A 115,343-nucleotide genomic window follows, 5' to 3' on the forward strand; every position below is an offset into this window, starting at 1 on the left:
ACCGCCTCACCGTGCCTAAACACCCGCGTCCGGTGTTTTTAAACCACCCCGGGGGCACACGCGGCCCCCCCCCCCGGCCGCTCCTATATCTGCATGAGCGGCGGTGCGGCGTCCCGACTTGCCCCGCGATGCTTTTCAGACGCGCACTAGTGTAAATTGATAGGCCGCCTTGCAGCCTTTCGGAGGGCACCCAGATGGCCCAGGAACTCTACACCCGCACCAATCAGAAAATTTACTTTGCCGGGCTTGCCCTCGAAGCGATGGGCAAGGCGCAGGAAAGCCGGGCCATGAATGCCCAGGCGCTGATCCAGGCCGAGCGCGAATCGGCGTTGTTTCACCTGTACGGCGCGCTGCTCGGACTCTGCCACGAAATTGCCGGTTTCTACCGTTTGCCCCAGGCCGGCGCCCCGCGTGCCGAACTGCTGCTGACCCGTGAAGTGCTGGAGGCCGTGGCCATTCCGGAAATGGCCGAGCTGGTCGAGTTGGCCGAACAGCGTGAGACCTGGCTGGCGCAACTGCTAGCAGCTTATGCCGATTTGTTCCGACCGCCGGTCGCGAAAAAACCAGCGAAAACCGATGTCACCCAGCCGCTGATTCAGGCCGTGAGCCTGGACGAGCCCGAAGCGATGCCGCTTTCACGGGAAGAGCTGGAGAGCTGGCGGCAGAACCTCAAGGGCCTGACCGTTCGTTTTCGCGAGGGCTTGAGTGAGTGCTGATCGAAGCGGTCGCTGGTACAATGGCGACCTTTCGTGGAGAACTGCCCCTTATGCCAACGTCCTTTCTAGAAATTGTCGAGTTGCCTGATGGCCGGATCGAGCTGCGCCGTGCCGAGGACGAAGGCTCCTTGGTAACCCTGGATTTCTCCGAGGACGCGAAGGCGTTCCTGCAAGGCCAACACGTCGAAGTGGCCAAGGCCATGCTCAGCGTTGGCGTGCAGATGGCCGGCAAACTGGTGGAAGGCGATATCGAGCGGGACGAAGGGCCGCGCGTCCTGCATTGATCGTCCGGCGCGGCTTCCTCGTCCTGAGGAAGCCTGGCGAACCCTGTTTCAAGCACCCCTGAATATCAGCCGAGGCGGATGTTCAGGCTTTGTGCGTCTCCGGCGCGAGCGGCATTGCTCAGTTGTTGGCGGGCGCTGCTGCTGACTGTGCTCAACCAGCTGACCACGGTGTGGCTGCGACCCAGGCGCAGGGCGTCGCAGGCCAGTTGCAGGGCGCTCTGGTTGCCACGCGGTTGCAACAGCAGGATGCGTTCGCGGTTCAGGCCGGCATCGCGCAGCCAGGCGTGGGTGAGGCTGGCGGGCGGGGCGATCAGGGTCAACCAGCGGGCGTCCTGCTCTTCGCTCAGCTCGCTCAGTTCACGCAGCATGGGCGCGAGCAGGCTCTGGCAGCTACCGAGTGCGCCACGAAAGGACAGCTCGCTGAAAACCTGCGCCGCACCAGGGTGTGGTGCTGGCTTGGTGGCTTTCAGTCCGGGCAGGACCGGCTGGGCCAGGAACGCCTCGAACAGGGGCAATTGCGCTGGCTGTGGTGCTTTCTGTGACGCAGGGGGGAACTGCATGACGCCTCCTTTATCGGCGAATGACGCCGACACTCAAGCCTTCGATCACCAGTTCCTGCTCTTTCAGGTCGACTTCGATCGGGGCGAACTCGGGGTTTTCAGCAATCAGCCAGACCTTGCTGCCTTCGCGCTTGAAGCGCTTGACCGTGACCTCGTCACCCAGGCGGGCGACCACGATCTGGCCATTGCGGGCCTCGCGGCAGGTGTGCACGGCGAGCAGGTCGCCATCGACGATACCGACGTCCTTCATGCTCATGCCGTGAACTCGCAGCAGGTAGTCGGCTCGGGGATGGAAGAAGGCCGGGTTGATGTTGCAGGATTCCTCGATGTGCTGCTGGGCGAGGATCGGTGCACCCGCAGCGACGCGGCCGATGATCGGCAGGCCGCTGTCTTCGGTCTTGGCTTCGACGCCAGGGATGCGGATACCGCGGGAGGCGCCGGGGGTCATCTCGATCGCACCCTTGCGGGCCAGGGCCTTGAGGTGTTCCTCGGCGGCGTTGGGCGACTTGAAGCCCAGCTCCTGGGCGATTTCCGCACGGGTGGGCGGGAAGCCGTTGTCTTCAAGGCAGCGCTTGATAAAAGCCAGAATCTCAGCTTGGCGTGGCGTCAGTTTTAGCATGTCGATCGCTCTGTCTTTTTATACAGTGACTGTAATTATATACAGTAAGTGGTGCGCTGCAAGCGGCACGCTTGAAGAAAAAGCCGGGCGAGCAGTGCTTGCGGCTTGCAGCGCGTGGCCTGCAGCTGTGATTTAATAGGTGACCGGGTGGCCGCAAAACGGCTGTGTGGACTTGACAAATCAGTGCTTTGAAACGTATGTTTCAAACAAGTGTTTGTCAGGCGGAGTAGTCATGGCCCAGTCGGAAACCGTTGAACGCATTCTCGATGCTGCCGAGCAGTTGTTCGCGGAAAAAGGTTTTGCCGAAACCTCATTACGGCTGATCACCAGCAAGGCCGGCGTCAACCTGGCGGCGGTGAACTACCATTTCGGTTCGAAGAAGGCGCTGATCCAGGCGGTCTTCTCGCGTTTCCTCGGCCCCTTCTGCACCAGTCTCGAGCGCGAGCTGGAGCGGCGCCAGGCCCGTCCCGAGCACAAGCCCAGCCTTGAAGAGCTGCTGGAGATGCTGGTCGAGCAGGCACTGGTGGTGCAGCCACGCAGCGGCAATGACCTCTCCATCTTCATGCGTCTGCTTGGCCTGGCCTTCAGCCAGAGCCAGGGCCACCTGCGCCGCTACCTGGAAGACATGTACGGCAAGGTGTTCCGCCGCTACATGCTGCTGGTCAACGAGGCCGCGCCGCGTATCCCGCCGATTGAGCTGTTCTGGCGCGTGCACTTCATGCTCGGTGCCGCCGCGTTCAGCATGTCAGGGATCAAGGCCCTGCGCGCCATCGCCGAGACCGATTTCGGCGTCAACACCTCGATCGAGCAGGTCATGCGCCTGATGGTGCCGTTCCTTGCCGCCGGCATGCGCGCCGACAGCGGCGTCACCGACGAGGCCATGGCCACCGCGCAACTGCGTCCGCGCAGCAAGTCGGCAAACCATACGGTCACTGCCAAGGCCTGATGTCATGGCTGGGCGCCGCGAGCCGCATCGGCTAAGCTAGCGCCCATGCCCAGTCTCGATCTACTGCACATTTCCCTTGCCGATCAATGCCTCTACGGGTTTGCCCAAGGGCGGTTGTGCCTGCGCCTGCCGGTGTCCACGGCATTGAACGGCGCCGGCGAGCGCAATGGTTCGGGCTGCACGCCCCGTGGCCAGCACCAGGTGCGGGCGAAGATCGGCGCCGGCCTGCCACAAGGTGCGGTATTGCGCGGTCGGCGCTGGACCGGCGAGACCTGGACGCCGGCGCTGCATGCGCAGTTTCCCGGCCGCGACTGGATCCTTACCCGTATCCTCTGGCTCAGCGGCTGCGAGCCAGGCTTCAACCGCCTGGGACCGGTCGACACCTTCCGCCGCTACATTTACCTGCACGGCACACCCGACAGCGAACCTATGGGCGTAGCGTTGTCCCATGGCTGTGTGCGCCTGCGCAATGCCGACCTGCTGCACCTGTTCGACCAGGTGCCGCTGCATTGCCCGGTGCGGATCGACGAAGCCGCGTGCCCCCAATGGGCTGACGCGCCCCTCTACTGAAGGATTATTTATGAGTGCCAGCCTGCAAGGCTCCCTGATGGTGGATATCGCCGGTACCTGGCTGACCGCCGAAGATCGCCAGCTCCTGCGCCAGCCCGAAGTGGCCGGCCTGATCATCTTCGCCCGCAACATCGACTGTCCGCGCCAGGTGCGCGAGCTGACGGCCTCGATCCGCGCCATTCGCCCCGACCTGATCCTGGCCGTCGACCAGGAAGGTGGCCGGGTCCAGCGCCTGCGCCAGGGCTTCGTACGCCTGCCGGCCATGCGCGCGATTGCCGACAACGACAACGCCGAGTACCTGGCCGAGCAGTGCGGCTGGTTGATGGCGACCGAAGTGCTGGCAGTCGGCCTGGACCTGAGTTTCGCCCCGGTACTGGACCTGGATCACCAGCGCAGCGCCGTGGTCGGCAGTCGCGCCTTCGAGGGTGATCCGCAGCGCGCCACGGCCCTGGCCGGTGCCTTTATCCGCGGCATGAACGCGGCCGGCATGGCGGCCTGTGGCAAGCACTTTCCCGGCCATGGCTGGGCCGAGGCCGACTCCCACGTCGCCATTCCCACCGACGAGCGCAGTCTGGAGCAGATCCGCGCCGTCGACCTGGTGCCTTTCGCGCGCCTGAGCGGGCAATTGGCGGCGGTCATGCCGGCCCATGTCATCTACCCGCAGGTCGACAACCAGCCGGCTGGCTTCTCGCGACGTTGGTTGCAGGACATCCTGCGCGGCGAGTTGGGCTTTGACGGGGTGATTTTCAGCGACGACCTGTCCATGGCCGGTGCCCATGTGGTGGGTGATGCCGCCAGTCGCATCGAGGCCGCATTGACGGCCGGTTGCGACATGGGCCTGGTGTGCAATGACCGGGCGGCAGCCGAGCTGGCCTTGAGTGCGGCCCAGCGCCTGAAGGTCAAACCGTCGCCGCGTATCGCGCAGATGCGCGGGCAGGGCTTTGCGCGTACCGATTATCGTCAGCAGCCGCGCTGGCTGGAGGCGTTGGGGGCGCTGAAGGAAGCCCAACTGGTCGATTGAGTTGCAGGTTTTCGCGGGGCAAGCCCGCTCCTGCAGAGGGTGCTGTAGGAGCGGGCTTGCCCCGCGATGAATTCAACCGGTTTTCGATGCCTTTCGCTTGCCGGGCAGCGGTGCAAACAGTGCATCGATATCCTCGGCTGCCAGGCGCCAGTCCCCGGCCTGTCGTCCATCCAGCACGCCGGCCGCCAGTGCCGACTTCTCCTGCTGCAACTGCTGGATCTTCTCTTCCACCGTGCCCCGGGTGATCAGCTTGTAGACGAACACCGGCTTCTCCTGGCCGATGCGGTAGGCACGGTCGGTGGCCTGGTTTTCCGCCGCCGGGTTCCACCAGGGATCATAGTGGATCACGGTGTCGGCGGCAGTCAGGTTCAGGCCCACGCCACCGGCCTTGAGGCTGATCAGGAAGATCTGCAGCCGACCGTCCTGGAAGTCGCGTACCGGCGCCCGGCGATCACGGGTTTCGCCGGTCAGCAGGGCGTAGGCGATGCCCCGTTGCGTAAGCTCGGCCTCGATCAGTCGCAGCATGCTGGTGAACTGTGAGAACAGCAGCACGCGGCGGCCTTCGGCGAGCAGTTCTTCGAGCATTTCCATCAGGCTTGCGAGCTTGCCCGAATGGGCGCCGCGCGCCGTCAAGGCGTCGCTGTTGACCAGACGCAGGTCGCAGCAGACCTGGCGCAGTTTCAGCAAGGCTTCGAGGATGATGATCTGGCTGCGCGCCACGCCCTTGCGGTCGATCTCGCTGCGCACCTTCTGGTCCATGGCCAGGCGCATGGTTTCATAGACATCGCGTTGCGCGTCGCTGAGCTCGACCCAGTGGATCATTTCGGTCTTGGCCGGCAGTTCTGTCGCCACCTGCTCCTTGGTGCGGCGCAGCAGAAAGGGCTTGATCCGTGCATTGAGGTGCTGCAGGCGCTCATCGTTGCCCTGGCGCTCGATCGGCACCCGGTAATCGCGGTTGAAGGCCTTGGCATCGCCCAGCCAGCCGGGCAGCAGGAAGTGGAACAGCGACCACAGTTCGCCCAGGTGGTTCTCCAGCGGCGTGCCGCTCAGGCACAGGCGCTGGCGCGCTTCGAGCTGGCGTGCGGCCTGGGCGGCCTTGCTGCCCGGGCTCTTGATGTACTGGGCCTCGTCAAGGATCAGGACATGCAGCTTCACACCCTTGAAGTGCGCCAGGTCCTTGGGCAGCAGGGCGTAGGTGGTCAGCAGCAGGTCGTAGTCCGACAGAGTGCCGAAGTGCTTGCGCCGGCCGATGCCTTGCAGGGCAAGCACCCGCAGGCTGGGGGCGAAGCGGGCCGCTTCGTCCTGCCAGTTGGGGATCAGGCTGGTGGGCATCACCACCATGGCCGGGCAGGTCAGGCGCCCGGCGTTCTTTTCCGTCAGCAGGTGCGCCAGGGTCTGCAGGGTCTTGCCCAGGCCCATGTCGTCGGCAAGGATGCCGCCTACTTCCAGTTCGCGCAGGGCCTGCATCCAGCTCAGGCCTTCGAGCTGATAGGCACGCAGTGTGGCGTTCAGGCCCTCAGGTACCTGCACCGGCGAAAGGCGGATATCGCGCAGGCGTTCGGCCAGGTTGCGTACCCGTTCGCCGCCTTGCCAGTTCAGGGGGATGTCCTGCAAGGCGTTGAGGCGTGTGGCGTCGGGGGTGGCCAGGCGCAAGCTGGATTCGCCCGGCTCGCGCAGGTAAAAGTCACCCAGGGTGGCCAGTACCGGCTTGAGCCGGCTGTAGGGCAGGGCGATCTGCAGGGGGCGCCGGCCGCCGGCGTGGCCGGGAATGCTCACCAGCAACTGTTCGTCGTCGCGCCGTCTGTTCAGCTGGTTGCTGTTGAGCAGTTCCGGATGGGTGCGCAGCAGGTTAAGCAGGATCGGCAGCAGGCTCAGGCGCTCGCCATCGATCACGATACCCAGTTCCAGGTCGAACCAGTCGCGCTCCGGCGCCTCTTGGACCTGGGCGTACCAGTCGTCCACCGGGGTCAGGTCGAAGGCGAAGTCATCGGCGAACTCGATCTGCCAACCTTGCTCGCGCAGGGCCGGCAGTTCGCTCAGGACAAAGCGCAGCCAGGCGCTGTCATTGGGCAGTTCGAAGGGGTCGCCGGCGCTTTCTGGCAGCGCCTTGCTTTGCCGGGTGGCGATCTTGAAACCCAGTCCCAGCAAGGTGTCGCGCAGGCTGCGTTCGGCAGCGGGCTGGCGCTGGATGCGCAGGGTCTGGTCGGCGTCGTGCTTGATGACCGTACTGGTGCGGCTGCCGCTGACGTATTCGCCGGCATAGCCGAAGGCCAGGGCGGCACGGTGCTGGATGTGCCGCTGCATGCGCCCGTTGCGTGGCTCGAAGGCGCTGAATTCGATGCTGCCCAGCCACAAGCGCGGTTGTGGCTGGAGGTTGTCTACCAGGTGCTCGGGCATTTTCAGGGCTTGCTGACCTTGAGCAGCAGGGCCAGGTGGCCGCCGTCAAGGAAGGTCAGTTCTCCATTTTTCACCGTGTTGTTGCTCTGTTTGAACTCTTCACTCTGGATCACGCTGCCGTTGCTGTCGAACTGGTTGATCCAGAATCGGGTGTTGACGGCGATAAAGCGCTCCTCCGTGACGTTCAGGTGACCCTCGATTGGGTAGTGACCGAAGTGTTCCTTGCCGTCGCTGATGGCGACGGTGCCGGCATCCTGTTGCCAGGCCTTGTGCAGCAGCACGGTGTACTTGCTCGGGTCGGCCGCAAGTTTTGCAGCTTCGTCGTTCAGTAGGGGCTGGCGCATGTCGCCTTCGGCCGGGGATTGGCCCGAGTTGCGCCAGTCTTCGGGGGCGAACTGGCTGGTAGTGGCCGGCACGGCGTTCTGCCGTACCAGGATCATTTCGACCTGATAAACGCCTTCAGCGAAGGCTGCCGGGGCGAACAGGGCCAGCAGCAGGGTCAGGCAGCGAATGGCACGCATGGGTCTTCCTTCACGCAGATTGTGGGGTCAGGCGCTCGAACAGCGCCTCGAGGTTGTTGAAACGTTCTTCCGGGCGCTCCATCGGCACCATGAACTTGAACTGGGTGGCGCCTTCGAACTTGTAGCGCTTGGGCTGGCCCTGGATCAGCTTGATCAGCACCAGCGGGTCGACCGGCGTCTGGGCCTCGAATTCGAGCTTGCCGCCGTTGGGGCCGGCATCGACTTTCTTGATCCCGAGCTTTTCCGCCTGCAGCTTGAGCAGGGTCAGGCGCACCAGGTTCTTGGTCGGCTCGGGCAGCAGGCCGAAGCGGTCGATCATCTCCACCTGCAGGTCCTTGAGGCCGTCTTCGTCCACGGCCGAGGCGATGCGTTTGTACAGGATCAGGCGCGCATGCACATCCGGCAGGTAGTCTTCGGGAATCAGTGCTGGCAGGCGCAGGTTGATTTCCGGGCCGCCGCCCAGCGGCTGGTCGAGGTTGGGCTGGGTGCCCTTGCGGATGGCCTTGACCGCGCGCTCGAGCATTTCCATGTACAGGGTGAAGCCGACCGCCTGGATCTGGCCGCTCTGGCCTTCGCCGAGCAGTTCGCCGGCACCACGGATTTCCAGGTCGTTGGTGGCCAGGACGAAGCCGGCGCCCAGGTCCTGGGTGTTGGCAATGGCTTCCAGGCGCTTTTCGGCATCGGCGCTGATCTGCTGGCGCGGTGGCGTGAGCAGGTAGGCATAGGCCTGGTGGTGGCTGCGCCCGACCCGACCGCGCAGCTGGTGCAGCTGGGCCAGGCCGAACTTGTCGGCGCGCTCGATGATGATGGTGTTGGCGCTGGGCACGTCAATGCCGGTCTCGATGATGGTCGAGGCGATCAGCACGTTGAAGCGCTTGTGGTAGAAGTCGCTCATCACCTGTTCGAGTTCGCGTTCACGCATCTGCCCGTGGCCGATGCCGATACGGGCTTCGGGCACCAGTTCGGCGAGGTCGGCGGCGCATTTCTCGATGCTCTTCACGTCGTTGTGCAGGTAGTAGACCTGGCCGCCGCGCAGCAGCTCGCGCAGCAGGGCTTCCTTGACGGTGCTCTTGTTCTGCTCCATGACGAAGGTGCGCACCGACAGCCGGCGCGCGGGTGGCGTGGCGATGATCGACAGGTCGCGCATGCCGGCCACGGCCATGTTCAGGGTGCGCGGAATCGGCGTGGCGGTCAGGGTGAGGATGTCCACCTCGCTGCGCAGGGCCTTGAGCTGTTCCTTCTGGCGCACGCCGAAACGGTGTTCTTCGTCGATGATCACCAGGCCCAGGTCCTTGAGCTTGACGTCGTCCTGCAGCAGCTTGTGGGTGCCGATGACGATGTCGATCTTGCCTTCGGCCAGTTCCGCGACTGCTGTGGCGACTTCCTTGGGCGACTTGAAGCGGCTCATCACTTCCACGGTCACCGGCCAGTCGGCGAAGCGGTCGCGGAAGCTGTTGTAGTGCTGCTGGGCGAGCAGGGTGGTGGGCACCAGGATGGCTACCTGGCGGCCGCCGTGCACGGCAATGAAAGCTGCGCGCATGGCCACTTCGGTCTTGCCGAAACCGACGTCGCCGCACACCAGGCGGTCCATCGGCTTGGCTGCCAGCATGTCCTCGCGCACCGCCTCGATGGCGGACTGCTGGTCGGGGGTTTCCTCGAACGGGAAGCCGGCGCTGAAGGTGGCGTAGTCGACTGACGGGTCGGCGAAGGCATAGCCTTTGCGCGCGGCACGGCGGGCATAGATGTCCAGCAGTTCGGCGGCCACGTCGCGGACCTGTTCGGCGGCCTTGCGCTTGGCTTTCTGCCAGGCTTCGGAGCCCAGCCGGTGCAGCGGTGCCAGGGCGTCGTCGCTGCCGGTGTAGCGGGCGATCAGGTGCAGGTTGGCCACCGGCACGTAGAGCTTGGCGCCCTCGGCGTATTCCAGGGTGAGGAACTCGGCGGCCTGGCTGTCGATTTCCAGGGTCGCCAGGCCCAGGTAGCGGCCCACACCATGGTCGATGTGCACCACCGGCGCGCCTTCGCGCAGCTCGGTGAGGTTCTTGATCACGGCATCGTTGTTACCGTCGCTGCGTTTTTCCCGGCGCCGGCGCTGCATGACCCGCTGGCCGAACAGGGGGCTTTCGGCGACCAGGGCGATGGCCGGATCGTCCAGCACCAGGCCTTCGTCCAGCGGCGCGATGGTGATTGCCAGGCGCTCCTTGCCGGCGACGAAGGCGCTCCAGCTGTCGACCGTCTGCGGACGCAGCTTCAGGCGTTCGAGCAGCTCGAGCAGGACTTCGCGCCGGCCTGCCGATTCGGCGGTGAACAGCACGCGGCCGGGGAACTGCTCGAGAAAACCCGACAGTGCCGCCAGCGGCTGATTGGCCTTGGCCTCGATGGCGAGGTTGGGCAGGGTGCGGGCCGGGAAGCGCTCGCGTCCGGCACCGCTGTCCACGTCATCCTGGCTGACCACTACCCGTGGCCAGCTCTTGAGTCGGGCGAAGCAGTCCTCCACCGGCAGGAACAGTTCGGCCGGCGGCAGCAGCGGTCGTGTCGGATCGATGCGGCGCTCCTCATAGCGATTGCGCACATCGCTCCAGAAATGCTCTGCGGCCTGCTCGACGCCCGGCAGGGAAAACACCTGGGTGTCCTGGGGCAGGTAGTCGAACAGGCTCGAGGTGTCGTCGAAGAACAGCGGCAGGTAATACTCGATACCGGCCGGGGTAATGCCGCTGGACAGGTCCTGGAAGATCGGGCTGCGACGGAAATCGACGTCGAAGCGTTCGCGAAAGCGTGCCTTGAACTGGGTCACGGCGTCCTTCTGCAGCGGGAACTCGCGGGCCGGCAGCAGGCGCACCGATTCGACCTTGTCGATCGAGCGCTGGGTTTCCGGATCGAAGGTGCGCAGGGTCTCGATTTCGTCGTCGAACAGGTCGATCCGGTAGGGCAGCTTGCTGCCCATGGGGAACAGGTCGATCAGTGCGCCGCGCACGGCGAACTCGCCGTGTTCGTAGACGGTGTCGACGCAGCGGTAGCCGCTTGCTTCCAGGCGCAGGCGCATCTGCTCGACGTCGAGTTTCTGGCCGATGTCCAGCACCAGGCTGCTGCCCAGCAGGAAGCGGGTAGGCGCCAGGCGATGCAGGGCGGTGGTGATCGGCACCACCAGAATGCCGTGATCGAGCTCCGGCAGCCGGTACAGGCTGGAAATGCGCTGTGAGATAATGTCCTGGTGCGGCGAGAACAGATCGTAGGGCAGGGTTTCCCAGTCGGGGAAGGGCAGCACCGGCAGTTCGGGTGCGAAAAAGCGCAGCTCCTGCTCCAGCCGGTCAGCGCTCTGGCTGTCGGCGGTCAGCAGCAGGGTGAAGCGCCCGGCGGCGCTGGCGGCTTCGGCGATGGCCAGGCTCAGGGCGGCGCCCGGCAGGTTGCCCCAGGTTTGTTTGCCGGCAGTGGCCGACAGGTGCGGTAGACGCAGAACAGGCACGGGAGGTCGAGCTCCAAGCGTTGCGACAAAGACGCCAATTGTACCGTTCAGAGGCCCGTGCTGTCAGGTTCGCGCGGGCTAAAAGCCTGTAGTGCAGCATCGGCGACAGGCGCTCATTGCTCGATGGGCCGCGGGGCGTCATAATGTAGCCCCTTTTTTCTGTCCCTACATGTGGAAGGTTCCCGTGACTCAGAAGCCCGACCAGTGTCTTGGTGAGTGGATTGATCGTGAAGCACTTGCAGAAGCGATGATCCCGCTTATCGGTCAGCTCTACCGCAATAACAATGTGGTGAGCTCGATCTATGGCCGCAGCCTGATCAACCGCTCGGTGATCTCGATCCTCAAAGCGCACCGCTTTGCCCGTCATCGCCAAACCGACGAAACCGAACTCTCTGTCCACGAGACATTCCCGCTGCTCAAGGCCATGAGCGAGCTGAAACTGGGCGCAGCTTCAGTCGATCTGGGCAAGCTGGCCAACAAGTTCAAGCAAGAAGGCAACGGCCGCAGCGCCGAGCAGTTCGTGCGTGAGGAAATGGCTGACGTGGTTGGCCAGCAGAACGCCTCGGCGCGCAAAGGCACCGACGTTGTCCTGTACGGTTTCGGTCGCATCGGCCGCCTGCTGGCGCGCATCCTGATCGAGAAGACCGGTGGTGGCGACGGCCTGCGCCTGCGCGCCATCGTCGTGCGCAAAGGCGCCGAGAACGATCTGGTCAAGCGTGCCAGCCTGCTGCGTCGTGACTCGGTGCACGGTCCGTTCGATGGCACCATCACCATCGACGAAGCCAACAACACCATCACCGCCAACGGCAACCTGATCCAGGTTATCTACGCCAAGAACCCGAGCGAAGTCGACTACACCCAGTACGGCATCGAAAACGCCCTGGTCGTGGACAACACCGGTGTATGGCGTGACGCCGATGGCCTGGGCCAGCACCTGGCCTGCCCGGGCGCTGCCCGCGTGATCCTCACCGCACCTGGCAAGGGCGCGCTGAAGAACATCGTCCACGGCATCAACCATGGCGACATCACCGCTGACGACAAGATCATCTCGGCTGCCTCCTGCACCACCAACGCCATCGTGCCGGTGCTCAAGGCTGTCAATGACAAGTACGGCATCGTCAACGGCCACGTCGAAACCGTTCACTCGTTCACCAACGACCAGAACCTGATCGACAACTTCCACAAGGGCAGCCGTCGTGGCCGCGCCGCGCCGCTGAACATGGTCATCACCGAAACCGGTGCTGCCACCGCAGCCGCCAAGGCGCTGCCAGTGCTCAAGGGCAAGCTGACCGGCAACGCGATTCGTGTTCCTACGCCGAACGTGTCGATGGCCATCCTGAACCTGAACCTGGAAAAGGCCACCAGCCGCGAAGAAATCAACGAGTACCTGCGCCAGATGGCCATGCACTCGGACCTGCACAAGCAGATCGACTACGTCAGCTCCCAGGAAGTGGTATCCACCGACTTCGTTGGCTCTCGCCACGCCGGTGTGGTCGATGCCGAAGCCACCATCTGCAACGATAACCGCGTTGTCCTGTACGTCTGGTACGACAACGAATTCGGTTACAGCTGCCAGGTAGTGCGCGTGATGGAAGACATGGCCGGCGTCAACCCGCCAGCTTTCCCACGCTAAGCTTTACTGCGTGTCAGAAGAACGGGAACCTTGGGGTTCCCGTTTTTTTTCGCCTGAGTTCCAGGAGGATGAATGCGCAGAGGGGTGTTGATCGGGCTGCTGCTGGTGCTGGCAGCCTGCAAACCGGGTGATGCGCTGGAGCGCATCAGCGGGCCGACCATGGGCAGCAGCTACACCGTGCAGTACGTACGCACGGCCAGCGGGCCCGCGCCGCAGGTGGTCCAGCAAACGGTGGAGCAGGTGCTGGCGATGATCGACCAGCGTTTTTCGACCTACCGTGGCGATTCGCTGGTCGCGACGTTCAACCGCCTGCCGGCCAACAGCTGCCAGGCCATGCCTGCCGAGGTGCTGGAACTGGTGCGGGTGGGGGAGCAACTGTCGCAGCAAAGTGCGGGCGCTTTCGATCTGACGGTGGAGCCTTTGCTCGATCTGTGGGGATTCGGTCCGCAGTCGCGAGCGGAAAAAGTACCGGATGCCAAGGCGCTGGACAGTGTGCGTCAGCGCGTCGGGCATGGGCATTTGCTCATAGTAGGCGAGCAGCTGTGCAAGGATGCGCCGGTGGAACTGGACTTCAACAGTCTCGCCGCGGGCTTTGCCGTCGACCTGCTGGTGGAGCGGCTAAAGGCCCTGGGAGTCACGGATTTACTGGTCGAGGTCACCGGTGAGCTCAAGGCGGTCGGAAGCAAGGCCGATGGCAGGGCCTGGAAAGTTGCCCTCGAATTGCCCCGTGAAGATCGGCAGATTGCCCGTCAGATCGTGCCGCTGGAGGGTTTCGGTGTGTCGACCTCCGGTGACTATCGCCACTATTTCGAGGAGAATGGCCGGCGCTATTCGCACACCTTCGATGCCCGCCTCGGTGCGCCCGTACGGCATGACCTGGCGGCGGTGACCGTGTTCGATCGTTCGACGCTGATGGCTGACGGCTATTCCACCGTGCTGCTGATCCTCGGGCCGCAGGCGGGTTGGGATTTTGCCCTCAGGCACGGCATTGCCGCAGTCTTCGTGACCCGGGTCGCCGATGGTTTCGTTTCCCGGAGCACGCCGGCGTTCGAGCAGGTAGCGCCAGGGCATTGAAAATCTATCGCGGGGCAAGCCCGCTCCTACCTGTGGGAGCGGGCTTGCCCCGCGATGAAAACACCGCGAATCACATGTAGTGCAGAGAAAAATAGCCTACGACGCGACCAAGGGTTAATGTGCGCGGCGTTCAAGCTTGATTAGACTGCACCCGAATTTTTTCATGGCGCCGCTGGCGACATGATCTAGCCCCGCTCGCCAACGTGGCGACCGGGCCTGTTCTGAAGGAGTACGCATGGCTGTCTACAACTACGACGTAGTGGTGCTGGGTTCCGGCCCCGCAGGAGAAGGGGCGGCAATGAATGCTGCCAAAGCAGGACGCAAGGTGGCAATGGTCGACAGCCGTCGCCAGGTCGGCGGCAACTGCACCCACCTGGGCACCATCCCGTCCAAGGCCCTGCGTCACTCGGTCCGCCAGATCATGCAGTTCAACACCAACCCGATGTTCCGGGCCATTGGTGAACCGCGCTGGTTCTCGTTCCCCGACGTGCTCAAGAGCGCCGAGAAAGTGATCTCCAAGCAGGTCGCCTCGCGCACCGGCTACTACGCCCGCAACCGTGTCGACGTGTTCTTCGGCACCGGTAGCTTCGCCGACGAGCAGACCGTCGAAGTGGTCTGCGCCAACGGCGTGGTCGAGAAGCTGGTGGCCAAGCACATCATCATCGCCACCGGTTCGCGCCCGTATCGCCCGGCCGATATCGATTTCCACCACCCGCGGATCTACGATAGCGACACCATCCTCAGCCTCGGCCACACCCCGCGCAAGTTGATCGTCTACGGCGCCGGGGTCATCGGTTGCGAATACGCTTCGATCTTCAGCGGCCTGGGCGTGCTGGTCGAGCTGGTGGACAACCGCAGTCAGTTGCTGAGCTTCCTTGACTCGGAAATTTCCCAGGCGTTGAGCTACCACTTCAGCAACAACAACATCACGGTTCGCCACAACGAAGAGTACGACCGCGTCGAAGGCCTGGACAACGGTGTGGTCCTGCACCTCAAGTCCGGCAAGAAGATCAAGGCCGACGCCTTGCTCTGGTGCAACGGTCGTACCGGCAACACCGACAAGCTGGGCCTGGAAAACATCGGCATCAAGGTCAACAGCCGTGGCCAGATCGAGGTCGACGAGAACTACCGTACCCACGTGCAGAACATCTACGGCGCCGGTGATGTGATCGGCTGGCCGAGCCTGGCCAGTGCCGCCCATGACCAGGGCCGTTCGGCCGCTGGCAGCATCGTCGACAATGGCAGCTGGCGCTTCGTCAACGATGTGCCGACCGGTATCTACACCATTCCGGAGATCAGCTCGATCGGCAAGAACGAGCAGGAGCTGACGCAGGCCAAGGTGCCTTACGAAGTTGGCAAGGCCTTCTTCAAGGGCATGGCGCGTGCGCAGATCGCCGGCGAGCCGCAAGGCATGCTGAAGATCCTGTTCCACCGCGAGACCCTGGAAATCCTCGGCGTGCACTGCTTCGGCTACCAGGCCTCGGAGATCGTCCACATCGGCCAGGCGATCATGGATCAGCCGGGTGAGCGCAATACCCTGAAGTATTTCGTCAACACCACCTTCAACTACCCGACCATGGCCGAAGCCTATCGGGTAGCCGCCTACGACGGCCTCAACCGGCTTTTTTGAGCGGCTCCGGCCGGTGGCCTGAGCCGGCCGGGGAGACCGATTTCAGTGATTCTCGAGGGTGGCGCTGGCCAAACCGGGAAAGTCTGTAATCAGGCTGTCTACGCCGAAGTCGGCGAGCCTGCGCATCAGCGCCGGCTCGTTGACCGTCCACACCGACACGTGCAATCCCTGGCGCTGGGCCTTGATCAGGCGCTCGGGGGTGCACAGTGTCCAGTTCAATGCCAGCAAGTTGCAGTCATAGTTCTGGGCGACCTTCAGCGGGTCGAGCCAGGCGTATTCGGCTACCAGTCCCCGCGCGATATCCGGTGTCAGCTCAAGGGCTGCACCCAGCACTTCACGTGAGCTGGAGGTGATGGTGATCCGGTCGAGCAGGCCATATTGCTGGGCCAGCTCGCGAATCGCCAGCACGGTGGTGGCAGCGCGGGTGCGCGACGCGCTCTTGACCTCCAGTTGCCAGTGCTCGAAGTCACACTGCTGGAACAGGGTTTCCAGGCGTGGGATGGGGCAGGGCGATACCCAGCCCGGGCCGCCCTTGCGCGCATCGAAGGTCACAAGGTCCGCAGCGCTTTGCTCGACCACTTTGCCGCGCCGGCCGGTGGTGCGCTTGAGGCTCGGATCGTGAATGACCATCAGCTCGTTGTCTGCCGACAGGTGCAGGTCCAGTTCGCAGCGCCGCACGCCGTGCTTGAGGCACTGCTGGAAGCTGGTCAGGGTGTTCTCGGGGGCTTCGCCCTTGGCGCCACGGTGGCCGTAAATCTGGGTCACGTTTGTTCCTTCAAGAAAAGAGTGAAGCTAGGAAGCGTTGGCAGTGTTCTGATCCAGCGCCTGGCGTCGTTGTTGTGCCTGTCGTTGCAGGATGTAGCGGGCCAGCAACTGGCGCTGGGCATCGGTCATGTCGACGAACTCGGTGCCGATGGCATGCTGGCCGTCGGCCTGGTGGTCGCAATGGGTCACCCGGGCGCGCAGCAGCAGGCCCAGGGCCTGGGGCATCAGCACCATCTTCACCGCCACCCGGCTGCCAGCGGCAAGCGGCTGCTGCTGGTGGAACTCGATCCCCCCTTCGGACAGCACCACCGGCTGCGGCGCGCTGAGCTGGCCGAGCAGGGTCTGGGCGACCACGGCGCTGAGCAGGTCGATGCGTTTGTTCTGGGCCTTGAGAAAGGTGGCCAGCACGCGATCCTTGTCGCTGAGCTGGCGCAGCAGGTGCTGGGATTCGAACTCGCTCAGGTGCAGTTCACTGAGCAGATTGAAAAGTGGGGAATCATCTTGCAACAAGTCTGAGCCAAGGGCTTCGGCTGCGCTCAGCGGGCTAATTTCCAGTGCGATCCTATCGTCGATACGGTAGTATTCGCGGCGATCTTCTTCATCTAATGTCGACATGGCGAACCCATGGTAGCGGCGGTGGTCTGAGTGTAAAGCTGCTATTCAAGCCCCGCCACAAGGACGTTCCTCTTTCATCCGAACAAGCCCCGACATGTTCAGACCTCTCTTCGTATTCATCGGTACGCGTTACACCCGTGCCAAGCGTCGCAACCATTTCGTCTCGTTCATTTCCCTGACTTCGATGATCGGCCTCGCCCTGGGCGTGGTGGTGATGATCGTGGTGCTGTCGGTCATGAACGGTTTCGATCATGAAATGCGTACCCGGGTATTGGGCATGGTGCCCCATGCCACCCTCGAAACCGGCCAGCCGATCAACGACTGGCCGGCCCTTGCCACTCAAGTAAAGCAGAACCCGCGGGTTGTGGCGGTGGCGCCGTTCACACAGATGCAAGGCTTGCTGACCCATGAGGGCAAGGTGCAGAAGGTGCTGCTCAATGGCGTCGACCCGGCCCAGGAGCGGCAGGTGTCGATCATCGACAACTTCATTCGTGAAGGTAAGCTCGACGACCTGGCCCCGGGCGAGTTCGGCATCATGATCGGCGACAAGGCGGCGACCAAGCTGGGCGTCGGCATCGGCGACAAGCTGACCTTCGTCGCCCCCGAGGTCACCGTGACCCCGGCCGGGATGTTCCCGCGCATGAAGCGCTTCACCGTGGTCGGCATCTTCCACGTGGGCGCCGGCGAGATCGACGGCTACCTGGGCCTGACCAACCTGTCGGACCTGTCGCGCCTGCACCGTTGGAAAGCCGACCAGGTCCAGGGCCTGCGCCTGAAGTTCGACGACCTGTTCCAGGCCCCGCGTACCGCCTGGGACATTGCCCAGAAGCTGGGTGACCAGGAGTTCTATGCCCGCGACTGGACCCGCACCCACGGCAACCTGTACCAGGCGATCCGCATGGAGAAGGCCATGATCGGCCTGCTGCTGTTGCTGATCGTGGCGGTGGCGGCGTTCAACATCATTTCCACCCTGGTGATGGTGGTCAACGACAAGAAGGGCGATATCGCCATCCTGCGTACCTTGGGCTCGACCCCGGGGCAGATCATGGCCATTTTCATGGTCCAGGGCACGGTGATCGGCGTGGTCGGTACCCTGATCGGCGCGGTCGTCGGCATCCTCGCCGCGCTCAACGTCAGCGCCGCGATCGCCGGCCTCGAAACCCTGATCGGCCACAAGTTCCTCAATGCCGACGTCTACTTCATCGACTACCTGCCGTCGCGGATCATGGCCGAGGACGTGTGGATGGTCTGCGGTGCGGCATTGGTCCTGAGTTTCCTCGCCACCCTGTATCCGGCCTGGCGTGCGGCACGCACCCAGCCTGCGGAGGCGCTACGTTATGAGTGAGTTGGGCATGAGTGATAAAGCAGTGCTGAGTTGCCGCAACCTGGGCAAGTCCTACGAGGAAGGCCCGGAGTCGGTGCAGGTGTTGTCCGGCCTGCAGCTGGAGCTGCACGCCGGTGAGCGGGTGGCGATCGTCGGTAGTTCGGGGTCGGGCAAGAGTACCTTGCTCAACCTCTTGGGCGGCCTCGACACACCGAGCCAGGGCAGCGTCTGGCTGGCCGGCGAAGAGCTTTCGGCCCTCGGCGAGCGTGCCCGTGGCCTGCTGCGCAACCGCGCCCTGGGTTTCGTCTACCAGTTCCACCACCTGTTGCCGGAGTTCACCGCCCTGGAGAACGTGTGCATGCCGCTGTTGATCGGCCGCACCGCGATCCCGGAAGCACGCGAGCGTGCCGAAGCCTTGCTCAAGCGTGTGGGCCTGGGCCATCGCCTCACCCACAAGCCGGCCGAGCTGTCCGGTGGCGAGCGCCAGCGCGTGGCCATCGCCCGGGCCCTGGTCAATCGCCCGGGGTTGGTGATGCTCGACGAGCCTACCGGCAACCTCGACCACCACACCGCCCAGGGCATCCAGGACCTGATGCGTGAGCTGAGCAGCTCTTCGCAGACCGCCTTCCTGGTGGTGACCCATGACCTCAACCTGGCGCGGCAGATGGACCGCGTGCTGCGCCTGGAAGACGGGCACCTGGTACCGATCTGACCTGGCCGTGCAGCGTGCCCGCAGGCTCTGCCGGGCACCGTGTTCCTTTTTTTTACCTGGGTGCTTCCGTTCATGTTCAGACCCTTGTCTATTTTCATCGGCGCGCGCTACACCCGCGCCAAGCGCCGCAACCATTTCATCTCGTTCATCTCCATGACCTCGATGATCGGCCTGTCCCTGGGTGTGCTGGCGATGATCGTGGTGTTGTCGGTGATGAACGGCTTCCAGCGCGAAATGAGCGCGCGGATTCTCGGCATGGTGCCCCACGCCAGCATTCTCGGCGTGCAGCCGCTGGATGCCTGGCAGCCGGTGGCCGATGCCGCGCTGAAGAACCCGCGGGTGATCGCCGCAGCGCCCTTGACCGAAATGGAGGGCATGCTGTCGTACAAGGGGGCCATGCAGCCGATCCAGGTCAGTGGTATCGATCCGGCCCAGGAGGGCAAGGTTTCCATCGTTGGCCAGCACATTGTCCAGGGCAGCCTGCAGGGGCTGGAGCCGGGCGAATACGGTGTGGTGATCGGTGAGATCACTGCCCGGCGCTTTCGCCTGAATGTAGGCGACAAGCTGACCCTGATCGTGCCGGAAGTCAGCAGTGCTCCGGGCGGCATCACCCCGCGCATGCAGCGCCTGAATGTGGTCGGGGTGTTCAAGGTCGGTGCCGAGCTGGATGGCTCCATGGCCTACATCCACATGGCCGACGCCGCGCAGATGCAGCGCTGGCAGCCGAACCAGGTGCAGGGCGTGCGCCTCAAGCTCAAGGACCTGTACGAAGCGCCGCAAGTGTCCAAGGCCATTGCTGGCAGCCTCGGTGCCGAGTATCGCGCCGATGACTGGTCGCACACCCAGGGCAGCCTGTTCAGTGCCATGAAAATGGAAAAGACCATGATCGGCCTGTTGCTGCTGATGATCATCGCTGTGGCGGCGTTCAACATCATTGCCACGCTGATCATGGTGGTCAACGACAAGGGCGCGGACATCGCCATCCTGCGTACCATCGGCGCGACCCCGGCGCAGATCATGGGCACCTTCATGGTCCAGGGCACGCTGATCGGTATCGTCGGCACTTTGATCGGTGGCGTGCTCGGGGTGATTGCCGCGCTCAATGTCAGCCAGATCGTCGGCTGGCTGGAGCGGGTCAGCGGGCAGCACATCTTCACGTCCGACGTGTACTTCATCAGTAGCCTGCCGTCGGAGCTGCAGTGGGGCGATGTGGCACTGATTTGCAGTGCTGGCCTTGTGATGAGTTTCCTGGCCACCCTGTACCCTGCGTGGCGGGCTTCGCAGGTGGAGCCAGCGTACGCCTTGCGTTACGAGTGATGGCTGTTGCGACCGCGTTGCGGTCGATCGCCGGCGTTGCCGGCTCCCACAGGGTATTTCACAACCCATCCATGCTGTGGGAGCCGGCAACGCCGGCGATAGGGTCTACACCCTGGGCAAGTCGATCACAAACCGCGTCCAGCCCCCGGACGATTCAGCCGTAATGCTGCCCCCATGGGCCTGCACGATCGAGCGGGTGATCGCCAGCCCCAACCCCGCATGTTCACTGCTGCCTTCGCGCCGCGCCGGGTCGGCCCGGTAGAAGCGGTCGAACAGTTTCGGCAGCAACGCCGCATCGATCGGCGCGCCGCTGTTGGCGACCTGCAGCCGCACCCGTCCATCAGGCGTTTCAATGCTCACCTGGATCTCACCACCGACCGGGGTAAAGCGCAGCGCATTGTCCAGCAGGTTGGACAAGGCCCGGCGCAGCATATTGCGGTCGCCGTCCAGGCTGGCCTGGCCCTTGCGCCGCAGCAGCACCCCGGCTTCCTCGGCCAGCGGTCCGTAGTATTCGAGCAAGGCATCGGCCTCGTCCTCAAGCATCAGGTGCTGGCGGCTGGGCATCAACAGGCCGTGGTCGGCCTTGGCCAGGTAGAGCATGTCGTTGACCAGTTGCGCCATCCACTGCAGTTCTTCGAGGTTGCTGTGCAGGGCTTCTCGGTATTCATCCAGGTCACGCGGGCGGGTGAGGGTGACCTGGGTGTGGGTCAGCAGGTTCGACAGTGGCGTGCGCAGTTCATGGGCGATGTCGGCGGAGAAGGCCGACAGGCGCTGGAAGGCATCGTCCAGACGCTCCAGCATGGCGTTGACGGTTTGCGCCAGCTCCGCCAGTTCCACCGGCATCTGTCCTTCGGGCAGGCGCGTGGTCAGTGAGCGGGCCGACACCTGCGAGGCTACTTCGCCCATCTGCCGCAAGGGGCGCAAACCGCTGCGCGCGGCCCAGGCGCCGAGCAGGGCGGTAGCCAGGGCCGAGAGGCCGACGGTCAGCCAGATCAACTGCTGCATGCGCTGCAGAAAGTGCTGGTGGTGGGTGATATCGAGGAACAAGGTCAACTGCGCGGACTGCGGATCGCTATCGTCGAGGTTGACGCACAGGCTGCGATAATCGCTGCTGGTGCTGTGCAGGGTGCTCAGGCCCGGCACCTGCGGCGACTCCGGCAGGCCGGCATGGCTGTCGAACCAGATCCGGCCATCGCTGCCGCGGATACGCAGGGCCAGGTCTGCCTGGTGGCTCAGTTCGGTTTGCAGTGCCTGCAGGCGCGGGGCGAGGCTGGCCGGGTCGTGTACGCCATCGAGCATCTGGCGAAGCATTGACAGGCGGCTGCCCAGCAGTTGCTGGTCCAGTTCGATGAAATGGCTCTCGCTGGCGCGGCTGAACAGCACGCCCGCGGTCAGGGACACCGCCGCCGTGCAGGCAGCGAACAGCAGCGCCAGACGGCTGCCCAGGGATAACCGGCGCATCAGGCCGAGCGCTCTTCGAGCACGTAACCCATGCCGCGTACGGTGTGGATCAGTTTGTTCTCATGGCCATCGTCGATTTTCAGGCGCAAGCGGCGGATCGCCACTTCGATGACGTTGGTGTCGCTGTCGAAGTTCATGTCCCAGACCTGCGAGGCGATCAGCGACTTGGGCAGCACCTCGCCCTGGCGGCGCAGCAGCAGTTCAAGCAGGGCGAACTCCTTGGCCGTCAGGTCGATGCGCTGACCGCTGCGTTCGACCCGGCGCCGAATCAGGTCCAGGCGCAGGTCCCCCAGGCCCAGGCTGGTTTCCTGGGTCGGGCTGCTGCCGCGGCGCAACAGCGTGCGAACCCGGGCCAGCAACTCGGAAAAGGCAAAGGGTTTGACCAGGTAGTCGTCGGCGCCCAGTTCCAGGCCATGTACGCGGTCCTCCACGGCATCGCGGGCGGTGAGGAACAGCACCGGAATCTCAAGGCCAGCGGCGCGCACGGCCTGCAGAATCTGCCAACCGTCACGGCCGGGCAGCATCACATCGAGGATCAGCAGGTCGTAGTCGCCGGTCAGGGCCAGGTGCTGGCCGGTATTGCCGTCGGCGGCCAGTTCCGTGGCAAAGCCTGCTTCACTGAGGCCCTGGCACAGGTAGTGGCCGGTCTTGGTCTGGTCTTCGACGATCAACAGTTTCATTGCAGGGCTCTTGGGCAGGGAATGCCTGGGGTTATACCGTGTCGGGCGTGCTCGGTGGCCAAGCTGACAAAGTTGTAATCTTTTTGTCAGGTGGCTGCCAGCGCCGGTTTTCTACAGTGAAGCCTGAATCGTCGCAACCCTGGAGTGGGCCTGACATGAAACACCCTTTTATCGCCGGCGCCCTGGCGCTGTTCAGCCTGCCTTCGCTGGCGTCTCCTGCGCATTCGTTCGCCTTCGGAAAGCCTGCCGACGCTGCCAAGGCCGACCGCACCGTGGAAATCGTCATGGGCGACATGTACTACGAGCCGCGCAGCCTGAAGGTCAAGGCCGGCGAGACCGTTCGCTTCGTGCTGATCAACAAGGGTGCGGTGGTCCATGAATTCAGCCTGGGCGATGCGGTCATGCACGCCAGGCATCAAAAGGAAATGATCGCCATGCAGGGTCAGATGGATCATGCCGCCATGGGGCATGGCGGCATGCAGCATGGAGGCGCGAGCATGAAGCACGACGATCCCAACACCGTGATGGTCGAGCCGGGCAAGCGCGCCGAGCTGACCTGGACTTTCAGCCAGTCCACGCCCATCGAATTTGCCTGCAACGTCCCTGGCCATTACCAGGCCGGCATGGTCGGCAAGCTGACAATCGGCCAATAACAGGTCCAACGCAGGGCTCAAACCCGATAAACTAGGCGCATTTCGTCCTTCAGGTTTGAGCCATGCATCCCGCCGCCGAACACTCCCCGCTGGGCAAGTCCAGCGAATACATCGCCACTTACACGCCATCGCTGCTGTTCCCCATCCCGCGCGCGGCCAAATGGGCCGAGCTGGGCGTCAGCGCTCAGACCTTGCCGTGGCAAGGGGTGGACTTCTGGAACTGCTTCGAGCTGTCCTGGCTGCTGCCATCGGGCAAGCCGGTGGTGGCCATCGGTGAGTTCGCCATCCCGTGCGACTCGCCAAACATCATCGAATCCAAGTCGTTCAAGCTGTACCTGAACTCCCTGAACCAGACCGTGTTCGAGTCGTCCGCTGCCGTGCAGGCGTGCCTGGAAAAAGACCTGTCGGCAGCTGCCGGCAAGCCGGTGGCGGTGCAGATCCGCAGCCTGGCCGAGGTTGAGGGGCAGGGTGTGGTGGCCCTGCCGGGCGTGTGCATCGACGACCTGGACGTGAGCATCAGCAACTACGAGCAACCACAGCCTGAGTTGCTGCGTTGCGACAGCAGCCGCATCATCGAAGAAACCCTGCACAGCCATTTGCTCAAATCCAACTGCCCGGTTACCGGCCAGCCGGACTGGGGCAGCGTTTCCGTGCACTACCGCGGCGCGGCGCTGGATCATGCCAGCCTGCTGACCTACCTGATCAGCTTCCGCCAGCATGCCGACTTCCACGAGCAGTGCGTGGAGCGTATCTACCTGGATCTCAAGCGCCTGCTCAACCCCGAGTTCCTGACGGTCTATGCCCGCTACGTGCGTCGTGGCGGACTGGACATCAACCCGTACCGCAGCACCGAAACCGTGACCTTGCAGAACGTGCGCCTGGTTCGCCAGTAACGAAGCATCGTTGTGGGAGTTGGCGAAGCCTGCGATCGACTGCGAAGCAGTCGCAATCCAGGCGCCTCGGTGAGCCTGACAGGGCGATTGGGCAGGTTTTACGGCCGCTTCGCGGCCGATCGCAGCCTGGCGGCAGCGGCTACAGAGCCATCAGGCACTGTTGCATGACCTGCCGTGGGGCTTCAGATGCCCATGCTCTGCAGGCTCTGGACGATATTGCGCAAGGTGGCGGTCAGGCCGGGATGATCGACTTCGAACCGCTCCACCGCAAGGTTGACGCCATCGACCAGGTTGTTGTCCGGGGTTGCGGCTTCGAGCTTCATTTCTGCCTCGATTTGTTGCATCAATTCCTGCAGATGCTCGCGCTCTTCCAGGGAAAGCGGCGGAGTCTGGTCCAGTTGCTCGCGCAAGGTGTCGAGTTGCTTTTGCAGTTCGCGGGCAGGCATGGGTGGTCTCCCTCTATGAATAGGCACAGTCATGGACCCCGGCAGCAAATGAAAGGTCCATACCTCGCCTTCTAGAGTAATCCACCGCACGGCGCTTTGCATGACCGGGATCAACGGCCCTGTGTCAGGGTTTTTCACCTTTCAGGCGGCGCTGGGCGATGTCGGCCAGGCAGTCGCTCAACGATTCCAGGTGATCGATCACCGAATGTACGCCCAGGGCGAACAATTGCAGGGTCGCCTGGCCCCGCTTGCGCTCCTGCTCCTGCGGGCTGAGCGACTGCCACTGCTGGCTGTCGACCCCGCACAATGGGCCGCAGGTGGCCAGGCCGATGGTCCACAGGCCGGCATTGAGGCCCGATTGCAGCAGGCGCGGCTCACCGCTGACCAGCACGCAACCGTCGAGGGTATGGGTCTTGAGGGCCATCAGGGCCTGCCAACAGGCGTCCGGCGCCGGCCAGGGCGTGGCACCGCCATGCAGGGCCATCAGCCAGCCGGGAAGAGGGCTTGCCAGGTGATCGGCATCGGCGGCGGACACTTCGTCCAGCCAGGCGCAGGGCACCTGCTGGCGGTGCAGCCAGTCGAGGGCCTGCAAGGCGCCGGGCGTGGGCTGCGCAGTGTGCGGGCTGGGACCCGCTTCGACCAGGCAGCCACGCGGGCCGAACAGCAGAGCGGTAAGGGCGGGCGAGTCTGGCATGGCAACGTCCCTGAAAAATAACCTGCAGGTTACTCTCGGCGTATGACGGTCCGATTACGTCCTTGCGTAATACATGTTCACAAATTAGTTACCTGATTTGTGTCAGGCTGCTTCTCAACAGAAGACCCTTTATACTTGTTTCCTTTTTTGGCGAGCAGTCGCACAGCAACTGCCGCAGTGACTGTTGAGGAGTAACTCTATGCGTAGGAACGGAGCAGGCGTGATCGATCGGATGACCCGGGCCTGTGTCTGTGCCGGCCTGTTGCTGGCACCCCTGGGTGCGGCCCAGGCGGCCACCGAGGACGATCCCTGGGAGAGCATCAACCGCCCGATCTTCCGCTTCAACGACACGGTCGATACCTACGCGCTCAAGCCGCTGGCCAAGGGATACCAGGCGGTCACTCCGCAGTTCCTCGAAGACGGCATCCACAACATGTTCCGCAACCTGGGTGATGTCACCAACCTGGCCAACAACATCCTGCAGCTCAAGCCCCATGCAGCAGGCGTCGATACCGCGCGGCTGATCGTCAACACCACCTTCGGCCTGGCCGGTTTCTTCGACGTCGGCACCCAGATGGGGCTGCAGCGCAACGACGAAGACTTCGGTCAGACCCTGGGCTACTGGGGTGTAGGCAGCGGCCCTTACGTGATGCTGCCGTTGCTCGGCCCGAGCACCGTGCGCGACGCCATCGCCAAGTATCCGGACACCTACACCGAACCCTACCGCTACATCGATCACGTGCCGACCCGCAACACCGCGCTCGCCGTGGATGTGGTCGATACCCGCGCCAACCTGCTGTCGAGCGAGAAGCTGATCAGCGGCGACAAGTACGTGTTCATTCGCAACGCCTACCTGCAGAACCGCGAGTTCAAGGTCAAGGATGGTGAAGTCAAAGACGACTTCTGATCGTTGCACATGAAAAAGGCGACCTCAGGGTCGCCTTTTTCTTACCTATAGCATTCCATTAGGTTGCTACTGAAAGGGTTTTTATAACTACCTGTGCTTTAGCTCGCAAAGAGCAGCGGCGAGCATCGGCCCACCCTTGAAACGCCTGGCGGATGGGAGTACCGTCTGCGCCTTACAGGGCACCTCTGCTGGTTGCCGGACAACCTGTCTTGTCCTACAACTCATAGTAGAGTGGCTAGAAGCGAATCCAGTACGCGTGCTCACCGCCTTGCGAGCCGCCTACGCCAACCTAATTCTGGCGCCGTTTGCCCACATGCAGAAAAACAGTGCAACGCTGCTGATAATCGATGACGACGACGTCGTGCGTGCGAGTCTCGCTGCTTACCTTGAAGACAGTGGTTTCAATGTCCTGCAGGCAAGTAACGGCCTGCAGGGGCTCCAGGTCTTCGAACAGGAAAAGCCTGACCTTGTGATCTGCGATCTGCGCATGCCGCAAATGGGCGGCCTGGAGCTGATTCGCCAGGTGACCGAGCGCGCCCCCGAATTACCGGTGATCGTGGTGTCCGGTGCCGGGGTGATGAACGATGCGGTGGAAGCGTTGCGCCTGGGTGCGGCTGATTACCTGATCAAGCCCCTGGAAGACCTCGCGGTGCTGGAGCACTCGGTGCGCCGGGCGCTGGATCGGGCCTACCTGGTGCTGGAAAACCAGCGTTACCGGGAAAAGCTCGAAACCGCCAACCGCGAACTGGAAGCCAGCCTGCACCTGCTCCAGGAAGACCAGACCGCCGGGCGTCAGGTGCAGATGAACATGCTGCCGGAAAGCCCCTGGGTGGCCGACGACCTGTCGTTCGAGCACCAGATCATTCCGTCCCTGTACCTGTCGGGCGACTTTGCCGACTATTTCCGGGTCGATGAACGTCGTGTGGCGTTCTACCTGGCAGACGTTTCCGGTCATGGCGCCTCTTCGGCGTTCGTCACCGTGCTGTTGAAGTTCATGACCACCCGCCTGCTTTTCGAGTTCAAGCGCGGTGGCAAGCTGCGTGAGTTCAAGCCGTCGGAAGTGCTCGGGCACATCAACCGCGGCCTGATCAACTGCAAGCTGGGCAAGCATGTGACCATGGTCGGCGGCGTGATCGACGAAGACACGGGTCTGATGACCTACAGCATCGGCGGCCACCTGCCGTTGCCGGTCCTTTATACCCCGGGCCAGAGCCGCTACCTGGAAGGCCGCGGGCTGCCGGTCGGGCTGTTCGAAGAGGCCACCTACCAGGACCACGTCCTGGAGTTGCCGCCCCAGTTCAGCCTGACCTTGCTCTCTGATGGCATTCTGGACCTTTTGCCCGGGGACACACTCAAAGATAAAGAAGCGGCCCTGCCTGAGATCATCAAGGCCGCAGGGGGTAGCCTGGATGGGCTGCGCCAACGATTCGGATTGGCTACGCTTGGGGAGATGCCGGATGATATCGCCCTATTGGTGTTGAGCAGGAACCTTCAATGAGTACGGGTAGAATCCAGTTCGCCGAGCAGAGCGGCACGTTCGTTCTCAAGTTTGTCGGTGAAGTGCGTCTGACGTTGTGTTCGGCGCTGGATGCGACTATTGAAAAGATCTTCACGGCGCTGAATTTCTCGGCGATCGTCATCGATCTGACCGAAACCGAAAGCATCGACAGCACCACCCTGGGCTTGCTGGCCAAGCTCTCGATCCTGTCGCGGCAGAAGGTCGGCCTGTTGCCGACCGTGGTGACCACCAATCCGGACATTTCCCGGTTGCTGCAGTCCATGGGCTTCGACCAGGTGTTCAACATCGTCGACCGGCCGATCCCGTGCCCTGAGTGCCTGACCGACCTGCCGTCCCAGGACCAGAACGAGGACGTGGTGCGTTCCAAGGTGCTCGAAGCGCACAAGATCCTCATGGGCCTGAACGATTCTAACCGCGAAGCCTTCCACGACCTGGTCAACGCCCTAGAGCGCACCTGACCTTGCCCTCAGGCGCCGCGGGGCGCCTGCCTTCCCGACTAATCGTTGGCCCTTGGCGGAAACTCCGTCGCCGGCGCGTCGTTGGCATTGAGCTGGAAAATCCGCTGCGGCTGCCCTTGCTCATTGAAAAACACCTGGCCCAGGCCTGCGCTGTTCCACAAGCGCTCTCCGGTCTGACTGTGGCTGGGTGTGCGCGGGATCACTTCCATCTGCCGGCGCTTGGTGAACCAGTTCAAGGGCGAGCGGGGCGAATACAGCCAGCGGTTGAGACGATCGAAGGTATCCAGCAAGCGCTTTGGGAACTCATTCTTGATACCACTGCTAGTAATCTGCCACAGGTGCGGGCTGCGTTGGCGGTGGCGGATCAGCACTTCGTAGACGAAGGAATAATGAACGTCACCTGAGAGAATCACGTAATGCCCCGGCGTACGTGAATGTCGGAAGATGTTCAGGATGACCTGGGCGGCGCCGCGATGGGCCATCCAGTTCTCGGCATCGACCAACAACGGATAGCCCAGCCAGCTGAACACCCGCTGCACCGATTCGATCAGTTTGACCCCGAAGATCGGCGCCGGCGACACGATGATCGCCGAAGGGTGGTCGAGCAGGGTTTGTTGCAGCTCGCTCAGGGCCTCCCAGTCGAGCAGGCCGGACGGTTTGCCGAGGTGGGTTTCGCTACGCCAGCGGCGGGTGCGGGTGTCGAGTACCAGCAAGGGTGGATTGCTGGGCAGGACGAACTGCCAGCCTTGAAAACGCAATGCTTCATCGACCAGTGCATCCTGGCGCGGCGCATCCAGCCCCTGGTCCTCCAGTGCGCCCTGGCCCAAGTCCCGGCACTTGAGCGCCAGTGCCCGGCAGGCATCCGGGTCGTTACCCCAGCCCTGGCACAGCAGGTAGCCGAGTAGGGCATTGCCGATGATGCGTTTGGAAAAGGGGTGGCCGTAGGCGGTTTCTTCCCACTGCGCCGACAGGTTCCAGTCATCGGTGATGTCATGGTCATCGAAGATCATCAGGCTCGGCAGATGGGCCAGCACCCTGGCCACGCCGCCCAGGCCACTGACGAAGCCGTCGATCAGCTGTTGCTCCTGCCGGTAGCGTTCTTGTCGCTGGGTCGTGAGCCCCGCTGGCATCTGTGGCGCGATCAGGCGCCAGGGCACTGGCGACCAGACGAGCAGGTACATGGCCATGACCTCGGCGAAGGTCACCAGGTGGTTTTCGGCATTGCTGCTGGTGAAGATCGGCTTGCGCGCGCCGCCGAAAAAGCGCTCGCGCAGGGTCTCATTGCTCTCCAGGGCCGGCAGCAGGTCGGCGCGGTGGTAGTAACTGGCGGGGTGCCGGTAGAGCGCGCTGGCGGACTGGACCACAGCACCTTGCAACTGCTCGTCGAACAGCCCCAGGCGGTCGATCAACGCATGGATGGCGCGCAACATGGGGCCGGCGACGTCGTCGGCATAGACCTGGTCGCCACTCATCATCAACAGGGCAGGGCGCGCCGCTGGATCGGTGTGCTGCAGCAACAGCCGATCGGCGCACAGCAGGCCGTCCGCAGCCGGGTGATGCGGCTTGCGACAGGAGCCGTGGAGCACCTGTCCAAGACGTGAATGCAGGACGAAATTCGGTCGTTGGGCACCAGCGTACAGCAGGTGTGGGGCCCATTGGGCGATGCCTTGTGCACCTTCGGCGCTTTGCAGGATCAGGTCGTAGTCGATCTGCAGGTCGCAAGGCAGCGGGCTGCCGAGGGTGATGTCGAGCAGGTGGACGAAAGCCTGGCGGCCGACGGGGACGATGGTGCAATCCATTTGCGTGGCGATGTCGGCACAGCTCAGTTCCAGCGCTGGCTGCAGGGGTTGTGAAGCCACCAGCCAGAACACCATCCGTTGTGATTCGAGGCGGCGCAGCACGGGGCCGGCCAGTACTGCTGGCAACGCGGAAGATTCAGACATCAACATCTCTGAAAGCAAAGTCAAAAGCATCGCGGGTCAAGCCCGCTCCTACAAGTAGGAGCGGGCTTGACCCGCGATGAGGCCCCTAAGGCCGCCAAAATTCCGGGAAATGCTCCACATTCCTCCCAGCACCGGCAACCCGGATTTGTATCAGGCCATTGCGGCCAGCAGCGCCTCGAGCTTCTCCTGGTCCCGGGCAAACTGGCGAATGCCTTCGGCCAGCTTCTCGGTGGCCATCGCGTCTTCGTTGGAGGCCCAGCGGAACTGTGCCTCGGTCAATTGCTGGCGAGGCTCACCGGGGTTGCCCGGCTTGAGGATGCGCGGCAACTCGCCCTGGTCATCGCTCAGCTGTTGCAGCAACTCGGGGCTGATGGTCAGGCGATCGCAGCCGGCCAGTTGTTCGATCTGGCCGATGTTGCGGAAGCTCGCCCCCATCACCACGGTGTTGTAACCGTTGGCCTTGTAATAGTTGTAGATCCGCGTCACCGACTGCACGCCCGGATCCTCGGCGCCCACATACTCCTTGCCGGTGGACTTCTTGTACCAGTCGTAGATGCGCCCCACGAACGGCGAAATCAGGAACACCCCGGCGTCAGCGCAGGCCTGGGCCTGGGCGAAGGAGAACAGCAGGGTCAGGTTGGTCTGGATGCCTTCCTTCTCCAGCGTCTCGGCGGCGCGGATGCCCTCCCAGGTCGAGGCCAGCTTGATCAGCACCCGGTCGCGACCGATACCGGCTTGTTCGTACAGCCCGATCAACTGGCGCGCCTTGTTCAGCAGGGCCGGTACATCGAAGGACAGGCGGGCGTCCACCTCGGTGGAAATACGCCCTGGAATCACCTTGAGAATCCCTGCGCCCACCGACACTGCAAAAGTATCGCAGGCCAGGCCCAGGTCGCCCTTGCTGCCCTGTACTGCCTGATCGAGTAGATCGGCATAACCGGGCATGGCCGCGGCCTTGAGCAGTAGGGAAGGGTTGGTCGTGGCGTCGACCGGTTTCAGGCGGCTGATGGCATCGATATCACCAGTGTCGGCAACCACGGTGGTGAACTGCTTGAGTTGTTCCAGCTTGGAGGTCATGGGTGTGCTCTGTCCTGTGCAATGAATCGACATTACCCGAGCGCCGCCAGCCGCTCAAGGGCTGGCTGGCAGGCGGGGCAAGGATAATCCTTCGAGTGTCGAAGCCGGCACAGGTTCCGGCACTAGCGCCCTTGCAGCAGCTCGCCGGCCTGGTCGAGCAGGCCCAGGGGATCGGTGCTCTTGTGGATATCCACCGAAAGCAATTGGCGGAACTTGCGCGCCCCCGGGAAGCCCTGGCCGAGGCCGAGGATATGCCGGGTCACGTGATGCATGGCGCCGCCCGACGCCAGGTGCGCGGCGATGTAGGGGCGTAGTCTCGCCAGCGCCTCGCTGCGGCTGATCACCGGTGCCTGGCTGGCGAACAGCTGCTGATCGACCTCGGCCAGCACATACGGGTTGTGATAGGCCTCGCGGCCGAGCATCACGCCGTCGAAGGTCTGCAAGTGTTCCTGGCACTCGGCCAAGGTCTTGATGCCACCGTTGAGGATGATCTCAAGCTCGGGGAAGTCCGCCTTCAACTGCGCCGCCACGTCGTAGCGCAGGGGGGGGATCTCGCGGTTTTCCTTCGGCGACAGGCCTTCGAGAATCGCAATGCGCGCATGCACGGTGAAGCTACGGCAGCCGGCATCGCGCACCTGACCGACGAAGTCGCACAGCTGGGCATAACTGTCGCGGCCATTGATGCCGATGCGGTGCTTGACCGTCACCGGAATCTGCACCGCATCCTGCATCGCCTTGACACAATCGGCCACCAACGCCGGATGCCCCATCAGGCAGGCGCCGATCATATTATTCTGCACCCGGTCGCTCGGGCAGCCGACATTGAGGTTCACCTCATCGTACCCGGCGTGCTCGGCCAGTCTGGCGCAGGCTGCCAGATCCGCTGGCACACTGCCGCCCAACTGCAGCGCCAACGGATGCTCGGTCTCGTCATGACGCAGGAAGCGTTCGGTGTCACCGTGGAGCAGGGCGCCGGTGGTGACCATTTCGGTGTAGAGCAGGGCGTTGCTGGAAAGCAGGCGCAGGAAGAAGCGGCAGTGACGGTCGGTCCAATCCATCATCGGCGCCACGGAAAAGCGGCGGGAGGGCTCGGGGCGCGTGTTTACTGGGGTTGAGGCGGATTCTGGGGGCATTTCGTTCAACGTGGGTCGTAGCGGTTTCAGGGGCGCTTGGCGCGACAGGTCTCCATTCTATCAAGAGCTTCAGACGTGCGCCTGCAAGCCGCTCGGCAATGCTTGAGTAAAGCGACGGAAGAGTGAAATGCCTGAATCCGGTGCTGTTTTGGCATTTTTATGGAACTGGAGGCGGGAGGGGTACGTCCAGAAAACGAATTTGTACCCTTGTTTCATTCAATCGGTGCCCTGCCGATCAATCGTAGTCCTCGCACTTCTTTATTCGTCGGCCAATTAGAAAAATGGTCACTACCGGAATTGCAATGAGCACAGTGATGATTAGGGCAGCAACAATCCACCACATGATGGCACCTCTTCGGCCTGCAGGTCGTGCGTTGAACTGTATCCGTCCCGAACCCGATGAGTGATCGAGTCGGTCGAACGATTGTCACTCTCCTTGTGCCCGCTTTTGAGCGGGTAATTATTTTTGTCTGGAGAAACCAATACAGCTCACCGAACAACATCCGAAAGCCATTCTGCCCAGGCAGATAGCTGCGCCGCCACTTTCTTGGCGCCGGCAAACTGTACCATTGCCTTCTGCAAGCAGAAAGGGGAGGGCGGAAGGGGTAATGAATTATTTTCCGGGTATACCGGTCACGTGGGATTGGAGCAGGTTGTATCGTGAAATTCCCCAGGAAAATAGGTAACAGGTCTGTCCTCCTAGTCACGGAGAGGGTTGTTTCTTATTGCAGTAAACGTGACGTGCTTGGCGATCCGATGAAGCAAACGTTTTCTGTCATTTTTTTTTTTGAAAATCCATTACGAGTCAATTGCTTGGGCTTCCTGGTGTTTCAACGGTATGGCAATTTGACGCTGCTGTTTTTCCCGTCTATGCCTACTTAGAACACCCCTGTGGAGGCGTTGCAAAATGGCAACTTCGAACTGGCTGAGGCCGCCCTCCCGAGTTGTGTTTCCTTTCGCCCGATTGACCGCGTCGGTGCTATTCCCACTGCTTGTCCTCGCTTCAGGTTGGAGCCCGACCGCCAGCGCCGCATCCGGATGCGATGGGGCGGTGCAGTGCAGGTCGAACACAGGGGGTGGTTACTCAGGCTCCGACAGCAGTAGCAACGACGCCGCAACCTCGCAAGCGATCCAGCAGGGCGGCGAAATGCTGATCCAGATGCTGGAAGACAGCGATAATGAGCGCCGGGCCCAGCAGGAAGAAGAGCAACGCCAGCTCCAGCAGGAGATTATGCTCCGGGAGCAGGAAAAGCAGTACCAGCTCAATAAGGCCCGGCAAGATCCATCGCTCAACCCCTGGTCTGACGGGCCCACCTTTCAACGGCGCGCAAACACGCCTCCAGTGCCCGATCCTGCGCCCAGGGTCGTCTTTACCCCCAGCAAACCGCCACCTCCACCCAAACCAAAAGACCCCGATCAAAACTACGCCGGAAAGTCCTGCGAGTATTTCACCCGGCCCAGTGACGAGGCCCACCTGAATTACCACGCCGACGGCACGGTCCTGTCCTATGGCAAGTACGTCTACAAGTGTGAAAACCGGCGGTGGAAATACCTCACCACCCGCGACAAGTACTGGGCATCGACCGAGCGGCTGGACGCCAGCTGGTTCGAAGGCGGTTCCGCCGAATGAGGAGTGCGCTTACATGAACATGAAACTGATGACGCTCGCCTGGGTGTTTGCTTTGCAGGCCGGGTGCTTGTCGTACAGTTCGCTGGATGGCACGAGGGAAATCGAATCCATCGAGGCCTCCACCGGCAGTCCGGGCGCGATAGCCGACCAGTTGATCCCGCGGGCTCAGAAGGTGTGCAGCAAGAACAAGGAGTCCTGGGATTATTACTGGTCATGCACCAGTTACTATAAGTCGATTGGCCACGCCTTGTACGTTTCCGGTCGCTATGCCGAAGCCAATGACTACATCATCAATTACTTGATGATGAGCCGGATTTCCGAAGAGCGTAATAACGCAGGCATCACCAGTGACCTGATCCAGTGCAACACCATGTTGTATTATCAGGCCGACTCGAAACAAAAAAGCTCACCTTATTACAACGCCAGAACAGCCTTGTATCAATCGCTGAAGGCCTCGGGCGATCCGCGGGCCAAGGATTATCTGGCCATGGCGTATTTGTGCCAGTCGGCATTTGACACGGCCAATCTTGAGCCGGTCATCAGCGATGCTGCCTTTCTGGATGACGTCGAGAAATTCTGGGGCACGGAAGACCGCCGAGAAGCCGAGTTCTATATCAAGAATGTCAAAGAGGTCATCGAGCGCAAGCGCGATGAGATCCTCAGCAACCCCAACCTGGAGAGCGGGCAATACGCTGCCGAAGGGGCCATCGTCTACAAGAATGCCTATGACTTTGTGCTGAAGAACAACCTGTCGCTTCCCTATCAGCAATTCTTGCAACAGCAATATGCGGACTTGAGCCATTGAACCGGCGGGGCAGGGTTGTCAACGGGGGCAACCCATAAAGCAAAGAGGGCCTGAGCTGTCGGCAGCAGGCCCTCGTCCTCAATCAAGGAGTGAAGATATCGGGGGCATTCTCCTTCGCCCACTCGGAAAAGTACTCACTCATCCTGTCGCTGGCGTACTCGGAGTAATGATAGAACTGGTCGCGGAACACCGGCATGCCATCGAGCACCATGGAGCAGTTGCCGGAATCGCAGATCAGTTGGTTCTGGTCAAAGAACTTCACCTGCGGGAATTCGGCGAGGATCGCGTCCTTCATGGGCTTGAAGCGTTCGTCCAGCTCGTGTTTTTTCTCGATCGGCAATGTACAGCCTTCAGCAGTTCCGGATACCAGCGGGCGAGTGAAGCAGCCGCGTACATCCACGTCGAAGGTCATGTGTGGCACAAAGACGATGACCTTTACGTTCTGCTCGATGAGTCTGGCAATACGCTTTTTCACGACAGAAATGTAGAACTCGCCGTAGGGCGTATTGATCAACCCGTCAACAAGTGCGTATTTGACCGTGTTCGACTGCTTGATGATGTCGAAAATCAGGTCTTCCTGATGACCTGGGCGATAACCCGTGCAAGGGTCCGCACCCCCGGTGATGGTCTTGTCGGAGTAGTCCGGCGAGCCCACACCACATGCGCCGATGTTCAGGATGGTGTTATTGGCAAAGTCCTGGTTCTGGGCGAGGCCAGGATAAAGATGGTTCGCATAGCTGTTGCCGAACACCAGCAGTGATGGAGGTGCATCCTTGTTGGTCATGCAGAACCAGTAACTGAAGTCCTTGCGTTCGGCGTAGGGGTAGCGGTTCAGGCAAAGGTCGTTGCTGGCATATTTCCAGACCGGACCGACAAATTGATCCTGTACAGCGATGGTTTTCTGAATACTGCTGCGCCATGGCAGGCCGTTGTAGAAGTAACTCAGGTAGCCGGCAACACCCACTCCAATCATCAAGGCCACCAGGGCCGCAGTGCTGTTTCGGTTGCGACTTTTACGGACCGGCTTTTCGACAAACTGATAGGTCATCCATGCCAGGACTACTGCCGCGACAACCAGGGCGGTCCTGAAGCTCTCGCTGGGCGTGCCGTTCTCGATGATGCGTGCATAGGTCAGCAGGGGCCAGTGCCACAGGTAGAGCGGGAAGCTGATCAGGCCGATCCAGACGAACAGTCGATTGCCGAGGACGAATCTGTTCAGCAGTGCGTTGGGGCCTGCGCCAATCACCAGGGCGGCGCCCAGGGTGGGATACAGGGCTACCCAGCCAGGAAATTGATCAGCCTTGGTAACCGTAGCCAGGCCGTAGGCGATAAGTCCCAGGCCGGCGAAAGACAGCACATTGCTCAGCAGTGCGTTCTTCTTGAATCGTTTCGAAGGGAAGCAATGCAGGTAAGCCAGGATCGAGCCGATGATCAGTTCCCATGCCCGCGTATGAGGCATGTAGAAGGTGTAGGCCGGGTTTTCGCGGACGTTCATGATGTTGGCAATGAACGATGCAGCGAACAGAAGGACAGCCACGTAAAGCACATTGAAGCGCTTTTTCCAGGCGGCCCAGATAACCAGCGGCCAGACTATGTAGTACTGCTCCTCAATACCCAATGACCACAGGTGCAGGAAGGGCTTGGTTTCCGCGACGGTGTCGAAGTAACCGCTCTCGTTGAACAGTACGAGGTTGGCAACGAATCCTGCGCCACCGGCAATATGCTTGCCGAGCTGTTGGAACTCGTTCGTAAAGAGGGAAAACCAACCGAATGCATAGCTGCACAGCATGACCAGGAACAGCGCAGGAAATATCCGGTTAATACGCCGCGAGTAAAACTCGCCGATGCTGAATGTCCCTTGTTCGGCACTTTTCATCAAAATCGTCGAAATCAGGTAGCCCGAAATCACGAAGAAAATATCGACGCCTGTGAAGCCCCCGGGCAACAGCTCCGGGAACGCGTGAAACAGGACAACGGAGCCCACGGCAATCGCCCGCATGCCGTCGATGTCGGGCCTGTACTTCGGGTGGGAAAGGTGCTTTTCGGTGACCGGAGCACTCTGAGTTTTAAGCGAAGTCATTACTGGAACGAGCTCCTAACGCGATAGATTCCATTGCCGCTGACGCATGCGGTCCTGGTGCGGCGCTTCGAACGGGTCGAAAGTGGCGGGATTCTACAGGGGATGTTGGCTTGTGGGCAGAGCGGTTGTGAGAGAACGAGTCATAAGTATTGTCTTTAGGCTCAATGGCCTGATCGGTCGGCGGACAGCGACCGAAAGGGGCAGCATTGTGGGGGATGGGGGCACGTCAGCTGCAGTGTGAGCGGCACAGTGTTCCTCCCGGCAGTTCGGCCGCGCACGGCGCTCGCGCAGCGCTTGCGAGGCGACGATGGATGGCTCGGCCATAAGCTGGCGAATGGACGGTTTTTGTGGATAATGGCGCGGCGATATTTCCCTGGGTGCGAGTGATATTGATGTCGGAAATAAATATAAAAAAATATGACTATATTGATGCTATTCGAGGTATCGCTATCACGCTGGTTGTTCTTGTTCATGCGTCTCAATATGTAAAGCCCTTGAGTTCCTGGCTCCTGACAGTAATGGGCGAGGGTGCAAGTGGGGTCCAGCTTTTTTATGTCGCCAGTGCCATTACGTTGTGCATGTCATGGGTTGCCCGTAAAGGTAAGGATGTCTATCCGGTGCGCAGTTTTTATCTGCGAAGGTTGTTCAGGATTGCGCCGATGTTTTATCTGGCAATTGTTTTGTTTTTGATCCTGAACGGTACTGCGGCCTCCTATTTTGCGCCCAATGGCATCAGTTGGTGGTTCGTTCCAACGACCGCCTTGTTCCTCCATGGCTTTCACCCTGAGACCATCAACTCAGTGGTTCCAGGCGGATGGTCGGTGGCGGTGGAAATGACCTTTTATCTGGTTTTTCCACTGCTGATGTGTGTTCGCAAATTTTCTTACCTGTTGTTCATTCTGATTGCCTGTATCGTGCTGCAGCAATTCAACGCGCCGCTTTCCTCGATGATTTTTACTTACGAGGCGCCTCAGGCTTACCTGATTGAACGCTTTGCGTTTTTCAACTTCTTCAGCCAGCTCCCGGTCTTCATCATGGGCATCATGGCCTACCTGTTCCTGGTAAAAAACCAGGCCGTCGGTCTGAAAACCCTGTTGCTGGGCGGCGCTGCTTTTCTGTTGCTGTTACTGGAGTTCTGGCGTCCCGGCCAGACGTTTGTCCAGCATCATGTCGTGGCAGGTGGAATGTTTGCCATCTTCTCGATCTTCCTTGCTTACCGGCCCACGGTGTTGCTGGTCAATCGACTGACGGTGTTCCTCGGCAAGTTGAGTTTCAGCATGTACCTGGTACATATCGCTGTGCTGAAGATCCTGGGTAACACCCAGGTCAACCTCCTGTTCGGAAGCGGGAATCTGAACAGCCTCTTGTTCTTCTTGTTCGTGTTGACGTTGACCGCTGGCGTCTCGTGGCTCACCTATCGCTTTGTCGAGAAGCCGGGCATCGCACTGGGTCGCAAGTTGATCGACAAGCTTGAGGCGGGTCGCTCCAGCGCCGCAATCTACAAGAACATAGGGTAGGGGAGTTGTATGTCTCGCTTGACGCAGGATCAGTCACAGCAACTTGATTCGATCAGGGCACTTGCAGCCTTTGCGGTGTTGCTGGGTCATACCTACCAGACTCTGCTTTTACCAACGCTGGGGTCGTGGTTTACCCTGGTTGTCCTGGTGGCGCAATTTGCGGTGATGGCTTTCTTTGTGCTGAGTGGATTTCTAATCGGCAAGTCCGCCTGCAACAATGTTCGCAAGCATGGAGTTTTCAGCATCGGCGACTACACAAAGGCTCGCGTGCTGCGACTCTATCCGCCGTTGATTGCAGCGTTGCTATTGATGCTGTTCCTTGGTCTGATTGCCCCGCATTTCTTTCCTTCCGGTTCCAATGCGTTGCTGCCGATCGAGGGTGTCGATTTCATTCGCACAGGGTTTGTGACATCGACAGCCGATATCTGGGGAGCACTGACCTTCCTGAATGGTTTCAAGGTAGAAAATCCCTCAGCGAACAGTCCGCTGTGGAGTCTGTCGTTAGAGGCCTGGTACTACGTGATAGCGGCCGCCATCTTCCTGTGGCCTGGAAAGAAACTGCTGGCGCTGTTGCTTGTGGCCGCTACCGCTTTTGTCACCCATGGGAACTCATTGTTCTTCCTGCTCGCACCTGTCTGGTTTTCCGGCCTTGTGCTGGCCTTGATTCACCACCGTCACCCCGCAATGAATAGCCGGATTTACACCTGGCTCTTCCTGATAATGAGTGTCGCACTGGTCGCTGTGACGGCCGATGCCCTCTGGCGTGATCCATCGGGTAACGACGTGATCTATGAAAAGATCAACATGTTCCGGGTGGTTTCGGGGCTCTGGTTTGCCTGTTTCATGGCGATGTTGCTCGGCGGCAAGTTGAGGTTTTCGACCTGCCTGCACAAGCATGCGAGCTACTCGTACACCCTCTATGTCATCCATTTCCCGATCATGCTGTTCGCCCTTGGGGTGTTCCAGGTATTTGCCTACGGGTCCATTGTCAATTCGCTGATGGTAAGCATCGGGGTGGTGGTGGTTTCACTGGGCGCGTCTTGGTCGCTTAGCCGTTGGGTTGAGAACAAGGCCTTCATGAATGCAGCATTGCGCTCCGTCATGAAGCGAGCCGGCAGCAAAAAAACGGCTTGAAATGCTGGTGTTGAGGGCTGCGCTCGCGGTTTGCCGGGCGCAGGATGGTTACGCCATATGCCGGTCAAACAGTTGCGCGACCTCGGGCGCATGACTGCTCCCCAAGTCGTGTCCTGCGCCGGCCAGCACATGTAAGGTCGCACGGGGCAGCAGACCGGCGAGGTGCTCACCCACGGCCACCGGGCCGTTCGAGCGCTGCGCACACCGCAACGATACCGCCCATGGACTGCGCCACCAGTGTGGTGGGGTGGTCGATGGCTGGCAGCAGGTGGGTGACCAGGTTATCCAGGCTATTCGTCTGCGGGTCGGCCGGGGGCGGGCCGAACTTGGGCCAGCCGACTGCAACTGGCGCGCCGGGTGGGTGAGCTGCCGGGCGGCCGGGCGCTAGAAGTCGGTGTTGCCCGAGGCGCCGGGGAGGAAGATAAGTGTGGAGGGTTGGGTGGTCGTCAAAGTAGGCGCATTCCGATTGAACTCAGAACGCCAGCTTATAGCCAATCATCAACAGCATACCCGCCAGGCAAGGGCGCAGGACGCCGTCGGAAATGCGCCCGGTCAGGTGACTGCCCAGGTAGATGCCCGGCAAGGAGCCCAGCAGCAGGTAACCCAACAGCGACCAGTCCATGTTGCCCATGCTGGCATGTCCCAGGCCTGCGACCAGTGTCAAGGGCACGGCGTGGGCAATCTCGGTGCCGACCAGGCGACGGGTGACCAGGTAGGGATAGAGCAGGAACAGCGCCACGGTGCCCAGGGCGCCGGCACCGATGGAGGTGAGCGAGACCATGACGCCGAGGATGACGCCGGTGACCACGGTCAGCAGGTTGAGCGTTCTGCCGTTGAGGTGCCAACGGTCGCCGGCGTGCTTGTTGGCGAAGGCTTGCAGCTTGCTCTTGAACAGGATGGCCAGGGCGGTCAGCACCAGCACCACGGCCAGGCCCTGCTTGATGATAGCGTTGGCGGCCTGGGTGTCGGCGTCCAGGCGGCTGAGGAACCACAGGGTCAGGGCGGCGGCCGGTACGCTGCCCAGGGTCAGCCAGCCGGTGATCTTCCAGTCGATGTTCTTGTTCTTGCCGTGCACCCAGACGCCGCTGGCCTTGGTGATGGCGGCATAGAGCAGGTCGGTGCCGACGGCCGTGGCCGGGTTGATGCCGAACCACAGCAGGATCGGAGTCATCAGGGAGCCGCCGCCGACGCCGGTCATGCCGACGATGAAGCCTACAACCAGACCTGCAATGGTGAAGCCGAAAGAACCTACATCCATAGTCAACCTAACGCCCAACGTGCCCGTGATCGGATGGCAGCCAGCATAAAGGTTTTTTTATAGCCAAATAGACTAGTTCGTTATTAGGTTATAACTCTAGGTGGCTACGGCCGTCGTGTGACCGCGTTCGGACATTCGCTCGCTGACCGCCGCTTGGGGTTTTCCCTTATCATCCAGACCGAGTATTATCCAATCAGATAAGTCTGAAGATGTTTCCTACGCGGCGTGCACGCCATACACCTTGCCTTGGCCTTGATGCCCGCAATGTGATCTCCAGCACCAAGCATGATCCACCGATGACGTTTAACGACTGCCAAAGTTGAATTGGCCAGGCTTGCCGGCTGTCCGCAGGATGGGACGGTGCCAGTGGTTCTTAAAGGAATAGGTTTTGACAAAGCGTAAACAGGTTGCAATTGTTGGTTGTTCTTTCCGTTTTCCTGGCTCCACCACCAGCAGTTTCTGGCAAAACCTGATGACCGGGCGCGACCTGGTGACCCAGGTCGACGCCTCGCGCTGGGAGCATGCCGAGTTTCTGCACCCGGACAAAGCCAACCCGGCCACCAGCTACACCTTCGCCGCTGGCAGCCTGGGCGATGTCAGTGCCTTCGATGCCGGGTTCTTCAATATCTCGCCGCGCGAAGCGGCGGTGATGGACCCGCAGCAACGCCTGTTGCTGGAAATGTGCTGGGAAACTTTCGAAAACGCCGGGGTCAAGCCGTCGAGCCTGCGGGGCAGCAACTGCGGCGTGTACCTGGGGATTGCCAGTGTCGAGCAGGCCTATCGCCTGGTCGAAGACATGGCCTCGATCGATGGCGCCACCGCCACCGGCAACACCATGAGCATCGCTGCCAACCGCCTGTCGTTCTTCTACGACCTGCGCGGTCCGAGCATGGCCATCGACACCGCCTGCTCGTCGTCGCTGGTGGCCTTTCACCAGGCCTGCCAGGCAATCCTCTGTGGCGACATCGACCAGGCCGTGACCGGTGGCATCAGCCTGCACATGCACCCGTTCGGTTTCATGATCTTCGCCAAGGCGTCGATGCTTTCACGCACCGGCCGCTGCCACAGCTTCGATCAGAGCGGTGATGGCTATGCCCGTTCCGAAGGCGGAGGCCTGTTCCTGCTCAAGGACTACGACCAGGCCCTGGCCGATGGCAACCCGATCCTGGCGGTGGTGGCGGCCAGTGCGGTCAATACCGATGGCCGCAAGTCCAGCCTGACCCTGCCCAACGCCGATGCCCAGGCCGCCTTGCTCAAGGGCGCCTATGCCAAGGCCGGCATCGACCCTGCACAACTCGATTACCTTGAAGCCCATGGCACCGGCACCGCGGTCGGCGACCCGGTCGAGACCCGCGCCATCGGTGAGGCCCTGGGCCAGGCCCGTGGCGCCGGTAATCCGCTGCCGATCGGCTCGATCAAGAGCAACCTCGGCCACCTGGAAGCCGCCTCCGGCGTTGCCGGCCTGATGAAGGCCCTCAACTGCCTGGCCGAGCGCAAGGTTCCGGCAACCATCGGTGTCGAAGCACTCAACCCGACGATCGACTTTGCCGACCTCAACCTGGATGTGGTCACCGAGCCGCGCGCGCTCAAGCCTGAAGGGCAACTGACGGTCGGTATCAACTCGTTCGGCTTTGGCGGCGCCAATGCCCACGTCATTTTGCAAAGCGCCGAACCGCAACCTGCGCCTGCTGCGCCAAACCAGGCGCGTCGGCTGCCGTTGCTGCTCAGCGCCAAGGACGCCGAAGGCCTGCGCGCCACGGCCGAGCGTTTTGCCGACTACCTGGCCGCGCATCCCCAGACCCGTTACTACGACGTCGCCTATCAGGCCATGTTCCGCCGTGATGCCCACCCGCATCGCCTGCTGTTGATCAGTGCCGATCCGGCCGAATCCGCCCAGGCCCTGGCCGACTATGCCCAGGACCCGAGCCTCAGCGAGCTGAGTTCGGTGCTTGAGGCCGGGCAGGCGCTGGACAAGGTCCAGGGCCCTGTCTTCGTCTATTCCGGCAACGGTTCGCAGTGGCAAGGCATGGGCCGGGCGATGCTCGGTCATCCACTGTTCGACGCCGCGGTCGCCGAGGTCGATGCGCTGTTCCAGCCGCTGGCGGGTTACTCGCTGCGTGCCGAACTGATGGGCGAGAACGGTGACGACCGCTATGCGCGTACTGAAATCGCCCAGCCGGCGCTGTTCGCGTTGCAGGTCGCCGTCACCCGTGTGCTGGCGGCGCAGGGCGTGCATCCCCAGGCGGTGATCGGCCACAGCGTTGGCGAAGTCGCCGCGGCCTGGGCCTGCGGTGCCCTGAGCCTGGAAGACGCCACCCAGGTGATTTTCCACCGCAGCCGCCTGCAGGGCCTGACCCGTGGCAATGGCCAGATGGCTGCCGTGGGCCTGTCGGGTGAAGACACCGCTGCGGTGCTGGTGGAACTTGGCCTGGACGGGCATCTGGTGATCGCTGGCGAAAACAGCGCCCGTGGCGCCACCGTGGCGGGCTGCATCGAAGCCTTGAGCGAGCTGGAGCAGGTGCTCGGCGAGCGCCAGGTCTTCGCCCGTCGCCTGGCCCTGGACTATGCCTTCCATTCGCCGGCCATGAACCCGATCGAACAGCAGGTCATCAGCGACCTTGCGCACATCCGCCCGCGCACCGGCCGTATTCCGTTCTACTCCACCGTGGTCGGCGGCGAGCTCGACGGCGAGCGCCTGGACAGCCGCTACTGGTGGCAGAACATCCGCCTGCCGGTGCTGTTCCAGGGCGCGATGGATACGCTGGTGGGGCAGGGCTTCAACCTGTTCGTCGAAGTCGGCCCACACCCGATCCTGCGCACCTACATCACCGATGCCCTGGCCCAGCGCGAGGTGACCGGCCAGGTGATCGCCACCTTGCTGCGCAAGGACCACAGCCCGGCATTGCTGGAGCGCTGCCTGGCCAAGTTGCTGATCGCCGGTGTCGAGCCGGACTGGCAGGCGCATTTCCCGGTGGCCGGCGCCAACCTGCGCCTGCCCAACTATGCGTGGCAGCGCGACCGCTTCCAGTTGCCGGTCAGCCCCGAGTCGTCCGGCCTGTTGCAGCGCGAGCGCGTGCATCCTTTGCTGGGCTATGCGCTGGCCGATCGGGCCCTGGCCTGGGAAAACCGCCTGGATACCCAACTGTTTCCGACCCTGGGCGACCACAAGGTGGGCGAGTCGGTGCTGTTCCCCGGTGCCGGCTTCACCGAGCTGGCCCTGGCCGTGGCCCTGCTGCACCAGCCGGGTGAGTTCGTCGACATCGAGGAGCTGGAAATTCACAACCCGCTGCTGCTCGGCAGCGAAGGCAGCAAGAAGATTCGTGTCACCGTCGAGGAAGCCGACGGCACCTTGCGCATCGTCTCGCGTACCCTGGCCCAGCGTGAAGAGTGGGTGCAGCACGTGGTGGCGCGCCTGCCCGGCGAGGCGCGCGGGGTGATGCTCGGCGGTCGTGCCCCGGCACTGCCGCACCGCCCGGCGGACTTCAACGCCGAGCAGCATCTGGCACTGACCGCAGCGGTCGGCCTGAACTACGGTCCGGCCTACCAGGCCGTCTCGGCCGTCTGGGTGGAGCCGGCGCGCATTCTGGCCCAATTGAGTGTGCCGGCCGCCATCAGCGCCGAGCTGGCGTCGCTGCACCTGCACCCGGCCTTGCTCGATGGTGCCTTCCAGTTGATCACCGAACTGCTGGTCAGCCAGCCGGGCCGCAACAAGGGCCTGGCGTTCATTCCGGTCAAGTTCGGGCGCATCGCATTTGCCCGCGACGGTGGTGTGCCGTGCCTGGCCGAAGTCTGCCAGCTCAAGCGCACCGAGCATTCGTTGCTGGTGGATTTCGTCCTGTACGACGCGAACGGCGAAGCGGTGCTGTGCATCAAGGAGGCGCGCTTCCGTGGCGTGCGCCTGCAGCGCGATCGCTCCGGCGACATCAAGCACCTGGCCCATGTCGGCGTCGCCGCGCCAGGTCAGGTCGTGCCGCTGCTGCGTGAAGCCCCGGTCGGCACGGCGCTGGCAAATCATCTGCAAGGCCTTGCCGATGAGCCGGTGCAGGTGCGCTACCTCAACGAGGTCGAGCCGCTGCTCGATGCCTTGTGTTCGAGTTTCATGCTCGACTTGATCGAGCAGACCGGTGGCCGCCTGAGTGCCGAACAGGTTGCCCTGTGGTCGCAGCAGGATGCAGTGCCGGGTGACTACCTGGCGACCTTGCTGCGCCATGGCCTGGAAGACGGCAGCCTGCGTCGTGATGACGAGGGTGGCTGGCAGCTTGCCGATGCAGGCGAGCGCCCGGCGTCCGAGGCGATCTGGCAGGAGCTGTTCCAGAGCTACCCGGAACATTTCCAGCTGATTCACTCGGTGGGCCGTATCGGTCGCCACCTGCAGGCGCTGCTCGACGGTCGCCAGGCACTTGAAGCACTACTGCCGCGGGAAACCAGCGGCGCCAGCCTGGCGCGCCTGGTGCTGGGCGCGGCCGGTCAGCAACGTCTGCTCGCCGGCCTGCGCCAGACCCTGGCCCAACGCCTGGATGCATTGCCGACCGGGCAACGCCTGCGGGTGCTGGAGCTCGGCTTTGGCGGGCCGTCCTTTGCCGAGTCGCTGTATGCCGCTGTCGATTTTGACCGGGTGGACTACAGCTACTGCGTGCAAGAGCCGGAACTGGCGCAGATGCTGCGTGACGAGTGCCCGGCGCTGGAAATCCTCGGTTTCGATCAACTGGCTGCTGCCGGTCGCTACGATTGGGTGCTGGTGCCGACTGACCTGGCGGCATTGGACAGCATTGGCGCTGCGCTGCGCCAGGTCTCGGTCCAGCTCAACCCCCATGGGCAACTGGCGTTGCTGGCGCAGTACCCGGCGCGCTGGGCCGATTTCGTCTTCGGTGCCCAGGCCGACTGGTGGCTGGCGGGTCCCGAGCAGGCCTTGTCGCGCCAGCAGCGTCCAGGCTTCTGGCAGCACGAACTGCAACGTCATGGCCTGACCTTGGTCCACACTCTGGAAGCCCTGCCAGGCAATGGCTGTGGCAGTTACCTGATGCTCGCTGGCAAGCCGGCGGACAGCGCTGCGCCGCTGGCACCGATCGTCTCTGAACACTGGGCCTTGCTGGCCGAGGCCGGGCAGGGCGCCGCCGAGCAATTGGCCCGTCGCCTGCGCGAGCAGGGCCAGCAGGTCAGCCTGCTGGTGCCAGGTGATGCCCGGTCGCTGGCGCAGCAGCTCGCTGCGCTGGATCAGCCGCCGCAGCAGCTCGTGCACCTGGCCGGCTTCGATACCGTCCAGGGCCTGGATGTCCAGGGCGAGCGCTGCATGCAGGCCGCAACCCTGGTCCAGGCATGCGAGTCGCTGGGCCTGACCCCGAACTGCTGGCTGCTGACCCGTGGCGCTGCCGCTCACCTGTACACCCGTGACAGCGCGCAGCCGGTGGATGCCATCGCCGACGCCGCGCTCTGGGGCTTTGGCCGGACCCTGGCGAACGAGTCCGCCAGTTGCCCGATCCGTCTGCTCGACCTGGCCCATGGCGCATCGATCGACAGCCTGGTTCCGGCCCTGCTGCACGCCGACGCTGAGACCGAAATGGCCATCAGCGCAGTCGGCTTGCGCTACGTGCCGCGCCTGCGCGTGCTGGCGGAGCAGGCACGCGCCGTTGACGCGGACGATCAGCGCATCAGCCTGGGCTTCGACCTGCCTGGCCAGTTGCGCAACCTGCGCTGGGAAGTGCGGGAGCCGCGCCTGCCGGCGGCGGATGAGCTGGATATCGCCGTACGGGCCACCGGCCTGAACTTCCGCGACGTGATGTTTGCCCTCGGCCTGTTGTCTGACGAAGCCATCGAGAACGGCTTCTCGGGCCCGACCCTGGGCTTTGAATTCTCCGGCGTGGTGCAGGGCAAGGGTGCCGAGGTGCTGGGCGATTTCGCCCCGGGCGATCGTGTGGTCGGTTTCGGCCCGTGCAGCTTTGCCAACCGCCTGGTGACCAACGCCAACGCTGTGGCGCGAATTCCCGACGGCATGTCGTTCGAAGCGGCGGCGACCATCCCCAGTACCTTCTTCACCGTCTATTACGCCCTGCATTACCTGGCGCGCCTGGAGCCGGGCGAGAAAGTGCTGATCCACGGCGCCGCCGGCGGCGTGGGTATCGCCGCGATCCAGGTGGCCAAATGGTGCGGCGCCGAGATCTACGCCACCGCCGGCAGCGACGAGAAGCGCGACTTCCTGCGTCTGCTCGGTGTCGACAAGGTGTTCGATTCGCGCTCCCTGGCCTATGCCGATGAAGTCCTGGCGATGACCGGCGGGCGTGGTGTCGACGTGGTGCTCAATTCCCTGGCGGGCGAAGCGATCAACCGTAACCTGCGGGTGCTCAAGCCGTTCGGTCGATTCCTTGAGCTGGGCAAGCGCGACTTCTACCAGAACACGCGCATCGGCCTGCGGCCGTTCCGCAACAACATCAGCTACTTCGGCATCGACGCCGACCAGTTGATGAGCGAGCGCCCGCAGCTGACCCGGCGCCTGTTCGGGCAGATGATGGCGTTGTTCGAGCAAGGCATCCTGCACCCGCTGCCGTTCCGCGAATTCGATGCCAACCAGGTAGTCGAGGCGTTCCGCTACATGCAGCAGGCGCGACAGATCGGCAAGATCGTGGTGACCTATGGCAACCCGATCGAGCAACGGGTGGACACCCGCGAGCAGCCGCAGCAGCACCTGCATCTCGAGGGTCAGGCCACCTACCTGGTCACCGGTGGCCTGGGTGGTTTCGGCCTGCGCACGGCCCAGTGGCTGGTGGACAAGGGCGCGCGGCACCTGGTGCTGCTCGGCCGTCGCGGCCCAGCCAGTGTCGAGGCGCAGCCGAGCCTGGCCGCCTGGCAGGCCCAGGGCATCGATGTGCAGGCGCTGGCCTGTGACATCACCGACCCGCAGCAACTGCGCACCGTGTTCGAACGCATCGCCGCCACGCCTTACCCGTTGCGCGGCCTGGTGCACGCCGCGACGGTGATCGACGACGGCCTGATCCGCAACCTCGATGCCGGCCAGCTGCAGCGTGTGCTGGAGCCCAAGGCCAAGGGCGCGCAGTACCTGCATGAACTGACCCACGGGCTGGCCCTGGACTTCTTCGTGATGTTCTCTTCGGCCACCACCCTGTTCGGCAACCCGGGCCAGGCCAACTACGTGGCGGCCAACCACTGGCTCGAAGCCCTGGCCCGCCATCGTCGCGCCCAGGGCCTGGCGGCCACGGCGGTGCTGTGGGGCGCCATCGACGATGTCGGCTTCCTGGCCCGCAACGAGCAGATCAAGGATGCCCTGCAAAGTCGCATGGGGGGTGCAGCGCTGCGCGCTGACGTGGCCCTGGCGCACCTGGAGCGGATGCTGCTGGCCGGCGACGACGGCATCGGCGTGCTGGAGCTGGAATGGAAAGCCTTGTCGCGCTTCCTGCCGAGTGCCGCCACCCCGCGCTTCCTCGAACTGGTCCGCGCCCACGGTGGCGAACAGGACGATGAGGGCGATGCCCAGGACATCCAGCGCCTGCTCGCCGAGCTGGACGATGAGCAGGTGCTGGAGCGTTTCGTCGAGCTGCTCAAGCATGAAGTCTGTGAAATCCTGCGCCTGCCGGCGGCCCGCCTGGACACCCAGCGGCCGTTGCAGGAGCTGGGACTGGACTCGCTGATGAGTGTCGAGTTGGTCGTGGCGCTGGAAGAGCGCTTCGGCATTCGCCTGCCGGTGATGGAGCTCAGCGAAAGCTCCAGCATCGACAAGCTCAGCGTGCGCATCCTGGAACTGCTGCGTGGTGAGGCGGCTGACGCCCCGGCGTCGGCGAGCCTGGCTGCGAACGTGCTGGCCCGCCATGGCAGCGAGCTGAGCCCTGAACAAATCGCCGAGCTGAACGCGGAACTTGCGGACACGGCTGCGGCCCCTGACCGTTTGATTGAATGATGTCTGACCGAGTGAATCTGCAATGACTGCAAAAACGCCCTCCGGCCTGAATGCCGGCATCAAGCAACGGCTGATCGAACAAGCCTTGCAACGCCGTCGTAGCGAGGCGGGCGACTCGGCCGGCGGCGCCACCCTGGAGCAAGTGCAACAGGCGTCGCTCAAGGTGCCGGAAGCCTTCTATCGCTTCGACCAGCACCCCGGTTACCAGCAGTTGCGGGTGATGCAGCAGGGCGCCGCACGCCTGGGCCTGGCCAACCCGTTCTTTCGTTTGCACCAGGGTACGGCGGGTGCCGAGACCCGGATTGGCGAGCGCGAGTATCTCAACTTCGCCAGCTACAACTACCTGGGTTACTCCGGCCACCCGCAGGTGGCCGAAGCGGCCAAGGCGGCGATCGATCGCTACGGCACTTCGGTGTCGGCCAGCCGCCCGGTCTCCGGTGACCGTCCGTTGCACCGTGAACTGGAGCGCGCCCTGGCCGACCTGTACGAGGTCGACGATGCGGTGGTGCTGGTCAGCGGCCATGCCACCAACGTCACCACCATTGGCTACCTGTTCGGCCCGCGCGACCTGGTGCTGCATGACGAACTGATTCACAACAGCGTGCTGCAGGGCATCCAGTTGTCCGGTGCACGGCGCCTGAGCTTTGCCCACAACGACTGGCAGGCGCTGGACCGTATCCTTGGCGAGCAGCGCCAGCACTTCGAGCGGGTGCTGGTGGTGGTAGAGGGTATCTACAGCATGGACGGCGACTACCCGGACCTGCCGCGCTTCGTCGAGCTCAAGCGCAAGCACAAGGTCTTCCTGATGGTCGACGAGGCACACTCGCTGGGCGTGATGGGCGCCACCGGCAAAGGCATCCGCGAGCATTTCGCCCTGGCCGGCGACGATGTGGACATCTGGATGGGCACCTTGAGCAAGACCCTGGCCAGTTGCGGTGGCTACATCGCCGGCAACACGGCGCTGATCGAGCACCTGAAGTTCCTTGCGCCGGGCTTTCTCTACAGTGTCGGCATGCCGCCTGCGGTGACCGCCTCGGCGCTGGCGGCCTTGCAGTGCATGGCCCATGACCAGGCACGGGTGCAGACCCTGCAGGCCCGTGGTGAACTGTTCCTGCGCCTGGCCAGGGCGGCCGGCCTGGACACCGCCACCAGCACCGGGCTGGCCGTGATTCCGGTGATCACCGGCAGTTCGTTCAAGGCCGGGCGTCTGTCCAGTGCGCTGTTCGAGCGCGGCATCAATGCCCAGCCGATCCTCTACCCGGCGGTGCCGGAGCACGCGGCGCGCGTGCGTTTCTTCGTGTCCTGCGAGCACACCGAAGCGCAGATCACCCGCACCGTGGCCATCGTCGCCGAAGAAATGGCGAGGTTGTAGAAACAACTGTCTTCGTGGGAGGCGGCGTCCATCGGTGTGGATACCGTCTTGCCCGTCACCACGCAGTCGATCGCAGGCTTCGCCAGCTCCCACAGGGGACGGTGGATACCGAACCCTTGTGGGAGCCGGCAACGCCGGCGATGGCCACTGAACGCCAATTCCCTGTAGCCGCTGCCGAGGAACGAGGCTGCGATCGACTGCAGAGCAGTCGCCATCAGCACACCTTGTTCCTTCTGACGCACGCAGCCGCCAGATTTTACGGCCGTTTCACGGCCGATCGCCGCCTGGCGGCAGCGGCTACACCATAGTGGCGCTTTGGTCAGATCCAGGGCTTTTCGTAGGCGTTGAGCCGGTCGATGAAACGCCAGTGGCTGCGTTTGTCGAAGCCCATCAGGCGCTTGAGGCGGATGTCCCAACGCATGTGATGATTGGCGATCCAGGGCAGGGCGAACAGGTGGGCACCTCGCCACGGGATGAACGGATTGCGCCGCAGGCTGGCGTAGATTTCCACCCGATGGCTGGGGTTCAGGCTCGGGCAGCGGGCATGGAAGCCCGACGTGTCGGCCACCACCAGGGTGTTGGCCGGTACCGCGAAACGCCGGGGTGCCGGCAGGCCCAGCCCGGCCAGTTGCTCTTCATGAATCCGGAATGAACCTTCACGGTGCATCTGCTCCGTCGAGCGCGCCGCGCCCAGGCTCTGTTGATATTCCCAGGCCAGGCGCTGCGGTGTCAGGCGATGGGAGCCGGGCACATAGCTGAATGGGCCCTGGTCGTCCGCCACGTCATCGAGGAACAGCCAGGCCTTGGCGGTCGGGTGGAAGGTGTCGGCATGCAGGCGGGTCTGTGGGTCCTGCTCGGCAGTGGCCTCATCGATCACGATCGATTGCAACTGGTAGGTGATGCCGCCGGTGTTGGACGAGGCATAGGCGATCAGGTCGCGCACGCCCTGGTCGGCGACGAAGGCGGCGCTGGCCGGGTTGTGCTCCAGTACATCCTGGTCGAGGCTGACGCGCCGGGTCACCGCCTTGCCCTGGCGCATCTCCCAGCCGCGGCTGCGCAGTTCACCCAACTCGGCACGCAGGGCGGCGAACTGTTCAGCGGGCAGGGCGTTCTTGCGGACGAAAAAGCCCTGTTCCTCGAAACTCGCCAGTTCCGTGGCGTCTATCCGTGGCGCCAGCGCCCGGCGGCGCAGGTTGGCCATGGCCATGGCCAGCTGGCGACGTTGTACGTGCAGGCCCAGGGCGTTGAGCCGGGCGCTGCCGATGACCGGGTTGTTCTCGAATGACTTGGCGTGCGTCAGCAACTGCAGGCAGTGCCAGGGCAATGCCGCATAACGGCCCAGATCCTTCAATGATGCAGGCATGGTCTAATCCTTCAGAGGGAGCGTTGCCCGAGCGTGGCCGAGCATGGTCCGGGTGTAATTGCGCAGCGGCAACAGGCGCGGATGGTGCACCAGGCGCTGCGGGCCAGAGGCAGACAAGCATGACAAGGCATGCCAGGCATCGCAGGGCAAGGCTTGCTGGGGGTCGGCATAGCGCGCATAGCGCAACAGGGCGCCGGCTACCAACTGGTCCAGGGTCAGGCGCCGGGTACGGCGCGGCAAGGGGTGGTGGTCGCGGGTCAAGCCCCAACCGGCATAGAAGGGCGTGCCATAGGTGACCACGGTCAGGCCGCGTAGCAAGGCTTCGAAACCCGAGGTGGAACTGAGGGTATGGACTTCGTCGACCTGGTCGTACAGGCGGGCGATGTCGGCACCGGGCAGCACCTGGTCGGCCAGCGCCAGCAGCCTGTCGTCGGTGACCGAGCCCTGGCGCTTGCCAGCCTCGACATCCGGGTGGGGCTTGTAGACGATCCAGGCGTCCGGGGCGCTGGCGCGTACCTGGGCGAGCAGTTCGAGGTTGTCGTGCAGGGCGCCGACGCTCAAACGCAGCGAGGCGTCGTCCTCGACCTGGCCGGGCACCAGGATCCGGCGCTGGCCGGGGCGGGCGGTCACTTGGCTGGCGGCATCGCTCTTGAGGTTGTACTTGCTCACACCCAGGGCCACGACCCGCTGGCGCAGCGCGGCGGCTTCGGCCAGGGTGGCGGCATCGAATGGCGCCTGTTCCAACAGGCGCTCCAGGTCGCTGGCGGTGCTGGCGTCGAAGTGCATGCCGTGGCGGTCGAGCACCAGCGACAGGGCCGGCGCGTTCAGGGCGCCCAGGCCGTTGGAGCGCAGGAAGCCATCTTCAACCCGCCACAGCGGCACCTTCAGGGCGGCGGCGCGGTCCTTGAGGTCGGCCGGTTCGCGGGCGGCCCAGACCAGCACCTTGCCACCCTTGGCGGCGACTTTGCTCAGCAGCGCCGGGCTGTCCACGGCGAAGTCCAGACGGCCCCAGCGGCTGCTGAAGAAGCGGCGGATATTGTGCTGCTTGTGACGCTTGACCCCCAGCACGGTGATGGGACCGGCGAACTCGGTATCGCGGGCTTTCTTGTTCGCCAGTTGCCGGGCCACGGTGAGGGCGTCGGTGAGTTGGCCGGTCAGTGGGTCGACGTAGCGGCAGTAGCGCAGGTAGGCCGCGGCCACCAGTTGCACCAGGTCCGGTCGCCCTTGGCGCCTGGGAATCGGCATGCGGTCGTCGGTCAGGCCCCAGCCGGCATAGAACGGCAGGCCGAAACAGGTGACCGGCACGCCCTGGATCAGGGCTTCGAGACCGGCCTGGCTGGTGCCGATATAGACCCGGCGCGCCCGCCGGGCCAGAGAAGCCCAGGACACCGGCCGCGACTCCAGGGTGACGCCACGGGCGGTGGCCGCCGCCAGCAGGCAACTGGGTTTGTGCCCACCGACGCAGTCGGGGTGAATGCGCACCCGCACCTCGGCGTCCGGGTTTTCCGCCAGGGCCGCATCGAGCATGCGCACGTAGTCGGCTTCACACAGGCCGCCACCGGGAATCGAGTAGTCGCCGGCGGTCTGGTCCACCACCAGCACCAGCGGCCGCTCGCGACCCAGTGGGTCGTCGGCGGACAGGTCCGGCACGTTGTTGTACTTGCCGATGCCGCTGCTGCGCATCAGGGCGATCAGCTGGCGGGCGTGGTCCAGCTCGCCGGGGCTGAGAGCGTCCGGATCCTGCAGGATGTTTTCCAGTAGCGAAGGGCGATCGGCCAGGTAATGAATGCCCACCGGATCGATCACCAGCGACATCGGCGTGTCGCCTTCCACACCCAGCGACGAAGAGCGCAGAAAGCCGTCCTCGATGGCGATATAGGGCAGGCCCCACCGTTGGCACAACACCCGGGCTGGCGCCGAGGAATCCTTGTAGCCGATCCCGGCAATCGCTTTCAGGCCCGCCGGCGCCTTGCGCCCGCGTCGCCACAACCAGAACGGCTGGCCTTCGGGCTGGAGGAACTGCGGCAGGTGCAGGACCTTCCACGCCACCCACTGGGACATGATGCCGATCCAGCCCGGGCCGGGTACCAGGGGTTGCAGGTCGATCGCAGGTGCGTCGCGGTGGTTCACAGCGCAGGCTCCGCTCGCCGGTGCATGCTGCGCACGGGCGGGAAGGGCACCCAGCGCTTGCGCAGCAGACGAAAACCATTGTGCAGGTACAGGTCGCGGGCGCGCTGATTGTCCAGCGGTACTTCCAGGTACACGTCCTTGAAGCCGTCCTGTGCGGCATGGGCGCAGCAGGCCTGCACCAGGGCCGAACCGACGCCCTTGTTGCGCGCGCTCTTGTTCACCCGCAGCCCGTACAACAGGAACGAATATCGCCACTCGCGGTACTCGCTCAGGCAGAACGCGGCAAAGCGCAGCCAGCCCTGGAACCGGCCGAACTCCTCGACGAAGGGTTGTGCACGCAGGGCGAAGGGGCCGCGCAGGTGATGCTTGAAGGCGACATAGCCCAGCGCCTGGTCCTCCTCGAAGGCCAGCAGTACCCGGTCCCAGTGAATGCTGTTGCCCAGCAGGCGCTGGCGACAGGCGGTGTCGCCGAGGATGAAAGCCAGCGAGCCGCGGCCCTGGGTCACCACGCGCGACAGCGCAGGGTCGGCAGTGCGTTCCGGCGCCAGGCTCGAGCCGAGCACGATCTTCAGCACGGTATCAGGCTACCCCGGCGACGGCGGCGGGCGTGCGCAGGTCCGTGGCGCAGCTCAGCAGATGGCTGGACAAGGCCTCGACCCGCAGCGGGCAAGGACGGGCATCCTGCTTGCGACGGTTCGACCAGATCAGGTAGTCGGTATCGCCGGCCGGCGCACCGATGGCCTGGTAGACATCGGGCAGGATAGGAACATGGTCGCCAAAGAAACACAGCAGCGCCTCGCGAGGATGGTCGAGCAAGGTAGCGCGCAGCTTGCCCAGCATGCAGTCGGCGTTGGCGATATGGCGCAGGTAGGGGGCCAGGTCGTCCATGCCGGCCAGCAGCGGGCGGTCGAACCAGGTGGGCAGCTCGTCCGTTTCCACCTGTTCCAGGTGCAGCGGGCCGTGGTTTTCCATGGTCACCGCATGGATGAACAGTGGCTGCTGGCGGGCCGGGTCCTTAAGCAGTTCGCCGATCTTGTCGGCCACGGCGCAATCGCCAATGAACGGTCCGGCTTTTTGCCCGGCGTTGAAACTGCGCACATCGATGAATTCATCGAACCCCAGTGCCGGCAGCACTTTGTTCCGACCATAGAAACTGCCGTCGTAAGGGTGGATGCAGATCGTGCGATAGCCCAGGGACTTGAGGTGCGCGGCAATGCTTGGCAAACCCTGGCGCGCCAGGACCCGATAGGGATTGAAACGGTGCACGCCGAGGCGCTCGCCCGGGATGCCGGTGAGGTAGGCGAATTCGGTACGGACCGTGTTGGCGCCCCAGGCGGCTACCTGCAGCTTGCCCCGGGCCAGGGCTTCGCCGGCCAGGCGGTCGTACTCGCCGAGAACGTCGCGCCTGACCCCGGGCCACAGGTCGCGCACATCGAAGAACGATTCGCTCTGTACCGATACCAGGTCGGGCAGGGGCTCACCCAACGGGGTTGCCGCGGGTGCGGCGAAGGGCGAGCCCAGCGCGCTGCGATCGACCTTGGCACGGGCAGCCCAGAAGTAACGCCACAGGCTGGCAGCCAGCCCCCAGCGACGGATATCGGCCGCGGCATCGAAGCTTGGGGTGTCGCGGCGATGGCCGAGCTTCAACAGCAGCATGCCGGCCAGGCCCAGCCACAACGCATCGAGGCGCGCGCTGGCAGCCGGCAGCTCGAAACTCAGCCCGGCCCACAGGTAGGCGACGAACCCGGCCGCCAGTACCGCCGCCTTGCCGAAGCCGAAGAACGGCAGGTACAGGCGCGGAAAGCGCACCGCATCGCTGAAGTACTCGAAGTCGGCACACACGAACGGCTCGCGCAACGAATGGTACTTGGCATTGCTGACCATCACGATCAGCAGCCACACCAGCAGCACATTGACGCCGCTGAACAGCGGGCGTGCGGTCAGCCCGTACAGCAACGCCAGGCTGACGCACCAGGCGCCGGCGTGCAGCCACCAGCAACTCAAGGGGCGGCGCAGCGCCGGGCGGGGGACCAGCAAGCGTTCGATCAGCACGGTGAGCAGCAGGCCGAACACACCGACCTGGAGGATGGACAATTCACTCACTGTAATTCAGACCACGCAGGATGAACGAAGAAAGACGTTGTGGAATCACCCCCAGCAACCAGGTGCCAAGGTTCAGCGGGAAGGGGAAGCTGATGCGCGCCTGGTTGGCTGCCAAGCCGCGCTTGATGCGTCGGGCGGCTTTTTCGGCAGTCCACAGGAAGGGTTTGGGGCCGGGCATTTCGAAGCACATTTTCGACTCGACATAGCCGGGCACGATCACGTTGAGCTTCACCCCCTGGGGTGCCAGCCAGTCACGCATCGCCTCGCCGTAGACGCGGATCGCCGCCTTGCTGGCGCTGTAGGTGGGTGTCACCGGCAGGCCGCGCCAGCCGGCCAGCGAGCTGAACAGGGCGATCTGGCCTTCGCCGCGGGCGCGCATGGCCGGCAGCGCCGCGTCGACCGTGGCCAGCGCCGCAGTGACGTTGACGTCCAGCAGGGCGCGACTGTCGTCCCAGCACTCCGGCTCGCCATTGCTGCCCACCGCCGTATTGAGCCCGGCACCGACCAGCACCAGGTCCGGTTGCTCGGCCTCGCTGACCCGGCGGACCATCGCCCGCAAGGCCTCCAGGTCACGCACGTCCAGTGCTTCGAGCAGCACCCGGGCGCCAAGGGCGCGGCATTCGCTGGCCATCTCTTCCAGGCGCTCGAGGCGCCGGCCCTGCAGGATCAAGGTCACCCCGGGAGCCGCGTAGGCGGGCGCCAGGGCGCCGCCGATACCGCCGGTGGCGCCGGTGATGAGGATGCAGCGGGGCGTAGAACGGTGGGTCATAGGTAGTTTTCGATTCTTGATTTTTTTGCCAGCAATACGTCCAGGCAATTGTTCACGGCCATGTCGATGCCGCAGCGGGTATAGAAGCCGCCATTGACTTGGGTGGTGTGGATGACGGTGTTGCGAAAATGATGGAACAGGCCCATGTCCGGGGCTTGCGGATGCTGCCAGAAATCGTCGAGGCTGCCTTGGTGGGTCAGCCCGGGCATGGCGTAGATCGGCTCGGCCAGGGTGAAGGTCGGACGCTTGTGCAGCAATGCCGAGGCTCCGGCGGTGCTGTTGACCGTGATCATCCCGGCAATGTGCGAAAGCAGCGTCGGCATGTGCCCGCTGGCGAGATAATCGACCCGGTCGCTGACCCCGTACTGCTGCGCCAGTGCCTGGGTAATGCGCTTGTAGTTCACCAGGCCCGGGCTCAGCGGATGGTTCTTCACCAGCAGCCGCGCCGAGGTCGGTGCATGGGCGGCGAACGAGGCGATGACATGGTCGATGACTTCGAACATGTTGGCGAAGGGCGAGTGATCCTTGATCTGCGAATCGCTGTCCAGTTGCAGCGGCAGCAGGAAGGCCGGGCGCTTCTCCCGTGCCACTTCGGCCACCAGGGCATCGTCGCGACGCGCGGCCAGCAGCAGGCGCACGCCCTGGCGGATGAAACCTGCGTACTCCTTGGCTGCGCTATAGGGTGCATGGGTGCGGTAATGCGGGAAGCACAGTGTGTTCAGTGCGCCGCCGCTGTGATAAAGCACATCATGGGCGGCGCGGGCAGCGAAGGACAGTTTGAACGGCGTGCCATTGCCATAGCGCTCGATGTGCTTGCCGACTTCGCGGTACCAGGCCGGGTCACGGGGCAACAGGGAGTTGTTGTTGACGCCGTCACGTTCCAGCGTGATCCAATAAGGGCGGAAATAGCCCTCTTCGAATACATGCACGCGAATGCCCAGTTGCCGGGCCAGAGTCACGGCAGGGCGATGCACCGGGCGGCAGTCGCCGAACAGCACGACATCGGTGATGCCGAGGTCGTTGAAGCGCTGGCGATAGAAGTCTTCCAGCTCGTGCGCACGCGCCGAAAAGAGGCTGCGAGTCCCCGAGCTGTACAGCACGTCACCGACGTTGAAATTGATCCGGTGCACACGTTGATCGCGCGCGCGCAGGGCTTTGGCCAGCCGGTCGAAGAACGGCGAGCTGACCCCCTGCAAGAACAGAAAACTGTTGCGGCCGCAGGGTGGAAGAGGGCATTCCGGTGCCCGCGCTGTCAGTTTTTCGGGCGACGGATGCCCAACAAACTGCTCAAGCGCTCTATCAAGTCCTGCCATCTGGATGTTGCTCCTGACTGCGGTAACGCGTGCCAATTCTGTAATTCGTAAAGGGTCTGTTCAGCCGTGGTAAAGCGATTGGTGATGCGGCTGACGTAGGTCGGGTACAACAGCAAGGTGCCTGCCACCAGTTGATCCAGGCACAGTGTCCGTGAGCGCCTGGCCTGAACGTGCGAGTGCAGGTCAAGGTCGCGGGTCAGGCCCCAGCCGGCATAGAACGGCTGGCCGTAGGTGGTCACAGGAACGCCGCGCAACAAGGCTTCAAAGCCAGATTGGGAAGTCAGTACATGGACCTCGTCGACGCTCTCCAGCAGCTGCTGGAAGGGGCTGTCGCCGATGATTTCGTCGCACCACTGCACGGTCTGTGCTTCGTCGGCGCCTTGCGCGCGGGTGCCGGCCAGCACCTCCGGGTGCGGCTTGTACAGCAGCCAGGCATCCGGGTTGCGCTCACGCACGGCCTGGAGCAATTGCAGGTTGCTGTGAATGCGATGGGCGCCGAAGCGGATCGAGGCGTCATCTTCCACCTGGCCGGTGACCAGGATCACCCGTTGCGCCTGGGGCGGTCGCTGCCAGCTGCTGCCGGGCAGGTTGTACTTGGTCAGGCCGGCGCGGCAGATCGCCAGGCGCAGGGCCCGGGCCCGGTCCAGCAGCGCCTGGTCGAAGGGGGCGGTGAGCAGGATGCGTTCCAGGCGCGAGGTGCGTGTGGCGTCGTAATAGATGCCGAGGTCATCGACCACCCAGGAAAGCGGACGTGCCTTGCCTGCACCAAGACCGACCGAGCGCAGGAAGCCATCCTCGACTCGATTGATCGTTTGCGAATGGGCCGCCAGCTGCGCATCGTGCTTGCAGCCCCAGGACACCACGGGCAGGCCCTGGCTCAGTGGTTGCTCGGGTTTGACGAAGTGGATGGCGCTGCCGTCGAAGAACAGCTTGACCAGTGGTTCCTTCCAGCGGCTGAAGCCCAGCATCTGGACGGCGCCCGGCAGGGCACTGCGATGGCGACGCTGCAGGCCGAGCCAGTGCATCAGTACTTCCGGCTCGCAAGGCTGGCCGCGCTCGGGGCAGACATAGCGTGGATAGCGCACCAGGCTGGCATGGATCAACTGTGCAAGGCTTGCCGGCTGACGCCGCGAAGGTGGCGGCAGGCGGTCATCGGTCAGGCCCCAGCCGGCATAGAACGGCATGCCCCAGGTGTGCACCGGTACATTCCACAACAGCGCATCGAAGCCCAACTGCGAGGTCATCACATGGACAGCGCGCATGCGTGGCAGCAGCTCGGCCGGATGAACATTGCGGGCCAGCACCTGCACCCGTGGATGACCCGCCAGCGCCGCCAGGTCGAAATGCCCGCGCTTGCGGCCCGCCACTACGTCCGGGTGGACCTTGAGCAGCACGGTGCTGGTGGGATAGCGCGCCAGGGCGGCATCGAGCATGGCCTTGAAATCGGCGGGGCCGGCGCCTTGCAGCGAGGCGTCGGCGCAGGTCTGGTCGGCCACCAGCACACAGTCGGCGGGCAGCTCCAGTGCTTCGATGCGTGCGTCGTTGTACTTGGAGACCCGCTGTTGTTGCCACAACTGTTGCAGCGCCAGGGCGCGTTCGCTTTCGCTGGCGGTCAGCGGTGTGGCAATCAACTGCTCCAGGCGCGACGGCGCACTGGCGTCGTAGTAAATACCGACATCATCGACGATCAGCGACAGCGGCGGGTCATCGGCGCCCAGGCCCACGGAGCGCAGGAAGCCGTCCTCGAGGGTCAGGATTGGTCGCTGGCTGCTGGCGGCCTCGGCCATGGCCTTGATTGCGCTGGGCTTGCGTCCCCAGGCCATCACCCAGTCGGCGTCGTTCACATCGCGCACAGTGCCGTTGTGCAGCGCGAAATCGGGCAGCAGCGAGGGCAGGGTGGCTATGCGTTGAGCGCCTTTGGAGAGGATCAGCAAACGCGGGCGAGGAGCAACATCATCCATGAACGAGAAGCGAAAATCCGTTTAAGTGCGTGACTGCGCCAAGGCGGCTCCTGTGGAACATGCCGATGGAAAAAGTTGGCGCGCAAAGATCCACACATATTAACAATTGGCCGGCTGAATTTGTGGATAAATATGTGCGTCAGATCAGATATTTCCTACGCTCGGTTGTTGTGCCCGCTTCAGAGCAAGCCGAGCAGGTAGTCGTACTTCTGCCGAAGCAGCGGCATGCGTTGCTTTTCCTGGTACTCGCCGATGGTCTCCGGACGCAGGCAATGGAACAGCGCCGTGAGCAGGAACATGTAGTTCAGGTTGCGCAGCGCCTCATCCGGGTCGAAATGCGCAGGCAGGGCAGCCCGATAGGCTTCCAGGAACTGTGCCTGGGCAGCGAGGAACACCGGCATGTCCTTGCGCCGGAACAGGCTGCCCAGATAAGCGCCACCGTCGAACCCCACCCGACCGACCTTGACTTCGCTCCAGTCGATCAACTGCAACCGGCCATTGTCGACGAACAGGTTCTTGCGCAGGTAATCCATGTGGCTGATGCAGCGCGGGCTTTGGCGGGCGGCCGATGCCAGCCGGGTCAGTAGCGGCTCGAACCCCTTGAAAGCCTCGGCCAGACCGGTGAAGCGCTCATCGCTGTCTGCCAGGCGCTGCAACTCAGGCAGGCAGCGGGCATAGTTGAAACGCGGGCGTAGCAGGAACCAGGGTCGGAAGAAGTCCATGCTCCAGAACAGCGCGGCCTTGTGCCAGGGCTGGCTGTGCAAGTAGCGGTGGCTACGGTCTTCCTGTTCGGCAATGCCGAGCGCCAACTGCTTGGCAATGGCCTGCATGCGTGGCGGCTTGCCGCGTACGAACTCTGTGAAAATCAGGCTTTCCCAAGGGGTTTCGACGACGCCCAGGCACGCCGGGTAGTGAAACTGCTCGCTGCCCAGCAGCATGTCCTGGATGCGGTGAAAACGTGCTTCCTGGCTGCCGATGAAGCCCAGCTTGCGAATGGATTTCTCCACCAGCTCGAATGGCTCCCCGGTGCTGGGGTCGAGCAGTCGATGGTGGCGCACATAATTGACGAACGAAGCGTTGGCGTTCAGGTCCTGGCTGGTGATGGCCAGGGGTTTGTCGCCCCAATGAGGCAACAAGGCGCGAAGGTGGTCTTCCAGGTGACCGTGTTGCCAGCGGTAAAGTGTTCTGCAGCCTTGCAGGGGGTGTAGATCCATGTTCATAACTTCAACTTAGGCAAGTGCCGTACGTCCGATTTGTAGCGGTTTCGGTAACAATATGCTGCGTCATACAGCTCGGCGGTACAACGAAAAGTTTATGCCGATGGCCGTGGTTGACGGGGTGGGTGCGAAAAATGCGCTTGAACTGCCACTCCAAAGGCAAAGCGACTTTGCTAAATGTTGCAAAAACCTTAAAATTCGCCCTCGATTATCACGCTGTTTTTTCAAGGACGAATGTCAAACGATGAATCACCTCGCTATTGCCAAAGAAGCCCTGATCGCTCAGGCCCAGGCTGTCACCCAGCTGTCTGACCGCCTGAATGGCGAATTCCAGCAGGCCGTCGAACTCATCCTCGGCTGCCAGGGCCGCACCGTGGTGTGCGGCATGGGCAAGTCCGGCCTGATCGGGCAAAAAATGGTGGCCACCTTCGCCTCCACCGGCACCCCAAGTTTCTTCCTGCACCCGGCCGAAGCCTTCCACGGCGACCTGGGCATGCTCAAGCCCATCGATGTGCTGATCCTGATCAGCTACAGCGGTGAGACCGAAGAGCTGATCAAGCTGATTCCGAGCCTGAAGTCCTTCGGCAACAAGATCATCGCCATGACCGGCAATGGCAAGTCGACCCTGGCCAAGCATGCCGACATCTGGCTGGACATCTCGGTCGAGCGCGAAGTGTGCCCGAACAACCTGGCACCGACCACCTCGACCCTGGCCACCATGGCCATGGGCGATGCCCTGGCAGTAGCCCTGATCGAAGCCATCCAGTTCAAGCCGATGGACTTCGCCCGCTACCACCCCGGCGGCAGCCTGGGCCGCAAACTGCTGACCCGCGTCAGCGATGTCATGCACTCGCCGGCACCGGTCGTGACCCCGGCCACCAGCTTCCACGACTGCCTGCTGGTCATGACCCAGAGCCGCATGGGCCTGACCGTGGTCATGGACCAGGACAAGCTGGTCGGTATCGTCACCGACGGCGACCTGCGCCGCGCCCTGTTGGAGGACGAAGGCATCATTCACGCGACCGTCGCCCAGTTCATGACTGCCAACCCGCACACCATCAAGGCCGATGCCCAGTTGTCGGAAGCTGAAGCCTACATGCTCGACAACAAGATCCGTGCCCTGGCCGTGACCAATCAGGACAATGCGGTTGTGGGTGTGGTCGAGATTTTCGACTGATTCACCTGCCTGTGCATGAAAAATAACGGGGCCTTACAACGGCCCCGTTTTTTCATGCAAGTTTACTGCGCCATCTTGGCCATGACCTGCGCATAACCGGCCGCGGTGCCCAGTACCGCCTCCTTGCCCTGAGCAAACAGGATGGCATCTGCCACTTCACGGAAGGCGCCAGTACCGCCAGCAGCATTGAGCACATGGGTGGCTGCTGCTTTGACATACACCGGCGCATCCGCTACCGCGAATGACTGCGCGCAGGCCGCGAACGCCGGCAGGTCGATGCAGTCGTCACCGATGCAGGCCGTTTGCGCGGCGCTGACCCCGGCTTCGGCCATCAGCTGGTTGCAGGCGGCCTGCTTGTCCTTGACGCCGAACTGGCAGAGGGTGATGCCCAGGTCGGCCACGCGCTTGCGCAAGGTGGCCGAATCGCGACCCGACAGCACGGCAACGCGCACACCGTTTTCTTCCAGCAGGCGCATGCCCATACCGTCGCGGACGTGGAAGCGTTTCAGGCATTCACCGCTGGCGTCGTAGTAGATGCCGCCGTCGGTCAATACGCCATCGACATCGGTGATAACCAGGCGAATGTCCTTCAGCGTCGGCTGCGGGGCAGGGGCCTGGCCGCTCATCAGGGCGCGCACCTGCTCCAGGCACTCGGGTGTATCCACGCCCGGGCCGGTTGGCTCCACCTGATAGGCGCGAATGCAGTAACCGGCGGCCATCAAGCGCAGTTGCTCAAGTTTTTCTGCATGCTCGAGCATCGGTTGCGGCAGGCTGCTGTAGTCGGCCAGCACTTCGCGACGATAACCGTATACGCCCACGTGCTTGAGGTAGTGGGCCACCTCGCCATCGCGTGGGTAGGGGATCGGCGAGCGGCTGAAGTACAGCGCGTTGCCGTTGTTGCCCAACACCACTTTCACCGTGTTGGGGTTGCCGGCTTCGTGGCTGTCGATCGGGTGGCACAAGGTGCCGACCTTCACGCTGGCGTCGGCGAGCATGCCGGCGGCCAGGGCCTCGATGTCTGCCGGGCGCACCAGCGGCTCGTCGCCTTGCAGGTTGATGTAGATGTCCGCCTCGACCTGGGCCATGACTTCCGCCAGGCGGTCGGTGCCGGACGGATGATCCGGCGAGGTCATCACGCATTCGCCGCCGAAACCGCGTACGGCCTGGGCAACGCGCTCGTCATCGGTAGCGATCACCACCACCTGGGCGTTGGCGACTTGCAGGGCACGCTCGTACACGTGCTGCACCATTGGCTTGCCGGCAATGTCGGCCAGTGGCTTGCCCGGCAGGCGGGTGGAGCCGTAGCGGGCCGGAATGACGATCGCAACCCGTTGTTCTGTGCTTGCCATCTTCACAATCCTTGCTTTGAGACGTACGGGTTCAGCGAATGTTCAGTGGTGGGAACGACTTGACCAGATCGTCCAGTGCCTTGATCTGCGCGAGGAACGGCTCCAGCTGATCCAGCGGCAGGGCGCTCGGGCCGTCGCACTTGGCCTGATCCGGGTTCGGGTGTGCTTCCAGGAACAGACCGGCCAGGCCAACGCCCATGCCGGCACGGGCCAGCTCGACCACCTGCTCGCGACGACCACCGGAAGCGGCGCCGGACGGGTCGCGCTGTTGCAGGGCGTGGGTCACGTCGAAAATGATCGGCAGGTCTTCGCAGGTGCGCTTCATCACGCCGAAGCCGAGCATGTCCACCACCAGGTTGTCGTAACCCAGGCAGGTACCGCGGTCGCAAAGGATCAGTTGGTCGTTACCGGCTTCCTTGAACTTGTGCACGATGTTCTGCACTTGCGAAGGGCTCAGGAACTGAGGCTTCTTGATATTCACCGGCTTGCCGGTCTTGGCCAGGGCCATGACCAGGTCGGTTTGACGCGCCAGGAATGCAGGCAGCTGCAGTACATCGACCACTTCGGCAACCGGTGCGGCCTGGTAGATCTCATGCACGTCGGTGATCACCGGAACACCGAACTCGGCCTTCACCTTCTCGAAAATGCGCAGGCCTTCTTCCATGCCCGGACCGCGATAGGAGTGGATCGAGGAACGGTTGGCCTTGTCGAAGCTCGCCTTGAATACGTAAGGGATGCCCAGCTTCTCGGTGACGCGCACGTACTCGGCGCAGGCGGTCAGGGCCAGGTCCAGGGATTCAAGGACGTTAACGCCGCCGAAGAGGACGAAGGGGGCGGTGTTGGAGCATTCGATGGTTGGGGTGATTTTCAAGATCTATAGTCCATTTCAGAAAATGTGTGACGCGTTCATTCCGCAAGTAATTTTAATGGGTTTTGGGAATTGGGTCCATTCGATAAGTACTACTAATGTCAAGACTTTGGCCGTGAAAACCCATGTTTCTGTTGATTTTTTTTTGCATTTAGTGTATTTCGTCATGTTTTTAGGGGTTAGCAGCCGTCGTTTTCGAAATAAAACTCAGCGAGTTCTGTGGCCTAAATTTAACGAGCATGCTGCCGATACCCTGCTGGGTAACTTAAGCGACGGTATTGAGGGGGGGCAAGGTGTCGACTGAGTTCGAAGTAGATGTTGAGTACGACGAGATTGTTGCCAGCCATTCTAGGCTGATCAATGGTGAGAAGGTTGTTTACATTGATCGTGGAAAGGGTAAAAACAAGCTGTTGATCGGATTGGCAACCCTGATGAACAAGGGTGTTTACGCCGGTGTGAAAAGCTACTATCGCGATTATCCTGGTGATGTTCTTTGTCTGATTGATCCTGACAATACTTATTATTTGAGAAGTGACCGCGGTATGCACATCCGCAGTGTCATTCGGGAAATCGTCAAAGATTACAAGCCTGAGAATGTGGTGTTCTGCGGAGCCTCGATGGCCGGTTTTGCAGCAATCGATCTGGCGCTTTTCTTCAATGCCAATGCGGTTGTCAACAATCCCCAGGTCAGTCTTGATCTTACCTACGAGACGGCATGGCCAAAGCTAAAAGAAGTCATTGATCAAATAGAGCAAAAATATAACATCGATGATTTTTCATTCAAGTCGCGTAACACAGTGATAGGTGCGGTTTTTGGGCAGCATCCTATGGATATTGTAAATAGGGATGCCCTGTTCAGGTTATGCGCAAAAACAGAAGGTGTCGGTTTGATATTCGGAAACTCTTTCGATATCGAGCATAAATACTATTATCAGGGGATCAATGGCTTCCTCAAAATGGTGGATATGGTATTTGCTCATCGTGATCTGATGAGTGGTATCCACCTTAAGTTCCCTAGGGGCTGAACTGGGGGGCAAAAAAATGGGCTGTCATCTAATGACAGCCCGTTTTTTTTTAACCCGTGATCGGGTAGAGGTACTCGTCGACAAAGTACTCGTTTGTTGCGGTTGACTTTGGCTTTTTGTTTGCCTTGGAGGATACGATTGTAATCGAGAGCGCGTCGTCCTTTGGGGGCGTTTTTTCGCTGCTTTCGTTTACAAACATGATGTTGGCGTCTGTCGCTTTCTTGAGGTGCGCGACAATGGACGCTTCAGTAACCATGGGGCGGGTATTGCCGTTCAGCCAGAGTTGTGTTTCTGGTTCCAGCAGGTTTCGAATTTCAATCGTGTTCGCTTTGCTCAGTGCGGCTGTGTAATTTTTGTACAACTGCATGTAGCGAGAAGCCAGTTGTGGTGGCTTTGGCTCTGCCAGTGAATCGCTGATGATGACACCATTTTTCAACAGGGCAGACTCAATAACTTCCTTGTTGCTGGTAATGTCATCCAGGCGAATCAGGCTGGCGCTGAAAAGCTGGTGAACCAGTGCGTCTGTGCGAAGCTTAATGGTTTCATGATCGATGTCGCCATCGCGAATTTTTCGAACAGCGCTTTCAATATGTTCTTTGTGGAAGGCGTCGAGTGTGATGCCTTTCCCGGAATAGACGCTATGGCCCAGGGCGATAGTTGGTCTTTCCAGTAGGATAGACTCGAGCCCCACGGTCGAGTTGATGATGACGTTCGCGACAGAGTGCTTCAGCATAGTATGCAGGTGCAGAGAGTTATCGAACGTAATGCTTGGATAGCGCGACTGCAGTTCAGAAAGGGTGATAGTGTTCTCTGGGTGCGGTCGGCAAACAACCTTTAGGCCGGTACGGCGAGCGACGAATGCCAGATCATCGATAACTTCGACCATCTTTTTGTAGATGGGTGAATTGATGATGATGTTCGAGTCGCCCTCGATCTGCATTGGGAAGAAAATATACTGGTTCGACGGTTTCAGGCCGATGCGCTGAAGAACATCTTCTTTGGATAGTGTGTTGTCCGCGTCCTTGCCGACGATCGTCTTGCCTTGGCTAGAGAACTGTTCAATGTACTTCCTGGCAGTCGCCCGCTCTTCGGTCGTGATGAGGGGCAGGAAACTTCCGGAAATGTAGCTCTTGAAGTTAACACCCTGTGGGTCGAATACCAGTGTGTCAGGCAGAAGGCCGCGTTCGACGTGAAAAATGGGCACGTTTGAGATTTTTGCGGCGACCTTCATCAGGAAGATGAAGTGAGGGCCGTTGCCGTTCCAGCCAACCACGAAATCAGGAGCGGTCTTTGCAATGCGTCGTAGTATGGAGTCAAGAATCAGGATGGCGTGGGCAACAACGTCAACGAGTTTTTTCCCTTCAAAGTGTTCGGGGAACATCTCTTTGTAGGTGTTGATGTCGTCTGTGATGTTGACGCCTTTGAGGGTGATGTTGAAATTACCCTCAGACTCAAATTGAGTACGGAGCTCTGCCTTAAGGCTCTCTCTCTTTTTCTTGTCCAGATCTGGGCGGGTCGCATGGGCTAGGTAGCCTTCAGACAGGAAGCGATTGGTGCGCCCTGCATCCATTGTCACGAACTCGGAGTAAATGCCGAGCTTCTTGAAGTTTTCTGCCAATGCCAGCTTGTAAGAAATCAGGTAGTCAGCATCCGAGCTGTAAATCAGTGCCTTGGTTCGGCGTTGGGGGATGGTGCTCGGTGGCAGTGGCGTCGAGGCGGATTCACTGGTGCCTAGCTCTGGGCGATAGGTGAAATCGTTGTTGATGATGGTGTTATAGCTTTTCGCCGCTGAGTCTTTGCTGTACATCCCCTTGGCCAGCAGATAAGCATTTTTCGAAATTTTTGCGCGCAGGGCATTATCCGTCAAAAGCTTGATGACGGCGGCGGCGAAGCTGTTGTTGTCATCGGTAATGATGCAGTTCAGGCCGTCGGTACCTTCGATGCCATCCATCGAGAAGCTGGTGGCTACCAGAGGCATACCATGGGAAAAGGCTTCGATGTTCTTGACCTTCATGCCGGCGCCGCTGACGATTGGCGAAACAACGACTTTCGAAGCAGCGTAGGTATGGGTCAGGTTCTCGACCCGTCCGAGGTACTGAATGCTGTCATTCTTCAGCGCTTTCACCGAAGCGATGTTGCTGACTTCACCAGCAATGGCGAGGCGTACGCCTGGAATTACCTTGCGAATGGCGGGCAGGCTGTGACGAATGAAATTCTTGATGCCTTCCGCGTTGAAGGGGGATGCAGAGCCGACAAAAAGTATGTCGTAGATTTCTTTTCCCGGAATGTGCTTACGCTGGAAATCATTGAAGGCCGGTAGCGTGAGAATCTTCTGACCGGGCAGCCGTTGCTTGATTTCGTTGGTTTCGTTCGGGTTGATCGAGATGACGTAGTCATATTTCGAGAGAAGACCAAACTCCTCGTTCTCGAATTTTTTCATGTCGATCTGTTTCTTAAAGGTACCACTCTTTATCGCCGCGCTGATGATGTTCGTCTGAATATCGTGCGTGTCGACGATTTTTGTCCCGCGGTAGCGGCTAGGAATCGCCCGGTCGAGCTTTACATAGTTGACCAGGATATGGGTCGGATTGATCTCCTTGACCATCTGGTGGACAAGCTTCTTGTAGTTGTCCGGGCAGGCGTCAATGTTCGAGACCTGGCCTTTGTCCGTCAGCTTGCGAAGCTTTGCAATGACTGGGTTGACGGGTTTTTTGTTGAAGCGAGGGTGTCGCCTGACTTCTACATTCTCAATGGTAGGGTAGTGGTTCTTGATGTCTTCTTGAACAGTCGCCGAGCTTCGAGCCTCCTGGTTGAAGTTCAGGATGGCCAGCGACACCTTGTGGCCGGCCTCAAGAAGAACTTTCAGCGTTTGGTCGATACGGCTCTGGTTACCCTTGAATACAGGGAAAGGAATTTCTGGGGTTAAAACGAGGATATGCTTTTCTTGTTTCATGAGAATACGTTTGCCGATAAGGAGATGAGGGTGAGTGCTCAAGCGGATTCGTTAGCTGAATCCACCCGGCCGTAACGATCTTCAAATCGGACGATGTCGTCTTCGCCCAAGTAGCCACCTGATTGAACCTCAATCATTTCCAGAGGGATTTTCCCCGGGTTCTCAAGTGCATGTATTACACCTACCGGAATGTAGGTCGACTGGTTCTCGGTAAGCAGGACCTGCTGGTCGCCAATCGAGACTTTCGCTGTGCCGGTAACCACGATCCAGTGTTCTGCACGATGATGATGCATTTGCACCGAGAGTTTTTGCCCTGGCGCGACGGTGATGCGCTTGACCTGATAGCGTGGGCCGTTATCGATGGAGTCATAGGCACCCCAAGGGCGATACACCATGCGGTGATTGGTCGCTTCGCTGCGGGCATCCTGCTTGATCCGGTCAACCAGCAGCTTGACGTCCTGTGCCTTGTCTTTGTCCGCCACCATGACGGCGTCGGCGGTTTCGACCACGATCACGTTGTCCAGGCCCAGTACGGACACCATGCGGTGTTCGGCATGAACATAGGCATTCTGGGTGTCTTCCAGCATGACGTCGCCGCGCGAGGCATTGCCTTCCGCGTCCTTGTCAGCAATTTCCCAGACGGCCGACCATGAACCAACGTCGTTCCAGCCGGCATCCAGTGGGACTACCGAGACCTGGCTGGAGCGTTCCATCACGGCATAGTCGATGGAGATATTCTCTGCAGCGGCGAAGGCCGCGGTATCCAGGCGGGTAAAGTCCAGGTCTTCTTTGGCGTTGTCCAGGGCAGCTTGTACAGCGGACAAAACCTGGGGTGCATATTCCTGCAACTGGGCCAGCATGGTGGAGGCCTGGAACAGGAACATGCCGCTGTTCCAGTAGTAGCGACCATCGGCCAGGTACTGTTCAGCGGTGGCGAGGTCCGGCTTCTCGACAAACGCCTGTACTGCCTGCACTTCGCTGGATTTCTCGGCGACACGGATGTAGCCGTAACCCGTTTCAGGCTTGTTCGGCACGATCCCGAAGGTGACGACCCGACCGTCACGCGCGGCTGGTGCGCCTTTTTCGAAGGCTGCGCGCAACGCTTCCAGATCGTCGAAGACGTGGTCAGCGGGCAGCACCAGCAGCAGTTCATCCTTGCCGGTGGACAGCGCTTTCACCACAGCAGCGGCGATGGCGGGAGCAGTATTGCGACCGATAGGCTCGAGCAGGATGGCTTGCGGGCTGACGCCCAGCGCACGGCACTGCTCGGCAACCAGGAAGCGGTGCTCTTCGTTGCTGACTACGATGGGCGTCAGCGGGCCATCCTGAATGCCCGCCAGGCGCGACAACGTAGTCTGGAACAGCGACTGGTCGCCGCTGAGGGTGAGGAACTGCTTCGGGTGCATAGCACGCGAAAGGGGCCACAGGCGTGAGCCGGAGCCGCCGGAGAGTACTACGGGGATCATGTAATTTCCCTATTGATGATCAGAAAACCAAAGTTACTTGTAAGCACCCGTCGCGGTGCCGAGCAGCATGGTCTGTACGATTGGCGAAATAATCTTTTGCCATTCGTAGACCGCTGCGTTTGTCACATAAATGGTGTCATCCGGCTTGATGATGACCTGGCGAGCGTAGAACACCGCTGCCGGATCACGCATGTCCAGGCGCAGGACAGTCGGCTTCGAATTACCACCTTCGCCCATACGGAACACGAACACACCCTCCGGGTTTGCATTCGCTTCCTTCAGGCCACCTACGCTACCCAGTGCATCGAGCAGGCTGGTGTTCTGCGATGGCAGGTCCTTCAGGCCCGGCTCGCCGACGGCGCCCATGGCCACAAAGCGCTGACGCGCACGGTCCAGCACCACTTCCGAGTTCGGACGCAGGACCATGTTGTTGCCCGCCAGCACATCTTCGTAGTTGAACTGCTGGACATCGCTGCCGGTACGCACGGTGACGTTGACCAGGTGCGGTTCCAGCACCGGGCCACCGGCCTGGTTGACGGCGTCGAGCAGGGTCAGCGGGCCTTGCAGGGTGCTGAAACGGCCAGGGGCCTTGACCGCACCGGCCACCAGCACCGAGCCCGACAGGTCACCGACCAGCTCGACGTGGGTCTGCACGTCGGTGGTCACGCCCTTGAGCTTGTTGCGGATCATGGTCTCGACCTGACTCAGGGTCATGCCGGCGACGAACTGGCGACCCACGTAGGGCAGGGAGATGGTGCCCTGGTCATCGATGCGGGTCTTGAGCTGGGTGCCGCCGGTGGTCAGCGGGGCGAACAGGGCCGAGCCTTCCGGGGCGTTGTCGGTGATCAGCACATTGAGGGTGTCACCAGCCATCAGCCGCGCGGTAGGGGCCACCGGCTTGGCGATGGTCGCTTGCGCAGGGCGCACTTCGCCGCGCATGTACGGGGCTATGGTGTTGGCGTTGATCTCGACCAGGTTGTAGGGCTGGTTCTTGGCTTCGATATCACCCTTGTAAGGGCCGGCACCGGACAGGGTGCCGCCGCATCCGCTCAGGCCCAGGGTCGCGAGGGCCAGGGCTGCCAGTTTGAACTTGTGGGTAATGACAAGGGATTTAATCACGGTGATCCTCGATGGAAGCCAGGATGAAGCGGGTAATGCCGTACAGCATCAGCAGGCCTAGCAGGATGGTTGCCAGGTTGTACAGACGCTCTGGGTACAGGGCCAGTTGTGGGGTGTTGGGGCTGACGACGGTGACCAGGGTGCGGATCTTCTTGCTGGCCTCGATACGGGCGTTGTCGAGGGCGGCGACCGCGGTCTTGTAGCTTTCTTCGGCAATGCCGGCGTCCAGGGTCAGTTGCTGGTAGCGCGAGGCGACCACGTTCAACTGCGAGCCATTGGGCGAGGACACCAGCAGGCGCTTTTCCTTGGCCAGCTGCTGGGTGATGGCATTGACCTTCTGGATCTGCTGTTTGACCTGCGGCGCATCGGCACGCAGCTTGAACTGCATCTCGGTGAGCGTGGCCTGTTCCTTGGTGTACTGGCCTTCGAGGTCGGCAATGATGCTGGCGCGGCTCTGTGCAGTGTTGCCGCCGTCCAGGACCTTGTTGATGTTCTGGAAGTCGAGCAGTTCGGTCTTGCGCTCGGCGTAGTTGATGCGCGCGGTTTCCAGTTCGCCCTGGGCGAATTTCATTTGCTCACGGGCAATGCTGTGGCTGACTTCGTTGACGAAGTGTTCGCTGGCCTTGAGGATGGTGCGCAGCATCTGCTCCGACAGCTCAGGGGTGAAGGCTTGTACTTCGACGCGCAGCAGGCCGGTGGTTTCGTCGTAGTGGGCCGAGACCATGCGCTGGTAGTACTCGAGCAGGTCTTCGCGCTCGGCGTCCTTGTTGAGCCAGAAGAACACGTCGCTACGCTGGGCGGCGTACTGCTCGACCCAGTGCAGGCGTTCTTCGAGCAGCAGCATCATGTCCATCGACACGATGTATTCGCGCAGGTACAGGGTCTCTTCGCGGGAGGCGGGATTGGTGCTGGTCAGCAGGGTGGCCAGGCCCGGCAGCTGGGCGCCGGGGTTGCCACTGTCCTGGCGCACCACCACCTGGGCGGAGCTGACATAGCGGTCGACGGCGAACACGCCGTAATACACGGCCGCCAGGATCAATGGCAGGACCACCATGCCAATAGCCAGGCGCCAGCCCTTTTTTGTACCCGTACTGCTCATATGTGATGCATCCTTGAAGTGGAACGGTGCTGCGAAATTTTGGGGTGCGCTCAGCTGTTGTAGGCCTTGATGCCTTCGGCGACGTCCTCGAAGACCTGGATGCCGCCATCGCGTACCAGCAGGACGATGTCGCAGAGCTTTTCGATCTCCGGCATGGAGTGCGAGACCAGGACGACGTTGGACTTCTGCAGTTTTTCCTGGAAGACCTCGGCGCACTTGCGCTTGAACTGCGCATCACCCACCGACATCACTTCGTCGATCAGGTAGTAGTCGAAGTCGAAGGCCATGCTCAGGCCGAAGGCCACTCGCGAGCGCATCCCGGAGGAGTAGGTCTTGATCGGCTCGTCGATCCAGTCGCCGATTTCGGCGAATTCCTGGACATAGCGGACCTTCTCGCGCATGGCCTCGCCCTCGGCGCCGTATACGCGGCAGACGAACTTGATGTTGTCGCGGCCGGTCATGCTGCCCTGGAAACCACCGGTCAGGCCCACGGGCCAGGAAATGCTGCGGTCGGTGACGATGGCGCCGGAATCGGGGACATCGGCGCCGCCGAGCAGGCGCATGAGGGTCGATTTACCCGCACCGTTGCGGCCGATCAGGCCGATGTTCTTGCCCGGGGGAATCGCCAGCGACAGGTTGCGAAAGACATACCGACGGCCATTGGGAGTCAGGTAGGACTTGGTGACGTTTTTAAGTTCGAACACGTAGGCCTTCCTTAGCCGTTCTTGGTGGAAATCAAGTGCAGGCGGCGGGCGCGGTAGCTACCCAGGGCGATGAACAGCAGCACGATGGTCAGCGAGATCACATAGGTCTCGGACACACCATCGACCGGGGTGTAGTGCGGCAGTACTTCGGCGCGAATCAGTTCGATCAGGTGCAGGAACGGATTGAGCAGCAATACGGGCATCATCGCTTGCGGCAGGTACGCTGCCGGCACCAGTACGCCGGAGATGAAGTAGAGCGGGAAGAAGGCCATGCGGATGACCAGCTTCAGGCTGGGCAGGGCGTGGGTGATCAATGCCAGCAACATGCCCAGGCCAAAGGCGAACAACAGGCCCAGGGCCAGGGTTGCGACCCACTGCAGCGGGCTGTGCACCGACATGTCGAAGCCGTACCAGGCAAAGCCGAACACCAGGATGGCGTAGACCGTGACACTGATGCAGGCTTCCACCAGTACCCGGGCCACGTAGGTGTCCAGCGGCTTGATCTGCTTGTAGCCGAACAGCGAGCGGTTCTCGCGCAGGCTGTCCATCAGGCGCAGGGCCGTGTTGCGGTAGAGCAGGAAGGGCGCCATGCCGACCAGGACGAACACCGGGTACTCGACGCCGGCCACTGTACGACCGCGAATCAGGGTGAACAGCAGGGTGAAGATCAGCAGGTGGCAGATCGGCTCGATCAGGGTCCAGACCGCTCCCATGCGACGCTCGCCGAAGCGTGCGCGGGCTTCGCGCAGAACGAGGGCAAAGATGACCGATTTCTGGATCTGGAAGGAGGAGCGAGGCTTCAAGATATTTACCGCAAAGCAAAGCAGCACGCCTGGGGCATGCTGGTGAATTCATTTCATGAAAGGCCCTACAAACCCAATGAAACCGGGCGTTCGGAAAGCTTCCGTGCTCTAAGGGGCGCGAGATTAATCGGAGGGTGGTGTAAGCGTCAAGATGAGAGGCATTCACGACGGCCAGGGTAAAACGGGAAAAAGTTCCTGTAGGCCTTGTCGGCTATGGCTGTGCGCCGTTTCCGAACTGGATCCAAATATTTTGAACAGGCACATGCCGTAACCGCTGTCGCGAGGCTGGGAAACGTTCGCAAAAACTGACCCGGTATTCAGCTTGTGGGGAATCGAGGTAGGGGATCGCGAGTGGTTTGCAGTCGATCGCGGGGTCTTCAGCGATCGGTCATCACTACCATCACATGGGCATCGCCGCCGTCGTCTGTCTCCGACAGGTAGATATGACCGACGTTGCTGTTGAAGTACGCCGTTTCTTGCGGCCCGATGCTCACCGCCTCGCCGGTCTCGAACTCGATCCGCACCCGACCGCTGAGCACAAGGGCGAACTCCTGCCCGGGATGGCGGATGAATTCATCGAACTGCTGCCGTTCGCGGGCAATGATCCGTGCATACATCGGCGTCATCAGCCGCTCGGGAAACGCACCGGCAATCGGATGGTAGTCATAGGTACCGGTGCTGTAGCCCGCCGCGGCCGGCAGTGAGTCGACCACCACGGTGGTCGGTGCCGGCGCGTCACCCACGCCGGAGGAGCGAAACAGCTGGGCGATGTCGACATTCAGCGCCCGCGCCGCCGCCGCGAGTTTTTCGTAACTCACCGAGACCTGGGCCAGTTCCATTTTCGACAAGGTCGACACCGGCACCCCGGAGCGTTCCGACAGTTGCTTGAGGGTCAGTTGCTGGCCCTTGCGCACCTGGCGCAGACGCGCGCCGACTTCGCCGCGGTCGATCAAAGGCAGCGCGCCAGGGCGTTCGGCAACAGGGGAGCGGTCGGCACTCATCAAGGATCTCGGTCAGCGTTCACGGGCAGGCATCTTACCGTGGCCGCTTGCGTATTTCTAAATTCTCATATATTAGAATTCTCATAAGTGATAATTTTTGTTTCTCAACAGGCGATGGCATGGTTATGACCCAGACGTTCGACAGCGTGATCATTGGTGCCGGTATTGCCGGCGCGTCCCTGGGCTACCGGCTGGCCGGCCAGCAGCAGGTGCTGCTGCTCGAGCGTGAGGCCCAGCCGGGCTACCACGCCACCGGTCGTTCGGCGGCGATGTTCATGGAGGCCTACGGTACGGCGCAGATCCAGGCGCTGACGCGTGCCAGCCGCAGCTTCTACGAGGCGCCGCCGGCCGGGTTCTGCGAGCACCCGTTGCTGGAGCCGCGAGGCTGCCTGTATGTCGCCAACCTTGAACAGCAGGCGCTGCTCGCCAGCACCTATGCCCAGAACCTGGCCAATGGCACGGCGGTCAGCCTGCTCGATGCCCCGGCAGCCCTGGCGCTGGTGCCCAGCCTACGTGGCGAAGCACTTGCCGGCGCGGTTCACGAGCCGGGTGCGATGGACCTGGATGTACATGCCTTGCACCAGGGCTTTTTGCGCGGGTTCCGTCAGGCCGAAGGCCAGTTGCGTTGCCATGCCGAGGTCGTCGAAGGGCGCTTTGAGGACGGCCTCTGGCACCTGGGCCTGGCCGATGGCAGCGCAGTGCAGGCGCGCCGGTTGATCAACGCGGCAGGCGCCTGGGCCGACGAAGTGGCCCGGGTCTGTGGCGTGCAACCGGTTGGCTTGCAGCCTTGCCGACGCAGCGCCTTCACCTTCGCAGGCCCGCCAGACCAGGACTTCGCCCGCTGGCCAGCGGTGATCGGTGTCGATGAAAGTTTTTATTTCAAACCCGATGCCGGGCAGTTGCTTGGTTCCCCGGCCAATGCCGATCCGGTCGCGCCCCAGGACGTGATGGCCGAAGAGCTGGATGTGGCATTGGGTATCTACAACATCGAAAACATGACCACCCTGAGTATCCGCCGGCCAAGCCACACCTGGGCCGGGTTGCGCTCGTTCGTCGCCGATGGCGACCTGGTGATTGGTCATGACCCCCTGCAACCTGCGTTTTTCTGGCTGGCCGCCCAGGGTGGCTACGGCATCCAGTCGGCTGCCGGTGTTTCGCAACTGGCCGCGGCGCTGCTGCTCGAGCAGCCGTTGCCCGCGTCCCTGATCGCCGAAGGTGTCGAACCGCAACGCTTGTCGCCTGCGCGCTTTCGTTAATCACGTACCGAGGACTTTTCCATGAGCACAAGCATCCAGCGTATCCCCAGCAACCTGCCGTTTCCTTTCTCCAAGGCGATCAAGGTCGGCGGCTTTCTGTTCCTCTCAGGCCAAGTGCCCATGACCCGCGAAGGGGAGGTGGTGCGCGGCGATATCCAGGCCCAGACCCGCGCCACCCTCGAGCGTATCGGCGAGACCCTTGCCCAGAGCGGTGTCGGTTTCGGTCAGGTGATCAAGGCCACCGTCTGGCTGTCGGACATGGCCCATTTCGCCGGTTTCAACGAGGTCTACAAGGCATTTTTCACCGAGGGCTATCCGGTGCGTTCCACCGTCAGCGCCGGGCTGGCCCTTGGGGTCGATGTGGAGATCGAGGTGCAGGCCTGGATCGGCCAGGACTGACGACCGGGCGCCGTCCTGGCGCTGCACTGGACAAAAACAACAAGGCCCGCAAAGGGCCGTAGACCAGAGGATTCGGACATGCGGGAACAGCTGAAAATTGCCGGTGCCTTCATCGGCGTCATCGTGGGTGCGGGATTCGCGTCAGGGCGTGAGTTGCTACTGTTCTTCGTCGATTTCGGCCTCTGGGGGCTGCTCGGTGCGCTGGTCAGTGCGGCGCTGTTCACCTTCCTCGGCATGGCCCTGGCGGGCCTGGGCAGTCGCCTGCAGGCAAGCTCGCACAAGGATGTGGTGTACGCCATCTGCGGGCGTCACCTGGGCCTGTTCATCGACCTGCTGATCACCTTCTTCATGTTCGCCGTGACCGTGGTGATGCTGGCTGGCGGCGGTGCCTTGCTGGAGCAGCAGTTCGGCATTCCGGCACTGACCGGCAGTGTGATGGTGACGGCGCTGGTGGTGGCGGTGGTGTGCCTGGATGTGCAGAAAGTCATCGTCCTGATCGGTGCGGTCACGCCATTCCTGATCCTGGTCGCCAGTGCCATTACCTTGTATGCGTTGTTCACCCGCAGTTTGAGTTTCAGCGAACTGAACCTGGTGGCCAGTCAGCAGGAAGCGGGCACCCGTCACTGGTTGCTGGGGGCGTTTCTCTATGTCTCGTACAACATCGTCGCCGGCACGCCGATCCTGGCGATTCTCGGTGGTTCGGCGCGCGTCGAGAAAACCGCGATCTGGGGCGGCATTCTCGGCGGCGCGGCCTTGGGTGGGCTGATGCTGATCATGAGCGCCGGCCTGTTGTCGCGGCTCGACAGCGTGGCCGACCTGCCCATGCCGATGCTGTCGATCGCCAGCGAAATCTCCCCGGCCCTGGGGGTGGTGATGTGCGTGATCATTTTCGGCATGATCGTCAACACGGCCGTGGGTACGTTGTATTCGTTCATGGCCCGGCTGTTGCCGGCGGGGACGCGCAGCTTCCGGATCGGGTCGGTGGCGGCGGGGGTGGCGGCGTTCGTCTGCAGCCTGATCGGCTTTATCAGTCTGGTCGGCCAAGTCTATCCGTTCTTCGGTTACCTGGGCTTCGTGCTGATGTTGGCGGTGTTGATCGGCTGGCTGCGGATCGGTCGTTTCAAACGCGCGGTGGCGGTGTAGCGGCAAACACCTGGCGAGGGCAGTAGTGGCCCTCGCCAGGGCCGTGCATCAGATCTTGAAACTGTCGACCAGTTGCTTCAGGCGACCGGCCTGCTGGGCCAGGGCATCGCAATGGCGCAGGGTGTCATTGAGGTTGGCCACGCCTTGCTGGTTCAGCACGTTGATCTGGGTGATGTCCAGGTTCAGGCTTTCGACCACGGCAGTCTGTTCTTCGGTGGCGGCGGCCACCGACTGGTTCATGCCGTCGATCTCTCCGATGCGCTGGGTGACGCTGCTCAGGCGCTCGCCGGCCTGATTGGCGACCATCACGCTTTCCTCGCTCGACACCTGGCTTGCGTTCATGTTGTGCACGGCCTCGCGCGAGCCGACCTGCAGGGTGGTGATCATCTTGTGGATCTCTTCGGCCGACTCCTGGGTGCGGTGGGCCAGGTTGCGCACCTCGTCGGCGACCACGGCAAAACCACGACCGGCCTCACCGGCACGGGCCGCTTCGATCGCCGCGTTCAGGGCCAGCAGGTTGGTCTGCTGGGAGATGCCCTTGATCACATCGAGGATCTGGCCGATGTCGTCAGTGCTGGCGTTGAGGGTCTCGATCTGGGCGCAGGATTCGCTGATCTTCTGCGATAGCGAGGTCATCGCCGAGATGGTTTCTTCCACCACCTGGCGGCCATCGTTGGCCTGCTCGCTGGCACCGCTGGCGTGCTGCGAGGCATCGGCGGCGTTGCGGGCGATTTCCTGGGTGGCAGCGCCCAGCTCGTTGATTGCCGCCGCCACGCTGTTGGTGCGCATGCTCTGTTCTTCGGAACCGATGATCGAAGCATTGGAGGCACTCATCACCCGCTCGGACAGGTCATGGACCTGGCGGGTGGCCGACGACACTTCGGCGATCGAGGCGTGAATGCGCTCGACGAACTGGTTGAAGGCGCCGGCCAGCTCGCCGAACTCGTCCTTGTTCTCCACCACCAGGCGGCGGGTCAGGTCGCCTTCGCCCTGGGCGATGTCCTGCATGGCGCGGCCCATGGTGGTCAGCGGGCGCATCAGCACCGGAATCAGCAAGCCGAGCAGGACGGTGATGGCCGCCACGGCGATGAGCATGGCGATGATCGCCGAGGTGCGGAACTGGCTCAGTGCGGCGTAGGCCTTGTCCTTGTCGATGGACAGGCCGATGTACCAGTCGGCCGATGGCAGGTTGCTGACCGGGGCGAAGGCGATGATCCGGTCTTCACCGTTGAGGGTTGCATCATGGGTACCCGGTGCCACTTGCAGGCTGCTGCCAGGGTAGATGTCCTTGAGGTTCTTCATCACCTGGCCCTGGTCGGGGCTGACGATCACCTGGCCGTTGCGGTCGACCAGAAAGGCGTGGCCGATGCCGCCGAAGTCCACGGCGTTGATGATGTCGACCAGGGTGCCCAGGCTCAGGTCGCCACCGACCACGCCGAGCAGTTCACCGTTGGCCTTGCTCTTGACCGGCATGGCGATGGTCACCACCAGGCCGCCGACCGCGGCCATGTAGGGCGGGGTCAGCATGGTCCGGTTGGCGGCCACCGCAGCGCTGTACCAGGGGCGCTGGCGCGGGTCGTAGCCGTCGGGCATTTTCGCGTCCGGGCGCTGGGTGAACACACCATTGGCCTGGCCGACGTAGGTGAACTGGAAGTTGCTGGTGAACGATGGCTGGTCGACCAGTCCTGGCAGGTCGGCGCGGGTGCCTTGGTGGGCGACGTCCTGGGCGAGGTTTTCCAGCACCAGGATGCGGCCGCTCATCCAGTTCTGCACGCTGCTGGCGGTCAGGGCGCCGGCCTGTTTGACCGAGGATTCGATGTTCTGCCGGATGGTGTTGCGTTGCAGGTAATCGTTGTAGAGGGTGAACAATGCAAATGCCAGAACCACGACGCTGCAAGCGCACAGCAGGATCTTGTGGCGAAATTTCAGGTTCATGTTCCGAGACCTTGTGCCAGTGAAGAGGAATGCCGAGCGCAGCTTTTGGCGATGCTCGTACCTGTCTCGACGGGTATCGGCCGTCTTGGGCAAAGGTTGAAAGACAGATTGCCGCAGGGGTGTGCGAGTGGCGGTGTGACGATTCGATTTGTCCCGCGATAGCGGTGTGACAGAACCGGTGCAATCGCGGGGTAAGCTCGCTTCTATCTGAAGGTTTCGGAAGTATCCTGCGGCGGCCTGGGACTTCTCCTATTTCAGCTGCAAGCACCGTCGTGACAGGCTTCACGGCCCCCTGACAAAGGAGGAAATCGATCCCTTACCAGGCCCTCCTTACGATGCACGCTCATGACTGAAGACCTTCAGAACGCACTGGCGTTCTTCCAGCCAGCGCCGTCCGGCTGGCTTTCCGGTGTCCGGCAGCGCGCCGAAGACAGCGGCACCTGGTTGTGGGAAACCCTGCAAGGCGACTTCCATGACGACCCCACCACGGCGCAGATCGTCACCGGTACGGTGATCTCCATGGTGCCGCTGGTGGACCAGCTCTGCGACATTCGCGACTTCATCGCCAACTGCCGCAAGATCGACCAGGACAGCAGCGATACCGGTGCCTGGATTGCCATGGTGCTGACCCTGATCGGGGCGCTGCCGATCATCGGCTCGTTGTTCAAGGGCTGCCTCAAGGTGATGTTCCACGCGGCACGGCGCAGGTTTCACAGTGCCCTCAAACCCACGGAGCGTGACACGGCGATGATCGAGCAGGGCGTACGTCTGCTGGACCGTTACCTGGGCATTGCGGTGGTGCGCAAGCGATTGGCCCAGATGGATATCTACAACATCCATCAGTACCTGGCGGAAAAAGTCGATGCGCTCAAGGACCAGCTCAACGTGAACCTGCTGCTGGACGGCTTCAAGACCCTGCTGGACGCTACCCGTGGCTTGATGAAACTCGTCACCGACTGGGCCCCGGCCTCGCTCACAGCACCGGTGCAAGCGTTGGCGGCTGTTCTGGAGCGGGTGTCCGTCCAGGCCCGCGCCGGGGTGGAGCAGGCGATCGGCCCGACCCGGGATTACCTGGACGCACTGGCCAACCGCCTGCGGGTGGAGGCCGACAACGCCTACCGCGTGCGGCCGGGCAACAATGTTCATGTGCTGGGGCAGCGGGCCGATGCGGAATTGGAGCTGATGAAGCAGCAGCGGCCTGAGTGGGTGGATGAGATTATGGAGGTAAGCTTCAAGCCCCTGAAAGATTTACCTCCGGACGCTTCGAGCCATATTGCCAAAGGATGGCCGGATATACGGGAGAACGCCAAGAACCCGGTGGCGGGTAAGTTCACTACCTTCGATGATTCTCTGCGAGCTTCGTCGGTCTCAGGGGGAGAACGACTCTATCGAGTGGTGGAGCCCGGTATGAACTCCTATGACAACGGCACGTTCTGGATGCGTGAGGCCGAGTTCCAGAAACTGACTTCCAAAGGTGAATGGCGACGTCACTTCGCCGTCTGGAAACACTGGAATGAGAATGGCGAATATGTGGTGTACACCGTGCCGCCGGGCCAGCCCCTCAAGGTTTGGGAGGGGAGGGCGGCGACGCAGAAATTTGACTCCGCAGATGCCTACAAGCTGGAAGGTGGACGAGAGCAGATCTTGTTGAATCCAGATGACCTGAAACCGGAATTTGTAAGCCCCCGAAGAGCAACTGGCTGGGGATACGACGACGGCACGGGCGATCCCGACCTGGATCCGCTCAAGCCCTTTCTGGGGCTGCCCGAGCTCACCCATAACTGGTACCCGAATTAAGGAGTCCCCCGTGGCCGTATTACATCCCCTGGAGTGCTACCTGCTCGAAGCTTTCAGTTGCGCCAAGCATATCGCGGCTACCCGCGATCAGGTTATCGAACTGATCGATGCCCATGAGGCTGCCTATGCCCGCCTGCAACGGGAGCTCGACCCACACCAGCGCAACAAACCGTTATGGCAACAGGCTGATGTGACCTGGGGAACACGGGTATTGCCGAACATACGGCCTGCCCGAGAACGTTACATCAAGGCTTACATCCTGCGTACCCATAACGATCCGAGTGCCTTTGGAGGGGTAGGTAACACATTAAGCAACTGGAATCGTGGCATCAGCGAGTTCTGGGATGGCTGGATGACCGAGGAGGAGAAAAAGCGCATCTCGTTGGCGCAACGCGTGGCCACCAAGCTGGATATGCGGCTGGGGGCGACAGCTGGCGGAGAGTGGGACGAAGGTGAGTTGACCTACATTGGGCAAGGCCGTCTTTACCAGGTATCTGAGCTGCCCCGGCGCATCCCTCGTTATGTACTGGAGCCCAATGTCCGTATCGAGAGGGGCGAGAGCCCCCGGCAGTTAGGTATCTATCTACCAGACATCGAATTTGCCGCAGCGCGTTTGCTGTACCCCACCCGATTCAAGGGCGGTGTCAGGGCCTACCAGGGTGTTCGCCGCAGCGATTATGTCTGCGAACACACCGGCAAGCGCGCCTACGATTGGAAAGAAACGCAATTGACAGAAACCGGCTGGACCCTGATTCGCCGCGTCGAAGGTGAGTTCATCGAAGTCCCGGAGCGCGGTTTCTTCCCCCGGGGTGAACCTGAAGAGTTGTACCGCTGGCCTGAGCGCGAAGCACAGTTCATCACGCGGGAGGGGGAATTCATCAGCGGCTGGTCCGGTGAACCGGCCAGCCATAGCGGCAAGTGGTCGACTTTTGGCCGAAAGGGTTTCGAGTACGAGGACCTCCAGCAAGGCCAGCGCCTGCCGTACAAGGACGCGCAGGCGGTGAAGTGGACGCTGATCAAACGTGTGGATGGCGGGTCGTGCATTGAGGTGCCTCAATCCTGCCGCACTCTGGACGGACCTGGGTCGATCTAAAACCAATCAGGTCTTGAGCCTAGACGCTGTACTCCCCCTTGTTACGTACCCATTGCCGCCAGGCCGCGACCGGTAAATGAGTAGGAGCGGGCTTGCCCCGCGATCTCGGAGCGGCAGGTCAATCGCAACCGCGGGGAAATCGAATCGTCGCACCGCCGTCCCTACAGGAGCTTCACCAGCTCTTGAGCGGCCTTTTGCAGCGGCTGGTTGTGGCGCCAGAAGGCATGTACCGGCAATTGCAGCTCGTTGCGGGTGTTCTTGAAGTCCAGGCGCAGCAGGCGCCCGGCGTCCAGCAGTGGTGCCACCCGCGACAGCGGGAAGTCGCCCCAGCCCAGGCCCGCTTCGACCATTTCCAGGGCCATGGCCAGGCTGTCGGTGCGCCAGTGGGCCTTGCCGATCAGGGCGCGGGTGTCGCTGATCGGCAGGTCGCGGCTGGCCACCACGATCTGCCGGACGTTGACCAGATCTTCGAGGTAGGCAATCTGCCGGGGCTGGCCTTGCAGGGCAGGGTGGTGGGGGGAAATGGTCGCCACCAGCGACTCCATGCCGATGTTCTGGAAGCGCTGCTGCGGGTCCACCGCCAGCCCGGCGAAGGCTAGGCACAGGCTGACCCGACCACTGTGCAGCAGTTGCAGGGCCTCTTCCTGCGGGGCGCTCAGCACTTCCACCTGCAGCAGCGGATAGCGCTCGCTGATGCGCGTGATCGCCGCCAGCAGTGGGCCGTGGTCGATGTCCGGGACCACGCTGATGGACAGGGTGCTTTCCAGGCCCTGGGACAGCTCCAGGGCGTGCACCTGCAATTGCCCTAGCTGCGCGGCGATCAGTCGGGCGTGGGGCTCCAGGGCGTGGGCCAGGGCGGTGGGCCGGGTTTCCCGGTGGCTGCGTTCGAACAGGGCAAAGCCCAGCTCGGCCTCAAGATTGCCAATGGCCATGCTCACCGCCGAGGGCACCCGCCCCAGGGCGCGGGCAGCCGCTGAGAACGAGCCGCCATCGAGCACGGCAAGAAAGAGTTCGATGTTGTCGCTGGAAAAATTCAAAGGTCAATCTCCTGTCAGTCAATCTGATAGCTGCTGACTTTGGCTGTCAAGAAGATTGATGCATCCTCGAAGGCTTTACCGCTAATGAGGAAACCCGGTGCAAGGTGTCAAACGCAAACTGGTCTACGTGACCGCCTACGAAGCCATTGGTCTGTGCATGTCGACCCTGGGCCTGGCCTACCTGTCGGACAGTGCGCCGAGCAATACCGGCCCCCTGGCGGTGATGATCACCACCATCGCCATGGCCTGGAACTTCATCTACAACACCCTGTTCGAGTACTGGGAAAGCCGCCAGGCCAAACGCGGTCGCAGCATTGCGCGGCGGCTGGCGCATGCCGTCGGGTTCCAGCTGACCCTGGTGGTCTACCTGATCCCGCTGATCGCCTGGTGGCTGGACATGAGCCTGCTGGAAGCCTTGTTGGTGGACCTGGCCTTCATCGTCCTGATTCCTTGCTACACCTTCCTGTACAACTGGTTGTTCGACCGTATCTTCGGCCTGCCGACCTCGGCCCAGGCCGTGGATGACCGCCAGGTTGCCGCCTGAGGCTATTGCGCCGGGATTCTGATGTAGAGCGAGCCGGTGTCGGAGCCAGAGTTGGGATTGGCGTTGGTGTTTGTGTCGGTGTCGGGGGCGTCCTGCAAGCGCGTGGCGCCCAGCAGGTTGTCCTCGACCTCGCCGGACAGGTAGTAGACCCCGGCCATGGCGCCGGTCTTGCGGTTTTCCATGAGGTCGCGCCACTCCTGGTTGAGCGCCACGTTGAGGATCACCCGCAGTTGCTCGATCATCGCCGGCTGTTCCTGGTTGTGGGTCACCACGTTGTAACCGGTGGCCGCCAGCGAAATCAGGGTGCCGGCGGCGCGACCCACGGCGGCGGCCACGGCACTGGCAATGCCGCGCGGCGCGAGGGTGGCGCCGAGTTTTTCACTGGCCTGGCGCGCCACCGACGACAGGCCGATGTCCGAGCGCTGGGTGCCGGCGCGCACGGCGCTGTGCATGCGCTTGAGCAGTGCCGCCCAGGCCGGCTGTTCGGCCAGCGACTTGGCGAACAGCAACTGGTAGAGCGAGGCATCCTGGGACTTGGGCGGCGCCAGGTTGATGGCCTGGATGCGGGTCAGGCGCAGGTTGAACTGCTCGGGGGGCGCTCGGTAGCGCTGGGCGATCTGTTGCAGTTGCTGGCCAAGCAGCTGGAGGTACAGCTCCATGGCCCGGACGCGAATGCCCTCGGGGTCGATCTCCTTGGCCACCTGGTCGAGCACGCGTCTGTGGTACTGCTCCTGCAGGTACAGGGCCAGGCGCTTTTCCGGCGGGTCGTTGGTATTGCCGCTGTTCATCTTGTACCAGGCCACTTTCATGGTCAGCCATTGCTGGGTCCAGTAACCGGTGAACCAGGGAATGAAGTCGCTTTCGGTGTATTGCTGAACGCGGTCCTTCCACACGCGCATGGAGCGCCGGGCATAGTCATTGACCGAACTGGTGACGGCCAGCGAGGCGTCGATGATCTCCCGGTCGATCTGCTCCCAGGTCGCCGGGCTCAATTGCACCGGCGGGGGTTCGACGGGTTTTTGCCGGGAGGCGCAACCTCCCAGCACCAGCAGCAGGGTGAGCAGGAGAACGGTGAGCGGGGAACGCGCATTCACATCGCAGCCCCTGTGAGAAGTCGGGCGTACAGGCATGCTTACCTTAGTATAGGCCCGGCCTCCCTGTGCGCTTCAGTCCTGCAGGTCGAGCTTGGCCTCGATGTGGTCCAGGTGCTCGTGCATCAACGCCAGCGCCTTGTCGCCATCGCCCTGTTCCAGCGCATCGATGATCGCCGCATGCTCCTGCCAGGCACAGTGGCTGCAGGGGCGGGTTTCGTACTGGGCGATAATCAGTGAGGTTTGCGGTACCAGGCCGTTGAGGAAACGGGTCAGTGGCGCGTTGTTGGCGATCTCGGCCAATTTGAGGTGAAACTCGCCGCCCAGACGAATGGCGGTACAGCGCTGGCCCTGTTCGTGGTGCTGGCGCTCGCGGGCCACCAGTTCGCGCAACTGGCGGATCCTGGCCGGGCGCGAACGTTGCGCGGCCAGGCTGATCAGGGTGGTTTCGGCCAGGCGCCGGGCGCTGAGGATCTGCCGCGCCTGTTGCGGGTCGGGGGCGGCCAGGCGGGCGGTGTGGCTCGGGCGCTGGACGATCACCTGCTGGTCGCACAGGCGGCCCAGCACCCGGCGGATCACGGTGCGGCTGACGCCGAAGGCCTCGCCCAGGGCCTGCTCGGGCAAGGCGCTGCCTGGGGCCAGGCGCTGTTCGAGAATGGCGTCGAACAGGCGCGGGTAGATCTGCTCGGCCGACAGGCGCACCTCGCCCTGGGCAAGCAGTGGCGGCAGGGTGGTCGCAGGGGCTTGGGCGCTGGTGTTCATCACTGCTCTCCTTCGGTCATTTGACCGGATGCTCGTCCGGGATCTTCAGTTCGATACCCATGCGCAGGCCTTCCTGGAGGATGTGATGGCGCATCTGTGCGCTGGCCTGGGCACTGTTCTTGTTGCGGATGGCGCGTACCACTGCCTCGTTTTCTTCCAGCCGCGCCGCCAGGTGCTCGGGCGAATTGCGCAGCACATCGGCGCTCTGCTTGAGGGCGTTGCTGGTCTGCTGCACGACGTTCTGGAAGATCGGGTTGGCGGTCAGCGTGAACAGCTCTTCATGGAAGGCGATATAGGCGTTGACCCCGGCTTCGCTGTCTTGGGCCTCAAGGGCTTCGCGCATGTCCATCAGGGTCAGGCGCAGTTGGCCGATTTCCTTGCTGCTGATCGACTGGGCGACCAGGCCGACGATGAACGGCTCCAGGGTGTAGCGCAGTTGCAGCACGTCTTCCAGGCTGGCTTCGGCCACGGTGTTGGCCACCGGCGCCGCTTCGACGCTGCCCGGCTCCAGCACCAGCACGCCCTTGCCTGGCAGCGAACGCACCAGGCCCAGGGTTTCCAGGACGGTGACCGCTTCTCGCAGGCTGGGGCGGCTGATGCCCAGTTGCTCGGCCAGTTCACGCTGGCCCGGCAGCATTTCGCCGGAGCGCCATTGGCCCCGGTCCAGGGCCTGGCGCAATTTTTCTACCACGGCGTTGACGACGGTTGATGAGCTGATCACGGTTCACTCCCTGAGATCGGTTTCACACTTGCCGGGCCGGTGCCGCAGCACCGGCCCGTTCACTCAGAACTCTTGTTGATGGGTGGCCGGGCTTTTGCGCTGGGCAAAGCTGTAGCCCTGCTTGCCGGCCAGTACATTGTTGGCCCGTTCCATGTCGATATCGCCTTCCCATTTGCCAATAGCGACGGTGGCCACGCAGTTGCCGATCAGGTTGGTCAGGGCGCGGCCGATGCCCATGAACCAGTCCACCGCCAGCACCAGCACCAAACCGACCACCGGGATCGCCGGAATGGCGGTGAGGGTGGCGGCGAGGATCACCAGCGCCGAACCCGGGATGCCGTGGGCACCTTTGGAGGTGATCAACGACACCAGCAGGATGGTCAACAGGTCGGTCATGGCCAGGGGCGTGCCGGTGGCGTTGGCGATAAAGACGATGGCCAGGGTCAGGTAGATCGAGAAGCCGTCGAGGTTAAAGGAATAGCCGGTGGGAATCACCAGGCCGACGGTGGAATTGCCCACGCCCAGGTGCTCCAGCTTGCGCATGATCTGCGGCAGCACGGCGTCGGACGAGGCGGTGCCCAGGACAATGGTCAGCTCTTCGCGCAGGTACTTGATGAACGGCAGGATGCGCAGGCCCGACAGACGCATCACGGTGCCCAGGATCAGCAGCACGAAGCCGATGCAGGTCAGGTAGAACAGCGCCACCAGGCCGCCCAGGTGTTGCAGCGACTCCAGGCCGTACTTGCTGGTGGTGAAGGCGATGGCGCCGAACACGCCCAGCGGCGCCAGGCGCACGATCATGCCCATGATGCGGAAGATCACATGGCTCAGTTCGTTGATCAGCCGCGAGATGCCCGAGGCTGCTTCACCGACCAGGTTCAGCGCACTGCCGAACAGCACCGAGAACAGCAGGACCTGGAGGATGTTGTTGTCGGCAAAAGCGCCGATCACCGAGGTGGGGATCAGGTCCATGAGGAAGGCGGCGGTGCCGTGGATATGCTGGCCGCGCTCGGCCAGGTTGCTGGCCTCGGCGCTGGCCAGTTGGTCGAGGTGGATATTGGCGCCGCTGCCGATGCCGGAGGTAAAGGCGAACACCAGGCCGATGACCAGGGCGATGGTGGTGAGGATTTCGAAATAGATCACCGATTTCAGGCCGATCCGCCCGACCTTCTTCAGGTCGCCCGCACCGGAAATACCGCTGACCACCACGCAGAACACGATCAACCCGATGAGCATCTTGATCAGCTTGATAAAGCCGTCACCGAGGGGTTTGAGCTGCAGGGAAACTTCGGGAAAGCTCAAGCCACAGGCGATGCCGAGCACCAGGCCGAGCACTACTTGGAGAAAGATCGAACGCGAGCACCATTTGAGCATGGGAGGGATCTCTGGTCGGTGTCCTTGCTTCGGTGCCCGGGGGCGAAAGAGCGGAGGACTTAATTATTGTGGTCTTACCGGTATGTCCAGTGCAGGCCCAGTCTGGGCGCGATTTTGTGGGTTGGCAAGGGGTTCTTGAGGGTAGGGAGAAAATTGAGTTTTGTTTCTAGCAAAATCAATAGGTTACCGATGAATTGCGGGGCCCTTGAATGTCGCTGTGCGCTCAGTTTTCGCTATTCAAGGGTTCCAGGCACCCACCTGGGTTCACTTGTGCCTAACTGGTCTGACCGGTTTGTCCGTGTCTTTTGCGCCAACCTGATCGGTGCAATGCAACACCTGGGGATCACGCTGGACCACAGTCCGGAGAATCTGCACTTTATAATCGCTTCCCGGGTACAACCGCCGCCTGGTCTGAGCCGCTTGAAGTCGATGGGGAGCGTGCTTGCCCCGCGAATGCGATTTACCCGTCACATCGCATCGCGGGGCAACCCCGCTCCTGGCTGCTAGAACTGAGCGTCAGTCATTTCCATGGCCGCTGCACCACCATGCAGCACGGTATGGGTCAATGCGCTGGCGCGTGGTAGCCAGTGATCGGCGTAGAAACGGGCACTGAGGATCTTGCCCTGATAGAACGCCGCCTCAGTGCTCCCGTTGGCCAGTTGCTGTTCGGCGACCAGGGCCGAGCGTGCCAACTGCCATCCGCCGGCGACAATGCCGAACAACTCCAGAAACGGCACTGCGCCGACCGATACTTCACGCACCTGGTGATCGTACCGATCAACGATGAAACGCACGGCCTGCTCCAGCGCTGCAATCCCGTCATGCAGCGCCCGGGCGACCGGGTTCAGCTGTGGGTTATCCAGGGCCAGCAGTTGTTGTTCGACCGCTTTCATGCGCACGATCAACTGACTGGCGGCTTCGCCGCGATCGCGGGCGATCTTGCGACCGATCAAGTCAGCGGCCTGAATGCCGGTAGTGCCTTCGTAAATGGTGGTGATGCGCGCGTCGCGCAGATGCTGAGCCGCGCCGGTTTCCTCGATATAGCCCATGCCGCCGTGAATCTGCACGCCCAGCGAGGCGATATCGTTGGCATTCTCGGTACTCCAGCCCTTGACCACCGGGATCATCAAATCAACGAATGCCTGGTGGTGCTTACGGCTGTCCTGGTCCGGATCCCGCTGAGCGATATCCATCGCCAGGGCGACTTCGCAGGCCAGGGCGCGCATGGCCTCACAGCGCGATTTCATCGACAGCAGCATGCGACGTACGTCCGGGTGACGAATGATCGCCACCCTGTCACGCGAACTGCTGCCGATTTCATTGCCCTGGACGCGGTCGCGGGCATACGCCAGTGCACGTTGATAGGCACGTTCAGACAGGCCTACACCTTCGATGCCAACCGAGAAGCGTGCCGCGTTCATCATGATGAACATATACTCCAGGCCACGGTTCTCCTCGCCGACCAGCCAACCGGCAGCGCCCTCGCGGTCGCCGAAGGCCATGACGGCGGTCGGGCTGCCATGAATGCCGAGTTTGTGTTCGATCGATGCGCAGCGCACATCATTGCGTGCGCCCAGGCTGCCATCGGGGTTGACCAGGAACTTGGGCACGACAAACAGCGAAATCCCCTTTACACCTTCCGGTGCCCCGGGCACGCGAGCGAGCACGAGGTGGATGATGTTGTCGGTAAGGTCATGCTCGCCGTAAGTGATGAAGATCTTCTGTCCGAAGACCTTGTAGCTACCGTCACCCTGAGGTTGTGCGCGACACCGGATTGCCGCCAGGTCGGAGCCGGCCTGGGGCTCGGTGATGTTCATGGTGCCGGTCCACTCGCCGCTGACCATCCTGGGCAGATAGGTTTGCTTGAGCCATGGCGCGCCACGAAGTTCGATGGCTTCGATGGCGCCACGGGTGAGCATCGGGCAAAGGCCGAAGGCAACGTTGGCGCCATTCCACATTTCTTCCACCAGCGCCGAAATCAGCCGCGGCAGTCCCTGGCCACCGAACTCGGTTTCACAGGACAGGGCGTTCCAGCCGCCTTCGACGAATTGGTTATAGGCCTGCTTCCATGGGGTGCAGGTGTGTACTTCGCTATCGAGCCAACGAGGAGCCTGGCGGTCGCCCTGGCCATTGAGGGGCGACAGGACGCCGGTGGCGAAGCGGCTCGCTTCACTGAGAATGGCCTCGGCAAGTTCCGCGCCCAGTTCATCCCCCCCTGCGAGTGCGCGAAAGCGCTCCAGATAGCCCAACTCATTGAGGACGAACTGCATATCGCGCAAGGGCGCGTTGTACTCACTCATGGTGTTATCTCGCTTTGATCGATGGGTAAAGGTTCAGGGCCGCTTGTCGGGAGGGGCGCCCGATTCGATCGTGACTATGCCAAGGACAGGGGGTCAGTGGCTCCGCCCTTAAAGGGGGGGCGGGGGGGGCAGCTCCAGCCTGGCGGCGGTGCTCGGCGATTGAAGCAACTTCCTGCGCCAGTCGCCCCACTCACTTTGAGTGGAGGCACTGTAGCGCGTAGGCTGGATAGGATAGTTGTCTACCCTCACGCGCGAAGGTGGTCTTGGGCGAACACCGCGCCGGGCACTGAATAAGTGCTGTGCTTTAATGGTATGCCACGCGATGTCGCCATCGCGCGGTGCGGCGAATGAGTGAGGGCATGCCAACGAGCCCAGAGGATTGCCTGAAGATGCCTGCTGATAAGTTACTGGTTTCGTCCAAGTTCGCCCCGCCGCGCATCGGCACTCGATCGATCACACGTAGCAACCTGCTGCAGTTGCTCGAGCGCATGGGAGAATGCCGTGTCGGGCTGGTAGTCGGCAGCCCGGGGTTTGGCAAGACTACGTTGCTCGCGCAATGGCGTCAGAGTGCGATGAAGGCGGGCGCCGAGGTGGCCTGGCTGTCGCTCAGTGCAGACGACAAGTACCTGTCGACCTTCTTCGTCTACCTGACCGAGGCCATGCAGCGCCTGGGCATCAGCATCGAAAACGATCTGCCGCTCGATTCGGCCGTGGGGGAGTCGCTCGACCTCTATGTCGCCGCCGTTGTCGACGGTGCGTCGGGTATCAAGCGTGACCTGTACCTGATCCTGGACGACTATCAACATGTTGCCGATCCGCGAGCGCATCGGCTGATGCAGAAGCTGCTCGATCATTGTCCCGATAACCTCCACTTCATCATTGCCGCCAGGGTCCAGCCGCCTTTGAGCCTGGGCCGTCTGCGGTTGATGGGACAGGTCATTGAAGTGGACTGCGCCGCACTGCCCTTCGATCTGGCCGAAACCCGGGCGTTTCTTGACGTCAACTCGGGCTCACTGAAGTTGACCTCAGAGGAGATTCACCAACTCCACGACTTGACCGGAGGATGGCCGGCCAGCTTGCAGTTGATCGCCATTCTTTCGCGCAGCAGACCGAATACGCGCGAAGCGCTCCAGGAGCTGGCCTGGAAGACCGATAACCTGCAGGCTTACCTGGCCGAGGATGTCATGGCGCACTTGCCACCTGAACTGGTGGCATTCATGGAAAGCATCAGTATCTGCCGACGTTTCAACGCCGGGCTGTCGTCGGCGGTCAGTGGCCAGGAGCAGGCCAAGGAGTTCCTGACCCGCCTGGAGGAAGAGAACCTGCTGATTTTCCGCATCGAGGGTGATGATCGTCGATTGTGGTACCGCTTCCATCCGCTATTCGGTGACTTTCTCGCCACCCACCTGGCCCGTCGCGAACCGGATGAAATTGCGCGCTTGCACCTGCGCGCAGCCCATTGGTTCGCCGAGCAAGGGCTGTTGGCCGAAGCCGTGCGGCATGCGATCGAAGGGGGCAATCTTGAGTTTGCGGTCGAGATCATCGAGCGTGTATCGCCCTCGAGCTGGGGCGTTGATTACTTGAGCCCGATGTTGCGGTTGCTGGACCGGTTGCCACAGGATTTGTTGTTCTCGCGGCCGCGGTTGTTCTTCCTTGGCTGCCTGGTCTACAGCATGTCGGCGCGTACGGTGAAATCCGAGGCCTGGCTGGAGCAGTTCATGCGCAGCGGGGCCGCCCAGGACGCCGATGTCGCCCATGGCCTGCCGTTGGTGCAAGCCGCCATCGCGCTCCAGCGCGACCGCACTGAAACGGTTATCGCACTGTTGGAGCATTATCAACCGCTGGCCGATGATTATCCGATGATGCGTTTCGGTCACCCGGCCATGCTGGGTGACGCTTATGTAGCCAGCGGGCGCTATGAAGAAGCACAACGTTGTTTCGACTTCGTATCGACCGGTGAAGCGGACCAGGAAGACGAAATGGCCCTGGTGCTGGCGTGCTCGTCGGTCCGTTGCCTGATGATGCAGGGCAGGGTCATCGAGGTGGAGCGGCGCAGTGCTGATTTACTCGTACAAGCCAGTTCTGCCCATGGCTATCGCTCGCGCAGTGCCAACCTTGCCGCTTCGATGCTGGCCGAGTCCTGTTATGAACTTGACCGTGTCGACAGTGCCCGTGAAGCCCTGGCCAATCGCACCGCACTGTTTCAGGTTTCGTTACCGGGAACCATGATCGGCTCGACCTTGTGCCGAGCCCGGCTCGATATGCTTCAGGAGTCGGCGTCCATCGCACTTGATTTTCTTGAGCGCCAGGAACGGCATTTTCGCCGCCTGGGGCTGGATCGCGCAGTGGTCCACAGTTTGGCCGAGCAGGTCCGGATTCTGCTGGTCGAGGGTGATGTTCCCGCGGCTAGCGAGCGACAGGCGCGTCTTGCGGCGATCGCTGAAAAGTACCCTGGGGCACGTGGTTCGGTGGCGGAAATTCCCGTGATGGCGGCGCTGGCGAGTGCCCGGATAAACCTTGCGAGCAACGAGGGCGAGCAGGCAAGAGCGTCACTGGCGTCGGTGCTCGAGTTCGCCGGCAGCCAGGGCCGGGGGCAGTTGCAGGTCACCGCTACTCTGTTGACTGCCGTGGCCCTCGACATGCTTGGGCTGGCGCCTGAGGAATGCCTGCTTCGGGCGCTGGGGCTTGGCCGGCGCCTGGAGTTGGTCCGTACCTTGGTTGACGAGGGCACGGCGGTGCAGGGGCTGCTGTTACGCTTGTCACAAGCGGAGAGTGTGCAGAGCGATATCGGTGGCTATCTGGCCAGCCTGTTGCGCGGTTTCAGCGATGTGCAGTCGGCCGATGATTCTGGGCATGGTGCGGCGACCAGGCGCAGCGTGTTGACGCCGCGAGAGATTGCCATTCTCCAACTGATAGGCCAGGCAATGACCAACAAGCGTATTGCCCTGACCTTGAACATCTCGCTTGAAACGGTGAAGTGGAACCTGAAGAACATCTACGTGAAGCTGGGCGTGTCGAGCCGCTATGACGCGATTTCCTGGGCGCGCAAACACGAGTTGATCCACTGAGTGGGGGGCGCGATGGATCACTACCCCAAGATGAGGGGGCGTCGAATGCAGGGTAACTTACCTATCCTGCCGACATCACTCATGCAGCAGGGGGCAACGAGATGGATGCAAAGCAGGGGCCGTTGTCGGGTCTGAGAATTCTTGAAGTAGCGGGTATAGGACCTGGTCCGTTCTGCGGCATGCTGCTGGCCGATCTGGGTGCCGATGTGGTGGTGGTCGAGCGGGACGTCCAGGACGCCGATGAAATGGAATTCGGTCCTCAGGCGCTGTTCAAACGGGGCAAACGTTCGGTCAGGGCCGACCTGAAAACCCCGGAAGGGGTTCAGACCGTTCTTGAACTGGTCGCTCATTGCGACGCGTTGATCGAGGGCATGCGCCCGGGTGTTATGGAACGCCTGGGATTGGGGCCGGACATTTGCCTTGAACGCAACCCACGCCTGGTCTATGGCCGCATGACGGGTTGGGGGCAGGATGGGCCGCTGGCCCAGGCTGCCGGCCATGACAACAACTACGTCGCACTTTCAGGCGCGCTCTGGTACGCCGGTCAACCCGGACAGCCTCCTGTCGCGCCACCCAGCCTGCTTGGCGATGTTGCCGGCGGCGCACTGTACCTGGCGATCGGTGTACTGGCCGGCATCATGAACGCGCGCACCTCGGGCCAGGGCCAGGTGGTGGATGCGGCAATCGTTGATGGTTGTGCGCACATGCTCAACCTCTTGCTGGTCAGCAAGGCGGCCGGTCTTACCGTCAATGAGCGCGGCGGCAGTTCGCTCGACGGCTCGCACTGGTTCAATACCTACCGGTGCGCCGACGGCCAGTTCATTTCAGTGGGGCCACTTGAGCCACGCTTCTACAAGCTGCTGCTGGATAAGGTGGGTCTGGGTGACGATCCACTCATGGCCAACGCACACAACCCCAAACACTGGCCGCAGCAGCGTGAACGTTTTGCCGCCGTGTTCGCCCAGCGCACCCGTGAGCAGTGGTGCGCACTTCTGGAAGGTACCGATGCGTGCTTCGCGCCCGTGTTGAATCTGGATGAGGCAGCAGACCACCCGCACCTGCGCGCACGTCAGGTGTTCAGCCGTGACCGCGGTTTTCTGGAGGCCAATCCCGCACCACGATTTTCCGCAACGCCGGCCAACAAGCCGGGTGCGGTACCCCAACGTGGTGAGCACACTGACGCCGTCTTGCGCGAGTGGACGGCTCGCTGATCGGCGGGCGATAACTTGGAGATCGGGATGCAACGCACCGTTGAGCCACTGTTGTACCCCTGTGGTGATGCACCGGAACCGGGCATGGGCCATGAGGTCGCGCCCGGGGTGTTCTGGTTGCGCATGCCGCTGCCGTTGTCACTGGACCACATCAACCTCTGGGCGATTCGCGATGGGGACGACTGGGCGCTGTTCGACAGCGGGATGGACACTCCGGCAACGCAGGACGCCTGGCGCCAGTTGCTGGCGCCAGGCGGTGCCTTGGAGGGCGGGAGGGCAGCACGTCTGTTCGTGACCCACATGCACCCGGACCATATAGGACTGGCCGGGTGGCTCAACCAGGCGTTCGGCAGCGAGCTGTGGATGACCCAGACAGAGTATCTGAACTGCCGGATGCTGGCGGCCGATACTGGCCGTAGCGCGCCCGAGGAGGGCGTACGCTTCTACCAGGCTGCTGGTTGGGACGCCTCAGCGATAGCGCGCTACCAGGAACGCTTTGGCGGGTTCGGCAAGATGATTTCGCCTCTGCCACAAGCCTATCGGCGCCTGCGTGATGGCGACATCGTGCGTATCGGCGAACACGACTGGCAGGTATGGGTAGGCACCGGGCATTCCCCCGAGCATGCGTGCTTCTACAGCCCTGACCTGCACCTGTTGATTGCCGGCGACCAGGTACTGCCGCGTATCTCGCCGAATGTCTCGGTCTTTCCCACCGAGCCGTTGGCTGACCCGTTGGGCGAGTGGTTGCAATCCCTCGCTCGCTTTCGCCAGATGCTGCCTGATGACGTTCTGGTGCTGCCCGCGCACGGTGAGCCATTCAGGGGGCTGCACGCACGACTGGATCGTCTGCTGGAGGGGCATGCAAAAGGGTTGCAGCGTCTGCAGGCACGTCTCGCCGAAGGCCCCAGGCGTGCCATCGACGTGTTTGGCGCCTTGTTCGCCCGGCCCATAGGCGCGGATCTGTTGTCGCTGGCCACCGGCGAATGCCTGGCCAATCTCAACTATCTGGTGCAACGAGGTCGTGTCGCTGTGGAGGTGGACGGGGAGGGGGTGTGCTGGTACCACGCAACGCAACCCACCTCCCTTCCCCCTCTCTGTTAGGGGTGCACCGGTAGGCACTGAGGCGAATAACTTCGCCGGGTACCGACCGACCGGCCGGCCGACGCCGGCATGGCATATACCTGAGGAGGCTGCATGATTCCACGTACCCTGTTCGAACACGAGCACGACGCGTTTCGCTGTACCGTACGCAGGTTCCTTGACGAGGAATGCGTCCCCCACCACGAACAGTGGGAACAAGACCACCGCGTGCCGCGCTCGATCTGGGTGCGCGCCGGTGAACTTGGCCTGCTCAACGCCACGACACCACAGGCCTACGGTGGCCTGGAGCTGGACCGGCGCTTTTCGATGATAGTGCAGGAGGAGTTTGGCCGTGCCGCCACTTCTGGTCTGAACGGTTTCAACGTGCACGATATCGTCGCCGGTTATTTCATCAACTTTGCAAGCGAGGCGCAGAAGCAGCAATGGCTGCCGAAGATGGCCGCAGGTGAAGTGATCACGGCCGTCGCCATGACAGAGCCAGGCACCGGTTCCGACCTGCAGGCGGTGAAGACCCGTGCAGTGCTGGACGGGGACGAGTACGTGATCAACGGCTCGAAGACCTTCATCTCCAACGGCACCAACTGCGATCTGATTGTGGTGGTCGCCAAGACAGGGAACAGCGGCAAGGGCGCTCAGGACATCTCCTTGATCCTGGTCGAAGCAAACGCCCCGGGCGTCGCCAAATCCAGGCCCTTGCGCAAGATTGGCCTGAACGCCCAGGACACCACCATGCTGTTCTTCGAGGATGTCCGGGTGCCGAAGGAGAACATCCTGGGCGGTGTGGCGGGACAAGGCTTCTATCAGTTGATGAAAGAACTGCCCTGGGAGCGCATGAGTATCGCCATCCAGTCCCTTGGTGCGGCCCACGCGGTGCTGGAGTCAACACTGGAATACACCCGTGGGCGAACTGTATTCGGTAAGCCGATATTCGAGTTGCAGAACACCCGTTTCACGCTCGCGGAGCTCAAAGCCGAACTCACGATCGGGCAGAGCTATGTCGATGCCTGCATGCTCCTGCTGCTCAGGCACGAACTGTCCAGTGCAGCCGCCGCCGCTGCGAAGATGTGGTGTTCCGAGCTGTACACCCGGGTCGTGGACAAGTGCCTGCAGTTGCATGGCGGCAATGGCTACATGCTTGAGTATCCCGTGGCCCGGCATTATCTCGACAGCCGCGTGAACCGCATCTACGGCGGTGCCAACGAAATCATGCGCGAGCTGGTCGCACGCACTCTCTGATCCTGAGGCGCTGGTTGCGTTCAGGCCGGGCCCCCAGGGTTCCGGCCTTTTTTTGGTTCTTCACGGAATTCCGGGAGGTATGGTCTTTGGGCTTGGGCTTGGGCTTGGGCTTGGGTGTTGAGGGGGCGAGCTTATCCATTCCCTGTGGCGACGCTGACGGCCCCTTCCGCCTTTACGGCGGGTCCCTTTTGTCTTGGCAAAAGGAACCAAAACCGCTTGCTCCTACATACGGCCCTACGCTGCGCTTCGGGTACCCTCGCTGCGGCGTCTTCCGGGGCCACGCGGCACTACGACTTGCTTCGCAAGTCTACGGCTCGCGTTCTTCGGCTGCGCCGAAGGTGCTACGCACCGGCCCCTCCAGACACCTCCACTCGGCCTCCTGAAGTCGCGAAGTTACGGGCGGCGCCTGCGCTGACGCATCTTCGAAATCAAAGGCTGGCGCAGCAAGAACAGCATTGCGGGCAAGCCCGCTCGCAATGCGAGTAATGACTCGCTCTTGCTCTTGCTCTTCATGCACGCAAGTTCAGGCACTGCAGACCGCGACTTCAGGAGGGGACCCGGAGCGCAGCGTAGGGCCGTCAGCATCGCCGCAAGGAATGGATAAGCACACAGCCTCAACATCCCCCCAAAAAAGGTTCGGCCCCAGGGGAGGGGGGCTGCGCGAACTCCCTTTTCAGGCGTCTGCACGGCGCCATCCCCCCCGGCCCCCCCTCTCACACCTAGGGGTACAGCGGCGCTGGCGATCCGCCTATCGTCGAATCATTCAAAGGCCCGGCATACCTGGCCCCTATAACAACAATCGAGGACATGCCGAATGATTCCGCGCACGCTGTTTGATCACGAGCACGAGGCGTTTCGCAGCACGGTGCGGCGCTTTCTGGCCAATGAGGTATCGCCCTTTCACGAGCAATGGGAAGCGGTTCACCTGGTTCCGCGTGCTGTCTGGAAGCGTGCGGGTGAACTGGGCCTGCTGAACGCGACTACACCGCAAGCCTATGGTGGCCTGGGCCTGGACCGGCGCTTCTCGCTGATCACCAGTGAGGAAGTGTTTCGCGCCAACGCCTCGGGTCTGATCGGCTTTGGCGTCCACGACATCGTTGCCGGTTACCTGAACAACTTCGCCACCGAGGCGCAAAAACAGCGCTGGTTGCCCGGCATGGCGGCCGGCGAGTTGATCGGCGCCGTGGCAATGACCGAGCCCAATACGGGCTCCGATCTGCAGGCGATCAAGACGCGCGCCGTGCTGGAGGGTGACCACTATGTCATCAACGGCGCCAAGACCTTCATCTCCAACGGTACCCATTGTGACCTGGTTGTCCTGGTGGCCAAGACCGGCAACAGCGGCAAGGGCTCCCAGGATATTTCACTGATTCTGGTCGAGGCCGACCGTGTCGGTCTCAGCAAGTCCCGCCCGCTCAAGAAGGTCGGCCTGCATGCCCAGGACACCACCATGTTGTTCTTCGAAGACGTTCGCGTGCCGCGTGAGAACGTGTTGGGCGGCGAGCCGGGCAAGGGCTTCATCCATCTGATGAAAGAACTTGCCTGGGAGCGCCTGGCGATTGCCGGCCAGAGCATCGCCGGTGCCGAAGCGGTCCTGGAGCAGACACTGGACTACACCCGTGGGCGCAGCGTGTTCGGCAAACCCATCTTCGAATTCCAGAACACGCGCTTCCAGCTGGCAGACCTGAAAGCCCAGATCGCCATCGGCCAGAACTATGTGGATCGCTGCATGGAACTGTGCCTTGCGCACACCTTGACCCCTGAAGCTGCGGCCGCAGCCAAGCTGTGGTGTTCCGACCTGTACACGCGGGTGGTCGACCAGTGTCTGCAACTGCACGGTGGCAACGGCTACATGCTCGAGTACCCGGTAGCCCGTCACTACCTCGATCACCGGGTGCTGCGGATCGCCGGTGGCGCCAACGAAATCATGAAAGAACTGGTCGGGCGCACGCTCTGATCCTGGCCGAATTGAGGACGATGACATGCAATACCTGATCCCCCGCACTTTGTTCAGCGCCGAGCACGAGGCGTATCGCCGCACGGTCAAACGCTTTCTGGACGAGCAGGTGCTGCCCTTTCACGAACAGTGGGAAGAAGAACACCGGATCCCTCGCGAAGTCTGGCGAAGTGCCGGCGAGTTAGGCCTGATCCTGCCATTTTTGCCCGAAGCGTATGGCGGTGTCGGTACCGACAAACTGTTCGAGATGATCCTCATCGAAGAATTCATGGGCTCTGGTGCTTCGGGGCTGATCGGCTTTGGCGTGCACTCGCTGGTGGCGGGTTACCTCAACAATTACGCCACCGAGGAAATGAAGCAGCGCTGGCTGCCGGGGATGATCAGCGGCGAGGTGATTGGCGCGGTGGCCATGACCGAGCCGAACACCGGCTCCGATCTGCAGGCCGTCAAGACCCGTGCGGTGCGCGACGGTGATGAGTACGTGCTCAACGGTTCCAAGACCTTCATTTCCAACGGCACCCAGTGTGACTTCGCCCTGGTGGTGTGCAAGACCGGAGAGACCGGCAAGTCAGGGGACATCACCTTGATTCTGGTCGAGGCCGATCGACCGGGTTTCGAGCGCTCGACACCCTTGAAGAAGGTCGGTTTGCATGCCCAGGACACCTCGATGCTGTTCTTCGACAACGTCCGTGTACCTGCCAGCAACGTGCTCGGTGGGGTCGAGGGTCAAGGCTTCGGTCAGTTGATGCGCGACCTGGCGTGGGAGCGCATGAGCGGCGCCATCGGTTTCCAGGCCCAGGCTGAAGCAGCCTTGTGCCATACCCTCGACTACACCAAGGGTCGCACGGTGTTCGGCAAGCCGATCATCGATTTCCAGAACAGCCGTTTCAAGCTTGCCGAACTCAAGACCCAGATCCAGCTGGGGCGCTCCTGGGTCGATCGCTGCATGGAACTGGCCTTGCGCGGCGAGTTGAGCGCCGAGGCGGCGGCGGCCGCCAAGTACTGGACTGGCGAGTTGAGCAACCGCGTGGTGGACGACTGCCTGCAGTTGCACGGTGGCAATGGCTACATGCTCGAGTACCCGATCGCGCGCCTGTATCGCGACGTGCGTGGTAACCGCATCTGGGGCGGCACCACCGAGATCATGAAAGAAATCATTTCGCGCACCCTGTGAGTACTGTGATGAACGCTGCCTATATTTTCGACCACGTTCGTACCCCACGGGGCCGCGGCAAACCGGACGGTTCGCTGCACGAAGCGACGCCCGTGCACCTGAGCGCCACGGTGCTTACCGCGTTGCGCGAGCGCAACGGCCTGGACACCCGACAGGTAGACGACATCGTGTTCGGCGTGGTGTCGGGTATCGGTGAGCAGGGCGGTGGTGTGCCCCGCGTCGCCGCATTGGCCGCAGGCTTCGACGAGCGTGTGGCGGGTGTACAGATCAACCGCTTTTGTGGCTCCGGCCTGGAAGCCTGCAACATGGCCGCGGCCAAAGTCGTTGCCGGCGGCGCCGACCTGGTGATTGCCGGCGGCTGCGAAAGCATGTCGCGGGTGGCCATGTTGTCCGATGGGGGCGCCTGGGGCGTCGACCCGGCCGCGGCGTTCGCCACCCGCTACATGCAACTGGGCGTCTGTGCCGACCTGCTGGCCAGCCAGCATGGCCTGAGCCGCGAACAGGTCGATGCCTTCGCCGTGGAAAGCCATCGCCGCGCTGCCCTGGCCACGGCCGAAGGCCGCTTCGATCGTTCGTTGGTAGCGGTGCGCGATGTGCTGGGCGACGTGCTGCTTGACCACGATGAAAACGTACGTGCCGGCTGTACCCAGGATGATCTTGCCAAGCTGCGCCTGTCGTTCGCTGACAGTGGCCGCCGGGTGGGTTTCGATGCCTTGGCCCTGGCCCGCTACCCGCAGCTGGAGTCAATCGGTCACGTACACCATGCCGGCAACTCCTCGGGCATCGTTGACGGTGCCTGCGCTGTATTGATCGGCAACGAAACGGCGGGCCGCGCCGCCGGGCTCAAGCCTCGTGCACGCATTCGCTCTTTTGTCGAAGTCGGTTCGGAGCCGACCGTGATGATGACTGGCCCGTCGGTGGCCACGCGCAAGCTGTTGCAGCGCAGCGGCATGACCCTGGCCGATATCGATCTGTTTGAAGTCAACGAAGCCTTCGCTGCCGTGCCCCTGCACTACATGGACAGCCTGGGTGTTGGTGCGGACCGCATCAACGTCAACGGCGGGGCGATTGCCCTGGGCCATCCGCTGGGCGCAACGGGTGCGATGTTGCTCGGCACCGTGCTCGATGAGTTGGAGCGCACGGGCAAGGGTACGGCTCTGGTCACGTTGTGCATCGCCGTCGGTATGGGCGTCGCCACCGTCATCGAACGCGTCTGAGCCGCCTGGCATCGAGGATTCCATGGAAAAGCCAATGAACCTGATCAGTACCTCAATCACCGACGGCATCGCCACGCTGACCATCGATATGCCAGGGCGCAGCATGAATGTGCTGTCACTGGACCTGGTCGACGAACTGGACAGGGTGTTTACCGAACTGCTGCGCGCCCCTGAGGTGACCGGCATCATCGTGGCCAGCGGCAAGAGCAGTTTTGTCGCCGGCGCTGACCTTGCGTGGGTGGCCGGGCTGGCCCGGCCAGGTACGCCACGGGAAAAAGTCATGGCCGAGATCGGCGCCCTGGGCACCCTGTTGCGCCGCATCGAAACGAGCGGCAAGCCCGTGGTCGCTGCCGCCAGTGGCACCGCCCTGGGTGGGGGGTTGGAGCTGATGCTGGGTTGTCACTACCGCATTGCCGCGCAGGTCCCGGGAGCGCAATTCGGGCTACCGGAAGTCAAGCTCGGGGTTCTGCCAGGTGCTGGCGGTACCCAGCGCATGCCGCGCCTGATAGGGATTGCCGCCAGCTTGCCGCTGATCACCCAAGGCACTCACCTCAGTGCCGAAGAAGCGCATCGCCTGGGCCTGCTGGATGAACTGACCAGCCCTGAAAATCTCCTGGCCGCCGCCGACCGCGCGTTGCGCGAAGGGCGGGTCAAGGCCATTGCCGCCTGGGATGAAAAAGGCTACGTGCTACCCGGCGGCGATGCGTATACCCCGGCCAATCGGCAGGCACTGATCGAAGCCAATGCCAGCTTGCATGCCAGCAAGCGTGGCTTGTATCCGGCAACTTTGGCGATCCTGCGCTGTATCTACGAGGGCGCTCGCCTGCCGATGGACAAGGCGCTGCAGCTGGAGCTCAAGCACTTCGCAACGCTGGTGCCAGGACCGGTCGCGGACAATCTCATCCGTATCAACTTCTTCGCCAAACAAGCGGCTGCCAAGCTGGCCCGCCGCCCTGTTGGCATTCCCCGCAGCAAGGTGGCCGAGCTCGGTGTCATAGGCGTTGGCCTGATGGGCGCCGGGATTGCCCAGGTGGCAGCGCTCGCTGGCATCGAGGTGGTGATGCTGGACCGCGACCTGGTCCTGGCCGAACGTGCACGCGAGCAGGTCGCTGTAGCTCTGGACAAAGACGTAGCCAAGGGCCGTCTGACTGCCGTCGCCCGTGAACAGGCACTGGCGCGGATACGCCCGGTCTCTGGTTACGCGGCGCTGGGTAACTGCGATCTGGTGGTCGAGGCGATCGTCGAGGACGCCGATATCAAGGCCGTCGTCACCCGTGCCGCGTGCGAGGCGATGAAACCAGGCGCGATCTTCGCGTCCAATACGTCGGCGTTGCCGATCGGTGAACTGGCCCAGGCCAGTCCGTGTCCGGAGCACTTCATCGGCCTGCATTTCTTCTCCCCGGTACCGCGCATGGGCATGGTCGAGGTGATTGTCGGGCCGCGCACCTCGGATCAGACCCTGGCGCGCGCCATGGACTTCATCAGCCAGCTGCGCAAGTCGCCTTTCGTGGTCAACGACGGTTATGGCTTCTACACCTCGCGTTGCTTCGATGCCTATGTGCGCGAGGGAATGCGCTTGCTGGTCGATGGTGTAGCGCCGGCACTGGTCGAGAATGCCGCGTTGGCCATCGGCATGAACATCGGCCCGCTGGCGCTGGCGGATGAGGTCGGGCTGGACGTTATCCAGCACACCTCGCGTTTCTATCGCAGCCGCGAGCCCGGGCCGATCGGTGACGATCGCCACAAGGTCAACGCCCTGGTTGATCGGCAAAACCAGTTCAATCGACTGGGACGCAAAAGCGGGGCCGGCTTCTACCTGTATCCGCAGGGCGCGGCCAAACACATCGATCAAGCCCATTGCGCCCAATTCGCCAGCCAACGGCTGGCCATGGAAAGCGCCGTCGCAAGTGAGCGGCTGCTCTATGCGCAGTTGCTCGAAGCTGCTCGTTGCTGGGCCGAAGGGGTCATCGTCGATACCACCGAAGCCGACCTCGGCGCGCAGAACGCCTGGTCATTCCCTGCCTGGCTGGGCGGGCCGTTCTCGGCTATCGAGCAGATCGGCCCGGACAAATTCGTCGCACGGTGCGACGTGCTATGCGCGCAGTTGGGGGCCCGCTTCACGGTGCCTCGAGCGCTGCGCGAACTTGCCGCTAGCGGCGCCATGTTCCACCGGGATTAACCGGTCGCGAGCTAGAAAAACAGTTCCCAATTGAGGAGATAACATCGTGTCACAGGAACTTCGTTTCGATGGAAAAGTCGCTATTGTCACCGGCGCCGGCAATGGCTTGGGGCGTGCGCATGCGTTGCTGTTGGGCGCTCGCGGCGCCAAAGTGGTGGTCAATGACCTGGGCGTGAACCTTGAAGGTGTTGGCATGTCGTCGGCGGCGGCCGATGCGGTGGTCGCCGAAATTCGTGCGCTGGGCGGTGAAGCGGTGGCCGACTACAACTCGGTCGCCGAAGGCGAAAAGATCCTTGCCACCGCGCTGGAAGCATTCGGTACGGTCGACATCCTGATCAACAACGCCGGCATCCTGCGCGATGTGTCGTTCGCCAAGATGACCGAAGAACAGTGGGACCTGATTCAGGAAATCCACGTCAAGGGTGCGTTCAGGTTGACTCGCGCCGCCTGGCCGATCATGCGCGAGAAGGGTTACGGCCGTATCATCATGACCGCGTCCGGTGCCGGTATCCACGGTAACTTCGGTCAGTGCAACTACTCGACAGCCAAATCCGGGCTGATCGGCTTCGCCAAGTCGCTGGCCTTCGAAGGTGGGCCGAAGAACATCCGCGTCAACACCATCGCCCCGATTGCCGCGTCGCGCCTGGTGATTGCCAGCGGCATCCTGCCCGAAGATGTACATGCCAAACTGGCTTCCGAACACATTGCGCCGTTGGTGGCATGGCTGTGCCACGAGGACAACACTGAAACCGGCAGCCTGTTCGAAGTCGGCGGCGGCTTCCATGCCAAGTACCGCTGGGAGCGTTCCCAGGGTCGTGTGCTGCACACTGACAGCCTGAGCCCGGAACTGGTGCGTGAGAACTGGGAGCGGATTACCCAGTTCGATGAGCACAGCGTTCACCAGACCACGGGTGGCGAAGGTTTCCAGGAGTTGTTCTCGCGCCTGGAGTCGCCGGCCAAGGGCGGCAATCAGTACGTTGACATGGAAGTGGCGGCCAACGCAGTGTCCACGCTCGAAACCGAATACACCCAGAACGACGCGGCCCTGTATGCCCTGGCCGTAGGCGCTGCCAAGGATCCACTGGACGAAACCGAACTGCTGTACATCAACGAGTTCAAGGACGACGAGTTCCGTGTGCTGCCAACCATGGCGGTGCTGCCCGCGACCCAGGTCTTCCTGCAGGCGATCAAGTCGGGCAAGCCCAGCCTGGAAGGCCTGGAACTGCCGTTCGCCAACGGTCTGCATGGCGAACAGTTCACCCAGATGTACCGTCCGCTGCCTCCGGCCGCCAAGCTCAAGCACACCATGCGCTTGAAGCAGGCCATCGACAAGGGTCGCAGCTCGGTGTCGATCCTGGCGGTGGAAACCACCGATGAGCACGGCGTGCCGCTGTTCTATAACGAAATCACCAGCTTCTACGCCGGTGTTCCGGGTGCCGGGCTGGAAAAAGCGCCGAGCGTACCGATGCCAGCACTGCCCGAGCGCGCCCCGGATGCGGTGATCGCCGAGCAGACCGAAGTCAACCAGGCCTTGCTCTATCGCCTGTGCGGCGACTGGAACCCGATGCACGTCGATCCCGATTACGCCAAGGCCGCCGGGTATGAGAAGCCGTTCCTGCATGGCCTGTGCACCTTCGGCTATGCCGGTCGCCATGTGATCAAGGCGTTCTGCAACAACGATTCGCGTCTGTTCAAGAGCATCCGTGTGCGCTTCGCCGCCATCGTCATGCCGGGCGATACCCTGGAAACCCGCATGTGGCGCGAGACGCCGACCCGAGTCGTGTTCGAGACCCGTGCGGTGGAGCGCGACGTGGCGGTGCTCAAGGGCGGCGTGGTCGAGATCTTCGAGCAGATTCCAGACATCAAGTCGCTGACCGATGGTGTTCAGGAAGAGCCGAAAACCCTGACCGCCCACGACGTGTTCAGTGTGTACAAGGCGCATCTGCAGGCGCATCCGTACATCGCCGAGCAAGCACAGATGATCATGCAGTTTGTCGTCAAGAACCGTGACTCCAGCTGGGTGCTGGATCTGAAGAACGGCCAGGGCGACGTCTACCAGGGCGTGGTTGAAAAGCCCGACGTGACCATGGTCATCCAGGAGGCGAACATGCCGGAGCTGGCCTCTGGCGAAGAGCCACAACTGCAAAAGTTGTTCTTCGGCGGCAAGCTCAAGCTGACCGGCGATACCCTGGCATCGAAGAAGCTGGAGGCCTTTGCCGGCATTGACCAGCAACTGTATGCCCAGGCCACCGCCAAGCGGCTCAGTGACGCGATTTAAGGTCACACCACGCAAACGTGCTGGCCGGGGTGTGACTGCCCTGGCCAGCAGGGTTGCTTGGGGATGTCGCTTCGCGCAGCAAACGTAGGGTCTTGGGTTTTAGGAGATGGAAATGCAGCGTCGCGTATATGTCATCGGTGTGGGCGTGTCCCGCTTTGCCGTGACCTGCGAAGGGGCGGCGAGCCTGGACGAGGTCATCGAAGTGGCGCGCAGTGCGCTGGCCGACGCGGGGATCGCCCGCGCCGATGTGAACCAGGTCATCGCCAGTTACAGCCCGGGTCTACCGGTCGGTTACTGGCGCGAGGCGCTCGGCCTGCCCGCGACCTCAAGCGGTTGCCGGCAGGCCGGGCCGCGTGAGTCCGTGCTGATGCTGGCGCGTCAGGCGGTGGCCAATGGTAGTGCCGAATGCGTGCTGGCGCTGGGGTTCGACCAGACTGATAACGACCCGGACCAGGGGCAGGGTGCTGGCCCTTTTCGTGGGCTTGGCGGCCATCAGCAAAGCCCGGGCGGCAACCGGGTACAAGCTCATGGAGACGCTGCTCTCGAGTACCTGAGCCGATTCGATGTGCGACCTGAAACCCTGGCCATGGCTGCGGTGGTGGCACGGGAACATGGCAGCAGACATCCGCTGGCATTGTTCGCGGCGCCGCTGACCCTGGAGCAGGTGATGGCCGACGAGCAGGTTGCCGGCCCGCTCACCCGGGCGCAATGTTGTACCCGTGTCTATGGCGCCGGTGCAGTGCTGGTCTGTTCCGAGACATTCATCGCTCGTAGCGGTGCCCGGGCACCGGTGCAGATCCTTGCGCATGCCGCCGTTGCCCATGCCCAGGCGAGCGATGACGCGCCCTTGTATTCGGCCGCTGGATACGCGTTGAATGTAGCGGCCGCCAGGCATGTCTACGAGCAGTCCGAGATCGGGCCTGAAGCCATCGATGTCTGCGAGCTTCATGACAGCACCACAATTGCTGCGGTGTTGCTGTATGAGGCGCTCGGCTTGTGCCGGGAAGGGCATGCCGATCGCTTTATCGAGGATGGGGATAACACCTACGGTGGCAACGTGGTAATCAACCCGTCAGGTGGGTTGCTGGCAAACGGCTTCTCCCTGCGTGCCACCGAGCTTGCGCAGTGTGCCGAGTTGGTCACCCAGCTCAGGGGCGAGGCGGGACCACGCCAGGTCAAGGGGGCGCGCATCGCCCTGCAGAGCCATCTCGGGCTGGCCGCTACCCGTGAGGTGACCCTGTACCGCTGCGACTGACCTGCGCGACCAACGCGGGCACTAACAACAATAACAACGGATGAAGCATTCATCCGCCATTTCAGGATCTGCGTAATGATCGAAAGACACGAGCAGTCGACACTGATCCACTACCTGCTGCAGTGGCAAGCGCAAAAACCGGATGCGATTTACCTGACCCAGCCCCAGGGTGACGGGACCGTCATCGACTACAGTTGGGCAGTGGTAGCTGACCAGGCCAGACGCATGGCCACTCATCTGCAGGCAATGAACTTGCCGGCCGGCTCCTCCATCGCCATTCTCGGCAAGAACAGCGCCCACTGGATCATTGCCGATCTGGCGATCTGGATCGCCGGCCACATCAGTGTTCCGCTGTACCCCACGGCCAATACCGATACCGTGCGCTACGTACTCGAGCACGCGCAGGCACGGCTGTTGTTCGTTGGCCGGCTGGAGGGCGGTGCGAGCACCTGGCAGGCATTGAGCGCGGGGGTTCCGGCAGGGTTGCCGGTGATCAGCCTTCCGCTGGGCGCCTGCGATGCCCAGGGCACCTGGGACGACATCATCGCCTGCACCGAGCCGCTGCATGACTTCACCCTGCCTGATCCTGCGCAACTGGCGACATTGATCTACACCTCTGGCAGCACGGGGCAGCCCAAGGGCGTGATGCACAGCTTCGGTACGCTGTGCGAGGCGCCGATGATCAATGCGTGCGCCTTGTTCAGAGGCGGGCGCGGGCCCAATGGCGAGGAGCGCATGCTGTCGTATCTGCCACTGGCTCATGGCGCAGAGCGCCAAGGAGTCGAAGCGATGTCACTGCGACTGGGCAGTCATGTGTTCTTCAACGACAGCCTCGAAACCTTTACCGCCGACCTGCAGCGGGCCAGGCCGACGTTCTTTTTCTCGGTTCCACGGTTGTGGACCAAGTTTTACCAGGGCATCAACCAGAAGATACCCCGGCAAGAACAACTGGCGGCTTTCGCCGACCCGCAACGGGCCGGGCAGATGAAGGCGCAGATCCTCACCGCGCTAGGCCTGGATCAGGTGCATACGGCGCTCACCGGTTCGGCTGCCTTGCCGGCTGAAGTCATCAGTTGGTATGGCGAGCTGGGCCTGGAGCTGCTGGAAGGCTATGCAATGTCGGAGAACTTCGCCTGCTCGCATTTCACGCGACCGGGCCAGGTGCGTCCTGGCTATGTCGGCCAGTGCCTGCCGGGTGTCGAATGCCGGATTGCCGACGATGGCGAAATCCTGGTGAAGAGCCCCGGGCAGATGCTCGGATACTACAAGCAACCGGAATTGACCGCGCAGAGCTATACCGAAGACGGCTTCTTCCGAACCGGTGATCGCGGGATCCAGGACGAGGAGGGCAGGCTGCGCATCGTTGGACGGGTCAAGGAGTTGTTCAAGACAGCCAAAGGCAAATACGTCGCGCCGGTGCCGATCGAAATGCGTCTGGCCAATCACCCGCAGATCGAGGCCAGTTGCGTCACCGGCATGGGCCTGCCGCAGCCTTTCGCCCTGATCAACATTTCCCCGGCCGCACGTCAGGTATTGATGGACCAGACGCAGCGCCAAGCGTTGGTTCAATCACTGGAGGCGCTGCTGGAGGTCGTCAATGCCCAGGCCGAGAGCCATGAGCACCTGGCCAGCCTGGTGGTGGTGAGTGAACCCTGGACCGTGGAAAACGACCTGCTGACACCCACCTTGAAGATTCGTCGCAATCAGATCGAGGACCATTACCAGTCGCGCATGGATGGCTGGAGCAGCAGCGCTTCGCGGGTCATCTTCGAGTAGCGGTACAGCCGCGCGACTTCATCACACCGGTTTCTGCCCTGGTTCGTTCCCGTTGAAAAACGGGGACGTTCCGGGGCGTTTTCGTGTCTGGCATTTCATCGGCCTGATACCTCGATCCGCGCCGTTGCCCGGCCTCTTGAGTCCACCCCGGGCTACCCCCTCACATCCCCCCCCTATTCCCCCCAATCCCTGAGGGGTGGGGTAGCGAGGCAACTGGGCTTAGCGTTGTAGTGCGGTCATTACATAACAATTAAAACGCACTCTCGAGGTCTTCATGCACTTGACACACGCAAAACGTGGCGATGCGCCAAGCCTGTGGTTGCGCCCCTTCTGCGCAAGTATCGCTTGCGCGCTCAGCAGCGGCGCATTGGCGGTGGAAATTCCAACCAGTAACCCTGACCTGTACCTGCGTTGGGATAACACGCTGCGATATAACATCGGCATGCGTGCCGAAAATCCGGACACTGTGGGCAACAATCCGGCTTTCGACGAGGGTGAGTACCGCTTCGCGGACAAGGGTGACATCGTTACCAATCGTGTCGACCTGCTCAGCGAGTTCGATCTTGTCTACAAGCGCTATCACGGCGCGCGTGTCAGCGCCGCAGCCTGGTACGACAACGCTTATCGTGATGGCCACGCACACGGCAATCCTGAGCTGCAAGCGCGCCAGGCCAGTGTCGGGCCGGGCAGCTATGTCGACAACAAGTACTCCTCCTACACCAAGCGTTATTACCGAGGGCCATCAGGCGAGTTGCTCGATGCGTTTGTGTTCAGCCGCTTCGACATCGGCGATGTGCCTGTTGCGTACAAGCTGGGCCGCCATACCGTGTATTGGGGCGAATCGCTGCTCAGTGGCGGCAATATCCACGGCGTTTCCTACTCCCAGGCCCCTCTGGACCTGGCCAAAGGTACGGCGACCCCGGGGACGGAGGCCAAGGAGCTGTTCCGGCCGCTGGGGCAGTTGTCGGTGTCTTCGCAGCTCACCGACGAGCTGAGCGTTGCCGCGCAATACTTCTTCGAGTGGGAGTCGTTCCGTTTCACCGAGGGCGGCACTTACCTGGGCCCGGCCGATGCGGTGTTCAACGGGCCGGACCAGCAGTTCTCCAACAGCTTGGGGCGGGTCAACAACGCCGGCTCCAAGGATGCCAGGAACAGCGGCGAGTGGGGCTTGAACCTGCGTTGGAGCCCGGAGTGGCTCGATGGTACTGCGGGCATGTACTACCGCAATCTTTCCGACAAGCTGCCGGGTGTGTTCACTGACATCCAGGCACGCGGACCGGCCGCTACCAGTAACAGCTACAAACAGTACTACGGCGAAGACATCGACCTGTTTGGCATCAGCCTGTCCAAGCAAATTGCGGGTGTCAGCGTCGGTGCCGAGATTTCCCACCGCTGGAACATGCCGCTCAATGCTTCGCTGTTGAGCCCGGTGACCGCAGGCCCCGGCATCAGCGCCCCGGTTCGTGCGGCGCTGTTTCCCAAGGGGGCACCGGAGCTTGTCGATAACAGCTATGCCGCCCGTGGCCAGACCTGGCACGCGGTGCTGAACGCCGTGGGGACCTTGTCTGGCACCGTGCTGTGGGACTCTGCCAGCTATGCCGGTGAACTGACTTACAGCCGCCTGCACAAAGTGACCAAGAATCCGCAGATGTTCAACTCCGAGGGTTCGGCCGACTACATCTGCGACGGTGTGGCGCGTAACGGCTCGACCGGGCAGGTGCTGGACAAGTCCTACGGCTGTTCGACGAAGTATGCGGTCGGCGCTGCCATCAACTTCTCACCGACCTGGTTCCAGGTGTTCCCGGGCATCGATATTTCCATGCCGCTGAGCTACTCCCGCGGTTTGCACGGCAACTCGCCAGTGACCTCCGGCGGCAACGAAGGCAATGGCACCTACAGCGTCGGCCTGTCGGCCAACGTCCAGCAGCAATATCAATTCGACCTCAAATACGTCGACTTTTACGGGACGTACAAGGAAGCGGCTTCGCCTATCCCGGGCGAGTCGATGGTCGCTGCGGTAAACGGCTCGAGTACCGCACTGAAGGACCGGGGTTTCCTCAACTTCACCTTCAAAACCACGTTCTGACTTCCAGGAGATTTGCTCGATGAACCGAAAAATCACGCTGATGGCTGCCGCTGTCGCCAGCCTCATGACCACTGTCTTGCAGGCCGCTCCCGACTACTCGGCGCTGGGTGATACGTTGACGCCGGTGGGGGCCGAGAAGGCCGGCAATGCCGATGGCAGCATTCCCGCTTACACCGGCGGGCTGAAGACGCCACCGGCAGGCTTCCAGGCGGGCAGCGGCCAGTACACCGATCCTTTCGCCAGCGAGAAGCCGTTGCTGTCCATCGATGCCAAGAACATGGACAGCTACGCCGGCAAGCTGACCGAAGGCAGCAAGGCCTTGATGAAGCTGTACCCCAGCTTCCGTATTGATGTGTACCCGACGCATCGCTCGGTCTGGTACCCCCAGTACATTCTCGACAACACCCGGCAAAATGCCGGTAAGGCCGGCCTCGACGCCAGCGGGCTGGCGCTGATCGGCGCACACGCCCAGGTCGCATTTCCCATTCCAGCCAATGGCCAGCAGGCGATCTGGAACCACCTGACTCGCTACGGCACGCTGTCCAGCGAAACTCGCGCCCGGGCCTATAACGTCGACGCCAACGGTAGCCGCTCACTGTCCTCGGACATGCTGTGCAACTGGGAGAACCCGTTCTGGAACCCGGACCCGGTGCAGTCGGCCGGCAACAGCCGCTTCGTTCGCTGCTTCTACCAGGGACCGGCACGTCGGGTGGGTGAGGCGACCATGTCGCTGGATGTCGTCGACCAACACAAAGGGCGCCGCGCCTGGCAATACCTGCCTGGCCAACGCCGCGTGCGCCTGGCGCCTGACCTGGCTTTCGATACGCCGAACCCTGGGACTGCTGGCGTGCAGACGTTCGATGAGGTCGGCATGTACAACGGCTCGATCGAACGCTACGACTGGAAACTGGTCGGCAAGAAGGAAATGTATGTGCCGTACAACGCCTACCGTGCCGCCTTCCAGAGTACCCCCGAGCAGTTGCTGGGCGAGCGCCACCTCAACCCTGACCAGCTGCGCTGGGAGCTGCATCGGGTCTGGGTGGTCGAAGCCCAACTGAAGGAAGGCAAGCGCCATATCTACAAACAGCGTCGCTTCTATCTGGATGAGGACTCCTGGGCGGTGCTCGCCACCGAGGCGTACGACGCCAGCAACACCTTGTTCAAGGCGGGCTTTGCGATGCAGGCCTCGTTGTACGACAGCGGTGGATTCTCCACCGAAGGGACCGTGTTCTACGACCTGATCGGTGGCAACTACTCGACCAATGCGACGCCGTTCGCCAGCGGCAAGGTCAAGGTCATCGACCCGCTGCCCAAGCGTGAGTGGACAGCCGATGCCCTGACAGGAGCAGGGGTGCGCTAAGCACCCTGTCGCCAGGACCGAAAACATGACCATGAATTTAACCAAGGCTGTTGCGCTCCTGGCGGCATTGTTGACGGTGGCCCTGCCATCGTCACACGCCGCCGACTTTATTGATCCGCTCGACGCACCGGCCGTCATGAGCGAGCTGGCCAGGTCCCGCTTGCTCAATGACATCGCGTACGCCGGTGAGCGTCTGGTCGCTGTTGGCCAGCGCGGTCATATTCTTTACTCCGATGATCAGGGCCAGCACTGGACCCAGGCACAGGTACCGGTGAGCGTGGACCTGCTTGCCGTGCAGTTCGCAACGCCGAGCCGGGGCTGGGCGGTGGGGCACAGTGGTGTCGTGCTGACCACGGACGATGCGGGCCGCAACTGGACCCGTCAACTGGATGGACGCCAGGTAGTCCAGGTGCTGCAACACTATTATCTGGATCGTATCCCCGCCGGTTTCTCCGCTGACGCTGAGGGCCTGGAGTCACTGCAGAACAGCGTTCGTCGCCTGGTGGCCGATGGTGCCGACAAGCCCTTTCATGCGCTCTGGTTCGACGATGAAAAAAACGGCTACGTGGTCGGCCCGTTCAATCTGATCATGCGCACGCGCGATGGCGGCAATAGCTGGGCGCCGCTGCTCGAACACACCGACAACCCACAACAGTTGCATTTCTTCGGCGTGCGCCGAGTCGACGGTGAGCTCTATGCAGTGGGGGAGGCCGGCCTGGTCCTGAGGCTGGACAGCATCAACCAGCGATGGGTCAAGGTTGCGCTGGACTACCCCGGCACCTTGTTTGGGCTCACCGGCACGTCCGGAACGCTGCTGGTGTACGGCTTGCGTGGCAACGCCTTTCGCAGCACCGACCGAGGCGCGAGCTGGAGCCGGGTCAATACGGGCGTGACGGCCGGGTTGATGGCGGGGCAGGTTGCCACCGACGGCAGCCTGCAGTTGATCAGCCAGTCCGGCCAGATCCTCGCTTCCACTGACCAAGGGCGCAACTTCAAGGTTGTCGGCGCTTGGGCACAACCCACCAGCAGCGCGGTCTCCCTGCCCACCGGCAGCGTGCTGCCGGTGGGCACCCGGGGCGTTGCTCTCACGCCTGTTTGCCTCACTGAATCGGACTGCCCATGAAACTCGATAGCGAAAACCTCGACGCGATGCCGGTGGTGACCCACCTGGCTGATTTCGACCGACGTTCGGGCACCTGGCTGGAACGGCTGATCTTCAATTACCGCTTGCTGATGGTGCTGGCCTGCGCACTTGTCACGGTCTTGCTTGGCCAGCAGGCAGTCAGCAAGCTGACGTTGAATGCCGGCTTCGAAAAGATGATCCCGCAGAGCCACCCCTATGTGCTCAATTACTTCGCCCATCAGAAAGAGCTGCGTGGCCTGGGCAACGCGTTGCGGCTGGTGGTGGAGAACCCGCAGGGGGACGTGTACAGCGCCGACTATCTGCACAAGTTGAAGCTGATCAACGATGAATTGTTCCTCACCCCCGGCATCGATCGCGCATGGCTGCGCTCGCTGTGGACGCCATCGGTACGCTGGAACCAGGTCACCGAGGAAGGTTTTCGCGGCGGTGAGGTAATGCCGTCGAACTACGATGGGTCTGCAGCCAGCATCGAGCAGTTTCGCACCAATGTCGCGCGCTCGAGCGCTGCCCAGGGGCTGATAGCCTCGGACCAGAAGTCGAGCATGATCTTCGTGCCGCTGCTCGAAAGCGATCGCGCGACCGGCAAACCGCTCGACTACAGAGACCTGTCGGCACGGCTGGAGTCGATTCGCGACAAGTATTCGCAAGGCGACGCACCGGTGAACATCCACATTGTCGGGTTTGCCAAGCTGGTGGGCGAACTACTCGACGGCATACTGCAAGTCACGGCCTACTTTCTGGCTGCAGCACTGATCGCGGCGCTGATCATCTATAGCTACACCCATTGCCTGCGCAGCACCCTGCTGGTGATTGTCTGCTCGGTCATCGCCGTGATCTGGCAGCTGGGGCTGGTCTCGATGCTGGGGTTTGTGATCGATCCGTTCTCGGTGCTGGTGCCGTTCCTGGTCTTCGCCATCGGCGTCTCCCACGGTGCCCAGAAGATGAACGGCATCATGCAGGACTGTGGGCGTGGCACACACAAGCTGGTCGCTGCACGCTACACGTTTCGCCGCCTGTTCCTGGCCGGCCTGACAGCCCTGCTGGCCGATGCCGTGGGGTTCGGCGTGCTGGCCGTGATCGATATTCCCGTGATTCGTGACCTGGCCATGACCGCGAGCCTGGGTGTGGCCGTGCTGGTGTTCACCAACCTGGTGTTGCTGCCGGTGTTGCTCTCGTATGTCGGGGTCAGCCCGGCGGCGGCACGACGCAGTATCCGTGAAGAAGGTGCAGTGAAAACCGGGCAGGTTTCGCTGCATTTTTTTGCCTTGCTCGAGCGCTTTACCCAGCGGCGCTGGGCACTCGGTGCCATAGGTGTTGCGATAGTGATGGCGGTGGGCGGGTTCGTCGTGAGCCTGAACCTGCAGATCGGCGACCTGGACGCGGGTGCCCCCGAGTTGCGTCCTGATTCGCGTTACAACCTCGACAATGCCTACATCACCAGCCACTACGCGCTGTCGAGCGATCAGTTCGCGGTGATCATCAAGACGCCTGCGGATCAGTGCCTCAAATACGAAACCCTGGTGGAAGCGGACCGTCTGGCCTGGGCCCTGCAGCAAGTGCCTGGGGTGCAGACCACGGTGTCGCTCGCCGACGCCATTCGCCAGATCACCGCCGGTGCCTATGAGGGGACGCCCAAGTGGCTGACCCTGGCGCGTAATCAGGACTCGCTCAACTACGCCGGGCAGCAGGCACTGGTGAGCAACCAGGAGTTGTTCAATAACAGCTGTTCGGTCATCCCGGTCATTGCTTACCTGAGCGATCACAAGGCGCAGACCCTTGAGCGTGTCGCGGCCGCTGCCACGGCCTTCGCGGCCGAACATGACAGTGCAGATCGGCAGTTCCTGCTCGCGGCAGGCAACTCCGGTATCGAGGCGGCCACCAATGCGGTGGTCAAGCAGGCCAACCGACAGATGCTGCTGATGGTCTATGCGGCGGTGATCGTGCTCTGTTTCATCACTTTCCGCAGTTGGCGGGCTGTGGTGGTGGCCGTGCTGCCGCTGGTGCTCACATCGATTCTGTGCGAGGCCCTGATGGTGGTGCTGGGGATGGGGGTGAAAGTCGCCACGCTGCCAGTGATCGCCCTGGGTGCCGGTATTGGTGTGGACTACGCACTCTATTTGCTGAGCGTACAGCTGGCTTACCAGCGCGCGGGTCTGGATCTGGCCGAAGCCTACCGTCGTGCGCTGCGTTTTACCGGCAAGGTGGTGTTCCTGGTGGGCGTCACCCTGGGCGCCGGGGTCATCACCTGGGCCTGGTCACCGATCAAGTTCCAGGCTGACATGGGCATCCTGCTGACCTTCATGTTCCTCTGGAACATGCTCGGTGCCCTGATCCTGATTCCGGCGCTGTCGCATTTCCTATTGCGCGGCCCGGCAGACCTGCCCGTGGCCCAGAGGCAGCAAACGCGCCGCAGTGCCGATCGCAGCGAACCGGCGCACGTAGTCGAGCATTCCGTCGTCCCGTGAGGGGGGCGAACCCGCCTCTGGCTTCCTCACAGAGAGGGGGCGCCTGCGTCCAGGCTCTGGGCAATGATTGATCGCGTCGTGAGGGTGCCAGCGGCACCCCCATGACATCCGGCTGCACCTAACTACCCATGGAGAACGTGATGTCCGAGAAAACCTACGTTGCCGGTGTTGGCATGATTCCCTTCGCCAAACCCGGCCAAAGCGGTACCTACATCGAGATGGGCGCCCAGGCTG

The 115,343-nt window shown here is 62.3% G+C and carries 87 protein-coding genes and 1 pseudogene (1 of these 88 cut by a window edge); 47 read left to right on the forward strand and 41 right to left on the reverse strand.

The features are described 5' to 3' along the window. Window positions 1–194: 194 nt before the first annotated feature. Together ACIQUS_RS13930 and ACIQUS_RS13935 are read left to right on the forward strand one after the other, a co-directional pair. On the forward strand, window positions 195–716 hold the full coding sequence (locus ACIQUS_RS13930) for a DUF6586 family protein (protein ID WP_403047848.1): 522 nt from the start codon (window positions 195–197) through the stop codon (window positions 714–716). Between the two features lie 50 nt (window positions 717–766). Continuing rightward, a complete protein-coding gene (locus tag ACIQUS_RS13935) occupies window positions 767–1,000 on the forward strand; it encodes a hypothetical protein (RefSeq protein ID WP_285862511.1) in 234 nt (77 codons plus the stop codon). 65 nt (window positions 1,001–1,065) lie between these two features. On the opposite strand, the gene sulA is transcribed toward ACIQUS_RS13935, so the two are convergent. Together sulA and lexA are read right to left on the reverse strand one after the other, a co-directional pair. Next, on the reverse strand, window positions 1,066–1,560 hold the full coding sequence (sulA, locus tag ACIQUS_RS13940; RefSeq protein WP_403047851.1) for an SOS-induced cell division inhibitor SulA: 495 nt from the start codon (window positions 1,558–1,560) through the stop codon (window positions 1,066–1,068). Window positions 1,561–1,570: 10 nt separating this feature from the next. Then, window positions 1,571–2,179: a transcriptional repressor LexA gene (lexA, locus tag ACIQUS_RS13945; RefSeq protein ID WP_403047853.1), complete on the reverse strand. Its 609-nt coding sequence runs from the start codon at window positions 2,177–2,179 to the stop codon at window positions 1,571–1,573. A 232-nt stretch (window positions 2,180–2,411) separates the two neighbouring features. On the opposite strand from lexA, the gene ACIQUS_RS13950 reads away from it, so the two are divergent. Genes ACIQUS_RS13950 through nagZ form a run of 3 tightly spaced genes read left to right on the forward strand, consistent with a single transcriptional unit; the run spans window position 2,412 to window position 4,716 of the window. After that, window positions 2,412–3,125, forward strand: a complete 714-nt coding sequence (locus ACIQUS_RS13950; protein WP_403047854.1) for a TetR family transcriptional regulator — start codon at window positions 2,412–2,414, stop codon at window positions 3,123–3,125. A gap of 45 nt (window positions 3,126–3,170) precedes the next feature. Then, window positions 3,171–3,695, forward strand: coding sequence for a L,D-transpeptidase family protein (locus tag ACIQUS_RS13955; RefSeq protein WP_403047855.1), 525 nt, complete (start codon window positions 3,171–3,173; stop codon window positions 3,693–3,695). A gap of 22 nt (window positions 3,696–3,717) precedes the next feature. Further along, window positions 3,718–4,716: a beta-N-acetylhexosaminidase gene (gene nagZ, locus ACIQUS_RS13960; protein ID WP_403048045.1), complete on the forward strand. Its 999-nt coding sequence runs from the start codon at window positions 3,718–3,720 to the stop codon at window positions 4,714–4,716. 72 nt (window positions 4,717–4,788) lie between these two features. On the opposite strand, the gene ACIQUS_RS13965 is transcribed toward nagZ, so the two are convergent. From ACIQUS_RS13965 to mfd, 3 genes are read right to left on the reverse strand one after another with little or no spacing between them, the layout of a single operon-like run. After that, window positions 4,789–7,113, reverse strand: a complete 2,325-nt coding sequence (locus tag ACIQUS_RS13965; RefSeq protein WP_403047857.1) for a DEAD/DEAH box helicase — start codon at window positions 7,111–7,113, stop codon at window positions 4,789–4,791. A 2-nt stretch (window positions 7,114–7,115) separates the two neighbouring features. Then, on the reverse strand, window positions 7,116–7,634 hold the full coding sequence (locus ACIQUS_RS13970; protein ID WP_403047859.1) for a CsiV family protein: 519 nt from the start codon (window positions 7,632–7,634) through the stop codon (window positions 7,116–7,118). A gap of 10 nt (window positions 7,635–7,644) precedes the next feature. Continuing rightward, window positions 7,645–11,094: a transcription-repair coupling factor gene (gene mfd / locus ACIQUS_RS13975; RefSeq protein WP_403047861.1), complete on the reverse strand. Its 3,450-nt coding sequence runs from the start codon at window positions 11,092–11,094 to the stop codon at window positions 7,645–7,647. 169 nt (window positions 11,095–11,263) lie between these two features. On the opposite strand from mfd, the gene ACIQUS_RS13980 reads away from it, so the two are divergent. The 3 genes from ACIQUS_RS13980 to sthA all read left to right on the forward strand — a co-directional run bounded on the left by ACIQUS_RS13980 (window position 11,264) and on the right by sthA (window position 15,431). Then, entirely contained in the window at window positions 11,264–12,727 is a 1,464-nt protein-coding gene (locus tag ACIQUS_RS13980) for a glyceraldehyde-3-phosphate dehydrogenase (RefSeq protein ID WP_403047863.1), read from the forward strand. Window positions 12,728–12,799: 72 nt separating this feature from the next. Further along, on the forward strand, window positions 12,800–13,801 hold the full coding sequence (locus ACIQUS_RS13985) for an FAD:protein FMN transferase (protein WP_403047864.1): 1,002 nt from the start codon (window positions 12,800–12,802) through the stop codon (window positions 13,799–13,801). Window positions 13,802–14,036: 235 nt separating this feature from the next. Then, complete coding sequence (gene sthA / locus ACIQUS_RS13990; RefSeq protein ID WP_403047865.1) at window positions 14,037–15,431, forward strand: Si-specific NAD(P)(+) transhydrogenase; 1,395 nt, start codon at window positions 14,037–14,039, stop codon at window positions 15,429–15,431. A 42-nt stretch (window positions 15,432–15,473) separates the two neighbouring features. Here sthA and ACIQUS_RS13995 read toward each other — a convergent pair whose 3' ends face one another. Together ACIQUS_RS13995 and ACIQUS_RS14000 are read right to left on the reverse strand one after the other, a co-directional pair. Then, complete coding sequence (locus ACIQUS_RS13995; protein ID WP_403047867.1) at window positions 15,474–16,196, reverse strand: glycerophosphodiester phosphodiesterase; 723 nt, start codon at window positions 16,194–16,196, stop codon at window positions 15,474–15,476. Between the two features lie 27 nt (window positions 16,197–16,223). Beyond that, complete coding sequence (locus ACIQUS_RS14000; RefSeq protein ID WP_403047869.1) at window positions 16,224–16,811, reverse strand: PilZ domain-containing protein; 588 nt, start codon at window positions 16,809–16,811, stop codon at window positions 16,224–16,226. A 94-nt stretch (window positions 16,812–16,905) separates the two neighbouring features. Here ACIQUS_RS14000 and ACIQUS_RS14005 point away from each other — a divergent pair, with 94 nt between their 5' ends. The 3 genes from ACIQUS_RS14005 (at window position 16,906) to ACIQUS_RS14015 (ending at window position 20,164) form a co-directional block, all read left to right on the forward strand. Continuing rightward, complete coding sequence (locus ACIQUS_RS14005) at window positions 16,906–18,156, forward strand: lipoprotein-releasing ABC transporter permease subunit (protein WP_403047871.1); 1,251 nt, start codon at window positions 16,906–16,908, stop codon at window positions 18,154–18,156. 7 nt (window positions 18,157–18,163) lie between these two features. Further along, window positions 18,164–18,847 carry a lipoprotein-releasing ABC transporter ATP-binding protein LolD gene (lolD, locus tag ACIQUS_RS14010; protein ID WP_285865640.1) on the forward strand — a complete coding sequence of 228 codons (684 nt, stop codon included), beginning with the start codon at window positions 18,164–18,166 and terminating at the stop codon, window positions 18,845–18,847. Window positions 18,848–18,919: 72 nt separating this feature from the next. Next, complete coding sequence (locus ACIQUS_RS14015) at window positions 18,920–20,164, forward strand: lipoprotein-releasing ABC transporter permease subunit (protein ID WP_403047872.1); 1,245 nt, start codon at window positions 18,920–18,922, stop codon at window positions 20,162–20,164. A gap of 105 nt (window positions 20,165–20,269) precedes the next feature. On the opposite strand, the gene ACIQUS_RS14020 is transcribed toward ACIQUS_RS14015, so the two are convergent. Both ACIQUS_RS14020 and ACIQUS_RS14025 read right to left on the reverse strand, forming a co-directional pair. Then, window positions 20,270–21,628, reverse strand: coding sequence for a heavy metal sensor histidine kinase (locus tag ACIQUS_RS14020; protein ID WP_403048046.1), 1,359 nt, complete (start codon window positions 21,626–21,628; stop codon window positions 20,270–20,272). Beyond that, a complete protein-coding gene (locus tag ACIQUS_RS14025; protein WP_403047873.1) occupies window positions 21,625–22,305 on the reverse strand; it encodes a heavy metal response regulator transcription factor in 681 nt (226 codons plus the stop codon). The genes ACIQUS_RS14020 and ACIQUS_RS14025 overlap by 4 nt, the downstream gene beginning before the upstream one ends. Window positions 22,306–22,460: 155 nt before the next feature. Here ACIQUS_RS14025 and ACIQUS_RS14030 point away from each other — a divergent pair, with 155 nt between their 5' ends. Continuing rightward, window positions 22,461–22,958: a cupredoxin domain-containing protein gene (locus ACIQUS_RS14030; protein WP_403047875.1), complete on the forward strand. Its 498-nt coding sequence runs from the start codon at window positions 22,461–22,463 to the stop codon at window positions 22,956–22,958. Between the two features lie 62 nt (window positions 22,959–23,020). After that, entirely contained in the window at window positions 23,021–23,851 is an 831-nt protein-coding gene (gene queF / locus ACIQUS_RS14035; RefSeq protein ID WP_403047877.1) for an NADPH-dependent 7-cyano-7-deazaguanine reductase QueF, read from the forward strand. 182 nt (window positions 23,852–24,033) lie between these two features. Here queF and ACIQUS_RS14040 read toward each other — a convergent pair whose 3' ends face one another. Continuing rightward, window positions 24,034–24,297, reverse strand: a complete 264-nt coding sequence (locus tag ACIQUS_RS14040) for a DUF4404 family protein (RefSeq protein ID WP_403047879.1) — start codon at window positions 24,295–24,297, stop codon at window positions 24,034–24,036. A 124-nt stretch (window positions 24,298–24,421) separates the two neighbouring features. Continuing rightward, complete coding sequence (locus ACIQUS_RS14045; protein ID WP_403047881.1) at window positions 24,422–24,991, reverse strand: phosphonoacetaldehyde phosphonohydrolase-related protein; 570 nt, start codon at window positions 24,989–24,991, stop codon at window positions 24,422–24,424. A 199-nt stretch (window positions 24,992–25,190) separates the two neighbouring features. Here ACIQUS_RS14045 and ACIQUS_RS14050 point away from each other — a divergent pair, with 199 nt between their 5' ends. The 3 genes from ACIQUS_RS14050 (at window position 25,191) to rssC (ending at window position 27,875) form a co-directional block, all read left to right on the forward strand. Beyond that, complete coding sequence (locus ACIQUS_RS14050; RefSeq protein WP_403047883.1) at window positions 25,191–25,898, forward strand: VacJ family lipoprotein; 708 nt, start codon at window positions 25,191–25,193, stop codon at window positions 25,896–25,898. A gap of 313 nt (window positions 25,899–26,211) precedes the next feature. After that, window positions 26,212–27,396, forward strand: coding sequence for a two-component system response regulator RssB (gene rssB, locus ACIQUS_RS14055; RefSeq protein WP_285865631.1), 1,185 nt, complete (start codon window positions 26,212–26,214; stop codon window positions 27,394–27,396). Then, complete coding sequence (gene rssC / locus ACIQUS_RS14060) at window positions 27,393–27,875, forward strand: anti-sigma factor antagonist RssC (RefSeq protein WP_013971741.1); 483 nt, start codon at window positions 27,393–27,395, stop codon at window positions 27,873–27,875. The genes rssB and rssC overlap by 4 nt, the downstream gene beginning before the upstream one ends. Before the next feature lie 38 nt (window positions 27,876–27,913). Here rssC and ACIQUS_RS14065 read toward each other — a convergent pair whose 3' ends face one another. The 3 genes from ACIQUS_RS14065 to dusA form a co-directional block, all read right to left on the reverse strand. Further along, window positions 27,914–29,818: an alkaline phosphatase D family protein gene (locus tag ACIQUS_RS14065; RefSeq protein ID WP_403047885.1), complete on the reverse strand. Its 1,905-nt coding sequence runs from the start codon at window positions 29,816–29,818 to the stop codon at window positions 27,914–27,916. 150 nt (window positions 29,819–29,968) lie between these two features. Next, window positions 29,969–30,895, reverse strand: coding sequence for a transaldolase (gene tal, locus ACIQUS_RS14070; protein ID WP_403047886.1), 927 nt, complete (start codon window positions 30,893–30,895; stop codon window positions 29,969–29,971). 122 nt (window positions 30,896–31,017) lie between these two features. Continuing rightward, window positions 31,018–32,028: a tRNA dihydrouridine(20/20a) synthase DusA gene (gene dusA, locus ACIQUS_RS14075; protein ID WP_403047888.1), complete on the reverse strand. Its 1,011-nt coding sequence runs from the start codon at window positions 32,026–32,028 to the stop codon at window positions 31,018–31,020. Between the two features lie 1,147 nt (window positions 32,029–33,175). On the opposite strand from dusA, the gene ACIQUS_RS14080 reads away from it, so the two are divergent. Together ACIQUS_RS14080 and ACIQUS_RS14085 are read left to right on the forward strand one after the other, a co-directional pair. Beyond that, the gene (locus ACIQUS_RS14080) at window positions 33,176–33,658 is read left to right on the forward strand and encodes a hypothetical protein (RefSeq protein ID WP_403047890.1); all 483 of its coding nucleotides are present in this window, start codon (window positions 33,176–33,178) and stop codon (window positions 33,656–33,658) included. A gap of 13 nt (window positions 33,659–33,671) precedes the next feature. Beyond that, window positions 33,672–34,463 carry a hypothetical protein gene (locus tag ACIQUS_RS14085; RefSeq protein WP_403047892.1) on the forward strand — a complete coding sequence of 264 codons (792 nt, stop codon included), beginning with the start codon at window positions 33,672–33,674 and terminating at the stop codon, window positions 34,461–34,463. Between the two features lie 82 nt (window positions 34,464–34,545). Here the strand turns inward: ACIQUS_RS14085 and ACIQUS_RS14090 are convergent, their stop codons facing one another. Beyond that, the gene (locus tag ACIQUS_RS14090; protein ID WP_403047894.1) at window positions 34,546–36,543 is read right to left on the reverse strand and encodes an acyltransferase family protein; all 1,998 of its coding nucleotides are present in this window, start codon (window positions 36,541–36,543) and stop codon (window positions 34,546–34,548) included. 347 nt (window positions 36,544–36,890) lie between these two features. Here ACIQUS_RS14090 and ACIQUS_RS14095 point away from each other — a divergent pair, with 347 nt between their 5' ends. Together ACIQUS_RS14095 and ACIQUS_RS14100 are read left to right on the forward strand one after the other, a co-directional pair. After that, on the forward strand, window positions 36,891–38,060 hold the full coding sequence (locus ACIQUS_RS14095) for an acyltransferase family protein (protein WP_403047896.1): 1,170 nt from the start codon (window positions 36,891–36,893) through the stop codon (window positions 38,058–38,060). 9 nt (window positions 38,061–38,069) lie between these two features. After that, window positions 38,070–39,194 carry an acyltransferase family protein gene (locus tag ACIQUS_RS14100; RefSeq protein ID WP_403047898.1) on the forward strand — a complete coding sequence of 375 codons (1,125 nt, stop codon included), beginning with the start codon at window positions 38,070–38,072 and terminating at the stop codon, window positions 39,192–39,194. A gap of 472 nt (window positions 39,195–39,666) precedes the next feature. Here the strand turns inward: ACIQUS_RS14100 and ACIQUS_RS14105 are convergent, their stop codons facing one another. After that, window positions 39,667–40,452, reverse strand: a complete 786-nt coding sequence (locus tag ACIQUS_RS14105) for a sulfite exporter TauE/SafE family protein (protein WP_403047900.1) — start codon at window positions 40,450–40,452, stop codon at window positions 39,667–39,669. Between the two features lie 388 nt (window positions 40,453–40,840). Here ACIQUS_RS14105 and ACIQUS_RS14110 point away from each other — a divergent pair, with 388 nt between their 5' ends. Then, complete coding sequence (locus ACIQUS_RS14110) at window positions 40,841–48,358, forward strand: SDR family NAD(P)-dependent oxidoreductase (RefSeq protein WP_403047902.1); 7,518 nt, start codon at window positions 40,841–40,843, stop codon at window positions 48,356–48,358. Between the two features lie 22 nt (window positions 48,359–48,380). Further along, entirely contained in the window at window positions 48,381–49,730 is a 1,350-nt protein-coding gene (locus tag ACIQUS_RS14115) for an aminotransferase class I/II-fold pyridoxal phosphate-dependent enzyme (protein WP_403047904.1), read from the forward strand. A gap of 319 nt (window positions 49,731–50,049) precedes the next feature. Here ACIQUS_RS14115 and ACIQUS_RS14120 read toward each other — a convergent pair whose 3' ends face one another. From ACIQUS_RS14120 to ACIQUS_RS14155, 8 genes are all read right to left on the reverse strand, one after another. Continuing rightward, a complete protein-coding gene (locus ACIQUS_RS14120; protein WP_403047906.1) occupies window positions 50,050–51,093 on the reverse strand; it encodes a phytanoyl-CoA dioxygenase family protein in 1,044 nt (347 codons plus the stop codon). Between the two features lie 3 nt (window positions 51,094–51,096). Then, window positions 51,097–53,223: a capsular polysaccharide biosynthesis protein gene (locus tag ACIQUS_RS14125; RefSeq protein WP_403047908.1), complete on the reverse strand. Its 2,127-nt coding sequence runs from the start codon at window positions 53,221–53,223 to the stop codon at window positions 51,097–51,099. After that, window positions 53,220–53,798: a GNAT family N-acetyltransferase gene (locus ACIQUS_RS14130; protein WP_403047910.1), complete on the reverse strand. Its 579-nt coding sequence runs from the start codon at window positions 53,796–53,798 to the stop codon at window positions 53,220–53,222. The genes ACIQUS_RS14125 and ACIQUS_RS14130 overlap by 4 nt, the downstream gene beginning before the upstream one ends. Before the next feature lie 4 nt (window positions 53,799–53,802). Next, window positions 53,803–55,326: an LTA synthase family protein gene (locus ACIQUS_RS14135; RefSeq protein ID WP_403047912.1), complete on the reverse strand. Its 1,524-nt coding sequence runs from the start codon at window positions 55,324–55,326 to the stop codon at window positions 53,803–53,805. After that, window positions 55,319–56,095, reverse strand: coding sequence for an SDR family NAD(P)-dependent oxidoreductase (locus tag ACIQUS_RS14140; protein ID WP_403047914.1), 777 nt, complete (start codon window positions 56,093–56,095; stop codon window positions 55,319–55,321). Before ACIQUS_RS14140 ends, ACIQUS_RS14135 begins: the two co-directional genes overlap by 8 nt. Then, on the reverse strand, window positions 56,092–57,408 hold the full coding sequence (locus ACIQUS_RS14145; protein WP_403047916.1) for a capsule biosynthesis protein: 1,317 nt from the start codon (window positions 57,406–57,408) through the stop codon (window positions 56,092–56,094). Before ACIQUS_RS14145 ends, ACIQUS_RS14140 begins: the two co-directional genes overlap by 4 nt. Continuing rightward, window positions 57,348–59,369 (reverse strand): capsular polysaccharide biosynthesis protein, encoded by a 2,022-nt coding sequence (locus ACIQUS_RS14150; RefSeq protein WP_403047918.1) that lies wholly within the window; start codon window positions 59,367–59,369, stop codon window positions 57,348–57,350. Before ACIQUS_RS14150 ends, ACIQUS_RS14145 begins: the two co-directional genes overlap by 61 nt. 179 nt (window positions 59,370–59,548) lie before the next feature. Continuing rightward, window positions 59,549–60,583 (reverse strand): phosphotransferase, encoded by a 1,035-nt coding sequence (locus ACIQUS_RS14155; protein ID WP_403047920.1) that lies wholly within the window; start codon window positions 60,581–60,583, stop codon window positions 59,549–59,551. A 247-nt stretch (window positions 60,584–60,830) separates the two neighbouring features. Here ACIQUS_RS14155 and ACIQUS_RS14160 point away from each other — a divergent pair, with 247 nt between their 5' ends. Beyond that, window positions 60,831–61,763, forward strand: coding sequence for an SIS domain-containing protein (locus ACIQUS_RS14160; RefSeq protein ID WP_403047922.1), 933 nt, complete (start codon window positions 60,831–60,833; stop codon window positions 61,761–61,763). 62 nt (window positions 61,764–61,825) lie between these two features. On the opposite strand, the gene kdsB is transcribed toward ACIQUS_RS14160, so the two are convergent. After that, on the reverse strand, window positions 61,826–63,112 hold the full coding sequence (kdsB, locus tag ACIQUS_RS14165; RefSeq protein WP_403047924.1) for a 3-deoxy-manno-octulosonate cytidylyltransferase: 1,287 nt from the start codon (window positions 63,110–63,112) through the stop codon (window positions 61,826–61,828). 31 nt (window positions 63,113–63,143) lie between these two features. Beyond that, on the reverse strand, window positions 63,144–63,986 hold the full coding sequence (gene kdsA, locus ACIQUS_RS14170) for a 3-deoxy-8-phosphooctulonate synthase (protein ID WP_403048047.1): 843 nt from the start codon (window positions 63,984–63,986) through the stop codon (window positions 63,144–63,146). A 109-nt stretch (window positions 63,987–64,095) separates the two neighbouring features. Here kdsA and ACIQUS_RS14175 point away from each other — a divergent pair, with 109 nt between their 5' ends. Further along, window positions 64,096–64,284, forward strand: coding sequence for a hypothetical protein (locus tag ACIQUS_RS14175; protein WP_403047926.1), 189 nt, complete (start codon window positions 64,096–64,098; stop codon window positions 64,282–64,284). After that, entirely contained in the window at window positions 64,274–65,005 is a 732-nt protein-coding gene (locus tag ACIQUS_RS14180; RefSeq protein WP_403047928.1) for a YqiA/YcfP family alpha/beta fold hydrolase, read from the forward strand. The genes ACIQUS_RS14175 and ACIQUS_RS14180 overlap by 11 nt, the downstream gene beginning before the upstream one ends. A 49-nt stretch (window positions 65,006–65,054) precedes the next feature. Here ACIQUS_RS14180 and ACIQUS_RS14185 read toward each other — a convergent pair whose 3' ends face one another. The 7 genes from ACIQUS_RS14185 to ACIQUS_RS14215 all read right to left on the reverse strand — a co-directional run bounded on the left by ACIQUS_RS14185 (window position 65,055) and on the right by ACIQUS_RS14215 (window position 74,150). Continuing rightward, entirely contained in the window at window positions 65,055–67,958 is a 2,904-nt protein-coding gene (locus ACIQUS_RS14185) for a glycosyltransferase (protein WP_403047930.1), read from the reverse strand. Window positions 67,959–67,996: 38 nt separating this feature from the next. Beyond that, the gene (locus tag ACIQUS_RS14190; protein WP_403047931.1) at window positions 67,997–69,424 is read right to left on the reverse strand and encodes a mannose-1-phosphate guanylyltransferase/mannose-6-phosphate isomerase; all 1,428 of its coding nucleotides are present in this window, start codon (window positions 69,422–69,424) and stop codon (window positions 67,997–67,999) included. Between the two features lie 33 nt (window positions 69,425–69,457). Beyond that, window positions 69,458–70,543, reverse strand: a complete 1,086-nt coding sequence (locus ACIQUS_RS14195) for a polysaccharide biosynthesis/export family protein (protein WP_403047933.1) — start codon at window positions 70,541–70,543, stop codon at window positions 69,458–69,460. Beyond that, on the reverse strand, window positions 70,536–71,642 hold the full coding sequence (locus ACIQUS_RS14200; RefSeq protein ID WP_403047935.1) for an ABC transporter permease: 1,107 nt from the start codon (window positions 71,640–71,642) through the stop codon (window positions 70,536–70,538). Before ACIQUS_RS14200 ends, ACIQUS_RS14195 begins: the two co-directional genes overlap by 8 nt. Window positions 71,643–71,692: 50 nt before the next feature. Further along, window positions 71,693–72,346: an ABC transporter ATP-binding protein gene (locus ACIQUS_RS14205; RefSeq protein WP_403047937.1), complete on the reverse strand. Its 654-nt coding sequence runs from the start codon at window positions 72,344–72,346 to the stop codon at window positions 71,693–71,695. Window positions 72,347–72,357: 11 nt separating this feature from the next. Continuing rightward, window positions 72,358–73,149 carry an ABC transporter permease gene (locus ACIQUS_RS14210; protein WP_403047939.1) on the reverse strand — a complete coding sequence of 264 codons (792 nt, stop codon included), beginning with the start codon at window positions 73,147–73,149 and terminating at the stop codon, window positions 72,358–72,360. A 377-nt stretch (window positions 73,150–73,526) separates the two neighbouring features. Further along, a complete protein-coding gene (locus ACIQUS_RS14215) occupies window positions 73,527–74,150 on the reverse strand; it encodes a helix-turn-helix domain-containing protein (RefSeq protein WP_403047941.1) in 624 nt (207 codons plus the stop codon). A gap of 125 nt (window positions 74,151–74,275) precedes the next feature. Here ACIQUS_RS14215 and ACIQUS_RS14220 point away from each other — a divergent pair, with 125 nt between their 5' ends. The 3 genes from ACIQUS_RS14220 (at window position 74,276) to ACIQUS_RS14230 (ending at window position 76,948) form a co-directional block, all read left to right on the forward strand. Further along, window positions 74,276–75,406: an NAD(P)/FAD-dependent oxidoreductase gene (locus ACIQUS_RS14220; RefSeq protein ID WP_403047943.1), complete on the forward strand. Its 1,131-nt coding sequence runs from the start codon at window positions 74,276–74,278 to the stop codon at window positions 75,404–75,406. Window positions 75,407–75,427: 21 nt separating this feature from the next. After that, on the forward strand, window positions 75,428–75,805 hold the full coding sequence (locus ACIQUS_RS14225; RefSeq protein WP_403047945.1) for a RidA family protein: 378 nt from the start codon (window positions 75,428–75,430) through the stop codon (window positions 75,803–75,805). Between the two features lie 78 nt (window positions 75,806–75,883). Then, window positions 75,884–76,948, forward strand: coding sequence for a hypothetical protein (locus ACIQUS_RS14230; protein ID WP_403047947.1), 1,065 nt, complete (start codon window positions 75,884–75,886; stop codon window positions 76,946–76,948). Between the two features lie 48 nt (window positions 76,949–76,996). On the opposite strand, the gene ACIQUS_RS14235 is transcribed toward ACIQUS_RS14230, so the two are convergent. Next, a complete protein-coding gene (locus ACIQUS_RS14235; RefSeq protein WP_403048048.1) occupies window positions 76,997–77,782 on the reverse strand; it encodes a methyl-accepting chemotaxis protein in 786 nt (261 codons plus the stop codon). 69 nt (window positions 77,783–77,851) lie between these two features. Beyond that, window positions 77,852–78,883, reverse strand: a pseudogene (locus tag ACIQUS_RS14240) (cache domain-containing protein); the annotation flags it as partial. Between the two features lie 345 nt (window positions 78,884–79,228). Here ACIQUS_RS14240 and ACIQUS_RS14245 point away from each other — a divergent pair. Next, window positions 79,229–80,680, forward strand: coding sequence for a hypothetical protein (locus ACIQUS_RS14245; RefSeq protein ID WP_403047949.1), 1,452 nt, complete (start codon window positions 79,229–79,231; stop codon window positions 80,678–80,680). Between the two features lie 10 nt (window positions 80,681–80,690). Further along, window positions 80,691–81,773, forward strand: coding sequence for a hypothetical protein (locus ACIQUS_RS14250; RefSeq protein WP_403047951.1), 1,083 nt, complete (start codon window positions 80,691–80,693; stop codon window positions 81,771–81,773). A gap of 161 nt (window positions 81,774–81,934) precedes the next feature. On the opposite strand, the gene ACIQUS_RS14255 is transcribed toward ACIQUS_RS14250, so the two are convergent. Continuing rightward, window positions 81,935–82,810 carry a LysR family transcriptional regulator gene (locus ACIQUS_RS14255; protein ID WP_403047953.1) on the reverse strand — a complete coding sequence of 292 codons (876 nt, stop codon included), beginning with the start codon at window positions 82,808–82,810 and terminating at the stop codon, window positions 81,935–81,937. A gap of 97 nt (window positions 82,811–82,907) precedes the next feature. On the opposite strand from ACIQUS_RS14255, the gene ACIQUS_RS14260 reads away from it, so the two are divergent. After that, window positions 82,908–83,354 carry a PACE efflux transporter gene (locus ACIQUS_RS14260; protein ID WP_403047955.1) on the forward strand — a complete coding sequence of 149 codons (447 nt, stop codon included), beginning with the start codon at window positions 82,908–82,910 and terminating at the stop codon, window positions 83,352–83,354. 2 nt (window positions 83,355–83,356) lie between these two features. On the opposite strand, the gene ACIQUS_RS14265 is transcribed toward ACIQUS_RS14260, so the two are convergent. From ACIQUS_RS14265 to ACIQUS_RS14285, 5 genes are all read right to left on the reverse strand, one after another. Continuing rightward, complete coding sequence (locus ACIQUS_RS14265) at window positions 83,357–84,448, reverse strand: hypothetical protein (protein ID WP_403047957.1); 1,092 nt, start codon at window positions 84,446–84,448, stop codon at window positions 83,357–83,359. Window positions 84,449–84,520: 72 nt separating this feature from the next. After that, window positions 84,521–85,207, reverse strand: a complete 687-nt coding sequence (locus ACIQUS_RS14270) for a GntR family transcriptional regulator (protein ID WP_403047959.1) — start codon at window positions 85,205–85,207, stop codon at window positions 84,521–84,523. Between the two features lie 16 nt (window positions 85,208–85,223). Next, window positions 85,224–85,928 (reverse strand): FadR/GntR family transcriptional regulator, encoded by a 705-nt coding sequence (locus ACIQUS_RS14275; RefSeq protein ID WP_403047960.1) that lies wholly within the window; start codon window positions 85,926–85,928, stop codon window positions 85,224–85,226. A 63-nt stretch (window positions 85,929–85,991) separates the two neighbouring features. Then, entirely contained in the window at window positions 85,992–87,302 is a 1,311-nt protein-coding gene (locus tag ACIQUS_RS14280; RefSeq protein ID WP_403047962.1) for a C4-dicarboxylate transporter DctA, read from the reverse strand. Window positions 87,303–87,805: 503 nt separating this feature from the next. Next, entirely contained in the window at window positions 87,806–89,602 is a 1,797-nt protein-coding gene (locus ACIQUS_RS14285) for an acyl-CoA dehydrogenase (RefSeq protein ID WP_403047964.1), read from the reverse strand. A gap of 389 nt (window positions 89,603–89,991) precedes the next feature. Between ACIQUS_RS14285 and ACIQUS_RS14290 the strand changes: the two genes are divergently transcribed. The 16 genes from ACIQUS_RS14290 to ACIQUS_RS14365 form a co-directional block, all read left to right on the forward strand. Next, a complete protein-coding gene (locus ACIQUS_RS14290) occupies window positions 89,992–92,670 on the forward strand; it encodes a LuxR C-terminal-related transcriptional regulator (RefSeq protein WP_403047965.1) in 2,679 nt (892 codons plus the stop codon). A 101-nt stretch (window positions 92,671–92,771) separates the two neighbouring features. After that, window positions 92,772–93,881, forward strand: a complete 1,110-nt coding sequence (locus ACIQUS_RS14295; protein WP_403047967.1) for a CaiB/BaiF CoA transferase family protein — start codon at window positions 92,772–92,774, stop codon at window positions 93,879–93,881. A 27-nt stretch (window positions 93,882–93,908) separates the two neighbouring features. Then, a complete protein-coding gene (locus ACIQUS_RS14300) occupies window positions 93,909–94,982 on the forward strand; it encodes an MBL fold metallo-hydrolase (protein ID WP_403047968.1) in 1,074 nt (357 codons plus the stop codon). Between the two features lie 93 nt (window positions 94,983–95,075). After that, window positions 95,076–96,218 carry an acyl-CoA dehydrogenase family protein gene (locus tag ACIQUS_RS14305; RefSeq protein ID WP_403047970.1) on the forward strand — a complete coding sequence of 381 codons (1,143 nt, stop codon included), beginning with the start codon at window positions 95,076–95,078 and terminating at the stop codon, window positions 96,216–96,218. An 814-nt stretch (window positions 96,219–97,032) separates the two neighbouring features. Further along, the gene (locus tag ACIQUS_RS14310) at window positions 97,033–98,175 is read left to right on the forward strand and encodes an acyl-CoA dehydrogenase family protein (protein WP_403047971.1); all 1,143 of its coding nucleotides are present in this window, start codon (window positions 97,033–97,035) and stop codon (window positions 98,173–98,175) included. A 34-nt stretch (window positions 98,176–98,209) separates the two neighbouring features. Next, on the forward strand, window positions 98,210–99,349 hold the full coding sequence (locus ACIQUS_RS14315; protein ID WP_403048049.1) for an acyl-CoA dehydrogenase family protein: 1,140 nt from the start codon (window positions 98,210–98,212) through the stop codon (window positions 99,347–99,349). 8 nt (window positions 99,350–99,357) lie between these two features. Next, window positions 99,358–100,566: an acetyl-CoA C-acetyltransferase gene (locus tag ACIQUS_RS14320; RefSeq protein WP_403047973.1), complete on the forward strand. Its 1,209-nt coding sequence runs from the start codon at window positions 99,358–99,360 to the stop codon at window positions 100,564–100,566. A 34-nt stretch (window positions 100,567–100,600) separates the two neighbouring features. Then, window positions 100,601–102,745 carry a 3-hydroxyacyl-CoA dehydrogenase NAD-binding domain-containing protein gene (locus ACIQUS_RS14325; RefSeq protein ID WP_403047975.1) on the forward strand — a complete coding sequence of 715 codons (2,145 nt, stop codon included), beginning with the start codon at window positions 100,601–100,603 and terminating at the stop codon, window positions 102,743–102,745. 46 nt (window positions 102,746–102,791) lie between these two features. Further along, window positions 102,792–105,023: an SDR family NAD(P)-dependent oxidoreductase gene (locus tag ACIQUS_RS14330; RefSeq protein ID WP_403047977.1), complete on the forward strand. Its 2,232-nt coding sequence runs from the start codon at window positions 102,792–102,794 to the stop codon at window positions 105,021–105,023. A 112-nt stretch (window positions 105,024–105,135) separates the two neighbouring features. After that, window positions 105,136–106,278 carry a thiolase C-terminal domain-containing protein gene (locus ACIQUS_RS14335; protein WP_403047979.1) on the forward strand — a complete coding sequence of 381 codons (1,143 nt, stop codon included), beginning with the start codon at window positions 105,136–105,138 and terminating at the stop codon, window positions 106,276–106,278. A 75-nt stretch (window positions 106,279–106,353) separates the two neighbouring features. Beyond that, window positions 106,354–108,054 carry an AMP-binding protein gene (locus ACIQUS_RS14340; protein ID WP_403047981.1) on the forward strand — a complete coding sequence of 567 codons (1,701 nt, stop codon included), beginning with the start codon at window positions 106,354–106,356 and terminating at the stop codon, window positions 108,052–108,054. A 274-nt stretch (window positions 108,055–108,328) separates the two neighbouring features. Further along, window positions 108,329–110,140 carry a DUF1302 domain-containing protein gene (locus ACIQUS_RS14345; RefSeq protein ID WP_403047983.1) on the forward strand — a complete coding sequence of 604 codons (1,812 nt, stop codon included), beginning with the start codon at window positions 108,329–108,331 and terminating at the stop codon, window positions 110,138–110,140. Window positions 110,141–110,159: 19 nt separating this feature from the next. Then, window positions 110,160–111,500, forward strand: a complete 1,341-nt coding sequence (locus ACIQUS_RS14350) for a DUF1329 domain-containing protein (RefSeq protein WP_403047985.1) — start codon at window positions 110,160–110,162, stop codon at window positions 111,498–111,500. Window positions 111,501–111,525: 25 nt separating this feature from the next. Further along, the gene (locus ACIQUS_RS14355) at window positions 111,526–112,623 is read left to right on the forward strand and encodes a YCF48-related protein (RefSeq protein WP_403047986.1); all 1,098 of its coding nucleotides are present in this window, start codon (window positions 111,526–111,528) and stop codon (window positions 112,621–112,623) included. Further along, window positions 112,620–115,109: an RND family transporter gene (locus ACIQUS_RS14360; RefSeq protein WP_403047988.1), complete on the forward strand. Its 2,490-nt coding sequence runs from the start codon at window positions 112,620–112,622 to the stop codon at window positions 115,107–115,109. The genes ACIQUS_RS14355 and ACIQUS_RS14360 overlap by 4 nt, the downstream gene beginning before the upstream one ends. A gap of 140 nt (window positions 115,110–115,249) precedes the next feature. Continuing rightward, window positions 115,250–115,343, forward strand: the 5' end (the start) of a protein-coding gene (locus ACIQUS_RS14365; protein ID WP_403047989.1) for a lipid-transfer protein. The gene runs 1,094 nt beyond the window's last position; only the first 94 of its 1,188 coding nucleotides appear in the window; the start codon lies at window positions 115,250–115,252; its stop codon lies off the right edge, out of view.

Origin of the sequence: Pseudomonas sp. NPDC090755 (assembly GCF_044769005.1) — a bacterium.
In the GTDB taxonomy this organism is placed as follows: domain Bacteria; phylum Pseudomonadota; class Gammaproteobacteria; order Pseudomonadales; family Pseudomonadaceae; genus Aquipseudomonas.

What these genes read in the sequence shown, in the direction of transcription:
- queF (WP_403047877.1), top strand. Translation starts at nt 23,021, where the DNA reads ATGCATCCCGCCGCCGAACACTCCCCGCTGGGCAAGTCCAGCGAATAC.
- ACIQUS_RS14150 (WP_403047918.1), bottom strand. Translation starts at nt 59,369, where the DNA reads ATGGATGATGTTGCTCCTCGCCCGCGTTTGCTGATCCTCTCCAAAGGC.
- ACIQUS_RS14105 (WP_403047900.1), bottom strand. Translation starts at nt 40,452, where the DNA reads ATGGATGTAGGTTCTTTCGGCTTCACCATTGCAGGTCTGGTTGTAGGC.
- sulA (WP_403047851.1), bottom strand. Translation starts at nt 1,560, where the DNA reads ATGCAGTTCCCCCCTGCGTCACAGAAAGCACCACAGCCAGCGCAATTG.
- ACIQUS_RS14335 (WP_403047979.1), top strand. Translation starts at nt 105,136, where the DNA reads ATGCAGCGTCGCGTATATGTCATCGGTGTGGGCGTGTCCCGCTTTGCC.
- ACIQUS_RS14100 (WP_403047898.1), top strand. Translation starts at nt 38,070, where the DNA reads ATGTCTCGCTTGACGCAGGATCAGTCACAGCAACTTGATTCGATCAGG.
- ACIQUS_RS14065 (WP_403047885.1), bottom strand. Translation starts at nt 29,818, where the DNA reads ATGTCTGAATCTTCCGCGTTGCCAGCAGTACTGGCCGGCCCCGTGCTG.
- ACIQUS_RS14050 (WP_403047883.1), top strand. Translation starts at nt 25,191, where the DNA reads ATGCGTAGGAACGGAGCAGGCGTGATCGATCGGATGACCCGGGCCTGT.
- ACIQUS_RS14325 (WP_403047975.1), top strand. Translation starts at nt 100,601, where the DNA reads ATGAACCTGATCAGTACCTCAATCACCGACGGCATCGCCACGCTGACC.
- ACIQUS_RS14310 (WP_403047971.1), top strand. Translation starts at nt 97,033, where the DNA reads ATGATTCCGCGCACGCTGTTTGATCACGAGCACGAGGCGTTTCGCAGC.
- ACIQUS_RS14160 (WP_403047922.1), top strand. Translation starts at nt 60,831, where the DNA reads ATGAATCACCTCGCTATTGCCAAAGAAGCCCTGATCGCTCAGGCCCAG.
- ACIQUS_RS14030 (WP_403047875.1), top strand. Translation starts at nt 22,461, where the DNA reads ATGAAACACCCTTTTATCGCCGGCGCCCTGGCGCTGTTCAGCCTGCCT.
- tal (WP_403047886.1), bottom strand. Translation starts at nt 30,895, where the DNA reads ATGACCTCCAAGCTGGAACAACTCAAGCAGTTCACCACCGTGGTTGCC.
- ACIQUS_RS14045 (WP_403047881.1), bottom strand. Translation starts at nt 24,991, where the DNA reads ATGCCAGACTCGCCCGCCCTTACCGCTCTGCTGTTCGGCCCGCGTGGC.
- ACIQUS_RS14295 (WP_403047967.1), top strand. Translation starts at nt 92,772, where the DNA reads ATGGATGCAAAGCAGGGGCCGTTGTCGGGTCTGAGAATTCTTGAAGTA.
- ACIQUS_RS14015 (WP_403047872.1), top strand. Translation starts at nt 18,920, where the DNA reads ATGTTCAGACCCTTGTCTATTTTCATCGGCGCGCGCTACACCCGCGCC.
- ACIQUS_RS13935 (WP_285862511.1), top strand. Translation starts at nt 767, where the DNA reads ATGCCAACGTCCTTTCTAGAAATTGTCGAGTTGCCTGATGGCCGGATC.
- rssC (WP_013971741.1), top strand. Translation starts at nt 27,393, where the DNA reads ATGAGTACGGGTAGAATCCAGTTCGCCGAGCAGAGCGGCACGTTCGTT.
- ACIQUS_RS14185 (WP_403047930.1), bottom strand. Translation starts at nt 67,958, where the DNA reads ATGAAACAAGAAAAGCATATCCTCGTTTTAACCCCAGAAATTCCTTTC.
- ACIQUS_RS14320 (WP_403047973.1), top strand. Translation starts at nt 99,358, where the DNA reads ATGAACGCTGCCTATATTTTCGACCACGTTCGTACCCCACGGGGCCGC.
- ACIQUS_RS14000 (WP_403047869.1), bottom strand. Translation starts at nt 16,811, where the DNA reads ATGTCGACATTAGATGAAGAAGATCGCCGCGAATACTACCGTATCGAC.
- ACIQUS_RS14190 (WP_403047931.1), bottom strand. Translation starts at nt 69,424, where the DNA reads ATGATCCCCGTAGTACTCTCCGGCGGCTCCGGCTCACGCCTGTGGCCC.
- ACIQUS_RS14140 (WP_403047914.1), bottom strand. Translation starts at nt 56,095, where the DNA reads ATGACCCACCGTTCTACGCCCCGCTGCATCCTCATCACCGGCGCCACC.
- ACIQUS_RS13930 (WP_403047848.1), top strand. Translation starts at nt 195, where the DNA reads ATGGCCCAGGAACTCTACACCCGCACCAATCAGAAAATTTACTTTGCC.
- lexA (WP_403047853.1), bottom strand. Translation starts at nt 2,179, where the DNA reads ATGCTAAAACTGACGCCACGCCAAGCTGAGATTCTGGCTTTTATCAAG.
- ACIQUS_RS13970 (WP_403047859.1), bottom strand. Translation starts at nt 7,634, where the DNA reads ATGCGTGCCATTCGCTGCCTGACCCTGCTGCTGGCCCTGTTCGCCCCG.
- ACIQUS_RS14025 (WP_403047873.1), bottom strand. Translation starts at nt 22,305, where the DNA reads ATGAAACTGTTGATCGTCGAAGACCAGACCAAGACCGGCCACTACCTG.
- ACIQUS_RS14080 (WP_403047890.1), top strand. Translation starts at nt 33,176, where the DNA reads ATGCTGATCCAGATGCTGGAAGACAGCGATAATGAGCGCCGGGCCCAG.
- ACIQUS_RS14085 (WP_403047892.1), top strand. Translation starts at nt 33,672, where the DNA reads ATGAACATGAAACTGATGACGCTCGCCTGGGTGTTTGCTTTGCAGGCC.
- ACIQUS_RS13985 (WP_403047864.1), top strand. Translation starts at nt 12,800, where the DNA reads ATGCGCAGAGGGGTGTTGATCGGGCTGCTGCTGGTGCTGGCAGCCTGC.
- rssB (WP_285865631.1), top strand. Translation starts at nt 26,212, where the DNA reads ATGCAGAAAAACAGTGCAACGCTGCTGATAATCGATGACGACGACGTC.
- ACIQUS_RS14350 (WP_403047985.1), top strand. Translation starts at nt 110,160, where the DNA reads ATGAACCGAAAAATCACGCTGATGGCTGCCGCTGTCGCCAGCCTCATG.
- ACIQUS_RS14345 (WP_403047983.1), top strand. Translation starts at nt 108,329, where the DNA reads ATGCACTTGACACACGCAAAACGTGGCGATGCGCCAAGCCTGTGGTTG.
- ACIQUS_RS14340 (WP_403047981.1), top strand. Translation starts at nt 106,354, where the DNA reads ATGATCGAAAGACACGAGCAGTCGACACTGATCCACTACCTGCTGCAG.
- ACIQUS_RS14120 (WP_403047906.1), bottom strand. Translation starts at nt 51,093, where the DNA reads ATGCCTGCATCATTGAAGGATCTGGGCCGTTATGCGGCATTGCCCTGG.
- kdsB (WP_403047924.1), bottom strand. Translation starts at nt 63,112, where the DNA reads ATGGCAAGCACAGAACAACGGGTTGCGATCGTCATTCCGGCCCGCTAC.
- ACIQUS_RS14360 (WP_403047988.1), top strand. Translation starts at nt 112,620, where the DNA reads ATGAAACTCGATAGCGAAAACCTCGACGCGATGCCGGTGGTGACCCAC.
- dusA (WP_403047888.1), bottom strand. Translation starts at nt 32,028, where the DNA reads ATGCCCCCAGAATCCGCCTCAACCCCAGTAAACACGCGCCCCGAGCCC.
- ACIQUS_RS14235 (WP_403048048.1), bottom strand. Translation starts at nt 77,782, where the DNA reads ATGAGTGCCTCCAATGCTTCGATCATCGGTTCCGAAGAACAGAGCATG.
- ACIQUS_RS14090 (WP_403047894.1), bottom strand. Translation starts at nt 36,543, where the DNA reads ATGACTTCGCTTAAAACTCAGAGTGCTCCGGTCACCGAAAAGCACCTT.
- ACIQUS_RS14305 (WP_403047970.1), top strand. Translation starts at nt 95,076, where the DNA reads ATGATTCCACGTACCCTGTTCGAACACGAGCACGACGCGTTTCGCTGT.
- ACIQUS_RS14115 (WP_403047904.1), top strand. Translation starts at nt 48,381, where the DNA reads ATGACTGCAAAAACGCCCTCCGGCCTGAATGCCGGCATCAAGCAACGG.
- lolD (WP_285865640.1), top strand. Translation starts at nt 18,164, where the DNA reads ATGAGTGATAAAGCAGTGCTGAGTTGCCGCAACCTGGGCAAGTCCTAC.
- ACIQUS_RS14355 (WP_403047986.1), top strand. Translation starts at nt 111,526, where the DNA reads ATGACCATGAATTTAACCAAGGCTGTTGCGCTCCTGGCGGCATTGTTG.
- ACIQUS_RS14200 (WP_403047935.1), bottom strand. Translation starts at nt 71,642, where the DNA reads ATGAGCAGTACGGGTACAAAAAAGGGCTGGCGCCTGGCTATTGGCATG.
- ACIQUS_RS14290 (WP_403047965.1), top strand. Translation starts at nt 89,992, where the DNA reads ATGCCTGCTGATAAGTTACTGGTTTCGTCCAAGTTCGCCCCGCCGCGC.
- ACIQUS_RS14225 (WP_403047945.1), top strand. Translation starts at nt 75,428, where the DNA reads ATGAGCACAAGCATCCAGCGTATCCCCAGCAACCTGCCGTTTCCTTTC.
- sthA (WP_403047865.1), top strand. Translation starts at nt 14,037, where the DNA reads ATGGCTGTCTACAACTACGACGTAGTGGTGCTGGGTTCCGGCCCCGCA.
- ACIQUS_RS14270 (WP_403047959.1), bottom strand. Translation starts at nt 85,207, where the DNA reads ATGAACACCAGCGCCCAAGCCCCTGCGACCACCCTGCCGCCACTGCTT.
- ACIQUS_RS13980 (WP_403047863.1), top strand. Translation starts at nt 11,264, where the DNA reads ATGTGGAAGGTTCCCGTGACTCAGAAGCCCGACCAGTGTCTTGGTGAG.
- ACIQUS_RS14300 (WP_403047968.1), top strand. Translation starts at nt 93,909, where the DNA reads ATGCAACGCACCGTTGAGCCACTGTTGTACCCCTGTGGTGATGCACCG.
- ACIQUS_RS14005 (WP_403047871.1), top strand. Translation starts at nt 16,906, where the DNA reads ATGTTCAGACCTCTCTTCGTATTCATCGGTACGCGTTACACCCGTGCC.
- ACIQUS_RS13950 (WP_403047854.1), top strand. Translation starts at nt 2,412, where the DNA reads ATGGCCCAGTCGGAAACCGTTGAACGCATTCTCGATGCTGCCGAGCAG.
- ACIQUS_RS14220 (WP_403047943.1), top strand. Translation starts at nt 74,276, where the DNA reads ATGACCCAGACGTTCGACAGCGTGATCATTGGTGCCGGTATTGCCGGC.
- ACIQUS_RS14145 (WP_403047916.1), bottom strand. Translation starts at nt 57,408, where the DNA reads ATGGCAGGACTTGATAGAGCGCTTGAGCAGTTTGTTGGGCATCCGTCG.
- ACIQUS_RS14285 (WP_403047964.1), bottom strand. Translation starts at nt 89,602, where the DNA reads ATGAGTGAGTACAACGCGCCCTTGCGCGATATGCAGTTCGTCCTCAAT.
- ACIQUS_RS14155 (WP_403047920.1), bottom strand. Translation starts at nt 60,583, where the DNA reads ATGGATCTACACCCCCTGCAAGGCTGCAGAACACTTTACCGCTGGCAA.
- ACIQUS_RS14280 (WP_403047962.1), bottom strand. Translation starts at nt 87,302, where the DNA reads ATGCTCAAATGGTGCTCGCGTTCGATCTTTCTCCAAGTAGTGCTCGGC.
- ACIQUS_RS14230 (WP_403047947.1), top strand. Translation starts at nt 75,884, where the DNA reads ATGCGGGAACAGCTGAAAATTGCCGGTGCCTTCATCGGCGTCATCGTG.
- ACIQUS_RS14245 (WP_403047949.1), top strand. Translation starts at nt 79,229, where the DNA reads ATGACTGAAGACCTTCAGAACGCACTGGCGTTCTTCCAGCCAGCGCCG.
- ACIQUS_RS14040 (WP_403047879.1), bottom strand. Translation starts at nt 24,297, where the DNA reads ATGCCTGCCCGCGAACTGCAAAAGCAACTCGACACCTTGCGCGAGCAA.
- ACIQUS_RS13955 (WP_403047855.1), top strand. Translation starts at nt 3,171, where the DNA reads ATGCCCAGTCTCGATCTACTGCACATTTCCCTTGCCGATCAATGCCTC.
- ACIQUS_RS13965 (WP_403047857.1), bottom strand. Translation starts at nt 7,113, where the DNA reads ATGCCCGAGCACCTGGTAGACAACCTCCAGCCACAACCGCGCTTGTGG.
- ACIQUS_RS14215 (WP_403047941.1), bottom strand. Translation starts at nt 74,150, where the DNA reads ATGAGTGCCGACCGCTCCCCTGTTGCCGAACGCCCTGGCGCGCTGCCT.